General features: G+C 54.9%; 104 protein-coding genes and 1 riboswitch (1 of these 105 running past the window's edge). Of the genes, 46 read left to right on the top strand and 58 right to left on the bottom strand.

Annotated features, from left to right (window positions below):
• Positions 1–118: 118 nt before the first annotated feature.
• The gene (locus AUQ42_RS15435; RefSeq protein WP_068519996.1) at positions 119–859 is read right to left on the bottom strand and encodes a GntR family transcriptional regulator; all 741 of its coding nucleotides are present in this window, start codon (positions 857–859) and stop codon (positions 119–121) included.
• Positions 860–1,181: 322 nt separating this feature from the next.
• Between AUQ42_RS15435 and AUQ42_RS15430 the strand changes: the two genes are divergently transcribed.
• The 7 genes from AUQ42_RS15430 to AUQ42_RS15400 all read left to right on the top strand — a co-directional run bounded on the left by AUQ42_RS15430 (position 1,182) and on the right by AUQ42_RS15400 (position 7,982).
• The gene (locus AUQ42_RS15430; RefSeq protein ID WP_068519995.1) at positions 1,182–2,423 is read left to right on the top strand and encodes a branched-chain amino acid ABC transporter substrate-binding protein; all 1,242 of its coding nucleotides are present in this window, start codon (positions 1,182–1,184) and stop codon (positions 2,421–2,423) included.
• Positions 2,424–2,497: 74 nt separating this feature from the next.
• A complete protein-coding gene (locus tag AUQ42_RS15425) occupies positions 2,498–3,439 on the top strand; it encodes a branched-chain amino acid ABC transporter permease (protein ID WP_068519993.1) in 942 nt (313 codons plus the stop codon).
• A 2-nt stretch (positions 3,440–3,441) separates the two neighbouring features.
• Positions 3,442–4,722, top strand: coding sequence for a branched-chain amino acid ABC transporter permease (locus AUQ42_RS15420; protein WP_068519992.1), 1,281 nt, complete (start codon positions 3,442–3,444; stop codon positions 4,720–4,722).
• A complete protein-coding gene (locus tag AUQ42_RS15415) occupies positions 4,719–5,489 on the top strand; it encodes an ABC transporter ATP-binding protein (protein ID WP_068519991.1) in 771 nt (256 codons plus the stop codon). Before AUQ42_RS15420 ends, AUQ42_RS15415 begins: the two co-directional genes overlap by 4 nt.
• Positions 5,486–6,196, top strand: a complete 711-nt coding sequence (locus AUQ42_RS15410; RefSeq protein ID WP_068519990.1) for an ABC transporter ATP-binding protein — start codon at positions 5,486–5,488, stop codon at positions 6,194–6,196. Before AUQ42_RS15415 ends, AUQ42_RS15410 begins: the two co-directional genes overlap by 4 nt.
• 44 nt (positions 6,197–6,240) lie before the next feature.
• A complete protein-coding gene (locus AUQ42_RS15405; protein ID WP_197460868.1) occupies positions 6,241–7,023 on the top strand; it encodes an SDR family oxidoreductase in 783 nt (260 codons plus the stop codon).
• Between the two features lie 23 nt (positions 7,024–7,046).
• Positions 7,047–7,982, top strand: a complete 936-nt coding sequence (locus AUQ42_RS15400; protein ID WP_068519986.1) for a 3-keto-5-aminohexanoate cleavage protein — start codon at positions 7,047–7,049, stop codon at positions 7,980–7,982.
• Between the two features lie 108 nt (positions 7,983–8,090).
• Here AUQ42_RS15400 and AUQ42_RS15395 read toward each other — a convergent pair whose 3' ends face one another.
• Positions 8,091–9,029 carry a 3-hydroxyacyl-CoA dehydrogenase NAD-binding domain-containing protein gene (locus AUQ42_RS15395; protein WP_068519981.1) on the bottom strand — a complete coding sequence of 313 codons (939 nt, stop codon included), beginning with the start codon at positions 9,027–9,029 and terminating at the stop codon, positions 8,091–8,093.
• A 209-nt stretch (positions 9,030–9,238) separates the two neighbouring features.
• Here AUQ42_RS15395 and AUQ42_RS16065 point away from each other — a divergent pair, with 209 nt between their 5' ends.
• From AUQ42_RS16065 to AUQ42_RS15375, 5 genes are all read left to right on the top strand, one after another.
• Positions 9,239–9,373, top strand: coding sequence for a hypothetical protein (locus AUQ42_RS16065; RefSeq protein ID WP_255355948.1), 135 nt, complete (start codon positions 9,239–9,241; stop codon positions 9,371–9,373).
• A gap of 3 nt (positions 9,374–9,376) precedes the next feature.
• On the top strand, positions 9,377–10,309 hold the full coding sequence (locus tag AUQ42_RS15390; protein WP_068519980.1) for an L-lactate dehydrogenase: 933 nt from the start codon (positions 9,377–9,379) through the stop codon (positions 10,307–10,309).
• A 72-nt stretch (positions 10,310–10,381) separates the two neighbouring features.
• Positions 10,382–11,326, top strand: coding sequence for an alpha/beta hydrolase (locus AUQ42_RS15385; protein WP_114114109.1), 945 nt, complete (start codon positions 10,382–10,384; stop codon positions 11,324–11,326).
• A gap of 312 nt (positions 11,327–11,638) precedes the next feature.
• Positions 11,639–12,052: a universal stress protein gene (locus tag AUQ42_RS15380; RefSeq protein WP_068519978.1), complete on the top strand. Its 414-nt coding sequence runs from the start codon at positions 11,639–11,641 to the stop codon at positions 12,050–12,052.
• Positions 12,053–12,118: 66 nt separating this feature from the next.
• A complete protein-coding gene (locus AUQ42_RS15375; RefSeq protein WP_068519974.1) occupies positions 12,119–13,789 on the top strand; it encodes a BCCT family transporter in 1,671 nt (556 codons plus the stop codon).
• Between the two features lie 100 nt (positions 13,790–13,889).
• Here AUQ42_RS15375 and AUQ42_RS15370 read toward each other — a convergent pair whose 3' ends face one another.
• Positions 13,890–14,351 (bottom strand): META domain-containing protein, encoded by a 462-nt coding sequence (locus tag AUQ42_RS15370; protein WP_068519973.1) that lies wholly within the window; start codon positions 14,349–14,351, stop codon positions 13,890–13,892.
• A gap of 218 nt (positions 14,352–14,569) precedes the next feature.
• Between AUQ42_RS15370 and AUQ42_RS15365 the strand changes: the two genes are divergently transcribed.
• The 6 genes from AUQ42_RS15365 to AUQ42_RS15340 all read left to right on the top strand — a co-directional run bounded on the left by AUQ42_RS15365 (position 14,570) and on the right by AUQ42_RS15340 (position 20,161).
• Positions 14,570–15,565 (top strand): Ldh family oxidoreductase, encoded by a 996-nt coding sequence (locus AUQ42_RS15365; RefSeq protein WP_068519972.1) that lies wholly within the window; start codon positions 14,570–14,572, stop codon positions 15,563–15,565.
• 296 nt (positions 15,566–15,861) lie between these two features.
• On the top strand, positions 15,862–16,707 hold the full coding sequence (gene phnC / locus AUQ42_RS15360; protein WP_068519971.1) for a phosphonate ABC transporter ATP-binding protein: 846 nt from the start codon (positions 15,862–15,864) through the stop codon (positions 16,705–16,707).
• Positions 16,708–16,775: 68 nt separating this feature from the next.
• Positions 16,776–17,792, top strand: a complete 1,017-nt coding sequence (gene phnD, locus AUQ42_RS15355; RefSeq protein WP_068519969.1) for a phosphonate ABC transporter substrate-binding protein — start codon at positions 16,776–16,778, stop codon at positions 17,790–17,792.
• A gap of 69 nt (positions 17,793–17,861) precedes the next feature.
• Positions 17,862–18,674 carry a phosphonate ABC transporter, permease protein PhnE gene (gene phnE, locus AUQ42_RS15350; protein ID WP_068519968.1) on the top strand — a complete coding sequence of 271 codons (813 nt, stop codon included), beginning with the start codon at positions 17,862–17,864 and terminating at the stop codon, positions 18,672–18,674.
• 4 nt (positions 18,675–18,678) lie between these two features.
• Complete coding sequence (locus tag AUQ42_RS15345; RefSeq protein ID WP_068519967.1) at positions 18,679–19,326, top strand: chloramphenicol acetyltransferase; 648 nt, start codon at positions 18,679–18,681, stop codon at positions 19,324–19,326.
• Between the two features lie 136 nt (positions 19,327–19,462).
• Positions 19,463–20,161 carry a DUF1045 domain-containing protein gene (locus AUQ42_RS15340; RefSeq protein ID WP_068519966.1) on the top strand — a complete coding sequence of 233 codons (699 nt, stop codon included), beginning with the start codon at positions 19,463–19,465 and terminating at the stop codon, positions 20,159–20,161.
• A 62-nt stretch (positions 20,162–20,223) separates the two neighbouring features.
• On the opposite strand, the gene phnN is transcribed toward AUQ42_RS15340, so the two are convergent.
• The 8 genes from phnN to phnG are packed head-to-tail and all read right to left on the bottom strand — an operon-like array spanning position 20,224 to position 26,648.
• Positions 20,224–20,829, bottom strand: coding sequence for a phosphonate metabolism protein/1,5-bisphosphokinase (PRPP-forming) PhnN (gene phnN, locus AUQ42_RS15335; protein WP_068519964.1), 606 nt, complete (start codon positions 20,827–20,829; stop codon positions 20,224–20,226).
• Positions 20,826–21,968, bottom strand: coding sequence for an alpha-D-ribose 1-methylphosphonate 5-triphosphate diphosphatase (locus tag AUQ42_RS15330; RefSeq protein ID WP_068519963.1), 1,143 nt, complete (start codon positions 21,966–21,968; stop codon positions 20,826–20,828). The genes phnN and AUQ42_RS15330 overlap by 4 nt, the downstream gene beginning before the upstream one ends.
• Positions 21,961–22,665, bottom strand: coding sequence for a phosphonate C-P lyase system protein PhnL (phnL, locus tag AUQ42_RS15325; protein WP_068519961.1), 705 nt, complete (start codon positions 22,663–22,665; stop codon positions 21,961–21,963). The genes AUQ42_RS15330 and phnL overlap by 8 nt, the downstream gene beginning before the upstream one ends.
• 13 nt (positions 22,666–22,678) lie before the next feature.
• Positions 22,679–23,452: a phosphonate C-P lyase system protein PhnK gene (gene phnK, locus AUQ42_RS15320; protein ID WP_068520036.1), complete on the bottom strand. Its 774-nt coding sequence runs from the start codon at positions 23,450–23,452 to the stop codon at positions 22,679–22,681.
• 5 nt (positions 23,453–23,457) lie between these two features.
• Complete coding sequence (locus AUQ42_RS15315) at positions 23,458–24,387, bottom strand: alpha-D-ribose 1-methylphosphonate 5-phosphate C-P-lyase PhnJ (protein WP_068519959.1); 930 nt, start codon at positions 24,385–24,387, stop codon at positions 23,458–23,460.
• 4 nt (positions 24,388–24,391) lie between these two features.
• Positions 24,392–25,525 carry a carbon-phosphorus lyase complex subunit PhnI gene (locus AUQ42_RS15310; protein WP_068519958.1) on the bottom strand — a complete coding sequence of 378 codons (1,134 nt, stop codon included), beginning with the start codon at positions 25,523–25,525 and terminating at the stop codon, positions 24,392–24,394.
• Between the two features lie 2 nt (positions 25,526–25,527).
• Positions 25,528–26,136: a phosphonate C-P lyase system protein PhnH gene (phnH, locus tag AUQ42_RS15305; RefSeq protein WP_068519956.1), complete on the bottom strand. Its 609-nt coding sequence runs from the start codon at positions 26,134–26,136 to the stop codon at positions 25,528–25,530.
• A complete protein-coding gene (gene phnG / locus AUQ42_RS15300) occupies positions 26,133–26,648 on the bottom strand; it encodes a phosphonate C-P lyase system protein PhnG (protein ID WP_082817893.1) in 516 nt (171 codons plus the stop codon). Before phnG ends, phnH begins: the two co-directional genes overlap by 4 nt.
• 131 nt (positions 26,649–26,779) lie before the next feature.
• Between phnG and phnF the strand changes: the two genes are divergently transcribed.
• Positions 26,780–27,493: a phosphonate metabolism transcriptional regulator PhnF gene (phnF, locus tag AUQ42_RS15295; RefSeq protein ID WP_068519955.1), complete on the top strand. Its 714-nt coding sequence runs from the start codon at positions 26,780–26,782 to the stop codon at positions 27,491–27,493.
• 136 nt (positions 27,494–27,629) lie between these two features.
• On the opposite strand, the gene AUQ42_RS15290 is transcribed toward phnF, so the two are convergent.
• Entirely contained in the window at positions 27,630–28,265 is a 636-nt protein-coding gene (locus tag AUQ42_RS15290; protein ID WP_068519953.1) for a trimeric intracellular cation channel family protein, read from the bottom strand.
• A 10-nt stretch (positions 28,266–28,275) separates the two neighbouring features.
• Positions 28,276–29,229: a LysR family transcriptional regulator gene (locus AUQ42_RS15285; protein WP_068519952.1), complete on the bottom strand. Its 954-nt coding sequence runs from the start codon at positions 29,227–29,229 to the stop codon at positions 28,276–28,278.
• 101 nt (positions 29,230–29,330) lie between these two features.
• Here AUQ42_RS15285 and pcaH point away from each other — a divergent pair, with 101 nt between their 5' ends.
• The 4 genes from pcaH (at position 29,331) to map (ending at position 33,401) form a co-directional block, all read left to right on the top strand.
• Complete coding sequence (gene pcaH / locus AUQ42_RS15280; protein ID WP_068519950.1) at positions 29,331–30,044, top strand: protocatechuate 3,4-dioxygenase subunit beta; 714 nt, start codon at positions 29,331–29,333, stop codon at positions 30,042–30,044.
• 3 nt (positions 30,045–30,047) lie between these two features.
• Entirely contained in the window at positions 30,048–30,677 is a 630-nt protein-coding gene (pcaG, locus tag AUQ42_RS15275) for a protocatechuate 3,4-dioxygenase subunit alpha (protein ID WP_068519948.1), read from the top strand.
• Between the two features lie 203 nt (positions 30,678–30,880).
• The gene (locus tag AUQ42_RS15270) at positions 30,881–32,551 is read left to right on the top strand and encodes a GGDEF domain-containing protein (RefSeq protein ID WP_068519947.1); all 1,671 of its coding nucleotides are present in this window, start codon (positions 30,881–30,883) and stop codon (positions 32,549–32,551) included.
• A gap of 100 nt (positions 32,552–32,651) precedes the next feature.
• A complete protein-coding gene (map, locus tag AUQ42_RS15265; RefSeq protein ID WP_068520033.1) occupies positions 32,652–33,401 on the top strand; it encodes a type I methionyl aminopeptidase in 750 nt (249 codons plus the stop codon).
• A 98-nt stretch (positions 33,402–33,499) separates the two neighbouring features.
• On the opposite strand, the gene AUQ42_RS15260 is transcribed toward map, so the two are convergent.
• The 3 genes from AUQ42_RS15260 to AUQ42_RS15815 form a co-directional block, all read right to left on the bottom strand.
• Complete coding sequence (locus tag AUQ42_RS15260) at positions 33,500–35,692, bottom strand: malate synthase G (RefSeq protein ID WP_068519946.1); 2,193 nt, start codon at positions 35,690–35,692, stop codon at positions 33,500–33,502.
• 230 nt (positions 35,693–35,922) lie between these two features.
• Entirely contained in the window at positions 35,923–37,368 is a 1,446-nt protein-coding gene (locus AUQ42_RS15255; protein ID WP_082817892.1) for an MFS transporter, read from the bottom strand.
• Positions 37,369–37,428: 60 nt separating this feature from the next.
• Positions 37,429–37,728, bottom strand: coding sequence for a hypothetical protein (locus AUQ42_RS15815; RefSeq protein WP_156480894.1), 300 nt, complete (start codon positions 37,726–37,728; stop codon positions 37,429–37,431).
• Positions 37,729–37,806: 78 nt separating this feature from the next.
• Between AUQ42_RS15815 and AUQ42_RS15250 the strand changes: the two genes are divergently transcribed.
• Together AUQ42_RS15250 and AUQ42_RS15245 are read left to right on the top strand one after the other, a co-directional pair.
• Entirely contained in the window at positions 37,807–38,763 is a 957-nt protein-coding gene (locus AUQ42_RS15250; protein ID WP_068520032.1) for a TAXI family TRAP transporter solute-binding subunit, read from the top strand.
• Between the two features lie 73 nt (positions 38,764–38,836).
• Positions 38,837–40,603, top strand: coding sequence for a TRAP transporter fused permease subunit (locus AUQ42_RS15245; protein ID WP_068519945.1), 1,767 nt, complete (start codon positions 38,837–38,839; stop codon positions 40,601–40,603).
• 86 nt (positions 40,604–40,689) lie between these two features.
• On the opposite strand, the gene AUQ42_RS15240 is transcribed toward AUQ42_RS15245, so the two are convergent.
• The 3 genes from AUQ42_RS15240 to AUQ42_RS15230 form a co-directional block, all read right to left on the bottom strand.
• The gene (locus AUQ42_RS15240; RefSeq protein WP_068519944.1) at positions 40,690–40,881 is read right to left on the bottom strand and encodes a PLD nuclease N-terminal domain-containing protein; all 192 of its coding nucleotides are present in this window, start codon (positions 40,879–40,881) and stop codon (positions 40,690–40,692) included.
• Between the two features lie 120 nt (positions 40,882–41,001).
• Positions 41,002–42,186: an NAD(P)/FAD-dependent oxidoreductase gene (locus AUQ42_RS15235; protein ID WP_068519943.1), complete on the bottom strand. Its 1,185-nt coding sequence runs from the start codon at positions 42,184–42,186 to the stop codon at positions 41,002–41,004.
• A 72-nt stretch (positions 42,187–42,258) separates the two neighbouring features.
• Positions 42,259–43,383: a GGDEF domain-containing protein gene (locus tag AUQ42_RS15230; RefSeq protein WP_068519942.1), complete on the bottom strand. Its 1,125-nt coding sequence runs from the start codon at positions 43,381–43,383 to the stop codon at positions 42,259–42,261.
• Between the two features lie 183 nt (positions 43,384–43,566).
• Here AUQ42_RS15230 and AUQ42_RS15225 point away from each other — a divergent pair, with 183 nt between their 5' ends.
• Positions 43,567–44,517 carry a hypothetical protein gene (locus tag AUQ42_RS15225; RefSeq protein ID WP_068519941.1) on the top strand — a complete coding sequence of 317 codons (951 nt, stop codon included), beginning with the start codon at positions 43,567–43,569 and terminating at the stop codon, positions 44,515–44,517.
• 112 nt (positions 44,518–44,629) lie between these two features.
• Here AUQ42_RS15225 and AUQ42_RS15220 read toward each other — a convergent pair whose 3' ends face one another.
• Entirely contained in the window at positions 44,630–45,307 is a 678-nt protein-coding gene (locus AUQ42_RS15220) for a D-lyxose/D-mannose family sugar isomerase (RefSeq protein ID WP_068519939.1), read from the bottom strand.
• A 261-nt stretch (positions 45,308–45,568) separates the two neighbouring features.
• Here AUQ42_RS15220 and AUQ42_RS15215 point away from each other — a divergent pair, with 261 nt between their 5' ends.
• The 3 genes from AUQ42_RS15215 (at position 45,569) to AUQ42_RS15205 (ending at position 48,159) form a co-directional block, all read left to right on the top strand.
• Entirely contained in the window at positions 45,569–46,303 is a 735-nt protein-coding gene (locus AUQ42_RS15215; protein ID WP_068519937.1) for an SIMPL domain-containing protein, read from the top strand.
• 77 nt (positions 46,304–46,380) lie between these two features.
• Positions 46,381–47,265, top strand: a complete 885-nt coding sequence (locus AUQ42_RS16110; protein WP_082817899.1) for an rRNA large subunit pseudouridine synthase E — start codon at positions 46,381–46,383, stop codon at positions 47,263–47,265.
• A gap of 6 nt (positions 47,266–47,271) precedes the next feature.
• Positions 47,272–48,159 (top strand): 23S rRNA (adenine(2030)-N(6))-methyltransferase RlmJ, encoded by an 888-nt coding sequence (locus AUQ42_RS15205; protein ID WP_068519935.1) that lies wholly within the window; start codon positions 47,272–47,274, stop codon positions 48,157–48,159.
• A 72-nt stretch (positions 48,160–48,231) separates the two neighbouring features.
• Here AUQ42_RS15205 and AUQ42_RS15200 read toward each other — a convergent pair whose 3' ends face one another.
• Together AUQ42_RS15200 and AUQ42_RS15195 are read right to left on the bottom strand one after the other, a co-directional pair.
• The gene (locus tag AUQ42_RS15200) at positions 48,232–48,936 is read right to left on the bottom strand and encodes a ChrR family anti-sigma-E factor (RefSeq protein ID WP_068519934.1); all 705 of its coding nucleotides are present in this window, start codon (positions 48,934–48,936) and stop codon (positions 48,232–48,234) included.
• Positions 48,933–49,523, bottom strand: a complete 591-nt coding sequence (locus AUQ42_RS15195; RefSeq protein ID WP_068519933.1) for a sigma-70 family RNA polymerase sigma factor — start codon at positions 49,521–49,523, stop codon at positions 48,933–48,935. The genes AUQ42_RS15200 and AUQ42_RS15195 overlap by 4 nt, the downstream gene beginning before the upstream one ends.
• A 213-nt stretch (positions 49,524–49,736) precedes the next feature.
• Between AUQ42_RS15195 and AUQ42_RS15190 the strand changes: the two genes are divergently transcribed.
• The 5 genes from AUQ42_RS15190 to AUQ42_RS15170 are packed head-to-tail and all read left to right on the top strand — an operon-like array spanning position 49,737 to position 55,101.
• Positions 49,737–51,080, top strand: a complete 1,344-nt coding sequence (locus tag AUQ42_RS15190) for an NAD(P)/FAD-dependent oxidoreductase (RefSeq protein WP_068519932.1) — start codon at positions 49,737–49,739, stop codon at positions 51,078–51,080.
• Positions 51,077–51,913: a DUF1365 domain-containing protein gene (locus tag AUQ42_RS15185; protein WP_068519931.1), complete on the top strand. Its 837-nt coding sequence runs from the start codon at positions 51,077–51,079 to the stop codon at positions 51,911–51,913. The genes AUQ42_RS15190 and AUQ42_RS15185 overlap by 4 nt, the downstream gene beginning before the upstream one ends.
• 5 nt (positions 51,914–51,918) lie before the next feature.
• Complete coding sequence (locus tag AUQ42_RS15180) at positions 51,919–53,196, top strand: cyclopropane-fatty-acyl-phospholipid synthase family protein (protein WP_068519930.1); 1,278 nt, start codon at positions 51,919–51,921, stop codon at positions 53,194–53,196.
• Positions 53,183–54,529: an MFS transporter gene (locus AUQ42_RS15175; RefSeq protein ID WP_068519929.1), complete on the top strand. Its 1,347-nt coding sequence runs from the start codon at positions 53,183–53,185 to the stop codon at positions 54,527–54,529. Before AUQ42_RS15180 ends, AUQ42_RS15175 begins: the two co-directional genes overlap by 14 nt.
• Before the next feature lie 29 nt (positions 54,530–54,558).
• Complete coding sequence (locus AUQ42_RS15170; protein ID WP_082817891.1) at positions 54,559–55,101, top strand: DUF3833 domain-containing protein; 543 nt, start codon at positions 54,559–54,561, stop codon at positions 55,099–55,101.
• 33 nt (positions 55,102–55,134) lie between these two features.
• On the opposite strand, the gene AUQ42_RS15165 is transcribed toward AUQ42_RS15170, so the two are convergent.
• The 3 genes from AUQ42_RS15165 to AUQ42_RS15155 are packed head-to-tail and all read right to left on the bottom strand — an operon-like array spanning position 55,135 to position 57,154.
• Positions 55,135–55,578: a nuclear transport factor 2 family protein gene (locus tag AUQ42_RS15165; RefSeq protein ID WP_068519928.1), complete on the bottom strand. Its 444-nt coding sequence runs from the start codon at positions 55,576–55,578 to the stop codon at positions 55,135–55,137.
• Positions 55,575–56,342, bottom strand: a complete 768-nt coding sequence (locus AUQ42_RS15160; protein WP_068519927.1) for an SDR family oxidoreductase — start codon at positions 56,340–56,342, stop codon at positions 55,575–55,577. The genes AUQ42_RS15165 and AUQ42_RS15160 overlap by 4 nt, the downstream gene beginning before the upstream one ends.
• Positions 56,339–57,154: a DUF6134 family protein gene (locus tag AUQ42_RS15155; protein WP_068519926.1), complete on the bottom strand. Its 816-nt coding sequence runs from the start codon at positions 57,152–57,154 to the stop codon at positions 56,339–56,341. Before AUQ42_RS15155 ends, AUQ42_RS15160 begins: the two co-directional genes overlap by 4 nt.
• A gap of 151 nt (positions 57,155–57,305) precedes the next feature.
• Here AUQ42_RS15155 and AUQ42_RS15150 point away from each other — a divergent pair, with 151 nt between their 5' ends.
• Positions 57,306–58,094, top strand: a complete 789-nt coding sequence (locus AUQ42_RS15150) for an RluA family pseudouridine synthase (RefSeq protein ID WP_068519925.1) — start codon at positions 57,306–57,308, stop codon at positions 58,092–58,094.
• Here the strand turns inward: AUQ42_RS15150 and AUQ42_RS15145 are convergent.
• The 10 genes from AUQ42_RS15145 to AUQ42_RS15100 form a co-directional block, all read right to left on the bottom strand.
• Positions 58,041–58,967 (bottom strand): AEC family transporter, encoded by a 927-nt coding sequence (locus AUQ42_RS15145; RefSeq protein WP_068519924.1) that lies wholly within the window; start codon positions 58,965–58,967, stop codon positions 58,041–58,043. The two genes, AUQ42_RS15150 and AUQ42_RS15145, sit on opposite strands and share 54 nt — an antisense overlap.
• 56 nt (positions 58,968–59,023) lie before the next feature.
• Positions 59,024–59,470, bottom strand: a complete 447-nt coding sequence (locus AUQ42_RS15140; protein WP_068519923.1) for a methylglyoxal synthase — start codon at positions 59,468–59,470, stop codon at positions 59,024–59,026.
• 287 nt (positions 59,471–59,757) lie between these two features.
• On the bottom strand, positions 59,758–61,164 hold the full coding sequence (gene lpdA / locus AUQ42_RS15135) for a dihydrolipoyl dehydrogenase (RefSeq protein ID WP_068519922.1): 1,407 nt from the start codon (positions 61,162–61,164) through the stop codon (positions 59,758–59,760).
• 24 nt (positions 61,165–61,188) lie between these two features.
• On the bottom strand, positions 61,189–62,454 hold the full coding sequence (gene odhB / locus AUQ42_RS15130; RefSeq protein WP_068520028.1) for a 2-oxoglutarate dehydrogenase complex dihydrolipoyllysine-residue succinyltransferase: 1,266 nt from the start codon (positions 62,452–62,454) through the stop codon (positions 61,189–61,191).
• 105 nt (positions 62,455–62,559) lie between these two features.
• Positions 62,560–65,472, bottom strand: a complete 2,913-nt coding sequence (locus AUQ42_RS15125) for a 2-oxoglutarate dehydrogenase E1 component (RefSeq protein ID WP_068519921.1) — start codon at positions 65,470–65,472, stop codon at positions 62,560–62,562.
• Positions 65,473–65,541: 69 nt separating this feature from the next.
• Entirely contained in the window at positions 65,542–66,417 is an 876-nt protein-coding gene (gene sucD / locus AUQ42_RS15120; protein ID WP_068519920.1) for a succinate--CoA ligase subunit alpha, read from the bottom strand.
• A gap of 2 nt (positions 66,418–66,419) precedes the next feature.
• The gene (sucC, locus tag AUQ42_RS15115; protein WP_228196313.1) at positions 66,420–67,649 is read right to left on the bottom strand and encodes an ADP-forming succinate--CoA ligase subunit beta; all 1,230 of its coding nucleotides are present in this window, start codon (positions 67,647–67,649) and stop codon (positions 66,420–66,422) included.
• Between the two features lie 141 nt (positions 67,650–67,790).
• On the bottom strand, positions 67,791–68,741 hold the full coding sequence (gene mdh, locus AUQ42_RS15110; RefSeq protein ID WP_068519918.1) for a malate dehydrogenase: 951 nt from the start codon (positions 68,739–68,741) through the stop codon (positions 67,791–67,793).
• A 588-nt stretch (positions 68,742–69,329) separates the two neighbouring features.
• Complete coding sequence (gene zapE / locus AUQ42_RS15105) at positions 69,330–70,457, bottom strand: cell division protein ZapE (protein WP_068519917.1); 1,128 nt, start codon at positions 70,455–70,457, stop codon at positions 69,330–69,332.
• A gap of 138 nt (positions 70,458–70,595) precedes the next feature.
• The gene (locus AUQ42_RS15100) at positions 70,596–71,585 is read right to left on the bottom strand and encodes a CorA family divalent cation transporter (protein WP_068520026.1); all 990 of its coding nucleotides are present in this window, start codon (positions 71,583–71,585) and stop codon (positions 70,596–70,598) included.
• Positions 71,586–71,760: 175 nt separating this feature from the next.
• Here AUQ42_RS15100 and AUQ42_RS15095 point away from each other — a divergent pair, with 175 nt between their 5' ends.
• Entirely contained in the window at positions 71,761–74,364 is a 2,604-nt protein-coding gene (locus AUQ42_RS15095; RefSeq protein ID WP_068519916.1) for a mechanosensitive ion channel family protein, read from the top strand.
• A 29-nt stretch (positions 74,365–74,393) separates the two neighbouring features.
• Here AUQ42_RS15095 and AUQ42_RS15090 read toward each other — a convergent pair whose 3' ends face one another.
• From AUQ42_RS15090 to fsa, 10 genes are all read right to left on the bottom strand, one after another.
• Positions 74,394–74,810: an NUDIX domain-containing protein gene (locus AUQ42_RS15090; RefSeq protein ID WP_082817890.1), complete on the bottom strand. Its 417-nt coding sequence runs from the start codon at positions 74,808–74,810 to the stop codon at positions 74,394–74,396.
• A 7-nt stretch (positions 74,811–74,817) separates the two neighbouring features.
• Positions 74,818–75,657, bottom strand: coding sequence for a carboxylating nicotinate-nucleotide diphosphorylase (gene nadC / locus AUQ42_RS15085; RefSeq protein WP_068519915.1), 840 nt, complete (start codon positions 75,655–75,657; stop codon positions 74,818–74,820).
• A gap of 75 nt (positions 75,658–75,732) precedes the next feature.
• Positions 75,733–76,755, bottom strand: coding sequence for a quinolinate synthase NadA (gene nadA / locus AUQ42_RS15080; protein ID WP_068519914.1), 1,023 nt, complete (start codon positions 76,753–76,755; stop codon positions 75,733–75,735).
• Between the two features lie 224 nt (positions 76,756–76,979).
• Positions 76,980–78,368: a glutamine synthetase family protein gene (locus AUQ42_RS15075; protein WP_068519913.1), complete on the bottom strand. Its 1,389-nt coding sequence runs from the start codon at positions 78,366–78,368 to the stop codon at positions 76,980–76,982.
• A gap of 66 nt (positions 78,369–78,434) precedes the next feature.
• Positions 78,435–78,929, bottom strand: a complete 495-nt coding sequence (locus AUQ42_RS15070) for a class I SAM-dependent methyltransferase (RefSeq protein WP_068519912.1) — start codon at positions 78,927–78,929, stop codon at positions 78,435–78,437.
• A gap of 95 nt (positions 78,930–79,024) precedes the next feature.
• Complete coding sequence (locus AUQ42_RS15065; RefSeq protein ID WP_068519911.1) at positions 79,025–79,630, bottom strand: glutathione S-transferase family protein; 606 nt, start codon at positions 79,628–79,630, stop codon at positions 79,025–79,027.
• A 104-nt stretch (positions 79,631–79,734) separates the two neighbouring features.
• The gene (locus AUQ42_RS15060; protein ID WP_068519910.1) at positions 79,735–80,028 is read right to left on the bottom strand and encodes a YrhK family protein; all 294 of its coding nucleotides are present in this window, start codon (positions 80,026–80,028) and stop codon (positions 79,735–79,737) included.
• Positions 80,029–80,109: 81 nt separating this feature from the next.
• Complete coding sequence (locus tag AUQ42_RS15055) at positions 80,110–81,063, bottom strand: tyrosine recombinase XerC (protein WP_068519909.1); 954 nt, start codon at positions 81,061–81,063, stop codon at positions 80,110–80,112.
• The gene (locus AUQ42_RS15050) at positions 81,042–81,731 is read right to left on the bottom strand and encodes a DUF484 family protein (protein WP_068519908.1); all 690 of its coding nucleotides are present in this window, start codon (positions 81,729–81,731) and stop codon (positions 81,042–81,044) included. Before AUQ42_RS15050 ends, AUQ42_RS15055 begins: the two co-directional genes overlap by 22 nt.
• A gap of 125 nt (positions 81,732–81,856) precedes the next feature.
• The gene (fsa, locus tag AUQ42_RS15045; protein WP_068519907.1) at positions 81,857–82,513 is read right to left on the bottom strand and encodes a fructose-6-phosphate aldolase; all 657 of its coding nucleotides are present in this window, start codon (positions 82,511–82,513) and stop codon (positions 81,857–81,859) included.
• Between the two features lie 173 nt (positions 82,514–82,686).
• Between fsa and AUQ42_RS15040 the strand changes: the two genes are divergently transcribed.
• The gene (locus AUQ42_RS15040) at positions 82,687–84,918 is read left to right on the top strand and encodes a primosomal protein N' (protein ID WP_082817889.1); all 2,232 of its coding nucleotides are present in this window, start codon (positions 82,687–82,689) and stop codon (positions 84,916–84,918) included.
• 17 nt (positions 84,919–84,935) lie between these two features.
• Here the strand turns inward: AUQ42_RS15040 and AUQ42_RS15035 are convergent, their stop codons facing one another.
• A complete protein-coding gene (locus AUQ42_RS15035) occupies positions 84,936–85,769 on the bottom strand; it encodes an ABC transporter substrate-binding protein (protein ID WP_068519906.1) in 834 nt (277 codons plus the stop codon).
• Positions 85,770–85,829: 60 nt separating this feature from the next.
• On the opposite strand from AUQ42_RS15035, the gene AUQ42_RS15030 reads away from it, so the two are divergent.
• The 6 genes from AUQ42_RS15030 to atpC all read left to right on the top strand — a co-directional run bounded on the left by AUQ42_RS15030 (position 85,830) and on the right by atpC (position 91,627).
• Positions 85,830–86,153 carry a nucleotide pyrophosphohydrolase gene (locus tag AUQ42_RS15030; RefSeq protein WP_068519905.1) on the top strand — a complete coding sequence of 108 codons (324 nt, stop codon included), beginning with the start codon at positions 85,830–85,832 and terminating at the stop codon, positions 86,151–86,153.
• A 546-nt stretch (positions 86,154–86,699) separates the two neighbouring features.
• Entirely contained in the window at positions 86,700–87,257 is a 558-nt protein-coding gene (locus tag AUQ42_RS15025) for a F0F1 ATP synthase subunit delta (RefSeq protein ID WP_068519904.1), read from the top strand.
• Positions 87,257–88,789 (top strand): F0F1 ATP synthase subunit alpha, encoded by a 1,533-nt coding sequence (atpA, locus tag AUQ42_RS15020; RefSeq protein WP_068519903.1) that lies wholly within the window; start codon positions 87,257–87,259, stop codon positions 88,787–88,789. Before AUQ42_RS15025 ends, atpA begins: the two co-directional genes overlap by 1 nt.
• 30 nt (positions 88,790–88,819) lie before the next feature.
• A complete protein-coding gene (locus tag AUQ42_RS15015; protein WP_068519902.1) occupies positions 88,820–89,710 on the top strand; it encodes a F0F1 ATP synthase subunit gamma in 891 nt (296 codons plus the stop codon).
• A gap of 52 nt (positions 89,711–89,762) precedes the next feature.
• Complete coding sequence (gene atpD / locus AUQ42_RS15010; RefSeq protein ID WP_068519901.1) at positions 89,763–91,181, top strand: F0F1 ATP synthase subunit beta; 1,419 nt, start codon at positions 89,763–89,765, stop codon at positions 91,179–91,181.
• A gap of 41 nt (positions 91,182–91,222) precedes the next feature.
• Positions 91,223–91,627: an ATP synthase F1 subunit epsilon gene (gene atpC, locus AUQ42_RS15005; protein WP_068519900.1), complete on the top strand. Its 405-nt coding sequence runs from the start codon at positions 91,223–91,225 to the stop codon at positions 91,625–91,627.
• 345 nt (positions 91,628–91,972) lie between these two features.
• Here atpC and AUQ42_RS15000 read toward each other — a convergent pair whose 3' ends face one another.
• The 4 genes from AUQ42_RS15000 to AUQ42_RS14985 all read right to left on the bottom strand — a co-directional run bounded on the left by AUQ42_RS15000 (position 91,973) and on the right by AUQ42_RS14985 (position 98,773).
• Positions 91,973–94,597, bottom strand: coding sequence for an ABC transporter permease (locus AUQ42_RS15000; RefSeq protein ID WP_068519899.1), 2,625 nt, complete (start codon positions 94,595–94,597; stop codon positions 91,973–91,975).
• A gap of 22 nt (positions 94,598–94,619) precedes the next feature.
• Positions 94,620–95,066, bottom strand: coding sequence for a response regulator (locus tag AUQ42_RS14995; RefSeq protein ID WP_068520018.1), 447 nt, complete (start codon positions 95,064–95,066; stop codon positions 94,620–94,622).
• A 463-nt stretch (positions 95,067–95,529) separates the two neighbouring features.
• Positions 95,530–96,768: a c-type cytochrome biogenesis protein CcmI gene (gene ccmI, locus AUQ42_RS14990; RefSeq protein WP_068519898.1), complete on the bottom strand. Its 1,239-nt coding sequence runs from the start codon at positions 96,766–96,768 to the stop codon at positions 95,530–95,532.
• 22 nt (positions 96,769–96,790) lie between these two features.
• The gene (locus AUQ42_RS14985) at positions 96,791–98,773 is read right to left on the bottom strand and encodes a heme lyase CcmF/NrfE family subunit (protein ID WP_068519897.1); all 1,983 of its coding nucleotides are present in this window, start codon (positions 98,771–98,773) and stop codon (positions 96,791–96,793) included.
• Between the two features lie 235 nt (positions 98,774–99,008).
• On the opposite strand from AUQ42_RS14985, the gene AUQ42_RS14980 reads away from it, so the two are divergent.
• Positions 99,009–99,989: a cation diffusion facilitator family transporter gene (locus AUQ42_RS14980; RefSeq protein WP_228196060.1), complete on the top strand. Its 981-nt coding sequence runs from the start codon at positions 99,009–99,011 to the stop codon at positions 99,987–99,989.
• A gap of 82 nt (positions 99,990–100,071) precedes the next feature.
• Here the strand turns inward: AUQ42_RS14980 and AUQ42_RS14975 are convergent, their stop codons facing one another.
• The 8 genes from AUQ42_RS14975 to AUQ42_RS14940 form a co-directional block, all read right to left on the bottom strand.
• On the bottom strand, positions 100,072–101,214 hold the full coding sequence (locus AUQ42_RS14975) for a ribonucleotide-diphosphate reductase subunit beta (RefSeq protein WP_068519895.1): 1,143 nt from the start codon (positions 101,212–101,214) through the stop codon (positions 100,072–100,074).
• 21 nt (positions 101,215–101,235) lie between these two features.
• On the bottom strand, positions 101,236–104,190 hold the full coding sequence (locus tag AUQ42_RS14970; protein ID WP_068519894.1) for a ribonucleoside-diphosphate reductase subunit alpha: 2,955 nt from the start codon (positions 104,188–104,190) through the stop codon (positions 101,236–101,238).
• A gap of 107 nt (positions 104,191–104,297) precedes the next feature.
• A riboswitch (cobalamin riboswitch) is annotated at positions 104,298–104,523 on the bottom strand.
• A 180-nt stretch (positions 104,524–104,703) separates the two neighbouring features.
• Positions 104,704–105,465 (bottom strand): PhoH family protein, encoded by a 762-nt coding sequence (locus tag AUQ42_RS14965; RefSeq protein WP_068519893.1) that lies wholly within the window; start codon positions 105,463–105,465, stop codon positions 104,704–104,706.
• A 338-nt stretch (positions 105,466–105,803) separates the two neighbouring features.
• Complete coding sequence (gene arsJ / locus AUQ42_RS14960) at positions 105,804–107,030, bottom strand: organoarsenical effux MFS transporter ArsJ (RefSeq protein WP_068520017.1); 1,227 nt, start codon at positions 107,028–107,030, stop codon at positions 105,804–105,806.
• Between the two features lie 11 nt (positions 107,031–107,041).
• Positions 107,042–108,058 (bottom strand): ArsJ-associated glyceraldehyde-3-phosphate dehydrogenase, encoded by a 1,017-nt coding sequence (locus AUQ42_RS14955; protein ID WP_068519892.1) that lies wholly within the window; start codon positions 108,056–108,058, stop codon positions 107,042–107,044.
• Positions 108,059–108,080: 22 nt separating this feature from the next.
• Positions 108,081–109,118 carry an ACR3 family arsenite efflux transporter gene (gene arsB, locus AUQ42_RS14950; protein WP_068520014.1) on the bottom strand — a complete coding sequence of 346 codons (1,038 nt, stop codon included), beginning with the start codon at positions 109,116–109,118 and terminating at the stop codon, positions 108,081–108,083.
• Positions 109,119–109,141: 23 nt separating this feature from the next.
• Positions 109,142–109,654 carry an arsenate reductase ArsC gene (locus AUQ42_RS14945; protein ID WP_068519891.1) on the bottom strand — a complete coding sequence of 171 codons (513 nt, stop codon included), beginning with the start codon at positions 109,652–109,654 and terminating at the stop codon, positions 109,142–109,144.
• Between the two features lie 28 nt (positions 109,655–109,682).
• Positions 109,683–110,021: a helix-turn-helix transcriptional regulator gene (locus tag AUQ42_RS14940; protein ID WP_068519890.1), complete on the bottom strand. Its 339-nt coding sequence runs from the start codon at positions 110,019–110,021 to the stop codon at positions 109,683–109,685.
• Positions 110,022–110,180: 159 nt separating this feature from the next.
• Here AUQ42_RS14940 and AUQ42_RS14935 point away from each other — a divergent pair, with 159 nt between their 5' ends.
• Positions 110,181–110,546, top strand: a complete 366-nt coding sequence (locus AUQ42_RS14935; RefSeq protein ID WP_068519889.1) for a helix-turn-helix transcriptional regulator — start codon at positions 110,181–110,183, stop codon at positions 110,544–110,546.
• Between the two features lie 49 nt (positions 110,547–110,595).
• Positions 110,596–110,729, top strand: the 5' portion of a protein-coding gene (locus AUQ42_RS14930) for a permease (protein WP_068520012.1). It continues 904 nt past the right edge of the window; only the first 134 of its 1,038 coding nucleotides appear in the window; it begins with the start codon at positions 110,596–110,598; the stop codon falls past the right edge of the window.

Here is a 110,729-nt window from a genome sequence, read left to right as displayed (position 1 = left end):
TCGCGCGCGAGACTGCGCTCGTCGGGCATCAACACATCTATCCGATGCCTGTTTGCAGGTTCTTTGCAAAGGCCACGGGTCGGAGCTGAGCGAGCGCTAATCCTGCCCGACAATAAGATCAATCTGCCCCGGAGACATCAGCCGCATTGCCATCTGCAAGCTTGTAGAAACGCCGGATGGCCAGATGTGAGGAGCGGATATCAAGATTGACCGACCAGCGGGCCGCGGCACGGTCGCGTTGGGCGACGGCATCGATGACATTGCTGTGGATCTTGACGCCATGGGTGAACACGCGTTCGAACAGCGAGGTATCCTTGCGTGCGGAGGCGACAATAGGGCCGGTGCGCAGCCAGAGCGTGGAAATCAGGTCAAGAAGCTGGCTATAGCCGCTGGCGCGGTATAGTTCGAAATGGAAGGCCTGATTGCCGGTCAGGGCCGCGTCATAATCATCAACCTGCAATGCTTCTGTGATCTGGTCATTATGGCGACGCAGGGCGTCGACCAGTTTCGGGTTTTTGGGGCCACTGGCGGCGCGTTCGGCAGCGTAACCTTCGAGCTGCATGCGGATGCGGATATATGCTTCATGTTCGGAGGCATGATAGGTTGCAACGCGAAGCGTGCGCGGTCCGGACTGTTCGATGGCACGTTCGGCGATCAGGCGCGCGATCGCTTCCCGGACCGGCATGGCGCTGGTGCCCAGCATATTGGCCAGAGCGCGGATAGAAACCTGTTCACCAGGCAGGAACTCGCCCCGGAGCAGGCCGAGTCGCAGGCTTTGATAAACCCGTTCCTGAACGGTCGAGACATCAACCGGGGCCAGCATCGGTTTGGAATTCTTTGTCAGGTCGAAGGTATTCACGTACTCGGTGCCTCAAGAAGGTGAAGAAACGTTGGACCCGGCGGCAAAACATTTCACCAATGGTCACAAGTTACGCCAAATCAGGTGATTACAGCAGTACTGTCTATGGCATTCTACGTCCAGTGCGTTGGCCATGGCAATGTGCACCGGGTGAGAAAAGGTCATCGAAATTAAAGTGTGATCACATATCTAATATCTTTACTCAGTCAAATTCTTGTGTCTATACTGCCGTCAATGCCGAACCAAGACGTTGGAATAACTGACGCAGTGCGGCAGACCAAGTACACAAACAAGTGTTATCTGGGAGGAAAACTTGAATCGTATGACAAAATTTGCGTTCGGTGCCGCGATGGCGCTGGGCGCGGGTACCCTCGGTGCCGCCACGTCGCAGGCAGAACCCCTTAAAATCGGGATTATTGAAAGTCTTTCAGGGTCGCAAACCTCGACCGGGCGTCTTTATGCGCGCGCTGTAAAATACGGTGTTGATCGTATAAATGCAGCTGGCGGATTTAACGGCGAACCCGTTCAGGTGACGGAATATGACAATGCCGGCGGCGCGTCCGAAGCGGCGGACAAATTCCGTCAGGCTGTTGCGGACGGCGTAAATATTATCATTCAGGGTGCATCATCGGCGATTGCCGGCCAATTGACCGAAGATGTTCGCAAACACAATTTGCGCAATCCCGGCAAGGAAATGATCTTTATGAACCTTGGCGGTGAAGCCATGGAGCTTACCGGCGACAAGTGTCAGTTCTATCATTTCCGCTTTACCACGACCGCACCGATGCGCATTACCGCCCTGGTCAATGCCATGAAAAAGTCGGATGCACTCGGCAGCAAGGCCTATGCCATCAACCAGAACTATTCCTGGGGCAAGGATGTGCAGGCCGCTGTTGAGGCCGCCGCATCCGAGGGCGGATACGAGGTTGTTGGCGAAGTCTTGCATGATGTGAACAAGATCCAGGATTTTGCACCGTTCGTTGCACGCATCAAATCGGCCGAGCCGGACACCGTCTTTACCGGTAACTGGTCCAATGACCTGTTGTTGCTGATGAAGGCGACCGGTGATGCGGGTCTTGATGTGACCTTTGCGACAACCTTCCTTGATCAGCCGGGCAACATCGCCAATGCCGGTCAGACGGCACTGGGCCACTATATTGCCAACAACTATGACAATGCGGCGACCCCGACCAACGAATTCCCGGAAGCCTACAAGGCAGCCACGGGAGCCTATCCGATCTTTGTCGAAGGTCATTCGACCTTTGCCCTGGGCCAGCTTCAGGAAGCTTTGTCCACGCTTGATTTCAAGGGCGGCGACATCAATGTCACCGACATCGCGCTGGCACTGGAAAACAGTGTTTACCAGTCACCGCTTGGACCGATTTCGGTGCGCAAGGAAGATCACCAGACCATTCGTCCGGTGGTGGTTTCCAAAGTGGTCAAAGGCGCAAAATATCCGGCCGATGGCACGGATATGGGCTTTGAGACAGTCGAGGTAATACCCGGCGAAAAGGCGATCTATCCGGTGCAGGACAGCTGCCAGATGAAGCGCCCGAACGCGTAATCCCGACGCCTTCAGGACCCGGCCTTCGTCGTGTTGTGCCGGGTCTTTTCTGCCTCTTTTAGTCCGGAAGTCTCATGGAATTCGCGATTATCTCCACGTTGAACGGCGTGACCTATGGCTTGTTGCTGTTTATGGTCTCGGCCGGGTTGACGCTTATTTTCGGCATGATGGGTGTGTTGAACTTCGCCCATGCCTCGTTTTACATGCTCGGTGCCTATGTCGCCTATGCGGTGTCTTCGATCTTCGGTTTTTGGACCGGCATTCTGGTCGCACCGATTGTGGTCGGGCTTGTCGGCATGGCGGTCGAGCGGTTTTTACTGCCGCGGGTACATGCTCATGGTCATGCGCACGAGCTTTTGCTGACCTTTGGTCTGGCGCTGATTATTGAAGAGCTGATTAAGCTGTTTTTCGGCGATTTCCCGGTCAATTACCAGATGCCCGAAGCATTGCGGTTTTCCGCCTTTGAGATTTTCGGCACCGGATATCCTTTCTATCGCATGTTCATTGGTGCAGTTGCGGTCATCATGTTTACCGTTCTGTGGCTTCTGTTGACGCGGACACGTACCGGTATTGTCGTGCGCGCAGCTGAACGGTTGCCGCAAATGGCCGAGGCATTGGGCCATAACATTCCGATGGTGTTCATGTTCGTTTTCGGAACCGGGGCTGCCCTTGCCGGGCTGGCTGGTGCTGTTGCCGGTGCCTTTTATCCGACCAACCCGAATATGGGTATCGAACTTGGCGTTATTGTCTTTGTCGTTGTGGTTGTCGGTGGCCTTGGATCCCTTAAAGGGTCGCTGGTGGCGTCGCTTCTGATTGGCCTGTTTTCGTCTTTTGCTGTCGGTCTTGATTGGTCGATTGCCAGCATGTTTGACGTGGTCGGGCTTGGCGATTGGGCGCGATCGGTCGGCGGTCTTTTGACGCTTGAGCTGTCTTCGGTAAGCGCAACCATTCCCTTTGCACTGATGTTGATCGTCCTGCTGGTACGTCCGGCCGGCCTGATGGGTGAACGGAATTAAAGATGACATCCATTCAAAAAATTCTTCTGGCGCTGCTGCTGGTTCTGTTGATCGCGGTACCGCCATTTCTCGGGCTTGGTTGGCAGAACGCGCTGATCAATGTCCTGATTTCCAGTCTGTTTGCCCTTGCCTTCAATCTGTTGAATGGTCAGGCGGGACTTCTTTCCTTTGGTCATGCAGCCTATTTCGGGGTTGGTGCCTTTGCTGCGTTGCATCTGATGATCGCGGTAGAAGACGGTCTATTCTTTCCAACGCCGCTTTTGCCGCTGGCCGGGGGGCTGGCCGGGCTCGTGGTTGGGGTGGTCGCCGGGTATTTTTCGACCATGCGGTCGGGCGTGTATTTTGCGCTGGTGACCCTGGCAATTGCCGAACTGTTTCATTCGCTGGCCCCGCATCTCGAAGGGACGTTTGGCGGTGAAGCTGGCGTGTCGTCGATGCGGATGCCCTGGATGGGGTTCGGATTTGGCACGATTATCGAAGTTTATTATCTGACCCTTGGCTGGGTGGTGCTGTGCGGGTTGGCACTTTGGGCCTATACCAGAACGCCTTTCGGGCGTTTGACGCTTGCACTGCGTGACAATGAGCAGCGCGTCAAGTTTCTGGGCTATAACGCCCATTACGCCAAGGTGATCGTCTTTGCGGTGTCGGCCATGATGACCGGTGTTGCCGGTGCGCTTCTGGCGATTTCCAACGAGACAGCAAACTATTCGCTGTTTTCGGGATCGGTATCCGCACAGGTGGTCTTGCAGACCTTTGTCGGTGGATCGACCGTGTTCTTTGGTCCGGTGATTGGGGCAACGGTCTTTACCCTGTTTTCCTTCCTGATTTCGGATCTGACCCGGTCCTGGCTGTTTTACCAGGGACTGATTTTCGTTCTGGTGATGCTGTATGCACCAACAGGTATCGGCGGGGTAATTGATCACCATATCCGCAACCGTCGTCAGCTCGATCTGGCAAAGATTGGCGGTCCGTATCTTGTGGCCTTGGGCGGCGGCATTCTGATTGCGGCAGGGACTGTCTTTTTGACTGAAAGTGCCGAAGTTCTGTTCGGTCAGGACTATGCAATGGCCCGCGACGGGGCAGCGGGTGGTTTCCCGGCCTATGACCTGTTTGGCCTGTCCTGGAGCCCGCTTAACCCAGTGACGTGGCTTGTGCCGCTTGTGTTGCTGTGCGGGGGTGTCTTCATCCTGATCCGGGCCCGTCGCGTGATTGACCGGCTTTGGGCACGTAAGGATGAGGCGACGACTGCTGATATGACCGTCGGTGCAGGAGGCAAAGAATGAATGAGATAACGTCACAGACGCCTGCGTTGCAGCTTTCGGATGTCAGCAAGTCATTTGGGCCGATCGATGTTTTGCAGGGATTGAACCTTGATATTCGTCCGGGCGAACGACATGCAGTGATCGGACCCAACGGGGCGGGAAAGTCGACCTTGTTTAACCTGATTTCCGGGATGTTTGCGCCGTCATCGGGCGATATCCGGCTTGAAGGAAACAGCATTGGCGGTCTTTCACCGCATTTGATCAATCGCGCCGGATTGGCACGATCATTCCAGATCACCAACATTTTTCATCGCATGACCGTGTTTGAAAATCTGCGGATCGGCGTGATGGCCCGCCATCAGGTGCGCTATGGGCTGTTCCGGTCGGCAGCGGGGATGCGTCGGGTCAATGACGAAACTGCCGATGTTCTGAACCGGGTCGGGCTTGAAGCACGTGCGCAAAGCATGGCCGGGGATTTGACATATTCCGAGCAGCGCGCACTTGAAATCGGCATGACGCTTACGACCGGTGCCGACGTCATTTTGCTTGATGAACCGACTGCGGGCATGTCGCGCGAAGAAACGGCCAAGGCCGCAGAGCTGATCCGCAAGGTGACCGAAGGCAAGACGCTTTTGATGGTTGAACATGACATGAGCGTCGTCTTCAGCCTGTGTGACCGGGTTTCGGTGCTGGTATATGGCCGCATTCTTGCGACCGATACCCCCGAACGCATCAGTGGCAATCGTGAAGTCCAGGAAGCCTATCTTGGTCAGGAGGGGGCGAAATGAGCTTGCTCGAAGTCAAAGGGCTGCATGCCCACTATGGAAAAAGCCACATCCTGCACGGCATCGATATGGAAATCGGTGAATCCAGTATTGTCTCCTTGCTGGGACGCAACGGGTCGGGTCGATCAACCCTGTTAAAGGCAATGATGGGACTGGTGCCGCCGAGTGCGGGAACCGTGACCCTTGACGGGCAATCGATTGCGGGCAAGCGCCCTTATGACATTTGCCGAAAGGGGATCGGATATGTTCCCGAGGAACGGCTGGTTTTCCCCAATTTGACGGTTGAGGAAAACCTGATCATGGGCGGGCAAAAGGGTGCGCCCGGTGCGCATCAATGGACGATCGAGGAAATGTATGACTATTTCCCGCGTCTGCGCGAACGCCGGGGCATTCGGGCCGGATATTTATCCGGTGGCGAGCAGCAAATGCTGACCATTTGCCGGTCGTTACTGGGCAATCCGCGGCTTCTTTTGATTGATGAACCGACCGAGGGATTGGCGCCACGGATTGTCGATGTCGTGATGGAAGTGATCCTTGATATCGGGCGTCGCGGCGTTGCTGTGGTCCTGGTCGAGCAGAAACTGACCATCGCGTTGAAAGTTGCCCAGCAGGTCATGGTCATGGGCCATGGTGAACTGGTTTATCGCGGGACCCCCGAACAGCTTGAAGAAACACCCGAAGTGCGGCGCAACTGGCTTGAAGTTGCCTGATGGCCGGGCCGTGGGCGTAAATCATCAATAGGTCGAAAATGAATATGATTGAACGAACCCGACCGCGGTCGGGCCTTCGGGTTCTGGTGACAGCGGGGGCGTCAGGAATTGGCAAGGCCATTGCCTGTGCCTTTCGCGAAGCCGGTGCCAAGGTTCTGATTTGTGACATTGACGAAGATGCCCTTGGCAAATTTGCCAAAGATTTTCCCGATGTGCTGACACGTGTAACAGATGTTTCGGATGAAACACAGGTTGATCAGTTGCTCGCCATGGCATCCGAACAGCTCGGCGGGCTTGATGTTCTGGTTAATAATGCGGGCATTTCCGGCCCGACCGGTACCATTGACGAGCTTTCTGTCGAAGAGATCCGGCGCACCCTTGATATCGATCTGATGAGCCAGTTTTTGGTTCTGCGGCGGGCCTTGCCATTGCTGCGCGCCAATGAGGCCGGAACGATCATCAATATCTCCTCGGTTGCCGGGCGGCTTGGATATGCGCTTCGCACCCCCTATGCCGCAGCGAAATGGGGAATTGTCGGACTGACGCAAAGTCTGGCCAAGGAAGCCGGTCCCGATGGCATCAGCGTCAATGCCATATTGCCCGGTGTGGTTCGGGGCGCGCGCATTGAAAACGTGATCCGGTCGCGTGCTGAATCCCTTGGCATCAGTTACGAGGAAATGGAAGCGCAGTACCTGTCACAGGTTTCGTTGCGCCGCATGGTCGAACCGGAAGATGTCGCCGGTATGGCGCTGTTCCTGTCGTCCCCGGCGGGGGCAAATATCTCGGGGCAGGCCATCAGTGTCTGCGGCAATGTCGAAACCATCTGAGCGGATCAAAAAGGAAAAACAACATGGCTAAAACGTCACGCAAGGTTATCGTCACCTGTGCCATTACCGGTGGCATTCATACGCCCAGCATGTCTGCACATTTGCCTGTTACCCCGGACCAGATCGCCGAACAGGCCATCGAGGCTGCCGAAGCCGGGGCGGCGATCCTGCATCTTCATGCCCGTGATCCTGAAAACGGCCGTCCGACCCAGGACCCGGACATGTTTGCCCGTTTCCTGCCGCGGCTGAAACAATCCACAAATGCGGTCCTGAACCTGACAACCGGTGGTAGTCCTGCGATGCAGGTTCAGGAACGGTTGCAGCCTGCACTTAAATTCGCGCCGGAAGTTGCGTCCTTGAATATGGGGTCGATGAATTTCGGGTTGTTCCCGATGCTTGATCGGTTCCAGAAATTCGAACATGACTGGGAACCGGCATATCTTGAAAACTCCCGGGATATCGTGTTCCGCAACACCTTCAAGGATATTGAATATATTCTCGAAGCCTGTTCGGGGAATGGCACGCGGTTCGAATTTGAATGCTATGATACCAGCCACCTTTATAACCTTGCGCATTTCCGTGACCGCGGATTGGTCAAGGGGCCGCTATTTGTTCAGACAGTATTTGGCATTCTTGGCGGTATTGGCACACATCCTGAAGATGTTGCGCATATGAAGCGCACAGCAGATCGCCTGTTTGGTGACGATTATGTCTGGTCGGTGCTTGGCGCAGGACGCCATCAATTGCCGATCACGACAATGGCGGCTTCGATGGGGGGCAATGTTCGTGTCGGGCTTGAAGATTCCCTTTGGAATGGCCCGGGTCAGCTTGCAAAGTCCAACGCGTCACAGGTTCTGCGCATTCGTCAGGTTCTCGAAGGTCTTGGTCTTGAAATCGCAACCCCGGACGAAGCACGCGCCATGCTGTCGCTTAAAGGTGGTGATCAAGTCAATTTCTAGGATGGATGCCGCAGACATGGTTTGTCATTTCTGACCGGTTCCAAAGTAAAAACGGCACAGTGTCAAATACACTGTGCCGTTTTTTTGCGGGTGATTTCGATCCCGACATCAATCGGAAACGGGTGATTTTTTGACCGCCAGTATCTTGCGCAACCGGGCATCACGTTCCCGAATAACGGTGGAAATTGATTTGTCGGCATAGGAGTCCTCGACCGCGGCGGTTACCCGATCCTGTAGATCTTTTTGTGGTGTCGGATTGCCCAGGTCAGCCCAAAGTTTTTCCTGCATCGGGGCAAACATGTCCCAAAATCCCTGCATGCCCTTGTCTCCGCCGGCCAGCCGATAGGTCATAAACGGCCCCATCAATGCCCAACGCGGTCCGGGCCCTTCGGTCACGGCGCGGTCAATGTCTTCGGCCGATGCGATGCCATGATCAAGCATATGGATGGCTTCGCGGAAAATTGCGGCCTGCAACCGGTTGGCAATGTGGCCATATATTTCTTTTTCCAGCCGAACCGGCGTTTTCCCAAGACCAGTATAAAATGCTTCTGCCTGTTCCAGCGCCCGTTGACCCGTTTTTTCCCCGCCGGCCAGTTCGACCAGCGGTACAAGATGGGGCGGGTTGAACGGATGGCCAAGAACGACGCGTTCGGGATGCGCACAGGCCGACTGCATATCGGTCACCGAAATGGCCGATGAACTTGATGCGATGATGGCTTCTTTGGATGTCGCGGCATCGATGCGGCGCATCAATTCGATCTTTGCATCCAGTCGTTCAATCGCATTTTCCTGAATAAACCCGCTGCCTGCGCAAGCCTCATCAAGGTCGTTTGAAAAACGCAAATTGCCGCGCTGTTTTTTGGCCAGAACCGTATCGGGAAGTGTTGGCCAGAACCGGTCGATTGCGGTGTTCAAATCATGTTCTGCGCCGTCGCGAATGTCGGTTGCGACAACATCAAAACCATGTGCCAAAAAAAGACAGGTCCAGCTTGCGCCAATGATGCCTGTTCCGACAACAGTCACCTGGCGGATGTCCGAATTACCCAAAATTTCCTCCCGTTATTTGATGTGCCGATCATGACGGATTGGTCCGGTGTATATTGTTGTTTTTAATCACCTTTTGACGGTGATTTTTCCCCGGAAATCATGATGCGCGCATGCGGCTTTATATTGTTGAAATTCTACCGTAAACCGGGTGCGATTGGAATGGTTTAGTCCGGGCTAAGTGATTGAAATTTCGATTTAGAATTGCGTTCATGACGGCAATCGATCCTTTGGTTTTTTCATCTGAAGAATGGGGATGTTTTGTTGCGCAACATTTATCCTTTTTGACCGCTTCACCCGCTGGTGGCATCATTGATGTGAAGACGGGTTTTGATGCGGGAGATTGAGTGATGAAGGTCGGGATTGTCGGGGCCGGGATGGTTGGAAGTTCAGCGGGCTATGCGCTTGCGGTTATGGGACTTGCCAGTTCGGTTGTTCTGGTTGATCAGAACCATGATCTTGCCGTCGCCCAGGCAGAAGACATTGCCCATGCTGTTCCGTTCATGTCCTCAACAATTGTGGAGGCGGCCGACTATGGCGGGCTTGCCGGGGCGCGGGTCGTTATTCTTGCAGCCGGGGTCAGTCAGAAACCCGGTGAAACCAGACTTGCCTTGTTGGAGCGCAATGCCGCAGTTTTCAAGGATGTTGTGGGTAATGTCCTTGCCGTTGCGCCCGATGCGATCCTTCTGATTGCGTCCAATCCGGTTGATATCATGGCCCAGATCACGCAGCGTATTTCCGGGTTGCCGGCAAGTCGGGTTATTGGTTCCGGAACCATCCTTGATACGGCCCGGTTTAGAAGTCTGCTTGGCCGGCATCTGGGAATATCGCCACAATCGGTGCATGCCTATGTGCTTGGTGAACATGGTGATAGCGAAGTTTTGGCCTGGTCCAATGCCCGGGTGGGGTCTTTGTCCCTGACAGAAGTAGCCGCCCAGGTGGGATCGCCGATCACCCAGCATGTGCGTGCACGGATTGATGATGGTGTGCGCAATGCGGCCTATAAAATCATCAAGGGCAAGGGCGCAACCTATTACGGGATTGGTGCAGGACTGGCCCGGATTATCAAGGCCATTGCCCGTGATCAGCATGATGTCCTGACGGTTTCCTGTGTCATGGCCGAGATCGGGGATGTGCGCGATGTTGCGTTGTCGATTCCACGGGTGATCGGTGCGGACGGCGTATCGGAGGACCTGATGCCGGATCTCGCGGCTGAAGAACTCGAAGGTCTCGGCCGCAGTGCGCAGCTTTTGAAGGATTGTGTGGAAAGCATTTCACTCTGATACGACAGAACCCTTTTAAAGGTCGGAAAACCGCGCTAGTTTTGAGGGGTCCCAACACGCAAAGGTTTCCAAATGTCGGATTCCGGCCCGGTTTCATTCGATATCAGTTATGACCCGATGCCCGAAGAAGAGGGCATCCGTGCTTTCATTGCCAAATGCGACAGCCTTTATCCACCTGATGCGGTTGCCGCCGGGATCGAGCAACAGCGCGTCTGGTATGATGTGTTATGTTCGTATTTTGGGCGTGCGCGTCCGGATGGCATGCACATTCAGGACGATGTTATCGGAACGGTTCCGGTGCGCCATTACCGTCCGGAAACCCTTGGTACGCCGCACAGAATTCTTTACATGCATGGTGGCGGGTTCGTGGTTGGATCATGTGACAGCCATGATGCAATCTGTGCCGATATTGCAGAAAGTGCACAGGCAGAACTAACCGCAATCGATTACCGGTTGGCACCCGAATATATCTGGCCTGCACAGCATGAAGACTGTCACACCGTGATGCACAGTTTGCTGATGGCGGGGAAAAAGATCGTTCTGGTGGGTGACAGTGCGGGCGGCATGTTGGCGACCGGATTGGCATTACGTGCCAGGGATGATGGATTTGGGGATCGTATTCTTGGTCAGGTTCTTATTTATCCGGCACTTGGCGGGGATCTTAACTGGCCAAGTTACGGCCAAATGGCCAGCGCCCCGGGTTTAAGCACCGATGATGTCATTTATTACCGCGATGTTTTGAAAGCGCCGATGGATGATCCGGTGGCGCATGCCTTGTCCGTGGATGATCTTCGCGGGTTGCCGCCGACCTATATAACATCCGCCTATTTCGATCCGTTACGTGATGACGGACGTGAATATACCGCGCGCTTGGCGCGGGCAGGCATTTGGGTTCAATACCGGGAAGAACCACAAATGATCCATGGCTGGCTGCGTGCCAGATATATGAGCCCCGGGGCCAAGGACGGCTTTGCCCATGTGTGTCAGGCCATCACCCGTATGGTCAGTCAGGAATGACTGCGCGCTGTTATGCTCCGTGATCCGCGTAGCCCTGCACTCTGATATTTTCCGCCATTTCGATGATGTTATTGTCGGATCATAAATAATAAATCTTAACCGCTGTAAGCGGCGTAAATCACTTATGGTTATTGTAGTGTTGATGCAAAATCATTGTGTTCTTTTAATTCGTGATTTGAATATCAAATATCTTTGATTTTTTCCGGTTCTGCCCATTTTTGATTTGTATTCAATGACCTGTTATCATCTCTGAACTTTGATTTCGACCGAAGGGTTGGCACGTATATTTGCGTGCACACAACGGAGGAATGAATGTATCAGAAGATGCTTGTGCCGGTGGATCTGGCCCATATCGACAAAATGGAAAAGGCCATTCAAACGGCCATCGATTTGGCAACACATTACAAATCCGAACTTTGTTTCCTTGCGGTCGGGACAAATACCCCGTCTTCGGTGGCGCACAGCCCCAAAGAGTTCGAACAGAAGTTGTCGGATTTCGCACAGGAAGCAGCCGGTAAATCCGGGTTGAAAGTCTCTGCGGATGCGGAAATTGCCCATGATCTGGCAACAGATCTGAGCAAGATTTTGGTGCGCAAAGCCGATGAGCTTGGCACCGATGTGATCGTTATGGCGTCGCATATTCCGGGCATTGCCGACCATATTTTTTCATCTCATGGCGGATATGTTGCATCACACGCGGATCAATCCGTGTTCCTGGTGCGTTAAACAATCACGCCTTTGAGTAAAGACGGCTAGGGGTAGCTGTTTAATCACGAAGCTAGGGAGTTTGAAATGGGGTCAGAAGCTGATACGGGCATTGAAAGCCCGGATGGTGCAGCGAACCCGATCGAGACCGATTATGAAATCGGTCAGGACAATATCCAGACAGAGATCGGACCGTTTGGTCTTGATGTGCACAACCCGGTCTTCATGATTTCCGGGTTGTCGATTGTTGCATTTGTATTTTTGACACTGGCCTTTCAGGAAAGTGTCGGGCCGATGTTCAATGACCTGCGCGGCTGGTTGACGTCGACCTTCGACTGGTTCTTCCTGTCTGCGGCCAACATTTTTGTTATTTTGTGTCTGTTTCTGATTGTGTCACCGCTTGGACGGGTACGTCTTGGCGGCGCAGATGCGACACCCGATTATTCCTATTCGGGTTGGTTTGCGATGCTGTTTGCGGCCGGTATGGGCATCGGTTTGATGTTCTATGGCGTATCAGAGCCGATTTCGCATTTCTCGTCCTCGATCGGGGGCACTGCGTTCGGCGATGACGGCATGCGTACGGACTGGGCACCTTTGGGTGCGGCGGTCGGTGATGCCGATGCGGCGTTTGATCTTGGAATGGCGGCAACCATTTTCCACTGGGGACTTCATCCGTGGGCAATTTACGCAACGGTCGCGCTGGCCTTGGCGCTGTTTTCCTTTAACAAGGGCCTGCCTTTGACAATGCGTTCGGTGTTCTATCCGATCTTTGGCGAACGTGTGTGGGGTTGGACCGGTCATATTATTGATATTCTTGCAGTATTTGCCACCCTGTTCGGGCTTGCGACGTCCCTTGGTTTTGGCGCTGAACAGGCCAATGCCGGGCTTGATTTCCTGTTCGGGATTTCAGTGACCGACGGATCGAAGGTCTTTCTGATCATTGCCATTACCGGTGTTGCGCTGATTTCGGTTTTGGCCGGGCTTGATGCCGGAGTCAAACGTCTGTCGGAAATCAATATGGTACTGGCAGCCTTGCTGTTGCTGTTTGTGGTTCTGGTTGGTCCGACCATGGATATCATCAAGGGGTTCTTTACGTCTCTTGTTGCCTATGTCGAATATCTTCCGGCCCTGTCCAATCCGGTTGGTCGTGCTGATACCAACTTCAGCCAGGGATGGACGTCATTCTATTGGGCATGGTGGATTTCCTGGTCACCGTTTGTTGGCATGTTCATCGCGCGTGTTTCGCGCGGGCGTACAGTGCGTGAATTCATCACCTGTGTTCTGATCATTCCGTCGCTTGTATGTGTCTTCTGGATGACGGCGTTTGGCGGTACTGCCGTTCACATGGTCAGCGAAGGTGTAACTGCCATTGCCGAAGCAGGTCTTCCGATCAAGCTGTTTACAATGCTTGAACAATTGCCGATGCATGCGATCACGTCATTCTTGGGCATTATTCTGGTGATTGTTTTCTTTGTGACATCATCGGATTCAGGATCGCTTGTGATCGATACGATCACCGCTGGCGGCAAGGTTGATGCCCCGGTTCCCCAGCGTGTGTTCTGGTGCACTTTCGAAGGCCTGGTTGCGATCGCATTGCTGTTGGGTGGCGGGCTTGGTTCGTTGCAGGCGATGGCCGTATCAACCGGCTTCCCGTTTGCGATTGTGCTGTTATTGGCCTGCTTCTCGATCATTCAGGGGCTGCGTACCGAACCGGCAGCAGTAGGCCCGAAATCCGAAGCAACCAAAACCGACGACTGATTGATTTCCGGTTTGAAAGCGATCGAAAACATCGCCGGAAACAACAAAAGGGCGCCAAACGGCGCCCTTTTTATTTGCGTTCATCAAGCCGTTTATTGGCTTACGGGGCTTTGGTCGTAAACGTCATGACGGGTTTGCCATCCCGGTCAATCAGAACCAGTTGGTCATTGCCAAGTTTCCAGTGTGTGACCTGAGTTGTCGCATTGTTAAAAGCTGCCTCGATCGCCATCGCGCCATTAAGGCACATCTTGCGGGTCGCGCCGAGTGGCGAAAATGTCAGTTGATTGCCATCCTGATCATAGGTGCCAAAATAACTGTTGCAGCCCGAAGACCCGTTAACCTTTCCATCCTCTGAAAAGACAGCACTGGGTTGCATTGGCGATGTCGGTGTAAATGTAAATGTCTGTCCGCCATTGGACAGCATGGTTAGGTGCCAGTCCTTGCCCGTGACATTTTTCCAGGCACCCCCGGTATTCATCTGTCCGGTCGTATTGCATGCAGACAAAATCAGCGCGCCTGTCATCGCGACGGCGGAAAACATGATCGGTTTTGTGGTGCGCATGTCACTATCCCTGTGTTGGCTGTGGCTGATGAAGATGAAACGTATCGAAAGTTTAAGGCAGGATTTTAGCACAACTTCAGATGTTTGCGCCGACAGGTCATATGATGTGCAGTGCAAGAAAACGGTAAAACACCTTTGCCTGTTGACCGGGCATCGGCTTATTGTAACAGCAATCCCGCCCATGGCGTTTTCCGCTGTTACCCAAGGTCATATCCATCATGAAAATTTCCCTGTCAGATGCTCATACGCTTGTTTGCGATACTTTGATGCGCTGCAATGTCAGCCGGAACAATGCAGCATCCGTTGCGACCGCGCTGGTTGCCGCAGAAGCATCCGGACAGGGTGGTCACGGTTTCCGGCGCGTTCCGGCCTATTCCGCACAGGCCCGCGCAGGAAAAGTCGATGGCAATGCTACGCCGCAAATGGAAAAGTCGGCACCAGGTGTTTTGCGGATTGATGCGCAATACGGGTTTGCTTATCCGGCGCTGGATTTGATGATGGATCATTTGCCTGACATGGTCCGCCAGCAGGGGATTGCTGTTGCATCAATTTTTAAATCCCATCATGCCGGTGTTATGGGACTGACGGTCGAACGCCTTGCAGAGCAGGGTTTGGCGGCGATGATGTTCGCCAATGCCCCGGCGGCAATGGCGGCGTGGGGCGGTCGGCGCCCGATGTTCGGGACCAACCCGATTGCTTTTGGGGTGCCGGTCGGAAGTGCAGGCGATCCTGTGATCATTGACCTTGCTCTGTCGAAGGTCGCACGCGGAAAAATCATGGCGGCAAAGCAAAAGGGTGTCGAAATTCCCGATGACTGGGCATTTGACACGGACGGGAACCCGACAACCGATCCCGTCAAGGCACTGGATGGAACCATGGTCCCTGCTGGCGGCGTCAAGGGTGCAGCATTGGCAATGATGGTCGAACTTCTCGCAGCCGGTCTCACCGGGGCACAATTCGGTCATCAGTCATCATCCCTGTTTGATGACAAGGGCAAGCCGCCTGCTTTGGGCCAAATGATCATTGCAATTGATCCGGCTTCGACGGGCGGGGCCGGTGTCATGGATCATCTTGCTGCGATTGCTAATGAAATTGCCGCCGAAGACGGTGTGCGTCTTCCGGGACGGCGCGGTAAATCAGCGCGCGCTATTGCCGAAGTGGACGGCCTTGAAATAGAAGATGATGTGATGTCCGCAATCGAAGCAATCACGTAAAATAAATAACGATATATTTTGAATGAAAATCTGCACATGTCATGGCACATATGTAAATTTTTGTTTTGAGATATGCCGATTTATTTTCCTGTTTTTAGATTATCATTTTAAATATGATTTATTGCATCGATGTATTTTTAAAATTACTGAAAATACATTTGATGTATAGACAAGTTTGATTGTTGTTGGCGTAAGCAGAGCACCGTAATCATCGAACTGTAACATCAGTGTCACCGTAGAGTCGCCATTCATGCGTAGCTTCGTCATCCAGCGAAACACATGCAGGCGATTTCTTGATGCTGGTTGTAGATATTTCTGGGCTGAACAAAAGCTTTACCCGTGACAAACGCGCACTGAAAAATGTGAAGTTACAGGTGCGGGAAGGCGAAATGGTTGCGCTTATCGGCGCTTCCGGTTCGGGAAAATCAACATTGATCCGCCATGTTGCCGGATTGCTGCGCGGTGATCGCGACGGCGGCAAGATCGTCGTGTTTGGCGAAACAATTCAGGAAAATGGCAAGATTTCGCGCGGCGCCCGCAAAGTGCGCGCAGAAATCGGTGTGGTTTTCCAGCAATTCAATCTGGTCAGCCGCCTGTCGGTTTTGACCAATGTGCTGATGGGGCTTTTGGGGCGCGTCCCGGCCTGGCGCGGATCACTTGGCCTGTTTACCAAATCCGAAAAAATGCGTGCCATGGCCGCATTGCATCGTGTCGGTATTGATGCGCATGCGACTAAAAAGGCCCGCAATCTTTCCGGCGGGCAGCAACAGCGCGCAGCAATTGCGCGGACCATCACCCAGGGTGCGCGTCTTATTCTTGCCGATGAGCCGATCGCGTCGCTTGATCCGGCATCCTCGCGCAAGGTGATGAATACCCTTGATCGTGTGAACCGTGAAGACAACGTGACCGTGATCGTGTCCCTTCATCAGGTTGACTACGCAAAAGACTACTGCAAACGCACCATCGCCATGCGCGATGGTGCTGTCGTATTTGACGGGCCCTCCACCCAGTTGACGCCGGAATTCTTGCGCGAATTGTACGGCGAATATTCTTCCGAGCTTTTTGCAGATGGTTCCGGGGATGAAACACGTCCCGCGATTGAGCCGGTTGCGAAAAAGGATCTGGCCATCGCGACAAGCTAGCCGGGTCACGTTTTGACTGCCTTACCTCATCGACACACGTCCAATTCATATTTGACAGGGGACTTCTTATGATCGCCAAGACAATTGCATCTGCAGCATTGGCTGCAACCTTGCTGGCATCGGGCATTGCTGCTGCTGATGTTGAGTACAAGCCGCTCGAACAGGATCCGGAAAAGCTGGTTTTCGGCTTCATCTCGACTGAGTCGAGCTCGAACCTCAAAGCCCAGTGGCAGCCGATGATCGACGACATGGAAAAAGCGCTCGGCAAAGAGATCGAGGCATTCTTTGCTCCGGACTATGCCGGCATCATCGAAGGCATGCGTTTTGGCAAGGTTCATGTTGGCTGGTTCGGCAACAAGTCGGCGATGGAAGCCGTTGACCGTGCTGGTGGTGAAGTTTTCGTTCAGACCTCCAAATCCGATGGTTCGAACGGATATTATTCCCACATCATCACCCAGGCTGATAACGACAAGCTCAATACCCTTGCCGACATGCTGAAATGTGATGGCTCGCTCAATTTCGGTATCGGTGATCCGAACTCGACCTCGGGCTTCCTGGTTCCGACCTATTACGTTTTTGCGCAGAACGGTGTTGATCCGAAGGATTGCTTCAAGACCGTCCGTAATGCGAACCACGAAACCAACCTGATGGCGACCGCCAACAAGCAGGTTGATGTTGCTGCCAACAATTCCGAGCAGCTCGCACGTACCGAAATGAACAAGCCGGAAATCACCGAAAAGGTCAAAGTGATCTGGACCTCGCCGCTGATCCCGTCTGACCCGATGGTTTACCGCAAGGATCTGTCGCGCGAACTGAAATCCGAAATCAAGGCCTTCTTCCTTGGATATGGTCGTATGGGCGACGTTGAAGGTGCCAACAAGGTTCTGGCAGGTATCCAGGACGGTATGGGCAAATTCATGGAAAGCTCGAACGCGCAGCTTTACCCGATCCGTCAGCTTGAACTTTATAAGAACAAGCTGAAAATCCAGAACACCGAAGAACTGTCAGCAGACGAAAAGGCAGCACGCGTTGCTGAAATCGACAAGAAGCTGGCTGAACTCGAAATCCTCGTTTCCTACGAGTAATCGATCTTCCGACAGGGAGCGCACGGACCGTGTGCTCCCTGTTTGCATTTACCATCCGGGATTAACACGATGAATAGCAGCATTTCTTCCGCGTCATCTGTCGCAACGGAGCTTCCGCCAAGGGACCTGAAACGCTCGGCATCAAGCTTTTTGCTTTGGGCGGTCATTCTTGGTCTTCTGGCCATGTCGTGGGAAGGTGCGGATATGCGCCCGATGGCCCTGTTTGAAAACAGCGGCAATATGGTCGATTTCGCAGAAGGCTTTTTTCCGCCGGACTTCCTGATGTGGAAGACCTATGTCGAAGAAATGTGGATCACCATCCAGATCGCGATCTGGGGAACGGCGCTTTCAATCGTGTGTTCGATCCCGTTTGGCATTCTATCCTCTGAAAATATCGTGCCGGTCTGGGTTTATCAGCCGGTTCGCCGTTTGATGGATTCCTTCCGCGCCATTAACGAAATGGTCTTTGCCATGCTGTTCGTTGTGGCGGTGGGCCTTGGTCCGTTTGCCGGTGTTCTTGCACTTTGGATCCACACCACAGGTGTTCTTGCCAAACTGTTTTCTGAGGCGGTCGAGGCAATTGATCCCGAACCGGTCGAAGGCATTCGCGCAACCGGGGCCAATGCACTTCAGGAAGTTATTTTTGGCGTAATCCCGCAAGTCCTGCCGCTTTGGATTTCCTATTCGCTTTACCGGTTCGAGTCCAACGTACGGTCGGCTACGGTCCTTGGTATCGTCGGTGCGGGCGGGATTGGCATGGTGCTTTGGGAATATATTCGCGGGTTCTATTACGCCGAAACCGCGGCTGTCATGATCATTATCATCATTTCGGTCAGCCTGCTTGATATGGTTTCCCAGCGTCTGCGCAAGTTGGTGACGTGATCAGATGACTTTTCAAATCACGCAAGTCAAACCGGCCATGAAGGCGCTTTCGGAATATCCGACCATTGATGCCACTGCGACGGTTGTTGATTGCGAAATGGGTGTCTGGACCGAGGTCGGCCCACGGACATCGATGCGCGAAACGAAAATGGGTGATTATTCCTATGTCGTGAATGACAGCGAAATCATCTATTCCGACATCGGAAAATTCGTGAATATCGCGGCCCATACTCGCATCAATCCCGGACAACATCCGATGGACCGGGCATCCATGCATCACTTCCAGTATCGATCAAGCGCCTATGAGCTTGGCGACGATGATCCGGCCTTCTTTGACTGGCGTCGGGAAAAACGCGTGACACTTCATCATGACGTCTGGATCGGTCATGGTGCGATTGTGCAGGGCGGGGTGACCATCGGTATTGGATCAGTTGTCGGTTCCGGTGCCGTGGTGACCAAGGATGTGCCGCCATACACCATTGTGACCGGCATTCCGGCAAGTCCCCTTCGTCCCCGGTTTGAAGCCGATATCATCGATGCCCTGTTGCGCATCCAATGGTGGGACTGGTCCCATGATATGTTGCGCGAACGGCTGGTTGATTTCCGAAGCCTTCCGGTACGTGATTTCTGCCTGAAATACGATACGGTCTGATCCGGTATTGATGTTTGATTTTGCGATGCGCCGAAGATGAAATTCTTCGGCGTTTTTCATCAAACGGGTGTTGCGCGTTGGCGCGACAATTCCCAAGATGGGGCTCGGTCCCATGGCATTCCGTCAAAGAGAAATCATGTCAGAATATCAACGCTATGCCCTTTATTATGCCCCGGCACCGCAAAGCGGCCTTGGGGCTTTTGGCAATGCCTGGCTGGGGCGCGATGCCGCAACCGGAAAGGATGTTGCGCGACCGGTTGTCGACGGACTTGGTGATGATGAAATCGTTGCGGCCATAACATCACCCGCCCGTTATGGTTTTCATGGGACTTTAAAGCCGCCCTTCACTCTGAATGACGGGCAAAGCAGAACCGACCTTGAAACAGCGATCAAAGATGTTGCTACACAAATCAAACCGGTCACCTGCGGGCCCCTTAAGTTAAAGGCAATCGGTCGCTTTCTGGCGCTTGTGCCGACCGAACCGTTGGGCGACCTTGGCGCGCTTGCAGCATTGCTGGTGCGTGATCTTGATGATTTTCGCAAACCCGAAGGCGAAGCGGCAATGAACAAGCGCCGCGCGGTGGGGCTTTCCGATCGCCAGGAAGCCAATTTGGTCAAATGGGGATATCCCTATGTGATGGAAGAATTCCGGTTCCATCTGACCCTGACCAACAAGCTTGAAACCGGTCAGGTTGCGCGCTTTGAAAAGGCATTGGCACCCGTTGTTGCGCCGCTTTGTGCAGAACCGTTTGAAGTTACCGATATCTGCCTGTTCGGGGATCCGGGTGACGGCAAGCCATTCTGGTTTTTGCAAAGATTTGCTCTTAAGGGCTAAACAAAAATGCTGCAGCAAAAACTGCAGCATTTTTTGTAATGTTTCGTTGGAAGGGACTGGGTTCAGGCCCGATTGGCGATCGCGTGATCAATCTCGATGGCGGCGATGAAACGTGCGATACCGGTTTCAAGATCGGCATCATTATCGACATGAACGATATTGTCGCCATCGATCTGATAGGCGGACGCACGTGCAAGACGTCGTTCGATATCAAGAATATCCTCACGCCCGCGGGCTTCCAGACGTTTGCGCAAAACATCCCTGCTGGCCTGAATGTTCAGAACCCGGACCTGACCATGACCGATCAGGGATCGGGCATCATCGATCACACTGCGTGATACATTGACGATGACGGTTTTGCCATTTGCCACATCATCCTGCACATGGCGTGGAATGCCATAGCAAAGATCATGCGCCTTCCAGCTCAGCAGAAAGGCACCCTGGCGGGCCATCTGAGCGAAATCCTCCGGTCGGACCGGAATGTGGATTTCCCCAACCGACCCGGCCGGGCGGGTGATGCAGCGCCGCGGAAAGCAGATATGCGCTGCATCTTTCAGCCGTTCCCGTGCCGCATCCAGAAGGGTGTCCTTGCCAACGCCACTTGGGCCGACGACAAGGACCAGAAGTCCCGGTTTTATCGCGCCATCATGGGTATGGCGTTCGGTCATGACACCCGAACACCTTCACGCCAGACCCCACGCACAATCGGATGATGCGGGGAATGATGCACCCGGATCAGATCGCCGCGCTTGCCTGTGGTAATTTCACCGCGGTCCGTCAGGCCCACTTGCGTTGCCGGATTAAGCGTTACGGTGCGAATGGCGCGCGGCAAATCATAGCCGTCAAAATCATCAAACAGTTTCATCGCCCCGTGCAGCAGGCTGTGCGGCACATAATCACTTGAAATGATATCAAGATAGCCATTCCTGGCCAGATCGCCTGCCGCGACATTACCGCTATGGGATCCGCCGCGTACAAGGTTCGGTCCCCCCATCATCACGCCAAGTCCGCCTTCATGCGATGCCTTGGCTGCTTCAAGGGTGGTCGGGAATTCGGCCACGGTCATCTTGTCCTGCACGGCCTCGGCAACATGTTCGGCAGTTGCGTCATCATGACTGGCAAGGGCAAGGTTCTTCGCATGTGCCAGATCCACCACATGACGGCGATGTTTGACGGAATAAAGTTCGGAATCGCGTTTGCGCGATGCGATGAATTTCCGCATTTCTTCGTCGCTCATGCCGTATTTGCCCTGATAGTAGGTGTAATAGGCATCAAGACTGACGAACTGGCGCTGACCGGGTGTGTGATCCATTACCGAAAGCATCTTGACCAAAGGCAGATCAACAAGGTTATCAAGTGCCTCGATCAGCCCGCCATAAGACGTTTCGCACCGCAGATGCAGTTTGTGATCTGCGCGCAGCAGCTTGTTTTCAATTGCATGTTCAAGGGCGGTAACCGATTCAATCAGGCGTTCGATGCGTTCCGACCCATCTGTCACATCGCCAACTGAAATGGCATCAAACACCGTGGTGATCCCCGCACTCGCCACCTGGTTGTCATGGGCGACAACGGCCGCCGTGGCGGGCCAGCGGGTTTTGGGGCGCGGGGTCAGGTGCTTTTCAAGGTTGTCGGTATGAAGTTCCACCAGCCCGGGCATCAGGTAATCGCCACCCATATCCTCGGCACCGGCAATGTTGGATGGCCGGTCGGAAACATCAGCAATCAGTCCGTCTTTGATCTGGACGGCACCGTCAATGACTTCATTGGCCAGGACGAGTTTGGCATTGGTAAGAATCTGTTCAGTCATTGGCCCCAACTTTAAACGAAGTCACATCAAACGACCCGGTGCACACCGCATCACGGGTTTCATGGTCATGGAAAATACCGGCGATCGCCGCCCCACGTCCCTTGGCTTCTTCAATCAATGCCAAAACAGTGGCACGATTTTGGGCGTCAAGCGATGCGGTCGGTTCATCAAGCAGCATGATCGGGTAATCGGCAATAAAACCACGGGCGATATTCACGCGTTGCTGTTCACCGCCCGAAAATGTCAGTGGCGAAAGTTGCCACAAACGTTCCGGAATGCGAAGCCGGGCCAAAAGATCGCGTGCCTTATCTGTCGCAACATCGCGCGCAGTGCCCAGAGCAACAAGGGGCTCGGCCACGATTTCAAGGGTCGGCACACGCGGGATCACGCGCAGGAACTGGCTGACATAGCCCATGGTGCGCTTGCGCACCTCAAGGATCGAATGCGGGCTGGCGGTGGTGATATCAAGCCAGTCACCATCATGGAACACCTTGATGGATCCGTCAGAACACGTGTAATTGGCATAAAGCATCCGCATAAAGGTACTTTTCCCCGAACCCGACTCACCGGTCAGCGCGATGCATTCCCCACCCGAAAGGGTGAAATCAACACCTTCAAAAACCGGAATGGTTACGCTGCCCTGGGTATGGAGCGTAAAGCTTTTGGCGACGTTTTGAGCATGAAGCATTTCAGACATTTTCCCGCCCCGGTCAGTTCTGAAGAATGGAAGAAACAAGCAGCTGCGTATAGGGATGCTGCGGGTCATCAAGCACCTGATCGGTCAGGCCATGTTCAATCACCTTGCCCTGTTGCATCACCATCAGCCGGTGCGAAAGAAGCCGGGCAACCGCCAGATCGTGGGTGACAATAATCACCGCAAGATTAAGGTCGTGAACCAGCCCGCGCAGCAGATCGAGCAATCTGGCCTGAACAGAAACATCAAGGCCACCCGTAGGTTCGTCCATAAAAACGAGGCGCGGGCTGGTTACGAGGTTACGGGCAATCTGCAAACGTTGCTGCATACCACCCGAAAAGGTCGATGGCAGATCATCAAGGCGTTCGGACGCAATTTCGACCTTGCCAAGCCAGGCGTCCGCATTGCTGCGGATATTGCCATAATGACGATCCCCGATCGCCATCAGGCGTTCGCCAATATTGGCCCCGGCGCTGACATTCATGCGCAGGCCATCACGGGGGTTTTGATGCACAAACGCCCAGTCGGTGCGCATCAACAGCCTGCGCTGGGCTTCGGACATCTGATAGACATCGCACACACCGTCAATGCGGGTATTGTATTTGACCGTCCCTTTGGTCGGTTCCTGCTGGGCGGAAATGCTGCGCAGCAAAGTGGATTTGCCCGAGCCGGATTCCCCAACAATGCCAAGAACTTCACCCGGGCGAAGTTCAAAACTGACATCGTTGCAACCAACCCGGTCGCCATACATCATGGTCAGGTTGTCCACACGCAAAAGCGGATTGATCATCTGGGTCATTGTTCTGCTGCCTTTTCGCGTGCTGCCTTGTCAAGTGGCTGGTCATGATGTTGCGGGCCGCGATGGCCGGCTTCCTGTCGTTCGGAACAGTAATCCGTGTCCGAGCAAACAAACATCCGGTTGCCCTGATCATCGAGAATGACCTCATCAAGGTAACTGTCGCGGGCACCGCACATGCCGCATTCATCTTTCCAGGTCTGGACTTCGAACGGATGATCTTCGAAATCGAGGCTTTTGACCTTGGTGTAGGGCGGCAGGGCATAGATGCGTTTTTCACGTCCCGCCCCAAACAGCTGAAGGGCCGCCATATCGTTCATTTTCGGATTGTCGAATTTGGGTGTCGGTGACGGATCCATCACATAGCGATCATCCACCATCACCGGATAGGCATAAGTGGTGGCGATGTGGCCGTGACGCGCAATGTCTTCATACAGCTTCACATGCATCAAGCCATATTCTTCAAGTGCATGCATCTTGCGGGTTTCAGTTTCACGCGGTTCAAGGAAACGAAGCGGTTCGGGGATCGGCACCTGATAGACAAGAACCTGATCTTCGCGCAGTTCCTTTTCCGGGATGCGGTGGCGGGTCTGAATGATCGATGCCTCGGCGGTTTTTTCCGTGGTGGCGACATTTGCCGTCTTGGCAAAAAACTGACGGATGGAAACCGCGTTGGTGGTGTCATCAGCCCCTTGGTCGATGACCTTAAGGGTATCATTCGGACCAATAACGGCGGCGGTTACCTGCACGCCACCCGTACCCCAACCATAAGGCATCGGCATTTCACGACCCGCAAACGGGACCTGATATCCCGGAATTGCAACGGCCTTAAGCAACGCACGCCGGATCATGCGTTTAGTTTGTTCATCGAGATAGGCGAAATTATAGGCCGTTGCCCCATCCGCCGAATAATTGACAGTCTGTTCCATGGAATTACTCCGCGGCTTCGGGTTGGGATCGGGCGGTTTCAGTATCAAGCTTGGCCAGTCGTTCTTCGACTTCGGCCCGCATGCGGCGAACAAGTTCAAGCTCGCCCTGGAAATCGACATAGTGCGGAAGCTTGATATGTTCGACAAAACCGGTGGACTGGACGTTATCGCTATGTTCCATCACGAATTCGCTGTCCTGTGCCGGGCCCATGATCTGTTCGCCCATTTCATCGGCACGCATGGCGCGATCCACCAGCGCCATCGAAATTGCCTTGCGCTCGTTCTGACCGAACACAAGGCCATAGCCGCGGGTAAATTGCGGCAGTTTGGTCTTCGATCCCTTGAATTTGTTGACCGTTTCGCACTCGGTCAGTTCGATATCGCCAATATCAATGGCAAAGCCGAGTTCTTCGGGTTCGATTTCAACCGATACGGTGCCATAGCGGATTTCACCAACAAAGGCGTGGCTGTTGGCGTAACCGCGCTGGGTCGAATATCCAAGCGCAAGGACAAACCCCTCGTCCCCGCGGCTAAGATTCTGTAATCGAAGGTCACGACCGGCCGGGAACTTGACCGGTTCGCGGGTCAAATCGGCAACCGGTGCAGTGTCATCAACCGGGACCGGTTCGTCCTGAATAAGGCCCTCGTCATTCAGGATATCGTCCAGAACGCGGGGCATAAGGTCATCCACCGGATGTTCGCCACATGGCGCATCAAGCGGTTCTTCGCCATTGGCCATTAAGGTGAAATCCAGCAGACGATGGGTATAGTCAAAGGTCGGGCCCAAAATCTGCCCGCCGGGCAAGTCCTTGAAGGTTGCCGAAATGCGGCGTGATATATCCATGTCCGCAGTTTTGATCGGCTTGGAAAAGGCAAAACGCGGCAATGTCGTGCGATAGGCGCGCATCAGGAAAATCGCCTCGATCAAATCACCGCGGGCCTGTTTGATGGCAAGGGCGGCCAGATCGCGGTCATAAAGTGATCCTTCGGCCATGACGCGGGTTACGGACAGCGACAATTGCTGTTCGATCTGATCGGTTTGGATTTCGGCAACCTTTTTGTCACCACGGCGCTGTTCGGCAAGCAGCCGGTGGGCATTGTTGATGGCGCGTTCGCCACCTTTAACGGCAACATACATGGTTAAATGACCTCAATCCGGGTGGTGCGCGAAAGGGCGGAAATCTGGGTCGGGCTTGCGAAAATCACATCAACCCCGCACGGGAACATGTGATGGTTTTCCGTGCGCCAGGCATGGAAGCTTGCTGGCAGGTTTTTGATCGCAAGGTCATGGCTGTCCTTGATCCCCGGTCCGGTCAGTTTCATTGCCGGGGCATCGGTGATGTCGTCGACCATCAGGATCAGGGTTGCCGATTGATCAGGATATTCGGCATTGCCCATCGAAAGACGGGTGATGAAGGAAAGGTCATCGTCGATCCGGGCAACTGCAAAGTCGGCCTGCGCAACATCATCACTGATCGGGCAGCCGCAATGGAATTTCAGATGATCATTTGTGGCTTTTGTTGCACTCGATGGCGACAGCCAGATGGAGGTGTCCATATCTGCCATGGCAAGGAGTGTCGCGGTGGCAGATGCATTCAGGCCATCAGGTGTGGCAATCGAAACCGGCAGGTCGTAAATGCGCCCGGGCCGCGACATGGCATCAAGCAAAACCCGGAAAACGGCATTCGAATCAAAGGCGGCATGGTCAAAGCCCGGCAGCAAGTCACTTGTCTGGGATTGCAGGGTCATTCGTCTTCTCCGCGGACAAGCGTAAAGAAATCAACTTTGGTTGCGGCGACCTTGCGGGCATGGTCGCGTTTGGCATCGGCCTGTGCATTGGCAAGGTCATCAATGAAATCCCCGGCCGATCCATCGCGCAACATGACGGCATCAAACAGCGCGGCATATTGCGCCTGCATCCGGTCGCGACCCTTGACATAAGCATGGCCAACGGTGCCGTCCGAAAGGGTCACAGCACAGCGCGTTACGGTCATTTCACCAAGATTGAAACGCTGCCCCGCACCACCTGCACGTCCACGCACCATCACCATGCCGATCTGCGGTTCGCGCAACAGGGACCAATTCTGATCGCCATAACGGGTGGTCCATTCGCGTTCCAGTGTCGCACGTGGTGTGCGTGCAAGAACCGACATCCAGCGTTGCCGCGCCGCGGTCGCCTGATCAACAGGCTCTGTCTGGTTCTGATGAAGGGGATTGTGATCCTGGGCGGGCCCGTCTGTCCGGGCGGTATGCGCCGTCATCTGTCTGATCCTTTTCCAGCAAGTCGACAAATTCAAAATTTGTCTAGACGTCTATACATATTCACGTTATAAGACGATTTATCGAGCTTGGCAAAGGTCTTGCGGTGAAAGTTTTATGAACGGGGAAAGTGATGGATTGGGAGCCGGGACTATCTATCTGGAAACAAATTGAAAAACAGCTTCTGGCTGATATTGCCGAAGGTGTGTTTTCACCCGGTGATAAAATGCCGACGGAGATGGAGCTGGTGCGCCGGTTTGGCGTGAACAGGCATACCGTGCGCCGAGCAATGGCGGCACTTGTCGATAGTCATGTGGTGCGTGTCGAACAGGGACGCGGTGCCTTTGTCCAGGAGCAGATCCTGGATTATCCGCTGGGATCCAAAACCCGATTTTCCCAGATCGTATCGGGGCGCCACCGTCTTCCCGATAAACGGCTGATCTCGTCAGAGGTGCTGAAGGCAAATGTAACGGTCGCCAATTGTCTTGATGTCAAACCCGGTACCCGCGTGATTGAACTGTTTTCCGTTTCCGAGGCCGATGGCATTCCATTGGCTGTGGCGACCAGCTACATGCCGGCAGCCCGTTTTGACGGCATCGTTGACATCTTTACGCAAACCAAATCCCTGACTGAGGCCTTCAAACGATTTGGCATTGATGATTACAGCCGCAAAACAACGCGAATTTCGGCTGCCTTACCGTCATCACGTGTGGCAAGCCTGTTGAAACAGGCCAAAAACCGCCCGGTTATTTCAACGGAAAGCATCGATGTCGATTCTGCCGGGGTGCCGATCGAATATGGCATTACGGCCTTTTCAAGTGACCGGGTGCAGCTGATTGTCGAATGACAAGGCTTACCGAGCATTTGTCAAAAATTACACTGGGTTATAAGCCAAAAATCAGCCTTGTTGCACGTTTAAGTCAGTTAACTCACTATGGGCGCGGTTAGGCCAAAGGTGTCGGCTGAAAGTACCTGCATTTGGCTTAATATTCGCGGCCGGGACGCGCTTTATAAACCGGGAAGCTCAGCTTGAATTTGATCGCACAGGCGCGCAGCAAAAACGCACAGAAAAACGCAATGATTGCCACCGGTCCACGCGGCAATTCCAGAACGGCCGTGCCAAGGACATAGATGCTCGCCCCCAGAAGTGCGCAGCTGATATAGATTTCCGGGCGCAGGATCAGCGGGATTTCGTTACACACAACGTCGCGGACCATGCCGCCAAATGTTGCGGAAATCATTCCCAGAATGATCGCGACCAGTGGCGCAACACCAAGATTAAGACCAATCGCAGCGCCGGTTACACCAAATAACGCTAGGCCAAGCGCATCAAGCCAGATCAGTGCCACATAGCGTCGTTCCACAAGATGAGCCGTGAAATAGGTAAAGATCGCAGCCCCGATACACGTCACCACCCAGGCCGGGTCCCGGATCCAGAAAACCGGCGTCGCTCCGGTGATCACGTCACGAACGGTGCCACCACCAATACCGGTAAAGGTCGCAATCAGAACAAAGCCGACCACATCCATCTGGCGTCGCGATGCTTCAAGCGCGCCGGTTATTGCAAAAACGGCGACGCCCGCCAATTCAAGCCAATAGATGATCTGGGTAATGGTCATGACGTGCTGTCTAGCCTGTTTGTTGCGAAAGCGGGCGGTTCGATGGGGTACGCAGTTTGGCAGCCACCACATCTTCAAGCTGGGAACGAAGCCACCTGTGTGATGGATCGTGCTGATATCGTTGGTGCCAACACATATAGATCGGAAGATCGATGGTGCCGGCGGCAAGTGTATCGAGTGGCATAGGCACACGTGCAAAATCACGCAGGGCATGCTGCTGCAAAAGGCTTGGCAAAGTTGCGATCATCTGGCTGCCCCGCAGAAATTCGGCAATGGCGGTAAAGTTCGGTACCCGCAAAACGATGTTACGATCAATCCCCTGATTTTCAAGCATATCATCGAATTCTAGGGTGCGGTTGTTGCCGTAACGAACCGTGATATGACGGGCTGACATATAGTCATCTGCATTTGCCGGGGCTGCGCGCATTTCGGGATCGAAAAACACCATGTAATGATCGGTCAAAAGGCGTTTCTGGACGATATCGACACCTTCGGGCGGGCGCGGCGAAATCAGAAGGTCACAGCGATTTTCGCGCAACAAGGCCGGACCGGGCAAAAGGGATGGCACAACCGTCATCCGGATATCGGCAAGTTGCCTTTCAAGGCTTTCAAACAGGCTGGGCAACAACAGATCGCGTTGAAGGTCGTTTGCGGCAATGGTCAGCGACAGGCGGGCATCGGCGGGATTGAAATCTGCTCCACTGGCAAAGGCCTGCATCTGATCAAGAAGAAACCGGGCCTGTTCGGCCAGGCTTTGGGCATGGGCGGTGGCAACAATGCCGCGCCCGGATTTGGTGAAAAGCGGGTCGCGCATGATCCGGCGCAGCTTGGTCAGATTGTGACTGACCGCTGATTGCGTCACGCCAAGCCGTTCGGCGGCTGCGGTTACCGATCCTTCTTCAAGGACGGCTAGAAACAACCGCAACGCATGCCCGTCCAGTTCCAAATGATCGAAATTGCTCATGAATTAAATGATAAATCATGCATTTATTTTATGCAATCGACTGTGCAGGATGTTCGCAACGCCGGCACAAACCGGAACAAACATTTTGCGGAGGAAGATCAGTGGAATTCTATCAGCGTGACCGAACGCTTCAGCCCGCGGGTTATACGCCGATTTATAAAACATCAGTCGCGCGTTCCCCGCGTCAGGCGATGTTGTCGCTTCAGGGATCATTATCCGAAACAACCGGGCCGGTATTTGGCCAGCACGAACTTGGTCCGCTCGATAACGATCTGATCCGAAATTATGCCAAGGATGGCGATCCGATTGGTGAACGCATCATCGTGCATGGTCGGGTTCTTGATGAAAACAATCGCCCGGTTCCCCATACACTGGTTGAATTCTGGCAGGCCAATGCCGGTGGGCGCTATCGCCATAAAAAGGATACCTATCTTGCCCCGATTGATCCGAACTTTGGCGGGTGCGGGCGCGCGCTGACGGATGAAAACGGCTATTACTTTTTCCGCACGATCAAGCCGGGGCCCTATCCGTGGCGCAACTATGTCAATAGCTGGCGTCCGGCCCACATCCATTTTTCGGTCTTTGGATCGGGCTTTGCCCAGCGTCTGATCACCCAGATGTATTTCGAAGGCGATCCGCTGATCAAGGAATGCCCGATTGTCCATGTCATTCCCGATGAAGATGCGATCAACCGCCTGATTGCGCCGATTGATCTCAATGGCTCAATCCCGCTTGATACCATTGCCTACAAGTTTGACATCGTTTTGCGCGGTCGTCGTTCGACCTTGTTTGAAAACCGTCTGGAAGGGAACTGATCCATGGTGCAGTCACTTGAATATCTCAAAGAAACCGCATCTCAGACGGCGGGCCCCTATGTCCATATCGGCCTGATCCCTAAACAGGCGGGCTTTGATATTTTTGAAAACAATTTCACCAATATCATGGCCGATGAAAATACCCGTGGCGAACGGATCATCATCGAAGGCCGGGTGATTGACGGGACGGGTACGCCACTTCGCGATGCGTTGCTTGAAATCTGGCAGGCCAATGCAGATGGGCGCTACAATCATGAACTTGACCGCCAGAACAGGGGCGAGATTGATGCAAACTTCCGTGGTTGGGGGCGCACCGGTACTGATTTTGAGACCGCGGTGTACCGGTTTGAAACCATCAAGCCCGGTGTGGTGACAGGCCGAAATGGTCGGGATATGGCGCCGCATGTCAATTTCTGGATTGTCGCACGTGGCATCAATATCGGCCTGAATACGCGGATGTATTTTGCCGACGAACAAAACGCCAATGAAGTCGACCCGATCCTGAACCTGATTGAGCAAACCGAACGCCGTAAAACCCTGATCGCAACGCGTGATGACAGCGGCGCTGTGCCGGTCTATCGCTTTGACATTGTTCTGCAGGGTGAAAACGAAACGGTGTTCTTTGATATTTGATCGGCGCGTTTGACGCTGATCGACGTGCATTCGAATATGACAGCCATATAAGATGGCTGTCATATTTTGTTTGGGTCCTTCTTCAAAACCGCTTGTCTGATCCTTATATCACCGTCATTAAATGCGGTATGGCAAACCAGCCGCACCGAGGGCAAACACGCAAAAACAATATGCCCCGGTCCCGGAGAGTGAGAGGGTCAGCCTTGAACAAGCTGTTTCAAGTCGGAATCCGTGTGCAAGTCGCCCTGGCAACTGCGCTTATGGTTGTCGGGTTGGCGGCATTGATGAGCTTTGTGGTCGGCAAACGGTCCGGTGCAGATTTACAAACGCAGATCGGCCTTGGCGTGTCTGATATCGCACTTCAGATGGCCGATGAACTTGACCGCACGATGTGGACACATCGCGGCGAAGTTTCAGTTCTGAGCACATTGGGTGCCCTGCGCAATTTCGAAGATGTGCGCGAAATCAGTTCGATCATCAATCGGCTGCGCCGGGAAATTCCGATTTTCACCTGGATCGGTGTACTTGATCACGAAGGAACGGTGGTTGCCGCGACCGGTGACATGCTTGTCGGGATGAATATCGCCCAGCGGCCCGTATTCCAGTACGGCAAGAACGGCCAGTTCATCGGTGATGTGCATGATGCCAAACTGCTTGCCGAAAAATTCCCGCTTTATAATGGTGAACCCATCCAGTTCGTCGATATTGCTGTGCCATTGGTCAATGACAGCGATGAATTCACCGGTGTCCTGGCAACGCATCTAAGCTGGGAATGGGCTGATACGGTCCGCAAGTCGCTTTTTGGTGGTCAGGGTATCCATCAGAATGTCGATATCTTTGTTATTTCGCAGGAAGGCACGGTGTTGCTGGGACCCGATCAGGAACTGGTGGGGACCAGCCTGCGTCTTGATGCCCTGACCGAGGCAAAGCGCAATCATGTCGGCTGGAAAATAAGCACCTGGCCTGATGGCCGGGAATATCTGACCGGATATGCGCCTGCGGACGGGCATCTTGATTATGATGGTTTGAACTGGTCGATCCTCGTGCGTCAGCATGTCGATGATGCCCTTGCACCGGTATTTGAATTGCGCCGTGATATTTTGATCTGGGGAACGGTTCTTGCGGTCGTGTTCAGTATCATCGCTTGGTGGGCGGCCGGTTTTCTGGTCGGGCCGATCGGTCATATGGCCAACGCGATCGAAGCAATGAAGCGCGGCGAAATCAGCCAGCTCCCGGATGTGCGCGGCGCTCGCGAAATCAATATCCTCTCCAAAAACCTCCAGTCCCTGTTGGCCAAGCTGACGGAAAAAGATGCGGCATTGGGGGCGATGAAACATATCGCCCACCATGACAAGCTGACCGGGCTTGGCAACCGTTTGGCGATGGATGCCTATTTTGAACATGCCATTGCGCGCGCAGATCGCAAAAAAGGTGAACTGGCGATCCTGATGCTTGATCTGGATGATTTCAAGCCGATCAATGATCGGTTTGGCCATGCGGCGGGTGATGACGTTCTGCGCGAAGTGGCAAAGCGGTTGCGGCGATGCGTGCGGGGTGGTGATCTTGTCGCGCGTCTTGGTGGTGACGAGATGGTCATTGTCTGTCATGTCGACAAAAACGGTGCCACCGAGGCAACCATGCTTGCCGAACGTATTCTGCACGAAATCCTGATGCCCTTCATCACGGGCGGGAACCGGGTCTCGATCAATATGAGCATCGGGATATCGGTCTATCCGGAACATGGCCATGACCCGGAAAAGCTTCTGGAACGTGCCGATATTGCGCTTTATACCGCCAAGGCGCGGGGCAAGAACGGGTATGTCCTGTTTTCGGATGTCGAAAAATCGTCCGACAGTTCAACTTCGCGGGCCTGATGCTCCGGTTGGGCCGCATCACGACAATTTCATCAATGATAAAACCCTGTCAGGCGCGGGTTTTCTTGACTTTGCAACGCGCCATCGCAATAAGCATTTCATGACAGTTTCATCCCAAAAAGACCTTGACCATTTGCGCCGGATTGGCCGGATTTGCGCGCGTGCCCGCGATACGATGGGGGCGGCTGCGGTTCCCGGGATCACCACGGCCGAGCTTGATCATATCGGACGCAAAATCCTTGAAGATGCCGGGGCGGTTTCCGCACCCGAAAGCGAATACAAATTTCCCGGTGCGACCTGTATCAGTGTCAATGAAGCGGTGGCACACGGTATTCCCGGCGATCAGGTTCTGGCCGACGGCGATCTGGTGAATATCGATGTTTCCGCGTCTCTGGACGGGTATTTTTCCGACACCGGCGCCAGCTTCATTTGCGGCACGGCAAAGCCGGAAATTGCCAAGCTGTGCGAAGATGGCAAAAAGGCGATGTGGGCCGGGATCAAGGTGGTGCGCGACAAGGCCCCGATCCGTGAAATCGGTCTCAAGATTGAAAATTTTGCCCGCAAGGGCGGCTATACGCTGATCCGCAATCTGGCCAGTCACGGGATTGGCAAGTCATTGCACGAACATCCGCACACCATCCCGACCTGGGACGATCCCAAAGAACGCCGTTCCCTGAAAAAGGGACAGGTCATCACCATTGAGCCATTCCTGTCCTATGGCGCGAAATGGGCGCTTGATGGTGAAGATGGCTGGACACTGTTTGCCGATACCGGTGATGCCACCGTGCAGTATGAGCACACCCTTGTTGTCACCGACAAGGGCTACGAGATTATGACGCTTGGCGAATAAACAGATTTTATGCTGCACTTGATGGTGCAGCATTTTTTGCAGCAAAAAAGCCGCCCGAATGATCCGGGCGGCTTTTGTTTTGATGCTTCTGGCGGGGTTTATGCGCCGTATTTTGCCTTGGCTTCGCGGCGGCGGGCATGAAGGACCGGCTCGGTATAGCCGTTCGGCTGCTCGCGGCCCTTGAAGACCAGATCACAGGCCGCAGCAAAGGCGACGCTGTCATCAAAGTTCGGTGCCATATTGCGATAGGTCGGATCACCGGCATTCTGCTTGTCAACGACAGCTGCCATGCGCTTCATGGTTTCCATAACCTGTTCTTCGGTGCAAAGACCATGATGCAGCCAGTTTGCAATATGCTGGCTTGAAATACGAAGCGTCGCACGGTCTTCCATCAGGCCGACATCATTGATGTCAGGCACCTTGGAACAACCCACACCACTATCGATCCAGCGGACAACATATCCAAGGATCCCCTGGGCGTTGTTATCAAGCTCTTCCTGGATTTCGCTTGGCATCGGTTTGATGTCGCCAAGACGCGGAATGGCCAGAATGTCATCAAGGCTTGCGCGTTCGCGCTTGCCGATTTCGTCCTGAACGGCACGAACATCGACCTGATGATAATGCATGACATGCAGGGTCGCAGCCGTCGGGGACGGAACCCAGGCACAGTTTGCACCGGCTTTCGGATGGCCGATTTTGGCAACCATCATTTCGGCCATACGATCAGGTTTCGCCCACATGCCCTTGCCGATCTGCGCAATGCCCTTCATGCCGCATTCAAGACCGACATCGACGTTCCAGTTTTCATAGGCTGCGATCCAGTACTGGTCTTTCATCGCTTCCTTGCGGACAACCGGGCCTGCTTCCATGCTGGTATGGATTTCATCACCGGTCCGGTCAAGGAAGCCGGTATTGATGAATACAACGCGGTCTTTGGCAGCACGGATGCATTCCTTAAGGTTCACCGTCGTGCGGCGTTCCTCGTCCATGATGCCAACCTTAAGGGTGTTTTCCGGAACACCGATCGCGTTTTCAACAAATGCAAATAGATCGTTGGTCAGTGCGACTTCTTCGGGGCCGTGCATTTTCGGCTTTACGATATACACGCTGCCATGGCGGGAGTTCGAAAGCTCGTTCTTGCCTTCGACATCATGCTTGGAAATCAGGCCGGTGATCATGGCATCCATGAACCCTTCGGGCACTTCATTGCCATTGGCATCAAGAACCGCATCGGACGTCATCAAATGGCCAACGTTACGCACCAGCATCAGGCTGCGCCCCGGAAGGACAACCTCGTTGCCGTCAAAGCCCTGATAGGTCCGATCCGCATTCAGGCGACGGGTAACTGTTTTGCCGCCTTTTTCGAATTTTTCCTCAAGCGTGCCTTTCATCAGGCCAAGCCAGTTGCGATAGACAAGGGTCTTGTCTTCGGCATCAACAGCAGCGACCGAATCTTCGCAATCCTGAATGGTGGTCAGGGCCGATTCCAGAATGACGTCACAAACGCCTGCGGCATGTTCCTTGCCGATCGGGTGGCTCGGATCGATCCGGATTTCGACATGAAGACCATGGTTGCGCAGAAGGATTTCCGAAAGCGCATCGTTCTTTTCATTGTAACCAATGAACTGTGACGGCTGTGCAAGGGCACTTTCGCTGCCATCGGAAAGCGTGACAACAAGCGTCCACCAGCCCGAACCATCTTCACGGACTTCATATTTGGCCGCATCGGCATGTTTGCCGCTGGCAAGCGGAACCGCCTGATCAAGGAAATCCGCAGCATAGGCAACAACCGCTGCACCACGTTTCGGGTTAAAGCCCTTGGTTTTTTCCTTGCCATCGGCTTCATCAATGACGTCGGTGCCATAAAGCGCGTCATAAAGGCTGCCCCAGCGTGCATTGGCAGCATTGAGCGCGTAACGCGCATTCATGACCGGCACAACAAGCTGCGGGCCGGCAACACGGGCAATTTCCGGATCAACATTGGTCGTGCCGATATAGAAATCGTCCCCTTCGGGCAGCAGATACCCGATTTCGGTCAGGAATTCCTTATAGGCGGCCGGGTCGCGTGCTTGATCCTGGCGCGAAAGGTGCCATTCGTCGATCTTTGCCTGAAGCTCGTCACGCTTTGCCAGAAGCTCCTTGTTTCGCGGGCCAAGTTCGGTGACCAGCTTTTCAAATGACGCCCAGAACTGATCAGAACTGATTCCCGTGCCGGGAATGATTTCGTTGGCAACCAGATCATGCAAAACCGTTGCGATCTGAAGTCCGCCTTTTTGAATACGTTGGGTCATGTGTTTCTCTCACCAGACTTGGAACCGCCGTGGGGGCCGGGAAATCGTCCGATTGTCGAACGTCGTCCTCTTTGCGTTCCCACGCTTTCATTTGCCACAACATATGGGTTGGAACCCGTGCTGGTCCACAGCCGGTTTTACTATTTCGGGATGTTTTCCGTATTATGGAAATAGACCGGCCACAGTGATACCGCCGGTATCGCCATCTGATCCCGGCGGGGGCCTTTAAGCTATCGCGATGTTGAACCGGATGCGCGGCCCGATTCCGATCCTGATCCCGATTGCCGTTCGGTGTCGTCATCGGGCTGGGGGTCGTCGACTGTGACCTGACCGAAATCATCGGGATGCGCGGTGCCATCCGGGGTCATCATTTCCGCGATTTCATCAGGATCAAGGGGGCTGCTGCCCGCGGTTTGGCCATCTTCCTGATCCTGGCCGGGGTCATCGGTGATCGGGGACAGTTCAAATGCCATTGGCGTTGTGCGCGGCACGGCAACAAACTGACCCTGTTCCTCGATGCTGATACGACGACCGAAACCGGCGCGATAGATCGCAAAACTTGCGACACAGATGCCGATAATCGCAAAGCAGACCGGAAGCGCCCATGGGCCCATATGGCCAATGGCACTGGCACCCAGAAGCGGCCCTGTCGCGGCGGATGCACCGTAAATGATCAACAGGCCACCAGATGCAGGAACAATGTCTTCGGGTTCGAGATAGTCATTCACATAGGCCACAGCCAATCCATAGATCGGCATGATGAACACACCCGTGATGCCCCCCCAAAGCGTCAAATTGCTGCGGATCAGTTCGGGTGCCGCAAGCGGCAACAATCCGCAAATCGCGAGCCCGAACAACACAACAATCATCACATATTGGCGCGGCACCATATCGGACAGTTTGCCGATCGGAAACTGCATGATCATGCCGCCCAGAATGACAAAGAACATGAAATAGGCGACATCATGGGTCGGCAAACCAAGGTCGGCGGCAAAAACCGGACCAACCCCGTAAATTGCCCCGGACAATACACCGGCACCCGATGCGGCAACAAAGCCGAGCGGCGAGATATTATAAAGGCGGCGGAACGTCATGCGTTCGCCGCTGACTGCCGTGGGAGGCGGCTGGCGCGTCAATGCGAGCGGCACCAGAGACAGCGACAGCAGAACCGAGGCCACCGTAAACAGCTCGAAACTGCTGATCGGTGATACATTCAAAAGCAGCTGACCAATTGCCAGGCCACCAAGCGACACCGTCATATAGATGGCAATTGTACCGCCACGCGACGTGTTGTCGGCCTGCGCGTTCAACCAGCTTTCAATCACAAGATAAAGCCCCGACACACAAAGCCCGGTCAGCGCACGAAACAGCGACCAGGTGATCGGATCGACAAAAACGGCATGTAGCAACGTGATCGCGGATCCGGTCGATGCCAGGGCGGCAAAGGTTCGAATATGCCCGACCCGGTTAACCAGACTTGCGCCCCAGACAATCCCGGCAACGAACCCGATATAATAGGACGCCATAATGATACCGGTGAAGATCGGCGCGAATCCTTCTGCCGATGCACGCAGTGCCAAAAGCGATGATTGCAGCGAAGCGCCACTGTTTAGCGCGAATGCGGCAAACAAAGTGGCTGACAGTGCAATAATCAGTGCGACCGGCGAGCGCGGCATGGCTTCCTCGTCTGAGTTCGTGTGGGGCAGGGACACCCTGCGGCAAGGATACGAAACATGTCAATCCAAACAAGCCATTGAAGCAAAAGGATTGTCATGCATTTTGGGGCTAACGCCAGTCTGCACAAGAAGTTCCCGTGCAATTTCATCGCCTCCTTTAAGGGCGAAGCCCTGCCGCGAATAGTGCCGGTTTTGCGCAACTGGCATGTGAAATCCGGACTGCTTGAATTCGATTGACAGCCAATCAATGCCACAAGCTGCTTGACCTTGGCGCCACAGATGCTTTCTATGACCGGGAATTTGGTTCTTTTTGCCAAAAACCATCCTGAAAGCGGGCTGGATTTTGCGCGTTTTCGCCACCAGCTAAACGGTTCGTCTTCAAGTTCGGCAACCAAAGCCGACCGGCGGGCCACCATACAAGGGGAGGAAACCTTGAAAATGAAACGTACTCTTGGCGCCATTGCCGCCGGTGTCATGGCCCTGTCGATGGCGACTGCCGCACAGGCCGAAACCCGTGTCACCCTGAAATCGGCAAAAGCCGCATCGTCCTATTACCAGATGGCGGCCCAATTCGCCGAAGCCATGAAAACCGGTACCAACGGTGATGTGATCGTCACGGTCGAAGAAAGCCAGGGTTCGGTTCAGAACGTCATGGAAGCCATGGTACGTCCGGGCAACTATGTCTTCACGTCGCCGCCCGGTCTGGTCAGCCTTGCCCAGGCTGCCAAAGGCCCGTTCAAGGACCGCCCGGCTGAAAAATTTGCAGGCGTCCGTGCCCTGTTTCCGATCCCGTCCCTGACCATGCATTTCGTCATGCGCGCTGATTCCGGCGCGACCGATTTTGCCGGTCTCGAAGGCAAAACCATTTTGCTGGGCAAGGGCTCCTTCGGGGCCAAGGAAGGCGAAAAGTACCTTGGTCTGTTCGGTCTTGATGGCAAGGTCAATCTTGCGGATGCCGAACTTTCCAACGCGGTTGCCGCCCTTAAAAACGGTCAGATTGACGGCTTTGTCACTGCCGGTTCCTGGCCTGCGCCCAACGTGATCGAAGCGGCTGCGGGTACGGATGTGAATGTTCTGTCGCTGTCTGACGAACAGCTTGCTCTGACCAAACGTGACAAGACGGTTATCCCGGCTGGCACCTATAACGGTCAGGACAAGGACATCACCACGGCATCGCTGTCTGTTGTCGCCTTTGCGACCACCCAGATGGATGATGATACGGCTTATCAGCTGACCAAGACCTTCTGGGAACAGAAAGCCAAAATGGGTGAAAGCTCGTCCTGGTGGAACGGTGTTGCGCCGGAAATGCTGGGCAACATCACCGGTAAAATCCATGCTGGCGCGCTGCGCTACTACGCCGAGGCAGGTTTCCCGGTTCGTGATGATCAGCGTTAAGTTCTGATCTTTTCTTGCATCACAGGCCCGGCAGTCTTGCCGGGCCGTTCTTTATCAAATGTACTGATCTGACATGTCGGCCATTTCTCGTCCCTTCTGGATTATCCTTGGTGCAGTTTCGATTGCATTTCACCTGTGGCTGATTTTTTCCGGCCTTGTTCCCAACCTTGTCAGCCGCCCGATCCACATGGCGCTTGCCTTGCCATGGGCGTTGATTTTTGTTGCGAAAACACCGGCACAAAAAATTTCCGGCATCGCTTTGACCATTGTTGGTTTGTTCGGATGTGGCTGGATTGTTGCCAATCATTCGGCACTTGGTGATCAGTACGGATTTTTGATGGGCAACGGGCAGATCGCGATTGCGACCGCGCTTTTGCTGATTGTTCTGGAAATGGCGCGTCGCGCCATTGGCTGGCCACTGCCTCTGGTGGCGTCGATTGCACTGCTTTATGCGCTGTGGGGGGAATATATTCCCGGTGAATTCGGGCATGCGGGGCTTCCGGTCGAAAGCATGCTGGGCACCCTGACCATTGCCGAAGGCGGCCTTTGGGGCAGTCTGACCGGGGTGTCGGTCAGTATCGTTGCGATCTTTGTGATATTTGGCGCCGTTCTGAATGCGGGCGAAGCCGGACAGGGCTTCATGAATGTTGCCGGTGCGGCTGCTGGCCGTCTTAAGGGCGGGGCTGCAAAGGTATCTGTCGTTTCATCTGCACTGTTTGGTTCGATATCGGGATCGGCATCGGCCAATGTGGCATCGACCGGTGCGATTACATTGCCGGCAATGACCCGGCTTGGCTATCCCAAACGGCTGGCGGCTGCGGTCGAAGCGGTGGCCTCATCAGGTGGTCAGATCATGCCGCCTTTGATGGGGGCGGGTGCGTTTGTGATGGTGGAACTGACCGGGCGTCCCTATGTCGAAATCATGGTTGCGGCGATCTTGCCGGCCATTCTTTATTTCCTTGCTGTCTGGGTGGGCATCAACGCCTTTGCCCAGCGGTTCGATCTTCCCGGTGTGCCGGAAAAAGATCGCCCGACAATGCGGGCTGTGATTATCACATCATGCTTTTTCCTGGTGCCCTTTACCATATTGCTGTGGGGAATGTTCGGGGGTGGCTACACGCCGCAATATGCCGCATGCCTTGCCCTGCTTGCCGGGGCGGCCTTGCTGTTTTTTGACGGCACACTGACCTTTGATCTGGTTCGGGCCAAGGATCGCTTTACCGACGTTTGTCTGAATGCCGGGCGTCAGGTGGCAATGATCGGGTCGATCATTCTTTGTGCCTCGATTGTGATCGGGGTTCTCGGGCTGACCGGGCTTGGGGTGAAAATTACGTCGCTTCTGCTGTCCGGGTCGGGCGGGATGTTATGGCCTGCCTTGTTGCTGACGGCACTGGCCTGTCTGATCCTTGGCATGGAAGTCCCGACCACGGCGGCTTATGTCATCTGCGTATCTGTGGCGGGCCCGGCTTTGATCGAACTTGGTCTTGATCCGTTGCAGGCACATCTGTTCGTGTTCTGGTTTGCCTTGCTGTCGACAATCACACCCCCGGTCTGCGGGGCAGTGTTTATTGCGGCGGGTATGGTCGAAGAAAACTGGCTCAAGGTTGCCGGAACAGCGATGGCGCTTGGTGTCGGGCTGTATATCGTGCCGCTTGCCATGATCGCCAATGCATCGCTGATTGATCTTGGCAATGATCCGGTCTGGGCGATTGCCGCGGGGCTTAAGGTTGCGGTTGGCCTGACGGCAATTTCGTTCGGTCTGATATCGCCGCGCGCTGTTGTGACGCGGGTGGCGCTGGCTTGTGCCGGGGCCGTCGCGATTTTTGCTGCGGGCATCTGACACCACATCTGACATGACAAAAGGCCGACAGATATCTGTCGGCCTTTTGTGTTTTGATCTGCGAACCGCGAAGGTGCGATCTGATGTTATGCTGAGACGCGGCCGCTACGCGGACCGGCAAACAGCCAGATAATCAGTCCCAGTACCGGCAGAACCAGAATAAGAACCGTCCAGATAACTTTCGAGCCGGTGCTTGCACCGCTGCCCATAACGTTGATGATGGCCCACACGTCGGCAATCAGGACCAACAGGCCAATAATTCCACCATACTCAAGCATGTTCCAACCTCGTGTTTATTGCTTCGGCGATTTTTGCCGCGCTTGTCTGATAAACGGTTGAAATGCGGTGTTGTTCCCGACAGGGGAAAGTTGTTTGCAAATTACGCGTTAAAATAAGGGTCAGACGACCTGTCCGGCGGACCAGCCTGATGACCAGGCCCACTGGAAATTAAAGCCGCCAAGATGCCCGGTGACATCGACGACCTCGCCGATGAAATAAAGTCCGGGCACGTCACGGGCTTCCATGGTTTTTGATGATAAGGCGTTGGTGTCCACCCCGCCGATCGTGACTTCGGCTGTGCGGTATCCTTCGGTGCCGCTTGGCATCACCGACCATTGATTGACATCCATTGCCAGTTTGCGAAGCGCCTTGTCCCCGGTTTCCCCGATGGGGCGTTCAAGACCGTGATTGGCCGTAATCATTTGCGCCAGCCGGTTTGGCAGGATGCGCGACAGAACGTTATGCACTGCCTGTTTCGGGTTTTCGGCCTTGGCGGCTTTCAGAATCTCAAACGCATCTTCTTCGGGGTTGAGGTTCACCGTGATGCTGTCGCCTTCATGCCAATAAGACGAAATCTGCAAAATTGATGGTCCGGAAAGACCGCGATGGGTAAACAGCAAACCTTCGCGGAACTGCTTTTTGTTGCAGCCGACAACGGCATCAACCGAAATGCCCGAAAGTTCGCCGGTTTTTGTCCGCAGTTCCGGATCGAATACAAAGGGCACAAGGGCCGCACGGGTCGGAATGACATTGATGCCAAACTGACGGGCGATCTGATATCCGAACCCGGTGGCGCCGATTTTCGGGATCGACAATCCGCCACAGGCCACGACAAGCGATTGACAGGTCCATTGCGCACCGGTGCGCGTCGTCACATCAAATCCGCCATCCTCCCGGCGGATGATGTTTGAAATTTCGGTGTTCAGGCGAATTTCGACATTTGCCGCATCACATTCGTCCAGAAGCATATCAATGATCTGGAACGATGATTCATCGCAGAATAATTGTCCCAGCGTCTTCTCGTGCCAGGCGATGTTGTAGCTGTTCACGAGATCAAGGAAGTCGTGCTGCGTATAGCGTTTCAGGGCCGACACGCAGAAACGCTTGTTTTCGGAGATAAAATTCTCCGGGCTGGTATGGATATTGGTGAAATTGCATCGACCGCCGCCGGAAATGCGGATCTTTTCGGCGGGCTTTGCCGAATGATCGGCAACCACCACGGATCGACCGCGCTTGCCGGCTTCAATTGCACACATCAGGCCGGCTGCACCGGCACCAATGATCAGAACATCGATTTTTTTCACGTAAATCAGACCAGTTTATTTTCGATAAGTTGGCCTGCCTTATACGTGGAAATCGGCCGGTTGTCAGCGCTATCAGGCGCAACGCTGCTTTGCGGGCTTGCCGTCGGCTGATTTGGCCCCCTTTGCCGGGGATGTGATCTGGTCTTTGCGATGTTGTGCGTCGCGTTCGACATCGCGTTCGCTTGCCACCTGATTGCGGCCCCGCGATTTCGCAAGATAAAGTGCATCATCTGCACGTTCGATCAACCGTGCCAACGGCTCCCCGAACCGGAATGTTGCGACGCCGATCGACACCGTGATGCGCCCGACCTTTTTCTGGTTTGATTTGCTGACGATATTGTGGGTTTCCACATTGTGGCGCAGCATGTTGGCGGCTTGTTTGGCGCAGCCCAGTGTTGTTTGCGGCAAAATGATCGCAAATTCTTCACCGCCATATCGTGCGGCGAAATCCTGTCCTTTGACATTTCGCTCCAATGCTTCTGCCATCAGACGCAGAACCTGATCGCCAACCTGATGGCCGTGATTGTCATTGAAGCTTTTGAAATGATCGATATCCAGGATCAGCAAACTGACCGGTTTGCCACTTTCCATTGCGGTCATGGCTTCTTCGCGAAGCTTCTCGTCAAATGCCTTGCGGTTGGCAATGCCTGTGAGCCCGTCTGTCATGGCTTCGTGGCGCATCTTGGCCAGATCCTGACGCAGGCGCGAAATCTCGGTCGAACTGCTATCAAGGCTTTGGCCAAAGACATGGCTGACATCTTCCATCTGCCGAGTTGCGCCAACAAGCGTGTGCAGGGATTGTTCAAGATTGCTGAAATCCTTGCTGGAAATATAGTCGCAGAAATGGTCAAGCGCCTCAGCGTATTTGGTGGTATCGACCCCGATCTTTTTGACGTTGTTAAGCGCATTGTTAAGCTGTCGGCGCAGCTCGGTCGTGATCTGTTCGGTGATCTTGCGTTCGCGTTCGGTACTGAAAAAACGGTCATGAATTGCCTTGCACTGCAATTCGTCAAATGCACGGTGGTTGCTGCGCAGGATATCAATCGTCTGGTTCATGTCCGGGTTGGTTCCGGCCAGATAGGAATAGAAAATCAGAAAATTGTCAGGATGGGGAATCACACCAAGCTGCGCCATCAAATCCAGAGCAAGCTTGGAATGTTCTTCGGCATGTTCGTGACGTAGACCGTAAGTATGCATGGCCAACCTGGGGGATAATCCTGAACTGTTTCCTAACCGGCAGGTTAAGCTGTTTTTGGATCTGCTGTGTTGATGTGGATCAGTGATTTCTTATGGATGGATGCTTGCCGGTTTTAGTGTTTGTTCATTCCTGATACCTATGGTCTCATCACCAAACGGGCAGGAAAACAGGACGCAGGATCAATGACAAAAAAATGTGCTTTCTTCATTCTGGCTTTGATGCTGGGTTTTCTTTCTGTTGGCGCGATATCCCAACCGCTCCATGCCCAGACCGATGACACAAAAAGCACGGCTTCTTCCGAAAGTCCCCTTCCTGCCGATGGCATCGATTTCCGCGCACTTGATCCGGCCGAACGATCAAACATGCCGCCCCTGATGGAACGTTATGTTCTTGATGAATTGAAAAACCTTAGGACCGAAATGCAGGGCATGCGCGCCGAACTGCTGCGCGAAGTGGTCAACCGTCAGCTCGAAGCCATCGACAAGGCCATTTCCTATTCGTCCAATACGGTTACGTATTTCTTCTATTTCGTGGCTGCGGTGGGTGCGCTTTTGACCATGCTGGGCTGGCAGTCTTTGCGTGAACTGAAATCCAGTGTCCGCAATCTGGCGGATACGGAACTGCGCCGCCTTTCCGAAGAATTCGAAGCCCGCTTGTCCTCGCTTGAGGATGAGCTGCGCCTGAAATCCAAGCTGATTAACGAACATCAGCACGAAATCGAACGTACACAGACCATCCATGCCCTGTGGTTGCAGGCCAATCAGCTGTCAAATCCGCGTTCGAAAATCGAAACCTATGACAAGATTCTTGAACTTGCCCCGGGTGATCCGGAAGTTATGGCCTATAAGGCGGATGCGGCCTTGCAACTTGGTGATCGTGACTGGGCACTAAGCCTGTGCAACCGGTTGCTGGCCGAGGAACCCGAAAGTGCCAATGGCTATTACCAGCGTGCCTGCGCCAATGCCGGGCTTGGCTTCCGCGAAGCCGCCCTTGCTGATTTGCAGCGCGCGGTCGAACTTTCCGAATCAATGCGTCAGCCCGCGTGGACCGAAGAAGAATTTGAACCGCTGCGTGATCTGCCGGAATTTGCAGATATTCTTGGTGATCCCAACGAACACAAGCCGGCGGAATGATCTAACCCATCTCTGCCGACCGGGACCAACCGATACGCGCCGATACGCAAATGAAAAGCCCCGCACGGATTACTGGCGGGGCTTTTCTGTATTCAGAACATTTGGCGTTTGATCACGTATTTGGCAATTCATTCCACAGCGGATGAATGGGCGCGACGTCTTCCTCGATTTCGGTAAAGCGTGCATCGCAATCAAAGAAATAGTTGTCAGTCAGGTCGTCATTGACCTGGGATACTTCGCCAACAATCACCGGGCCCTTGCCCTCTTCGCCATAGAAACGATGCACAAGCGTTCTTGGCAGGGTGACACTTTGACCCGGTTCAAGCACAACCTTGCCGCCTGCTGGCAGGATATTGAGCTTGCCATCCGTGCGCACGCGAACGTCATTGACCTTATCCATCTGCCCGTCTTCGGTCAGATTGCAAAGTTCGATCACAAGATTGCCGCCACCCCGCACAATGATGTCTTCCATTTTGACCTTGTGGTAGTGCCACGGGCATTCCTGATTTTCACCGACGATCATGATCTTTTCGGCATAGGGAACTTCGCCCGGCTGGCGCAAGATGCCATTGCGCAGGCAAAACAGAATCAGGCCGCGCTTGTCGAAATTGCCTTCGCCATAATCGGTCACATCCCAGCCCATCTGATGGTCACGGCACCATTTCGCAAGATCGGGTTCGGCGTCCCACTGGGACGGGCTGTAATGGGCCCATTCCGGCAATTTGAATGCGATGGATGCGTACAGCTCTTTGGCGTGCTCAATGCAGGCATTGATTTCAGAACGCAGCATGGATGACCTCTTGTGACGTGTGAATGGCGTGGGCCGGTTTTGCCGACCCTGAATGTGTTGGCGCGCTTTTAACATGATGTCGGCCAGAAAGCGACCAGTTTTGAATGCATTCAAAATCCTGTTTGCACAATTTCGCGTGCACTTTGATTTTGCGAAACGGTGCCTCGTAATTGCCGCTTTCAACGGCGATATCATGATATAAAGAATAGGCTATCCGATGGTGAATTTCACGTATGGCGTGCAAGGGAAAAGGACGGGCACATGACGCAATCTTCAGGCTTTGCAAAAGTTTTCGCGGCAATTGTGGTCGCGGGCGGAATCGCGGCATCCGGATGGATGGTCGGCCAAGGGATCGAAAACATGCGATCGCTGGATCGTTTTGTAACGGTCAAAGGGCTGGCAGAACGTGATGTCAAGGCGGACAAGGCCGTCTGGCCAATGACCTATGTCGCAACCGATGATGTGCTGCAAAATGCCCAGGCCAAAATTGATGCCGATACCAAAACCCTTCTGGATTTTCTGGCCAGCCACGGCATCACGCGCGATCAGACAGAACTGCAAAACCTTCAAGTAACCGATCAACTGGCGCAGGCATACCGGTCCGGGCCGGTTGAAAGCCGGTTCATTGTCAATCAGACCATTCAGGTACGCACAGATGATGTTGATGCGGTGGTGGCCGCATCACAGGATATCGGAAAGTTGCTTCAGGGCGGCATTGTTCTGGGCGGGCAGGGCTATAATCCCGGGCCGAGCTATCTGTTCACCGGTCTGAATGCCATCAAGCCCGACATGATCGCCGCGGCAACGGCGAATGCGCGTGAAGCTGCCATGCAATTTGCCACGGATTCCGGTGGGCAGCTTGGTGGTATTCGCCGTGCAACCCAGGGCCTGTTTCAGATATTGGCCGGTGATGGTGCCCCCAATATGAACGAAGCCAGCCAGATCAACAAAACCGTGCGCGTTGTCACCACCATGGAATATCTGATCGAGGATTAAGTACGTTCATTGCCGTTATGCGATGATCATCACCGGGACATATTGACAGACCCGACAAAGCTGGTTTTATGCGCGCCATGGCGCAATTGATCCTGTTTAACAAGCCGTATGGTGTTTTGACCCAGTTTACCGACCGTGAAAATGGCCGGGCGACGCTTGCTGACTATATCGATCTGCCGGGGGTCTATGCCGCCGGTCGCCTTGATCGCGATAGCGAAGGTTTGCTGTTGCTGACCGATCATGGGCCGCTAAATGCCCAGATTGCCCATCCGAAATACAAAAAAACCAAAACATATCTGGTGCAGGTCGATGGCGAACCAACCGATCAGGCGCTTGACGATTTGCGCAATGGGGTTGAGCTTAAAGACGGCATGACCCTGCCTGCCAAGGTTCGCCGTATTGATGAACCCGCCAATCTGTGGGAACGCGATCCCCCGGTGCGTTATCGCAAGGAAATCCCGACCAGTTGGATCGAACTGACCATCACCGAAGGCCGCAATCGGCAGGTTCGCCGCATGACGGCCGCAGTCGGCTTTCCGACATTGCGCCTGATCCGTCACGCGATCGGTGACTGGACGCTGGACGGTCTTGCCCCGGGCGAATGGAAAATCATTGATGTTGATGCCCCACCGGCAACCCATCGCCGTTTGTCGCCCGGATCGGCAAAGCCGCCAAAGCGGACCGAGCTTGACGCCGCATCAGATGCCGACGCGCGCACAGATCGCCCGGCCCGTCCATCGCGTCGCAAGGGTGGCTATAAATCCGCCCGCCAGCGCCATCAGGCATCGCATAGCGCATCGCATAGTGACGAAAACGGGACGTCAAACCAGTCAGGGTCCGGCCGCCATAAAGGATCACGCAAAGACAACGCCAAATCCGGCAACCGCGCATCTGCACGGGGCGGGGCAAAATCACGTCCGGGCGGCGGTGGGCGCGGCAATACGCGCCCCGGAAAAGGATAAAGGGACATGCTGAGTTATCTGCACGGATTTCATGCCGGGAATTTTGCCGACATGCACAAACATGCGGCCTTGTGGCTTGTCCTGTGTCATTTGCGCAAAAAGAAAAAACCGTTCTGCGTGATCGATACCCATGCCGGATCGGGTTGGTATGATCTTGGCAGTGTTCAGGCGGCCAAGACCGGTGAATGGAAAGACGGTTATGCGCGTGCAAAGGCCGGATCAAATCCGCCGGAAATGCTGGCAGCGTTCCTTGATCATGTGGCGCGTTTTGATCCGGTGGCAAAAGGCCGCGATTATGGTGTGCGCGAAGAAGATGCCTATCGCGGGCCGTTTTATCCGGGATCGCCATTCATTGTGCGCGAAATGCTGCGCGAAGAAGATGAACTGGTTCTGATGGAACTTCATCCGCGCGAACATGAAAGTCTGCATCATCGTGTCAAACGCGATGGCCGCATCCATCTGCATAAACGTGACGGGTATGAAGGCCTTGTTGCCATGATGCCGCCGGCGATCCGTCGCGGACTGGTCCTGATGGATCCGAGCTATGATGTGAAACAGGATTATCAAAAGGCCGCAAACGCCGTGCAGCATGCATGGGAAAAATGGCCAAATGGCACCTTCATGCTGTGGTATCCGATCCTTGAGGACGGATTTGACGGCGATTTGCGCACATCATTTGGCACGATCAAGGCATCGGGCGGGGTACTTTGCGCCGAACTGGCCACTGATCAGGGCGGGGCAAAGGGACGGATGCGCGGCACCGGCTTGCTTGTCATCAATCCGCCCTGGCAATTTGATCAGCAGCTTGCCGACATCGGCGACTGGCTTGCCAAAACCTGCAAATTCCCCGGACCGGCACAGCACAGCATCAACTGGCTGGTTGCTGCGCAATAATCCGCATCACACGAAAAAAAAAGCCCCGCAGTTTCATCCTGCGGGGCTTGGCGCGTTGGGACGCATCGGAAATCAGATACCGAAAAATGGCTGCAACAATTTCGGTAAAAGGCGGTTGAACTTCATCGGGGCATCGGTTGCGATCAGGCAGATGCATTCTTCTGCAGTATCGGCAATCGGCTGATGATCGACATCATCATCCAGATCGGCAACATCGCCGGCCCGGAACCGGCCGATTTCATCGATATAGGATCCCTTGATCAACAAGGTCATTTCATGACCATGATGTCCGTGATCCGGGATCGAAATACCCGGCGCGATTTTAAGCAAACGGACCGTACCCTTGCTTTCGATCGATTTAAGCTGGAACTGTTTCACACCCGGCGCCAGCGACTTCCACGGGATGTCATCAAGGGATGTAACATCCTCGGGCAGAAGTTCCGCCAACGGACGCGGAAGCGACGCCATGGTGCTGCCGGTAATGCTTTCACCAACCGCAATCCGGCGCATGATGGGCAACTTTTCGGTCACAATATTTTCGTTGGTTGCTTCGCGCTCAAGCATGGCCATCACGTGATCAAGTGAATGATCACTCATTGACATGCTGTCGGTGTTTTCAAGCACGGCACCGCCCATGGTTTCGAACCCGCTTACCTTGTTGCGGCAATGCGGACACAGGGTCATGTGGGTTGCCACCAGCAGTTCCATCGCCTGTGACAGCGACCCGCTGGCATAATCCATCAATGTCTGGTCAGTTGGATGATGCTTGATATTCATGCGACACCTTCCAGTCCGCCGCGCAGCTTGCCCAGGGCAAGGCGCAACCGGGACTTAACCGTCCCGAGCGGGATATTCAGACGCTCGGCGATTTCGCTGTGTGAGCAATCTTCAAAAAACGACAATTCGACAACTACCTTCTGATCGGCGGGCAATTCTTCCATCGCAGCTTTGACAAGAACCGCTTCCTGATCGCGCCCGACCACTTCATCGGCCAGCGGGTCCTCGTCAACAATAAGCGTCGGGTCGGAATCATCCACCTCGATATGTTTGCGCTGGCGGAACCGGTCAATGCGCAGGTTCCTGGCCACGGTAAAGATCCATGTACTGGCCGCGGCCTTGGACGGATCAAACAGATGCGCCTTGCGCCACACCTGCATCATCGCCTCTTGGGCCAGTTCCTCGGCGGTTTCGGCATTTCCGCCAAACCGGAACATATAGGCCTTAACGCGCGGGGCAAAATGCGCGAACAGTTGCGCAAACGCTTCCCGGTCGCGGGTTGTCGCGACGGAAACGATCCAATCGGCACATTTTTTCGCCTCAACCGGGTCTGCCGGGCCGGGGCGTTTGGACTTGGTGCCGGTCATTGTGGTTTCAGGTCCCCTTTGGGGCCGCGCCAAGATCATGTTCATCATGACTTTAATACGGCGGCCGTGTTCTTTTGGATCAGATGAAATTGTACGTTTTCTGACAGGTACTTACAATGACATCACATATAAGGTGCTAAGTGATCCGCATGTTATTGCCATGCGTATTAATATGTAGTTTTGAAAACATAACTGCAAGCAGGCCGGTTCGATATGAACGTTGTCACTTCGGGAAAACTCAATATTGCGGTTGTCGGTTCGGGCATTTCCGGCCTGTCGGCAGCCTGGTTGCTCAGCCAATCCCATAACGTGACCCTGTATGAAAAGGATGACCGGCCCGGTGGTCATTCCAACACGGTGGATGCGGACAGCACCCCGGTCGATACGGGCTTTATCGTTTATAATACGCGCTGTTATCCAAATCTCTGTGCGCTGTTTGATCATCTTGGTGTTGAGACTGCGCCTACCGACATGTCCTTTGCCGCATCGATGGATCGGGGCGGGCTGGAATATGGTGGTGGCGACCTTGGGGCACTGTTTGCGCAAAAACGCAATCTGCTTCGTCCGCGGTTCTGGAAGATGGTGCGCGATATATTGCGCTTCTACCGCGAAGCACCCGGTGCTCTTGAAGATGGCAGTGCTGAAAAAATCAGTCTTGGCGATTATCTTCGCGAAAACCGGTATTCATCGGCATTCATCAATGATCACTTATTGCCGATGGGGGCTGCGATCTGGTCGACACCGGTCGATACCATGATGGCATATCCCTTGGCGGCTTTCGTGCGGTTCTGTCAGAACCATGGATTGCTTCAGCTGAAAGACCGGCCGCAATGGCGGACGGTGCTTGGCGGATCGCGCCAGTATGTGAAACGCATGACCCAAGGCATTTCGGGCGGTGTGGTTCTGGATCGTGCAATTGCAAAGGTCGGTCGAAACCCGGCCGGTGGTGCGTTTGTCGAAGACCGTTATGGCAACCGGGAAATCTATGATCACGTGGTTCTGGCCTGTCATGGTGATCAGGCATTGGCACTTCAGGATGATCCGGCTCCCAAGGTCAAAACGCTTCTCTCGGCGTTCAAATACGAACGCAATCTTGCGATCCTGCATAGTGACCCGGCCCTGATGCCCAGAAACCAAAAGGTCTGGTCAAGCTGGAACTATCTGGCCGAAGAACAGGACGGCGAGAAAAAGGTCTGTGTCACGTACTGGATGAACCGGTTGCAGCATCTCGATCCTGCCAAGCCGCTATTTGTGACCCTTAATCCGCCCCGTCATCCCGCATCGGGCAGTGTGATCCGTTCATTCCTGTATGATCATCCGCTGTTTGATGCCGGCGCAATGGCGGCGCAAAAAGACCTTTGGTCGATTCAGGGTGTCGATAATCTTTGGTATTGCGGAAGCTATTTCGGTTACGGTTTCCATGAGGACGGATTGCAGTCCGGCCTTGCGGTGGCAGAAGCCCTTGGCAATGTGCGCCGTCCCTGGATCGTTGACGATGAAAATGGCCGCATCCACGTGACCGGAACCATCGTCCCGCAATCAAGCGAGGTGTCATGACCTCAACATCGAAGCCAGCCCGTTGGGCATCCGCCCTGTATGAAGGTGTCGTCACCCATAACCGGTTGCGGCCGAAACGGCACAAGCTGCGCTATTCGGTGTTTTCGTTCCTGCTCGACCTTGACGAGATCGATGATCTTGCCGCCAGATTGCGTTTGTTCAGTCGCAACCGTTTCAATCTGTTTTCCTTCCATGACCGTGATCACGCAGACGGGGCGGGGCAGAATTTACGCACCCGTCTAGAAGCCATTCTGGCAGAACACGATTTGGCTGATTGCGCGTCACGGATTGAACTTCTGTGCTATCCGCGGCTGCTGGGTTTTGTTTTCAATCCGCTATCGGTTTATTTTTGTTATCGGGCGGATGGCGGGCTTGGTGCGGTGCTGTACGAAGTTTCCAACACCTTTGGTGATCGCCACAGCTATCTGATCCCGGTCGGACCAGACGCGATGGATGACAAGGGTGTCTTGCGCCAATCCTGTGCCAAGGGTTTCTATGTTTCACCCTTTATCGATATGGTGGCCGATTACCATTTCCGTATTCGCATTCCGGGTGAAAATGTTGCGGTAGCGATCCGCGAAACCGATGCCCGCGGGGCGTTTCTGAATGCGGCTTTTGTTGGTGATCGAAATGCCCTGTCTGACCGTAAACTGTTCGGAGCGTTCATTCGCTATCCTTTGATGACGCTCAAGGTCGTGGCGGGCATTCACTGGGAAGCGCTTCATCTTTGGCGCAAGGGGATGACATTCCATAAACGACCGGCACCACCACAAAGACCGGTGACCTATGTTCTGGCAACCGGGACCGCAGCGACCCAAGCAGGAAAGAGATAAGAACAATGCCTGACCGTAATCCGACGGCTTCTGAATTGTCTGTTCCATTGCGTGATCGTCTTGTGCCCTTGTTGGGCAGCATGACCGGAAATCGCAGCCTGCTTAAGGTGATGTTGCGACGGGTATTGTCGCATTTGCAGTTCGGGCGACTGACCATCGTTCTGCCCGACAATGACCATCTGCATTTTACCGGTGATCAGGAAACGGATCTTCAGGCTGCCATTCACATCCATGACTGGCAGGCAATCCGCAAACTGGCCACGGGCGGCGATGTCGCCTTTGCCGAGGCCTATATGGATGGCAGTTGGAGCAGCCCGGACATAACCCGTCTGATGCGCGTTGCAATGCTTAATGAAAACATCGTGCGTGCCCGTCTGGCGGGTGGCTTCCTGTCACGGATGGTGGCGCGTCTTGGGCATTTGCGCAACGCCAACACCCTGGAAGGATCCAGACGCAACATTGCCTATCACTACGACCTTGGAAACGAATTCTATTCTGCGTGGCTTGATCCGGGGATGACATATTCTTCGGGCTATTACAGCAGCCCGGATATGTCACTTGATGGGGCGCAAACCGCAAAATATCAGCGCATCTGCGATCTCGCAGAATTGCAGCCGGGTGAAACGGTGCTCGAAGTCGGATGCGGCTGGGGCGGGTTTGCCGAACTGGCAGCAGGCAAATATCGATGTAACGTAACCGGTCTGACCTTGTCGGCCGAACAGCACGCCTATGCACGTCGCAGGCTTCTGACACAGGGGCTGAATGACCGTACAGACATAGCACTGCGCGATTACCGCCATCAGGACGGAAAGTTCGACAAGATCGTCTCAATCGAAATGTTCGAAGCCGTCGGCGAAGAACATTGGCCAACCTATTTCGAAATGATCCGGAAATGTCTTCGTCCCGGCGGGCGTGCGGTTTTGCAGATCATCACCATTGATGACGCGCGATTTGAAACCTATCGCAAGGGTGCCGACTTTATTCAGCGTTATATCTTCCCCGGTGGAATGCTGCCGTCATCAACCGCGCTTTCGGCAGCTGTCAATCAGGCCGGCCTGACCGTTGCCCATAGCGAGTTTTTTGGCAAATCATATGCCCGCACGCTGGCCGAATGGCAGCGCCGTTTTCAGCATCGCTGGGATGACATCGCCAAACAGGGCTTTGATCAGCGGTTCAAGCGCATGTGGGAATATTATCTGGCCTATTGCGAAACCGGGTTTGATTGCGGCTCGATCGATGTTGGATTGTTCGTGATCGAACATCCCGGCAATGCCCGCGTCTGATATTTCCCGGAATACAGCGCTTCTTTATGCGCTTCCTGCGATGGCGGCAGCCGTGCCAACCATCCCGGCCTATGTCCTGTTGCCAAGTTATTATGGTGATGACCTTGGGGTGGGGCTTGCGGCCACCGGGGCCATATTGCTGTTGGTGCGCGTGATTGATATGGCAACCGATCCGTTGATCGGGTGGTTGTCTGACCGGTCCGGGTCACGCAAAATCTGGGTGGCGATCGGTGCGGTGATTGCCGGTATCGGTTTGTGGAATCTTTTTACCCCGCCTGACAATCCCGATGTGGCCTACCTTTTCTGGTGGGCGACGATACTCTTTCTGGGTTGGACCCTGTTTCAGGTTCCCTATCTTGCATGGGGGGCTGATCTGTCGGGGGATTACAAAACCCGGACCTCCTTGACGGCCTGTCGTGAAGGGGCCGGCTTGATCGGTATTGTGCTGGCCGGTGGGCTTCCCGTGCTGCTGGATGCTGCCGACCGGTCTGATGAAATCAGGATGCTTGCCCTGACGACCCTTGTTCTGGGGGCTGTTTTCGTTGTGCTTCTGATCTGGCGTGTACCCGATCCTGTTGCGCACCAAACTGTTGCAACATCACCCTTGGTCCCGACGGGTAATCTGTCGTTCGCGACAACTTTGCGGCTGGGACTTCGTAGTTTGTCAGGCAACCGTCTGTTTGTGCGACTGCTTGCTGCATGGATGATCAACGGTCTGGCGGCGGGCCTGCCTGCTGTGTGTTTTCCGCTGTTTGTGCGGTATTTTTTGCAGCTCGATCGTGATGCTGAAAATATCCTGATCCTGTCCTATTTTCTGGCGGCAATCATTGCCATTCCGCTTTGGGTCGGTTTGTCGGCACGGTTTGGCAAACATCGCATCTGGTGTATGGCGATGATCATGGCGATTGCGGCCTTTGCCTTTGTGCCGTTTCTGGGATCTGGGGATTTTGTCGGCTTTGGCGTGATTTGTCTTGTGACCGGGGCGGCATTGGGGGCCGATCTGGCATTGCCGCCGGCGATACAGGCCGATGTCGATGACTGGGACCGTTACCGGTTCGGCGCCAGACGGACGGCCCTTTTATTTGCCCTTTGGAACATGACCAACAAACTTGCCATGGCATTGGCGGCCGGCATTGCGCTTCCGGTGCTGGGGGCTTTTGGCCTGACCGACGGGGACGGGCAAAAAAGCGGTGCCTTGCTCGTCCTGGTTCTGATCTATGCGGTGTTTCCCGTCGTATTGAAAGCAGGAGCAATCGGGATGATGTGGCGCTTTCCACTGGGAAGTCGGCATCAGGTTGCCATTCGTCGGCGCCTTCTTCGCCGCAGAGTTTGATCTTGGGGTCAGGAATCAGGAGCAAGCCTATGCTGCGTAAAATGATTGCGCTGAGCTTTTTATTGGTACTAACCGGATGTGGGTCGATGAAACCGCAGGATTTTGCGCAAAAGGAACCCGTCTTCGATGTCTTTGACTATTTCGAAGGCAACAGCCGGGCATGGGGAATATTCGAAGACCGGTTTGGGACTTTGCGTCGTCAATTTACCGTCGATATCACCGGCACGGTCAAGGACGGCACCCTGACACTGGAAGAAGATTTTCTGTATGACGATGGTGAAACCGATCGTCGTGTCTGGGTGATCACAAAGACCGGCGACCATACCTATGAAGGACGGGCTGACGACATTATCGGCACCGCGATCGGAAGCCAGTATGGCAATGCGCTGAACTGGTCTTATGACATGGATCTCAAGGTCGGTGACGGTGCCTGGCGCGTCAGCTTCAATGACTGGATGTTCCTGCAACCCGACGGGGTGTTGGTCAATCGCGCCCGGGTCCGGAAATGGGGCTTTGAAATTGGCGAGGTGACCCTGTTTTTCAACAGAAACAGCAGTCTTGCCGCGAACTAGCGCTTGGTTGGGGTGTGGGTTCGCAACCGGGCATCAGCCTGCGACACGACGCGCAAGACGCTTGATGATCCAGCCAAGGATCGGCAATTTGCCATAGAAATGCTGACCGGAATCCCAGTAATCAACATGGGATGCCAAAAGGCTGCCATCCTGATTGAATGTCAATTCGGTCATGCCGCAAAATTCCCAATGCCCGATCACCGGAATTTTTGCCGAGAACTGCCAGCGCAAGAACCCGATATCACCATCAAGGGCCTCGTGGGTGACAACAAAATTGGGGTTCTCGGTATCGGTGAATGTTTTGCCAAGATAGGCACAAACATCATCCGGCCCCTTGCGGGTGGTAAAGGGATCAGAAAACGTAAAATCGTCTGTGACCATCCCGGAAAGCTCGTTGACCGTTTCCGGGGACAGGTTTTCGAAATAGGCGCCATAAGCAGCAATAAGATGGCGTTTTCTGTTTTCAGTCTCGTTCATGCCTTCACCAGTTTGCGCATCAGTTTGAAGAACAGCCCATAGGGCAAAATACGCGTCAGTTTCAGTTGCCGGACAAAGGGTGGCGGAAACGCGATTTCAAAATCATCCTTGCCGCACAAGTCTTTATACATGAAGTCTGCCGCCTGATCAGGTGACAGCAAATAGGGCATTTCGAAATCGTTCTTGTCGGTCAGACGCGTTTTGACAAAACCCGGATTGATCACCCGCAACAGAACGCCACTACCCGACAATTCGGTGTGCAATGTCTCGCACAAATTGATCAGTGCGGCCTTGGTCGGGCCATAGGCCGCCGCATTGGGCAATCCGCGATATCCCGCAACCGAGGCCACCACGGCAATTTCCCCGGACCGACGCGCGCGCATGCGCGTCAAAAGCGGTTCCAGACAATTGACCACGCCCATGTAATTGGTGTCGATATGGCTTCGAACCGTATCTGCCGAAAAATTCGCGACTTTCATTGGCGAATAGATACCGGCTGCCAGCACGGCCAGATCAGGCAGACCGAATTCCTCCTCGACCCGGGCCAATGCGGATTTGACCGCATTCGGATCGGTAATATCGACGGCAACGGGAATGACCCCGGGCAAGGCATCGGCCAGTTCGCGCAATTTGTCGCCATTGCGGGCTGAAATGATGATGTTCTGCTGCTCGGATGTCGGGTTGTTTGCGAATTTGGCGGCCAATGCGGCACCAATCCCGGCTGACGCACCAACAATCCAGATGGTTTGAAAGTGCTTTTTCATCCCTGTTCCTTTGCGGCATTGCGGGTTTGGCAATTCATGCAGCGATAGGTGATGGTCGATCCGTCACGCGCACGAAACTGCAACCCGACCCAACGCCCAAGATTGTCGTACCAGGCATCGGTCTTGAGTTCGCCATTATAACGAAAACCGGTGGCGCGGATTGATCCGTCCATTGTGCGCAGCATTTCGCTTTGACCGGCAGTGATGGTGACGTCATTCGGTTTGCCGGTAATCGTGTTCAGAACCGATTTCCGGGCCAGAACACCGCAATGCCAGTGATCTGTCGGAAAGATGTCTGTCGGGATGACCTGGCGACCACCGGGGCCGTTCACCACCAGATGATTGGACTCACGGGTGGCCGTGACATCCGTTCTTTCTCCGTCATCATCAACATTTACCGACAGTCGCATCAACCGGTTACCTTGCCATATGCTTTCGGATCGATATGCAAACCGATAGGCATTAAAGCCCAGGATGCTGATATCGATGTTGCTTTGGGCTACGACCTGAAGCCCGTCGCGGCCGCGATTGAAGGTCACACTATGAACCCCGACCGGGGCATCATTGCGGCGGATTTGAAATTTAAGTTCCGGACCGTATCGTTTGATCGGATCAAAACCCTTGCATGTGTCAGGCCGGTCAAAGGCGGTTGATAAAGCCGTATCGGTGGCAAGCCCGTTTGATGGCACCGGGCTGTCATCGGATTTGATCGGGCTGCCGTGGGTCATTTTCGGGATGGCCCCAATGCCGATTGCGGCCAATATCGCCACAGCACAAAGAACAGGTCTGACATGTTTTGAAACGTCAATCATGATCAAGAGTTCCGGGTTGCACGCATACAGGTTGAATGACCGGTTGTCTGATCTTGTTACGCTGTCACGGGATCGCTAGATCAAATGTCATCATCATTGCCCGGCACCGCCTGATGGGGTAAAGCAGGGGCTTGTATGAAAGGCCGTATCAATGACCCATCCGATTGCCGAAGATCTTATTGCGCATGTATTGCACCGTGACTCAAATGTCATCGTGCTGAACAAGCCACCGGGACTGGCATCGCATGGCGGGCCGAAAACCTATTTCCATGTTGATGCCTATTTGCCGGATCTGAAATTCGGTATTCAGCCGGAACCGACCCTGGCGCATCGTCTTGATCGCGATACGGCCGGGTGTCTGTTGCTGTGCCGTCATCCGAAATCGTCCAAGAAAATCACCCGCCTGTTTACCGAAAAGAAAATCGGCAAGACCTATTGGGCGGTGGTGCGTGGTGCGATGGCAGATGACCATGGCTTCATTGATGCCCCGATTGGCAAGATCAATGATGAAAGCGGCTGGCAGATGGTCGTTCATGACGATGGCCAACCGTCAAAGACCGAATACAAGGTCCTTGGTCGTGGCAAGGATGCTGACGGTCACGATATCACCTGGCTTGAACTGGTGCCCCATACCGGGCGTACCCATCAGTTGCGTGTGCATCTTGACCATATCGGCCATCCGGTGGTTGGTGATCCGTTTTACGGGCGCGGGGACGAACCGCCGATCTTTGGCGCGCCGCCGACGCTGATGCTGCTATCACGTCAGATCATTGTGCCGTTTCATGCTGATCGTGATCCGGTCGTGGTCGACGCACCGCCGCCCGAACTGATGCGTCCGGGGCTTTCTGCCTGTGGTTATGACGGGGATTATGCCGCCCATGCCAGCTCAATTGATGCTCAATATACCGGCGATGACAGCGACGCTGAAGGCGGAGAGTAATGTCTCAAGCGTGATGATCGATGCCATGGCATCGGGATCACCGTTGAGCTGACGCGCCAGGATATAGGCATTCCCGGCGCACGGCATTCCGGCATAGAACACGCCCATCGCCAAAACCATGCCATCGACCCCCGCCAGATGCAGGCAGATGCCCGTGATCAGCGGCAGAATGGCAAGTTTGATGGTGGTCGCCAGTGTGATGGCCCAGATCGCCTTTTTGTTCAGAATAAATTTAAGGCCCGCCCCAACCGAAAGCAGGCTAAGCGGCAAGGCCGCCGTCTTGAAAAGGGCGGCGGTATTTTCGATGGGCAGCGGAACGTGAATATTACTCACATTCAGGATGGCGCCCGCGCCAGCCGCGATAATGATCGGGTTTTTGACAATCCCGTTGATGATGCGCGTAAGGCTGCTTTTACCGCCGCTAAACGCACTTAACACCACCACACCCAGCATGTTGGTGGCAATCACCATGACCGCGACAAAGACAATGGCAAGTGCCAGGCCCTCTGCCCCATAAAGCGCGTCGGCAACCGCCAGCAGCACATAGCTGTTATATCGAACCGACCCCTGAAAGATTGATGTAAATAGCGGCGTATCGCGCGTGATCAGGGGCCGCAGGATCAGCAAGGCGGCCGACAGGCCAAGGGTTGCTGCAAGGGTAACACCGACTGCTGTGCCTGCATTACCGCTTGAAAAGTCCGCCCGGTAAATCTCGACAATCAGAAGGGACGGCAACAACAGGTAATAGGTCAGCCGATCAATCCCGGCCCAGATGTCCGATCCGGTGATCAGATAGCGCTTCAGCGCAGCCCCAACCAGAATGGCGGCAAAAATCGGAAAGATCGCAGCAATCAGTTCATAGGCAAGTGACATGGCGGACGGGGCGCTCCGGGACGGGTGGTGTATATCGGGCAGGGGCGATTAATTCATCAGACTTTTCGATTGCTGTAATCGGCAAACACCTGTTCCGGGGAATGATCGCGATATTGTTCGCAGATTTCCTCGAACCGGGGATTGCTGATCAGAAGGTCGGCCGTGCTTTGGTTGCACGCAATCGGCACTTCATAAAGGTTCGCCAACCGGATCAATGCGCGCACATCGACATCGTGGGGATGGGGGGTCATCGGGTCGGTGAAAAAGAACATGGCCTGCAATTGCCCATGGGCGATCATGGACCCCAATTGCTGATCACCGCCAAACGGGCCGCTTTTTAACGGATGAATATCAAATGCCGGAAACCGTTCCTTCAATACACGCCCGGTGGTGCCGGTGGCAAAGATGCGGGTATTGGCAAAACTCGCCTGATGCTTGGCCAGCCAGTCGGCCATTTCACGTTTGCGACGGTCATGGGCAACAACGCCGATGGATAGGGTCATGGTGGTCTCCCGGCCTTTGATATTGATTTATCATACTAATCCCCAATACCGCATTGCGTCACGCGCCAATCATCGGACAAAAGCGCAAAGCTGCCCTGTCGCAATGTCGATCTTGGGCATCTGACCGGAATTCCGGTCCCGTTCCGGATTCCGGCCCCGATCCCAGCCCCAGCCCCAGCCCCAGCCCCGGACGTGGTCCCGAACTCAGACCCGGGCACGGCCAAAACAAAACGGCCGCCCCGAATGAACGGGACGGCCGTTTGTCAGTCAGACGAATGTCTGATCAATTACATGTGGATTGCGCGTTTGTCCGCGTCCAGTGCGGCTTCCTTGACGACTTCGCCAAGGGCCGGGTGGGCGTGGCAGGTGCGTGCGATGTCTTCGGCAGATGCGCCATATTCCATCGCCAGAACGACTTCGGCAATCAGATCGCCAGCAGCCGGGCCGACAATATGCGCGCCGACGACACGGTGCGTTTTCTTGTCTTCAAGCAGCTTGACGAAACCATCGGTGCTTTCCATGGCCTTCGCACGGCCATTGGCGGTGAAGGGGAATTTACCGACAGAATACTCGGCACCTTCTTCCTTAAGCTGTTCTTCGGTTTTGCCAACAGAAGCAACTTCCGGCCAGGTGTAAACAACACCCGGGACCTTGCCGTAATCGACATGGCCTTCTTCACCGGCAATCATTTCTGCAAGGGCAACGCCGTCTTCTTCCGCCTTGTGGGCAAGCATCGGACCGGCAATGGTGTCGCCAATCGCAAAGATGCCGCCAACATTGGTCTGGAAGTATTCGTCGGTTTTGACACGACCGCGTTCGTCGAGTTCAACACCAACTTTATCCAGGCCAAGGCCGGTGGTGTAAGGACGGCGACCGATGGCAACCAGCACCACGTCAGCTTTGAGTTCCTCTGCATCGCCGCCTTTGGACGGTTCAACAGTCAGGGTCACGCCGGACTTGGTGGTTTTTGCTGCGGTTACCTTGTGGCCGAGTTTGAATTCAAGACCCTGCTTGGCAAAGATGCGCTGGGTCTGTTTGACCAGCTCGCCATCCATGCCCGGCAGAATGCGGTCCAGGAATTCAACAACGGTGACTTCGGCACCCAGACGACGCCAGACGGAACCAAGTTCCAGACCGATGACGCCAGCACCAATGACAACCATCTTCTTCGGCACTTTCGGAAGAGTCAGCGCACCGGTCGAAGAGACGATTTTTTCTTCGTCAATTTCAACACCCGGCAGCGGGGTGACTTCCGAACCCGTCGCGATGACGATGTTCTTGGCATTCAGGGTTTCTTCGCCACCATCAAGAAGGGCAACCTTGACCGAGGTCGGCGAGGTGATCTCGCCGGCACCTTTGACATAGGTAACCTTGTTCTTCTTGAACAGGAACTCGATGCCTTTGACGTTGCTGTCAACGACCTTGTCCTTGCGGGCCATCATCTTTTCAAGATTGACCTTCGGCTTGGAAACTTCGATGCCGTGGGTATCGAAATGTTCCGAAGCTTCTTCGAACAGGTGGGACGAATGCAGCAGTGCCTTGGACGGAATGCAACCGACATTCAGGCAGGTACCGCCAAGTGCACCGCGTTTTTCAACGCAGGCAACCTTAAGGCCGAGCTGTGCGGCGCGGATGGCGCAAACATAACCGCCAGGACCGCCACCGATCACGACAATGTCGTAGTTCTCACTCATGAGTTCTTTGATCCTTTTGTCTGATCAGATGTCGAGCAGAATGCGTTCCGGGTTCTCGATGCATTCCTTGACGCGTACCAGGAACGAAACCGCTTCGCGGCCGTCAATGATACGGTGGTCATAGGACAGTGCCAGATACATCATCGGACGAATTTCGACTTTGCCGTCGATTGCGACCGGGCGCATCTGGGTTTTGTGCATGCCGAGGATACCGGACTGCGGTGCGTTCAGGATCGGCGAGGACAGAAGCGATCCGAAGACACCACCGTTGGAGATGGTGAAGGAACCGCCGGTCATTTCATCCATGCCAAGCTTGCCGTCACGGGCACGTTTGCCGAAATCGACAATGGTGCTTTCGAGTTCGGCAAAGGTTTTTTCTTCGGCCGAACGGATAACCGGAACAACAAGACCCTGCGGGGTACCAACGGCAACGCCGATATCGCAGTAGTTTTTGTAGATGAAGCTGTTACCGTCGATTTCGGCGTTAACGGCCGGCCATTCTTTCAGGGCCGTGGTGCAGGCCTTGATGAAGAAGGACATGAAGCCAAGCTTCACACCGTGCTTCTTCTCGAAGCCGTCTTTGTACTGGTTACGGCAAGCCAGAAGGTTGGTCATGTCCACTTCGTTGTAAGTGGTCAGCATGGCCGCGGTGTTCTGGGCTTCTTTCAGGCGGCGCGCGATGGTCTGGCGCAGCTTGGACATTTTGACGCGCTCTTCACCGTCACGCAGTTCACGTTCCGGCTTCGGCGCTGCCGGGGCCGCAGCAACCGGTGCAGCCGCACGCGGTGCCGGTGCGCCACCAGCAAGATAGTTCATGACGTCGCCTTTGGTCAGACGGCCATCTTTGCCGGTTGCCGGGATGGCGGCCGGGTCAAGATTGTTGTCTTCGACCAGTTTGCGAACTGCCGGGGGCAGCGGATGGTCGGTATTGGCTGCGGTGGCAGCGGCCGGCGCAGCAGCAGGAGCCGGTTTGGCTTCTTCTTTCTTGGCCGGAGCTTCTTCTGCCTTGGCTTCTGCTTTTTCTTCTGCTGGAGCAGCAGCAGCGCCTTCGGCACCTTCGTTGATCATGGCGATCAGGGCGCCAACTTCGACTTCGTCGCCTTCACCAACAACCAGTTCAGCAATCGCGCCGGCAACCGGCGCGTTGACTTCAACGGTCACTTTGTCGGTTTCAAGTTCGACAATCGGTTCATCGGCAGCAACAGCTTCACCGACTTTTTTGTACCATTTTGCCACCGTGGCTTCAGATACAGACTCGCCCAGCGCGGGAACTTTAACTTCAGTCGCCATTTTTTCCTCGACCGTTTTTTCAATCAGGCAGTGTGGGTCTGCCATGATGCGAATGAATTCTAAATGAACGTATTGAACGGGCGATTGCTCGCCCGTTCGGTAAAGTTATTTTACGCTTAGTGCCGCATCGACAAGTTCGGCCTGTTCACGCAGGTGGGCCTTCAGAAGACCCGTTGCCGGCGAAGCCGAAGCTGCGCGACCAACGTAAACCGGACGACCCGCCTTGTGCGAAATGCTCGACAGGGTGGCTTCGATACGACGATCGACGAAGAACCAGGAGCCCATGTTCTCGGATTCTTCCTGACACCATACGACATCAGCATTCGGGTATTTCGCAAGTTCCGTTGCCAGTTCTTTTTCCGGCCACGGATAAAGCTGTTCGACACGAACCAGGGCAACATCTTCGATGCCGCGGTTTTCGCGCTCGGCGAGAAGATCGTAATAGACCTTGCCCGACGACAGAACGACGCGTTTGACCTTTTTGGCATCTACCAGCTTGCCGGTTTCCTCGATCACAGGCTTGAATGTAGTTCCCGGACCGAATTCGGACAGGTTCGACACGCACTGCTTGTGACGCAGAAGCGACTTCGGTGTCATCAGGATCAGCGGCTTACGGAACGAGCGACGGATCTGACGGCGCAGGATGTGGTAATAGTTTGCCGGTGTCGTACAGTTCGCCACCTGCATGTTGTTTTCACCACAAAGCTGCAGGTAACGTTCCAGACGGGCCGAACTATGTTCCGGACCCTGGCCTTCGTAACCGTGCGGCAGAAGCATCACCAGACCCGACATACGCAGCCATTTGGCTTCGCCCGAGCTGATAAACTGGTCAATGATGACCTGTGCACCGTTGGCAAAATCACCGAACTGGGCTTCCCAAAGAACCAGCGAGTGCGGCTCGGCAAGGGAAATACCATATTCAAAGCCCAGAACACCGGCTTCGGACAGCGGCGAGTTGAGAACCTCAAGCTCGGCCTGACCAGTACGGATGTTGTTGAGCGGGGTGTATTTGGCCTCGGTGGTCTGGTCGACCAGTTTGGCATGACGCTGCGAGAAGGTGCCGCGCTGGCAATCCTGACCCGAAAGACGGACCGGGGTGCCTTCGCACATCAGCGTACCGAACGCCAGTGCTTCGGCGGTTGCCCAGTCAATACCTTCGCCGGTTTCGAACATCTTCGCCTTGGCCTTCAACTGACGAAGGATTTTGCGGTTGATGTCGAAATCTTCCGGTGCGGTCGAAAGCGCACGGCCAACTTCCTGAAGAAGATCTTCGTCGACGCCGGTCTTGCCGATCCAGTCGGCATCTTCGCCGTGCGAGGATGCAAGCCCGGACCATTTGCCTTCAAGCCAGTCAGCCTTGTTCGGACGGTATGCTTCGGACGCCTTGAACTCTTCATCAAGATAATCCTGGAACGACTTGTCCAGTTCCTTGACGCGTTCTTCGGTCAGAAGACCTTCCTTGATCAGCTGCTGTGCATAGATGTCCTTGGTGGTCGGGTGTTTGCCGATCACGTCATACATCTTTGGCTGGGTGAAGGCCGGCTCGTCGCTTTCATTGTGGCCAAAGCGGCGATAGCAGAACATGTCGATAACGACGTCCTGTTTGAATTCCTGACGGAATTCGGTCGCGATGCGGGCCGCATGAACCACTGCTTCAGGATCGTCACCATTGACGTGCAGGATCGGTGCCTGAACGACTTTGGCAATGTCCGAGCAATAGGGCGAAGAACGGGAATCGGTCGGCTTGGTCGTGAAACCGATCTGGTTGTTCACAACAAAGTGGATGGTACCACCGGTACGATACCCTTTGAGGTGCGACAGATCGAACGTTTCCGCAACAAGACCCTGACCGGCAAAGGCCGCATCACCATGCAGGAGGATACCCATAACCTGCTCGCGATTGGTGTCTTTGCGCTGGGACTGTTTTGCACGGACCTTACCAAGGACAACAGTGTTCACCGCTTCAAGGTGCGACGGGTTTGCCGTCAGCGAAAGGTGAACAACATTGCCATCAAATTCACGGTCGGCGGACGTACCAAGGTGATATTTAACGTCACCCGAGCCCATCACGTCGTCCGGCTTGGACGGGTTGCCCATGAATTCCGAGAAGATCGCGCGGAACGGCTTGGCCATGACATTGGCAAGAACGTTCAGACGACCACGGTGCGGCATACCGAACACGACCTCGCGGATGCCAAGCTGGCTGCCACGTTTAAGGATCTGTTCAAGTGCCGGGATCAGGGCTTCGCCACCGTCAACGCCGAAACGCTTGGTGCCGACATACTTGGTATGCAGATAATTTTCAAAGCCTTCGGCTTCTACCAGGCGCTCAAGGATGGCTTCCTTGCCGCGTGCAGTAAACTGCGTCTGGTTGCCGATGCTTTCGATCCGCTGCTGAATCCATGACTTCTGTTCAGGTTCCTGAATGTGCATGAATTCGATACCGATCGACCCGCAATAGGTTTTGCGCGCCAGGGAAACGATCTGGCGAATGGTCGCGGTTTCAAGACCCAGAACGTTCGCGATGAAAATCGGACGGTCCATGTCGGCTTCGGTGAAGCCATAGGTCTTGGGATCAAGTTCCGGGTGCGGTTCACGCGGGGCAAGGCCCAGCGGATCCAGATTTGCTTCCAGATGGCCGCGCACACGGAAGGATCGGATCAGCATCAGTGCGCGAATGGAATCATTGGCCGCAGCGCGGATGGCATCAGAATTGACCTGTGCTGCTCCCGGTGCTGCGAGGGCTGCCGGTGCATAGGCCACCTGGGCCTGACGTTCGGCATGTCCCTGTGAGACGTCGTATCCCTCCATGCCGCCAACAACCTTGGTTTCCCGCGGCTGCCAGCTCGGCCCACGCATTTCTGCGAGGAGTTCGGAGGCGTCGTCCTGCAACCCGTCAAAAAACTCAGCCCAGCTCTGGTCAACCGCAGACGGGTTCTCCAGATACCGGGCATAGATTTGAGCGATGTAGGTTGCGTTCGACTCGTTAAGAATCGTGTCGAGATCTTGAGGTTTCATTTGTGGTCGGAAGGCATGGTCCCCAAGACAGGACCACGCCCCCCCTTGCCTTTCCTCTGACTACCCAGATTAGCCCTTCAAAGCCTTCAGCATGGTCGAGCCGAGGCTTGCCGGGGAATCGGCAACAAGAACGCCAGCGCTGCGCATGGCTTCCATTTTCGCGTCGGCAGTACCCTTGCCACCCGAGATGATCGCACCGGCATGGCCCATGCGTTTACCCGGAGGTGCGGTAACACCGGCGATGAAGCCAGCAACCGGTTTCTTGACTTTGGAAGCCTGCAGGAATTCACATGCTTCTTCTTCAGCCGAACCACCGATTTCACCGATCATGATGATGCCTTCGGTTTCCGGATCCTTCAGGAACAGGTCGAGGCAGTCGATGAAGTTGGTGCCGTTGACCGGGTCACCACCGATACCGATACAGGTCGACTGACCCAGGCCAGCGGCCGTGGTCTGTGCAACTGCTTCGTAGGTGAGCGTACCGGAACGCGAAACGATACCGATTTTGCCGCGGCGGTGAATGTGACCCGGCATGATGCCGATTTTGCATTCGTCCGGGGTAATGATACCCGGGCAGTTCGGGCCGATCAGGCGGGTCGAAGAACCTTCGAGCGCGCGCTTGACGCGAACCATGTCCGCAACCGGAATACCTTCGGTGATGCAGACAGCCAGTTCGATTTTTGCATCGATGGCTTCAAGAATTGCATCTGCTGCGAAGGGCGGCGGAACATAGATTACAGAAGCATTTGCTTCGGTAACGTGTTTCGCTTCGGCAACGGTGTTGAAGACCGGCAGGTCAAGGTGCTTGGTGCCGCCTTTACCCGGGGTAACACCACCAACCATTTTGGTGCCATATGCAAGAGCCTGCTCGCTGTGGAAAGTACCTTGCGAACCAGTGAAACCCTGGCAGATAACTTTGGTGTTTTTATCGACGAGAACAGCCATAGTTACGCGGCCTCCTTCACAGCTTTGACCACCTTCTCGGCGGCATCGGCAAGGTTGTCAGCCGAAACAATCGGCAGACCCGATTCTTCGAGGATCTTCTTGCCAAGTTCGACATTCGTACCTTCAAGGCGAACAACCAGCGGAACGTTCAGGCTGACTTCGCGGGCAGCTGCCACAACGCCGTCTGCAATCACGTCACAACGCATGATGCCACCAAAGATGTTGACCAGGATGCCTTCGACATTCGGGTCAGACAGGATCAGTTTGAAGGCCGTGGTAACGCGTTCTTTGGTCGCGCCGCCACCAACGTCAAGGAAGTTTGCCGGTGCGCCACCATAAAGCTTGATGATGTCCATGGTTGCCATGGCCAGGCCTGCGCCGTTAACCATGCAGCCGATGGTGCCATCAAGCTTGATGTAGTTGAGGCTGTGTTTGGCAGCTTCAAGTTCAGCCGGGTTTTCTTCGTCTTCGTCGCGCAGGTTTTCGATGTCCGGATGACGGAACAGCGCGTTGTCGTCGAAGTTCATTTTGCAATCGAGCGCGATGATGTCGCCTTCGCCGGTCACGACCAGCGGGTTGATTTCAACCATGGCTGCATCGGTGTCGAGGAAGCACTGGTACATTGCCGACATGAATTTGACAGCTTTGGAAACCTGCTTGCCTTCGAGGCCAAGTGCGAATGCCAGTTTACGGCCATGGAAGCCCGAGAAGCCGGCAGCCGGATCGATGTCAACGGTGACGATCTTTTCCGGGGTTGCTTCGGCAACTTCTTCGATGTCCATGCCGCCTTCGGTCGAAGCCATGAAGATCACGCGCGAGCAAGCGCGGTCGACGAGAACCGAAAGATACAGTTCGCGTGCGATATCGCAGCCTTCTTCGATGTAAACGCGTTTGACTTCTTTGCCTTCCGGACCGGTCTGGTGGGTCACCAGGGTCGAACCGAGCATCTGTTCGGCGTTTGCGCCAACTTCTTCGACGCTTTTGACAACGCGAACGCCGCCTTTATCGCCTGCTTTGGCTTCCTTGAAGGTGCCTTTACCGCGGCCACCTGCATGGATCTGGGATTTCACCACGTAAACCGGACCAGCCTGGGACTGGGCAGCTTCGATGGCTTCCTGAGCGGTATATGCAACTTTGCCATTCGGCACGGTCACACCGTATTTGCGAAGAATTTCTTTCGCCTGGTACTCATGAATATTCATGTTCGGTCGCTTTCTTGCCTTCCGTACGATTTCCTGTGGGTCAGAAATCGGGATTTCAATGTCCCCGTATATGCGGGAGGGACTTTGTTTGCGAGGCCCGCGATCATTGAAGTTTTAAAAACACCAATGATTGAAAAACGGGCCGGTCAACGACCAGCCCGCTTCGCGTTCTTAGAGCATGCCCTTGGCAGCATCGACGAGGCCGCGAACTGCGTTCACGGAATTGTCGAAGTTTGCTTTTTCGGACTCGTCAAGATTGATCTCGACGATGCGCTCAACACCGCCAGCACCCAGAACAACCGGGACGCCGACGTAAATACCATCAACGCCGTATTCGCCGCTCAGATAAGCAGCAACCGGCATGACGCGTTTCTGGTCTTTCAGGTAGCTTTCTGCCATCGCAACTGCCGAAGCAGCCGGGGCATAGAAAGCAGAACCGGTTTTGAGCAGGGCAACGATCTCCGCACCGCCATCACGGGTGCGCTGTACGATCTCGTCGATTTTCTCCTGCGTGGTCCAACCCATTTTGATCAGGTCGGGAACCGGGATACCGGCAACGGTCGAATAACGGATGGACGGGACCATGGTGTCGCCGTGGCCGCCAAGAACGAATGCGGTAACGTCTTTGACCGATACGTTGAATTCTTCTGCGAGGAAGTAACGGAAACGTGCCGAATCCAGAACGCCTGCCATGCCGACAACTTTCTTCGGATCGAAGCCGGTTGCCTGCTGCATCACCCAGACCATCGCATCAAGCGGGTTGGTGATGACGATGACGAATGCATTCGGAGCATGTTCTTTGATGCCCTGACCGACCTGGGTCATGACTTTGGTGTTGATGCCGATGAGATCATCACGGCTCATGCCCGGTTTGCGAGCTACACCTGCGGTGACGATAACAACATCAGCGCCTGCGATGTCTTTATAGTCACTGGTACCCTTGAGGTCGGCATCAAACATGTCGACGGGGGAGGATTCAGCAATGTCAAGCGACTTGCCCTGTGGCATTCCATCAACGATGTCGAAAAGGACGACGTCGCCAAGCTCTTTCAGGCCGACGAGGTGAGCAAGCGTGCCACCAATATTGCCAGCACCGACGAGCGCGATCTTGTTGCGGGCCATTCCGTTACCTTCTTCCCTATTACGCTTCCTGGGGGTCGAAACTCAACTTGGGAGCGCGATTGAAAATTTAAACCTGCGAACGCGAAATAATCGTTCGTAAACATCGAGTGTCGTAAACTGAATCGTCTCGATTTACAAGGGGAAACCCCGCTGTTTTTACGAGGAAAACCGCCGGTTCGGGGTTTGTTGCAACTATGGTCTAAACGCTTAAAAACCGTTCATGTTGCGGTTGCGAAGGGGCATGAATGCGCAGCAAAACCAAAGCCTGTTTACGATTGCGGGCTGCTTAAAGGAAAGGCAGTCTGCGCGTTTGCTGCCTATTCGGGCGTGCGATCCCGATTGCACCGCCCCAGCATTGCACGAAACGGCCATCAGCCATGCGACGGGCACGTACACGAAAAAACGCTAATACGATGAAATTTGCGCGATTGTGCGTTTGTGACATGCCTCACGCAAGAATCACCCGGCGATACGCGCCCATATGGCGAATTATTGCAACCGTTTTAAACTCTGATGGGTGGAGTCGTTTTTGGGCCCATCCCGGCGGCGCGATCCGTGATCATTTGCGCGGTCGCCGTAGGGCAGAAATCAGGTCAAATGCGCCATGTCGAGATATTCCTGGCTGCGCATTTCGGTCATGCGCGACACGGTGCGCTGGAACTCGAACGAATAATCGCCGTCGGTATAAATCTCGGTCGGGTCGCATTCGATTGCGCAGATCAGTTTGGTTTTGTGTTCATACATTGCATCGATCAGTGTCCCGAACCGTTTGGCCCAGTCCCGGCGGGAATCCGGCAGTTTGGGAATGAAATCAATGACGATGGTATGAAAATGCGTGGCAAGGGCGATGTAATCCCCCGGGCCAAGCGGACGTGTGCACAGCTCGTCAAAGCTGAATTTGGCAACACCGGCCCCCGCGGCCGAGATTTCAATCTTGCGGCCCTTGATGGTCAAACTGTCGGGGACAACGCGTGCCCCCTGTGTCAGGGTTTCAAAGATTTCATCAATCTTGCCAACGGCTTCTTCACGCTGGCACGGATACAGAAATACGTCTGCGGCGGTCAGATTGCGCATCCGGTAATCGGTGGGGCTGGCCAGTTCAAGCACATCAAGCTTCTGCTTGATCATATCGATGAAAGGCAGAAAGTTCTGACGTTGCAGGCCGTCCTTGTAAAGGTCATCCGGGACGCGGTTCGAGGTGGTCACAATCACCACCCCATGGTCAAACAACTGTTCGAACAGCCGACCAAGGATCATCGCATCGGTGATATCGGTGACCTGCATTTCATCAAAACACAGCAACCAGGCCCCATCGGCCAGGTCCTTGGCGATGGGCGGGATCGGGTCGGCGTCATCTTTTTTCTTGGTCTTGCGGAACCGGTGCATGCGTTCATGCACGTCCTGCATGAAGTCGTGGAAATGCACGCGGCGCTTTTTTTCAATGTCGATGGTTTCATAGAACAGGTCCATCAACATGGATTTGCCACGCCCGACCTCGCCATAGATATAAAGCCCGGATGGCGGGGTGGGTTCTTCGCGGCGCCGGGTCAATCCAAACCGTTCACGCCAGCCGCCCGACCCGGTTGAGGGTTCGTAATGGGCCAGCGCATTTTTCAGGCTTTGGAGTTTTTCCGCGCACAGCTCCTGCATCGGATCGTGGGACAGCTCGCCAGATGTGATTTTCGCGCGATAACGGGAAAGCGGGCCGTCGGTCATCAACAAGTCTCGGATGCAGTGAAAGAAATCAGCTCAATGTGCAATGTCATAGCGCCAAGATGCATTGCAATGCAACAAGGCGCTTGATGCGATTGCGCATTCTGTCCTTTGGGTAGCATCGCCAGTGATGCCCGCCCGTCAGATCAGACGCATTTTTTTGAAAAGCCAGATTTCAAAGGCGGTAATGGCCGTCAAAATCACCGCAACCGTGACAAAGCCGTACGGGTTGTCCGCCGCCGGAATGCCCCCGACATTGATGCCAAGAAGCCCGGTGACAAAACTGATCGGCAGAAACAGACCGGCAATTACGGTCAGCCAGTACATGGTGCGGTTCATCTGTTCGGTTTCGATCGCCATCAGGTTCTCGTTCACGATCTGGATGCGTTCACGAAGCGAATCAAATTCTTCGATCAGGCGGATCGTCTTGTCGGTCAGGGCCCGCCCGCGCCGCTTGAAACGCTTGTCCGACCAAGCCGGTTTCTGTTCGACATAATTTGAAAGCGCGTCGCGCTGCGGGGCCAGATGGCGGCGCAGTCGCGAGACGGAATTGCGGATATCCGACCCGCGCCGACGCAGGGCAAGGGTCTTGCCCTCGGCAACGGTTTCCTGGTCTTCCTCGATGGTTTCGACATCTGCCTCGATGCCGCGCACGACATTTTCAAGCCGATGGATCAGCCTTTCAGCCACCGTCAGAACGAAATCATCGATGCTGCGCGGTGCGCTGTTTTGCGCAATTGCCGAACGGATATCGTCAAATGCCTTAAGCGACTGATTGCGAAGGGTGATGACCATGTTTGAGGTGACCCAGAAACGCACCGAAATCATATCGGCCGGGTCATTTTCAGCATTCAGGTTGACCCCGCGCAGGTTCAGTGAATAACCCGGATCATAAAAGAACACCCCAGGACGGGTGCCGCGTGTTGCAAGGGTATCGGCAATCGTCGGGTCAATACCGGCAATGTTGATCAGCCAGTTGCGCACCCCTTCGCCCATCCAGTCAAGATGAACCCAGACATAGGATGTCTCGCTTGGTGCTGGCAGCCCGTCTTGCAGGGTGCTCCATTCGATCGGTTTTGCCGACCCGTCCTGGTTGATCTGAAAGGCGTTGATCAGGGCCGATTTGTGCATTGGGGGCTCCTTGGCTGTTTTGCCGAAAATCATGCGGGCAATCAGCAGATGGCGATTTCATCAATCATGGGAACGAAACGTTTGATGATTCGTTACATTCTTCAGTGTAACTTGTTTGCAAATCGGGCAAAACGGTCAAATACCGGTCTTTGGGCATCAATATGGATCATCAGGCATGACTTCTCTTCGTCACGTATTCGCAGGTCTTGCAATCTGTTTGTTGGCGATGACAGCGACGCCCCCTGTGGCGGCGCAAGGCGACGACAAGGCTCAGGAAGCCGTTCAGAAAATCGAACTCGAAAACGCCCAGAACCGGATTTCCGAATGGGATGATGCGCTTGGCGATCTGGAAAAGACGATCGCCCGTGACGAAGTCACCAACCGGTTTATTTCCGATGGCCGTGACAAGATCGAAACCATCCAGCTTGGTGTGAATACCCTTCATGATCGGGCAGATGAGCGACTGAAACGCTTTAAAGCCGCCCTTGGCAAGCTTGGCGAACCCCCGGCAGAAGGCCAGGAAGAAGTCCCCGCTGTCGCGCGAGAACGTGAACGCATTGGCCAGGATATCGCGCGCGTTACCGGGGTAATCAAGCAGCTTGAACTTGTTGATTTCCGCGCAACCGAACTTTCCGATCAGCTTGCCGCGCTGGCCCGCGAACGCTTCACGCGCCGCATTCTGGGGCGGGTTGATGTGCCGCTTGATCCCGGTGTCTGGCTGACCGCGTGGGGTGAAATTGTGCGTCTGCCCAGCATGGTGCAGGCACGCTATGCCAATCTGGAACTCGAAGGTCAGGCGGCCGACGAGCTTGCCGAAATTGCGCCTGGACTTGTTCTGTTATCCTTTATCGTGATTGCGGCCCTGATTGGCGGGGAAGTCCTTGTTCTGCGCTATATGCCGGCGCGCTGGAAAGCGGTGCCGTCCGAAGACCGGGTTGCCCTGATATCGGGGACACGGTTCCTGTTTACCGCAATGGTGCCCGGGATCGCGTTGCTGGTGGCATATGGCATTCTTGATTCCCGCGAGGACCTTTTGAACGGGGCGATGGGCGATTTCATCCATCAATGCTTTGCCGCAGCCCTGTTTCTGCTTTTTGTCGGCGCGGCCATTCGCAGCGTTCATTCCCCATTTTCACCGACCCTGCGCCGGGCCGGAACGACGCCGCGCGGTGCCCGGATTGTCGGGGTTTCGTCGCTGGTGGTGGCATTGATCTTTGCCTGGGACATGGTGCTGTTGCAAGGCGCGACAACCCTTGGTACGTCGCTTGATATTGCGCTTGTCCAAAGCATTTCCAATGTTCTGATCATTTCGGTCCTGCTGTTTGTGTCGTCGCTTGGCGTCTTCTGGGGGCATGACGAAAAGGACCGGCATGAATTCTGGCCCAAACTTGAACGGCGCAGTCGCCGTGGTCTGAAGGCCGTCGCCATTCTGATGCCGGTTCTGATGGCGCTAGGCTATGTGGCGCTGGCGCGTTTCATTCTGGAAAATCTGATGATGGGTCTGGCATTCCTGACCTGTTACTGGTTGCTGCGCGGCTATAGCCGGGCATTGATGCACACCTATCTGGTGCGGCCCGAACCGGCCGAAGACAGCAAAACCACCGATGCGGTGCATGGCACCCTGTATTTCTGGCTGCGTGTTCTGATCGATGTGGTGATGGTGACGATTGCTGTCCCGGTCGCGGTGATGATCTTTACCGATATTGCCTGGGTTGACCTGATCCTTGCAGTCCAGCAGGCCTTTGTCGGCATCCAGGTCGGGGGAATTCATTTCTCCCTGAAGTCGATCCTGCTTGCGGCCCTGATGTTTGTGATTGTTCTGGGCGCGATGCGGTTCTTCCAGCGGATGCTCAGCACGCGGGTTCTGCCCAACACCAAGCTCGATCAGGGGCTGCAACATTCTGTTTCGGCGATCTTCGGTTATGCGGGGATCTGTCTTGCGGTGCTGCTGGCAATTTCGGCGGCGGGCATGGATCTTTCGAACCTTGCGATCATTGCCGGTGCGATTTCGGTCGGTATCGGTTTTGGTATGCAAAGTATCGTCAACAACTTCGTATCGGGTCTGATCCTTCTGGTCGAACGACCGATCAAGGTCGGGGACTGGATCGTGGTTGGTGCCGATCAGGGCTTTGTCAAAGACATCCGGGTACGCGCCACCGAAATCGAAACCTTTGACCGGTCATCGGTTGTCATTCCGAACTCCGAACTGATTTCCAACCGGGTCCTGAACTGGACGCTTAAGGAACGGTCGGGCCGTGGCATTATCAAGATCGGCGTTTCATACGGGGCCAATGTCGACAAGGTGCGTGAAATCCTGCTTGAGATGGCCGATAAACGTCGCGAAATCCTGAGCTATCCGGCACCGCAGGTCGTGTTCATGGATTTCGGTGCCAGCTCGCTTGATTTTGAGCTGCGCTATTTCCTGCGCGATATCGGCGATGTCATGGCGGTTGCAAGTTCGATCCGGTTTGAACTTGTGCAGCGGTTCCGTGACGAAGGCATCGAAATTCCGTTCCCGCAGCGTGACCTTAATCTGCGTGATATCGACAAGCTGACCGAGGCAATCCGCGATGCCGGCCGGGGCCAGACCCGACCGCGCCCCGAAACCCCGCAGGTCGAGGACAAGCAGGCCCCGCAATCGGATGATGTTGACGAACACGGTGCCGACCAGCAGGCAACACCGCCATCGGCCGCCAAGGATATTTCACGCGATCAGGACGCGTCGAGCCGCGGTATCCCGGATGCCGGTGGCGATCCGGATGCAGATGCCCCGCGCTAGGAACTGCCCGGACCGGAAGTACAAACCTGTCAGATGTCAAAAAGTGCTGCCGTGATCTTTTGGCCCATCGGGGCCATCAGGTCGCGGTCGCGTTGGGTCAGCCAGCGCAGCTCGGCGATCTCGCGGGCCGGGGCAAGCATGCCGCGATAGTCGGCCGTAAAACAGGTCATGCGCACAATCGCCCCGTCGGGCTGATTGTGGCCATGCCCGGCAAAGGTGCCGATTTCCCGTATGCTGTCATCAATCAGGGTGACGCCAAGTTCCTCGGTGACTTCGCGAATGATGGCATCGCGGGCGGTTTCGCCCGGATCGATTTTCCCGCCTGGAAGATAAAAACGGTCGCGGCCATGACTGCGCACCGAAAGTACTTTTTCCCCTTCTCGCAAAATCCAGTTTGCGGTCCGGATAATCCTTTGCGGTGATTTTTGTGTGTCCGGATGGGGCATGGTGCGATTACAGGATGGCGACATCCAGCCCGATATCAACCGCTGGGGCCGACTGTGTAATGCGTCCGACCGATACGTAATCAACACCGGTGGCGGCAATCGCCCCGATGGTTTTAAGGTTTACGCCACCCGATGCTTCGGTCTTGCAGCGGCCACCAACAATCGCGACGGCTTCGCGCAGCATATCAGGTCCCATATTATCAAGCAGGATGATATCGGCACCGGCATTGGCGGCCTCGGCCACCTGATCAAGGGTATCGCATTCAACCTCGATCTTGGGCAGGTTGGCCGCACGGGCGGCTTCGACGCATTTGGTGATCGATCCGACAACACCGATATGGTTGTCCTTGATCATCACCCCGTCATAAAGACCCATACGGTGGTTCTGGGCACCCCCCATGCGGGTGGCATATTTTTCCAGCTTGCGCCAACCGGGCAATGTTTTGCGGGTATCTAAAAGCTTCGCCGTTGTTTCGCCCATGGCAGCCACATAGGTGCGCGTGGTGGTGGCGATGCCCGAAAGATGCTGAAGCGTATTCAGGGCAGTACGTTCCGCGGTCAGAATACCGCGCGCATTGCCCTCAACCACGGCCAGAACGTCCTTTGCCTTGATCGCATCGCCATCTTCGCAATGCTTTTCGATTTTTGCATCGGGGACCAGTTTGCGGAAACAGTCCAGCGCGATATCAAGCCCGGCAACCACGATATCCTCGCGGGTTTCAAGGGCAACACGCAGGCGCGCATCAGCGGGCACAACGTTGTCAGATGTGATGTCGCCGGTTCCGATGTCTTCGGCAAAGGCGCGGTCGATGAATTCCGAAATTTCAGCCTGGGTCAGGACGGTCATGGTGGGTGCCGTATTAAATGCGATGGGAAAGGCAAACAGCCCCGCAAGATTTGCGGGGCTGTAAGGTGATCTGGCTTAGGCCGCGTCGTCTTTTTTGACCGGAATGTGCTTTGACATTTCAAGCATGCGTTCAAGCGGTTTGACCGCTGCTATACGCAGGTCTTCGGGCATGACGATCTGCGGGCCGTTATTGACAAGACACAGATAAAGCTTTTCGAGCGTATTGAGCTCCATGAACGGGCAATTGTTGCACGCACATGATCCGTCGGCACCCGGTACAGGAATGAATTCCTTGTGCGGGGCGGCCTTTTCCATCTGGTGGATGATGTGGGGCTCGGTCGCGATCAGATATTTCTGGTCCGGACCGTTGATCACATATTCCAGAATGGCCCGGGTCGACCCGATGTGATCGGCATGTTTGAGAATACCGTCATGGCATTCCGGGTGGGCAGCGATCTTGGCATCCGGGTTCTGGGTCTTAAGGCGGATCAGTTCGCGTTCGGAAAACTGTTCATGCACGATGCACGACCCGTTCCAAAGCGTCATGTCACGACCGGTTTTCTTGGCAAGGTAAGAACCAAGATGGCGGTCAGGTGCCCACAGGATCGGTTTATCAAGCGGGATCTGATCAATGATCTCGGCCGCATTGGACGAGGTCACGATAATATCGGACGCGGCCTTCACCTCTGCGGAGCAGTTGATATAGGTGATGGATACGTGATCAGGATGTTGTTCGCGGAATTTGCGGAACGGTTCGGGCTGACACGAATCTTCGAGCGAGCAACCCGCTTTCGAATCCGGCAACAGAACGGTTTTGTTCGGGCTGAGGATTTTGGCAACCTCGGCCATGAAACGCACACCGCAGAAAACGATAACATCGGCATCGGTTTCGGCAGCCTTGCGCGACAGGTCCAGACTATCGCCGACAAAGTCGGCAAGGTCCTGAATTTCCCCATCCTGATAGTAATGGGCCAGAATGATCGCGTTCTTTTCCTTTTTCAGGCGCTGAATCTCAGCTTCCAGATCAAGGGTCGGATCAATCTGCATTTCCGACATTGCGTCAGCAGATGCTTCGGCAATGGTGATCATTTCATTCATGGCGTTGTCTCATCTCGCCTGTTTGCAAGCCGGAGATAAGTCGCGGGGGCCGGCATTGCAAGTTAATGACAGTTTGAGAACTGAATATCGCCATTAAGCAAGGATGGCAAGGAAATGGGGCAGTTATTCACCCGGTCATGCATCAGACGCAGGACATAAAATTCCACCCGCCACCTTGATGGCGGGCTGGTTTGGTGCGCAATCGGGTCAATCACCGATCTTCCTTAAACGGAAAACCCGTAATATTCCCACTCTGCCGCTGAAACCTTCAGCGCCATCTGTTCGTACTCGGCCTGTTTGATTTTGGTAAAGGCAGTGTGGAAGCGTTCGCCAAGCGTGCGTTTGTTGAACTCGGATGCCCCAAACTGGTCAATCGCATCAAGCCAGTGACGCGGCAGGTCGTTGGGTGCTTTGGCCTGACCGATTTCGTCTTCGCATGGTTTTCCCGGATCAATCTTGTTTTCGATCCCGTCAAGGGCGGCACCAAGGGTAACGGCCGCCACCAGATACGGGTTGGCGTCCACACCGGCAATGCGGTGTTCGAAATGGCGCGTTTTGCCCGGTGTACCCGGTACGCGGAGCGCCACCGTGCGGTTTTCAACGCCCCAGTCATCGGATGCCGGCGAATACATGGCAGAGGCAAATCGACGCCATGAATTCATGAACGGGGCGAGGAGCAGCATGGTTTCGCCGATCGTTCCGCGAATGCCACCAATGGCATTGAGCATCAGCGGGCTGAGCGATCCGTCTGCCTGATCGGCAAACAGGTTGTTGCCGTCCGGATCGGCCAGCGACAGGTGCAAATGCATGCCTGACCCGGCTTCGTTGCCAAACGGTTTTGGCATGAATACCGCCTCCATGCCGAAACGCCGCGCACAGGTGCGGATAAGGCGTTTGGCAATGATGACGTCATCGGCTGCACGCATCAGATCGCGATAGCGGATGGTCATTTCATATTGCCCCGGACCATATTCGGAAATCAGGGTTTCCAGGGTAAGGTCAAGATGCTTTGCGCCTTCATAGACCGCATCAAACAGCGGTGACATTTCGTCAATCTCGTCAACCGACATTGTATTGCGAAGCGACGATCCGCGTTTGGTCATGGCATAGGATGCCGGGTGATAAAGGCCCGATGCATCGGGCGTGCGATCCACCAGATAAAATTCAAGTTCGAATGCCCCCATCGGGCGAAAGCCGAGTTTCCCGGCCCGTTTGACCTGTGCGGCAAACACATTGCGAGGGTCAACATCATGGGGTGTTCCATCTTCTTCATACATGGCAATCAACAGCTGCCCGCGACCGGTATGGGGCAGATAGCCAAGCGTGCCCGGCACCGGCCAGCACCGGCAATCGCCGCCGCCCCCGGTCTGGACCAGACCGCAATCATCAACATCCTCGCCCGTGACGTCCTGCCCGAAAAGGGAACTGGGCAAGCCACGCCCGGACTTATAAATGCCTTCCAGCTCGTGCCGACGGATCATCTTGCCGCGCCCGATGCCGTGGAAATCGGTCAGGATAATGTCGATGGCTTCGACATCGGGATATTTGGCCAGGAAATCCTGTGCTTCGGAAAGCTGCGATCCGCTGGGGGAGGAGGCATTACTGGTGGTCACGGTCTGGCATCCTGATGGTGGATTACGGGCGGTGGCCGATTATGGCCAGGTTGTCGGGCGGGCGGATTATTGCCCTTTGAAACGCCGGAAGAAATAACGGTCCTGCGGCACACCTTCAGGCAGGGGTTCGGCAATCGTGCCGGGTACGTCGATCTTCTGATCGGAGGCGACAATCGCCCCGATCATCAAGGCCGGTGGCAGGGTCTGGCCGATAAAGGCCGCAATCTTGGCATTAAGGGCCTCGTCCCCGGTGCCGACATCGGAATGGACAAGGGCCACCTTGCCTTTGAACTGTTCGACTGCCTTGGGCAGGGTTTCGAAAATATCGCCAAGGAACAGATGATCGTCATCGGGGATGCATTTCGGATGGGCGGCGATCTGACGATCAAATACAAAGATTTCCCGATCCGGCATGATTTCGCGCAAATGGTCGAATGTCCGGCCATTGCCCAGACCGACTTCCAGTACGATGCCGTCCTGATCCTTGATCATTTCTGCGGCGGCATTCAGGCAGTCGCGTTGGGCTTGCAGGCGGCGGATAACGCTGTTCAGACGGGACATAACGGGTGAGGCTCCGGGTTTTGGGAAATCGGGTCGTTATTGTTTGGGCATTTGCGACCCCGCCCATCATGCCATGGGCGGGATCGATAAAAAGATCAACCTTCGAACTTGGTCGCGTCAAAGGCCGGGACACGCGCCCGGAAGGCATCAAGCCAGGCCACAAGCGCAGGATAGCTCGCGCGCCATTTGCCCTCAAAGCGCAAATCAAGATAACCGAGTGCACAGGCAATCGCGACATGCCCGATCGTAAGATCGCCTTCAAGCGATGGCGGGGTCTGGGAAAGTTGATCAAGCGATCGTTTGACCTTGTCTGCCTGATAGGACAGCCAGTCATCATGGCGCTTGTCTTCGGGGCGCATGCGGTTTTCATAAACCTGAAGGATCGAGGCATCGACAATGCCATCGCCAAGCGCCTGAAGCGTTAATGCTTCCCACCGGGCGTCGCTTTCGGTCGGATGCAGGGTGATGCCATCGACCTGCGCATCAAGATATTCGCAAATCACGCGGCTATCAAAAATCTTGCGGCCATCCTCAAGGATCAGGATCGGGATTTTGCCCAGCGGGTTTTGCTGGCGCAATGTGTCTTGCGGATCATTGGTGTTGGACATCTCGACGGTCAAACGGTCATAGATGCCAAGAATCTTGGCAACCATTTTGACTTTCCGGCCAAACGGCGATGGGCCACTGGAGCGCAGAATCATGATTTTCCTCCGGTCGAATCAATTGTTTGCGGGCAGTGTAAGGGGGAACTGCAAGCCGGTGGAAACGAAATTTTGCAAAATGCGCGCTAAGGCCAAAGCAGAGCTCAGCTTTGTGCGGACTGATCGGCATGCTGATGGTCGGTCTTGCCATCGCCAAGTCCCGAAAGATGCAGTTCGCGCGCCAGCCTTACAGCCGGGCGTGCCGCGAAAAGGACCGAGCCGATGATAAACAGCCACGTCCCGACATGGACCGTGGCCTTATCAAGAAACAGCACACTGCCGATGATGAACAACACCGCAGCAAGCAGATCGACTGTCGAATAGGCAATCTCATAGGCGCTATAGACCTGGCGGTGTTTCGGGCTGGCGTCAAAACGGCGTGAGCGAAACAGTTTCATGGCGGTCTCCCGTTGGGTGAATGATACAGTGCCAACGCATGGAAACCCGGATCGTTTCCGCCAAATTTCCGGAATGATGGTTTATCGTCGTCGCGCCCGGGGATGGGTGCCGTTATAGACCGCCATCAACTGTTCGGTATCGACCGCGGTATAGCGCTGGGTGGTCGAAAGCGACGCATGGCCGAGCAAATCCTGAATGGTGCGCAAATCCCCGCCGCCGGCCAAAAGATGGGTGGCAAAGGAATGACGCAACGCATGCGGGGTCGCCGTATCGGGCAGGTTCAAAAGTTCGCGGACCTTGCGCATTTCACGTTGGGCGACCTGTGCGACCAGCCGTTTGCCGCGCGCGCCGACAAAAAGCGGCTCATCACCGTCCGGGGCAAACGGGCAGGCGCGGATATAATCATCGATGGCATCACGCACAATCTGCAAGACCGGGACAAGGCGCTGTTTGTTGCCTTTGCCGGTGATCACCATCGAATCCCCGGTCGGGCGTTGATTGGCATTCAGGTCCAGTGCTTCGGAAATACGTAACCCGCAGCCATAAAGCAGGGTGAATAATGCCAGATTGCGTTTGCCAAGCCATGGCTCATCCTGCCAGGCATCGGCATTTTCAAGCAGTGCCATCGCATCATCAGGCGTCAGCGGTTTGGGTGTGGATTGCGGAAGGCGCGGGTTGCGGATCGACTGCACGGCGGCATTTTGCCCGCGCCCTGACCGTTCCAGGAAACGGTAAAAATTGCGCAGCGATGACAGCGCACGCGCCGTTGATGTTTTGGCCATGCCATCCATGCTGCGCCGGGCCAGCCAGCTTCGAAAATCGCGCGGGTTCAGACGCAGCAAATCTTTCAGATCAGGGACCGCACCAAGATGGTCGGTGACAAACCCCAAAAAGGCATAAAGATCGGCCTGATAGTTTTCCGTGGTGTGATCGGATGCGCGTTTTTCATCGCAAAGCCACCCCCGCCAGTCGGCAATGGCTTCGCGCAGGTCGTCGGGCAGTTTAAGGGCGATCAGACCGTTTGGGTCAGCCATCTGCGTACCCCGAATTCGATCACGGATGCCAGGAACATGATCAGATCATTGGCCTGGGCCGGGCTGAAATATCCCGGTTCCTTGACGCCAAAGGCAACGATACCGACCGGATCGCCATAAAACGGCGCAAGGCGGACGATTGCTGCTGACCGGATTTCCTCGGCCCGCGGACCAAAGATCGCCTCATCCCCGGCATCATCCGGCAACAGCCAGACATCCTGTTCTTCGCCCAGAACCTGATCCACCGCACCAACAACGAGGCGCCGGACACGACCGCCACAGCTTGGCACCGGGGCCTCGTCGCATTCTTCAAAGCACAGCGCAATCGCATCAAGATCAAGCAGTTCGGGCACAAGGTCCTGAAGGGCTTCGACAAAGGTTTCAAAACCGCGCGCATTCAGCAATGCCAGAACTGCCCGGTGAATGCGGCTTTGGGTTTCAAGATTGGATTTGGAAATATTGATCAGTTCGCTGGTCGCACCGCGCAGCTTTTCGCGTTCATCGCGCAGGCGCGCCACGACATATTGCTGCATGTCGGCAACGCCATTGCCCAGCTCGCGCACCGGCAATTCAAGACTTTCAAGCAAGTCCGGACGCGTCGTAAAGAAATCTGGATTCTCGGCAAGGTAGTTGACGACATCGTCGGCGCGCAAAGCTGTCTTTTCCATCGGTTCCGGCTTGAAAAATTAGAAATAAAAAACCCGGCTGCCACAATGCGGGCAGCCGGGTTAAATGCATGTTAAAAACCGGCAGACCGCGCGGTTTTTATCTGTCGTGCCGGATACGGGACGACTTAAAGGATCGACTGGCCGGTTTTTTCCCAATCTGCCAGGAAGGTCTCAAGCCCCTTGTCGGTCAGCGGGTGTTTGGTCAGCTGGCCAAGAACCTGCGGCGGGATGGTGACAACATCCGCACCAAGGCGTGCCGAGTCGACAACGTGCTGCGGGCCACGGGCCGAAGCAACCAGAACCTCGGTCGTCCAGTTCGGGTAGTTGTTGTAAACTTCACAGATGTCAGCAATCAGCTGCATGCCATCAGACGAAATGTCATCAAGACGGCCAACGAACGGCGACACATAGGTCGCGCCAGCTTTGGCAGCCAGGATCGCCTGACCAACCGAGAAGCAAAGGGTAACGTTGGTCTGGATGCCTTCGTCGGTGAAGGTACGGCAAGCTTTGAGGCCATCAGCCGTCAGCGGCAGTTTGACGACAACATTGTCGGCAATTTTCGCCAGTTTGCGGCCTTCGGCAACCATGGTGTCGTAGTCGGTCGCTGCAACTTCTGCGCTGACCGGGCCGTCGACAACGTCACAAATTTCCTTGATCAGTTCGAGAAACGGTCGGCCTGTTTTTGCTACCAGCGACGGGTTGGTGGTGACACCGTCCACGAGGCCGGACATGGCGAGTTCGCGGATTGCGTCGATGTCAGCGGTATCGATGAAAAACTTCATTGGATTTCCTGTTTAGGACCTGTTGTTCAATGATGCGGTTAGCTGCTAGGGTCAGAGCCATCTGATGACGGGACCAAACCCATGGCTGTGGGACCGTTTACGTCTTTGCCTGACGGCCCGGAACCCGCAAATCAGGTTCGGCGCTACAGGCAATCTCACGGGGTTTATAATATATGAGTGCCGCAAAGGCCACATCTGGAAATCTGTTTGCTGATGATCCGGCCTTTCAGGTAACCGCACAGACAATTTCTGTGTTGCCGCCGCTGCCTTTGGCAGGGCCGTATGATTATCTGGTGCCGGAAGGCATTTCTGTGGCACCCGGCGACTTTGTCGAAATTCCGCTGGGGCGCCAAACCCAGCGTGGTGTTGTCTGGGGACCGGCCAAGGGCGATGTCGAGTCGTCCAAACTGCGCGAAATTTACGGGGTTCTCCCGACCGAACCGATGGCCGATGTAACGCGCCGGTTCGTTGACTGGGTGTCGGCCTATACCATGGCCCCGCAAGGTGCCGTTTTGCGCATGGCAATGAGTGTGCCCGATGCCCTCGAAGCTCCCAAACCGATTTTCAGATTCACGCTCAATGCGGATTTTGATGCGGCGTCGCTGCGTATGACACCGCCGCGCAAACGCGTTCTGGCGTTTCTTGCCGATCATCCCCCCATGGAGCAGGGCGATATCCTGCGCGAAACCGGGGCCGGGGCCAGTGTGGTCAAGGGGTTGGTCGAAGCAGGTGCCGTGCAACGCTTGATGGTGACCCCGCCATCGCCGTTTGATCTGCCGGATCTTGAAATCCCGCGGCCCGATCTTTCGGATGAACAGACAGCGGCGGCAGATGCCCTGTGCGCACAGGTCGAACGTGGCGGGTTTTCCTGTACCCTTCTTGATGGCATCACCGGATCAGGCAAGACCGAGGTCTATTTTGAACCGATCCGTGCCGCCCTTGCCGAGGGCAAGCAGGTGGTCGTCCTGTTGCCCGAAATCGCCCTTTCGGCTCAGTGGTTGCAACGTTTTCGCGACCGGTTCGGTGTGAACCCGGCCCTTTGGCATTCGGAAGTCGGGCAGGCGCGGCGTCGCGATACCTGGCGGGCGGTGGCAGACGGATCGGCAAAACTGGTGGTCGGGGCCAGGTCGGCCTTGTTCCTTCCCTATCACGATCTTGGTCTGATTGTGGTTGATGAGGAACATGAACATGCCTTCAAACAGGAAGACGGCGTGATTTATCACGCGCGCGACATGGCTGTGGCGCGGGCCCATCTTGGCAATATTCCGGTGGTGCTGGCATCGGCGACGCCGTCGCTTGAAACATTGGCCAATGTCGAAGCCGGCCGCTATCAGCGCGTCGAGCTTGGCAGCCGTCACGGGGCGGCGGTTTTGCCCAGTGTCGAAATCATCGATATCCGTTCGGACAAACCCGAACGCAATCGCTGGATCACGCCGACCCTGAAAAAGCGGCTGGTCGAAACCTTTGCCAGCGGGGAACAGGCGATGCTGTTCCTGAACCGGCGCGGTTATGCGCCGCTGACGCTGTGCCGGGCCTGCGGGCATCGGTTCCAGTGCCCGAACTGTACGGCATGGCTGGTTGAACACCGTGCCTGGGGAAAACTGCAATGCCATCATTGCGGCTATCAGGCCAAGGCCCCTGATACCTGTCCGGAATGCGGGGCCGAGGGCAAATTGGCACCGTGCGGTCCGGGGGTGGAACGCCTGTTTGAAGAAGCGGTCGAAACCTTTCCCGATATCCGGGTCGAGGTCGCGACATCCGATAATATCATGGGGCCAAAGGCCGCCGCCGAACTGGTCAAGCGGGTCCATAATCATGAAGTCGATCTTTTGATCGGGACCCAGATCCTTGCCAAAGGGTATCACTTTCCGATGCTGACCCTGGTCGGGGTTGTCGATGCCGATCTTGGTCTGGCGGGCGGGGATTTGCGCGCGGCTGAGCGCAGTTATCAATTGCTGACCCAGGTTGCCGGGCGTGCCGGGCGTGGCGATCGACCGGGCACGGTCATTTTGCAAACAGCCGATCCGGCCAACCGGGTGATCAAGGCGATTGCTGCTGGTGATCGCGATGCCTTTAACGAGGTCGAGCTGTCCCAGCGCATGACCCATGGTATGCCCCCGCATGGGCGACTTGCCGCCCTTATCATCAGCGGCAAAAAGGAAAACGAAGTCGACGAAGCCGCCTGGCGGATCGGCCGGGCAGCGCCGCGTGGGGATGGCCTGATGATTTTGGGGCCGGCACCAGCACCGCTATCGCTGTTGCGCGGGCGCTATCGCCGTCGTTTCCTGATCCGTGCGGATAAAGGGGTGAAGATGCAGGCGCTTATTCATGACTGGCTATCAAAGGTCAAAACACCGGGCAGTGTCCGCGTGCAGGTCGATATTGACCCGTATAGCTTCATGTAAAAATGATTGGATGCGTCTTATTGGGAATATTGTGACTGCCACCAGTCCAGCCCGTCCGGGCCAAGGTAGCGTTCAAAAATTGCCAGAAGCCGCCCGTCATCGCGCATTTCACGGATGATTTCGTCATAGCGGGCCAGGAAAACCTGTTTGTCAGGGTAATCCGATGCCTTGGAAAACGGATTGTAATAGGCCGCCCGGCGCAGCGGTGGATACAAAAAGGCAATCTTGCTGCGTTCACCGCTTTGGATGGTTTCAAAAACAGTGCTCAGATAATTGACCGGTACGGCGTCAAACCGTTCCTGCAACAGCATCGGAATCAAAAGATCGTTGCGGGCAACCGTTTCGATATCCAGTCCGGATTCCCAGAATGCCTGTGTATAGGAATAGCCGGCAGCAGCCCCGATCCGGACATTGGACAGATCGGAAAAATCGGAAAACCGGATATGGTTGCTGTCTTCCTTGCGAATGGCAAAACGCCAGTCAAGCAGCAGGTGGGCTTCTTCCGGATAGGTCAGAAAGCGTTCGCGTTCATCATTCAGCGACAGGGTCAGCACAATATCGGATTGCCCCTGTTCGGCATTATGAAGCAACCGTCGACCGGTATCGACAAAGCGGAATGTGTAATCCGTGATCCCCATTTCGCGCAGAACTTCGGTCATGATATCGACATCGATGCCAAGCGCCTTGTCGTTGGACCACCATTTAAGGGGCGGTTCGCTCAGACATTCGATAATCAGTGTCCGTGCCTGGGCTGTGCTGTATGAAAACACCAAGACACACAGGGTCAGGCAAACAGCTGCCATCCGGAAGATGGCATTTGTTTCATGGCGTGTGTCGATCGGTTTTCTCATTTCTGTCGTCCGTTGTGGGCGGCGGGAACCGGTGCAACTTGATATAGACAGAGATTTAAAGTGAAAAAGCATTGCGAAAACAATAATGCACGGACCGAAAGCCAACAATCAATCTGTGCATGGGCGGAAGAAACCTTTGGTCCGGTGACCGATCCGAAAGCACTTTGGGATCGCGCCATGCTCGAAATGCATGAACTTGGTGATGCCATTGATCAGCGTGATCTGTCCGAAATCGGCAAAGAGGCCGCCGACGTGATGATATTGCTATATCGGCTGATGGATCAGTTCGGTCTGGAGCTCGGCGCGCAATGCGACGCCAAGATGACCATCAACCGGTCGCGGAACTGGCAGTCAAAAGGCGACGGTACCGGTTCTCATATCTGATGCCGGACATTCCGGTGCCCTGACATGATGTCCCGGGCGCGCCTGTCTTTATATAAGTGCGGGATGCCCGGGCTTAATGTCCGCACCTGATGCCCACACCTAATGTCCACACCCAATTTAAGTACAGGATATCGGGGCGAAGTTTATCGGTTCGTGGCCGTGCACCGGGTATATCAGGTGTGAACTCGGTTACACTTTTGCCGGGCTTTGATCTGTTTTGAGCAGGTCGGCCAAAAAGAATGTTCGTCCAAATCGGGGGATTCGTCGCGAAAATAGCGTGATCGAATACCCAAAGTGCCGTTCGGTTGATAAGGGCGCGTTATAAAATAGTCGTACATCCCCCGCAAAAACGGGTGTTTTCGCGGTGTTTCGGGCCTTCTTTGCCAAAGAATGAAAAAGAGCGTCCAAATGCGCTTGCGCGGGGGTTGCCCACGCCATGGACATGTGATACCAAACGCTCGCTTCCCGGAAGGAGACCCTTTCGGGAGACCATTTTTTTATACGTATCCGAGTCGTTCTCATAACCAGAATTGAGGGCTTTCACCGGTGTCCCAAAATACTGCCGCGACCGGGCTCCAAGGGCGCTATGCCACTGCACTTTTTGACTTGGCCAATTCGGCCAAGCAGCTTGATGTTGTGAAAGGCGATCTTGAATTGCTCGACCAGGCCATCGCAAACAGCGATGACCTCCGGAATGTACTCCGCAGTCCCGTGATTTCCCGGGACGTGCAGGCCAAGGCGATGGCGGCTCTTCTGGACAAGCTTGGCGTTTCCGAGTTGACCAAGAAGACCGTAGGACTTCTGTCTCAGAAGCGTCGTCTGTTTGCCCTGCCGGGTGTTATCGATTCCTACCTTTCCATGCTCTCAGCTCACAATGGCGAAGTAACCGCACAGGTCACCTCGGCATCCGAGTTGAAAAAAGAGCAAATCGAAGCCGTTACCGGCGCTCTCAAAGAAGTTGTCGGCGCCACTGTCAAAGTGGACCTTAAAGTTGATCCGGCGGTTCTTGGCGGTCTTGTCGTCAAGGTCGGTTCCCGGGTTTTTGATGCCTCGCTTCGTACCAAACTGCAGAAGCTCGAGCTCGCTATGAAAGGGGTTGCGTGATGGAAATCCGCGCCGCGGAAATCTCCGCTATTCTCAAGGATCAGATTGCCAATTTTGGCGCTGAAGCCGAAGTTGCCGAAGTCGGTCAGGTTCTGTCCGTCGGTGATGGTATTGCCCGTGTTTACGGTCTGGACAATGTTCAGGCTGGTGAACTCGTTGACTTCCCGGGTGGCATTAAGGGCATGGCCCTTAACCTCGAAGAAGACAACGTTGGTGTCGTGATCTTCGGTTCTGACCGTTCGATCAAGGAAGGTGACCAGGTTAAACGTACTGGCGCCATCGTTGACGTTCCGGTTGGTAAAGAACTTCTCGGCCGCGTCGTTGACGCGCTGGGTAACCCGATCGACGGTAAAGGCGATCTGGGAACCAAAGAACGTCGCCTTGCCGACGTCAAAGCACCGGGCATCATCCCGCGTAAATCGGTTCACGAGCCGGTACAGACCGGTATCAAGTCGATTGACTCCCTGATCCCGATCGGCCGTGGCCAGCGTGAGTTGATCATTGGTGACCGTCAGACCGGTAAAACCGCCATCATCGTTGACACCATTCTGAACCAGAAGCCGGTGAACGATGCAGCGAAATCCGACAGCGACAAGATGTTCTCCATCTATGTTGCAGTTGGTCAGAAACGTTCGACCGTTGCACAGGTTGTCAAGGTCCTCGAAGAGCGCGGCGCAATGGAAAACACCATTGTCGTTGCAGCTACCGCGTCCGACCCGGCGCCGATGCAGTTCCTGGCACCGTTCGTTGCTTGTGCAATGGGCGAGTACTTCCGTGACAACGGCATGCACGCAACCATCTTCTATGATGATCTGTCCAAGCAGGCAGTTGCATATCGTCAGATGTCCCTTCTGCTTCGCCGTCCGCCGGGACGTGAAGCATTCCCGGGTGACGTCTTCTATCTGCACTCCCGTCTGCTGGAACGTGCTGCGAAGATGAATGACGAAAACGGCGCTGGCTCGCTGACCGCACTTCCGGTCATTGAAACCCAGGGTAACGACGTCTCGGCGTTTATTCCGACCAACGTGATCTCGATCACCGACGGTCAGATCTTCCTTGAAACCGACCTGTTCTACAAAGGCGTACGCCCGGCTGTGAACGTTGGTCTGTCGGTTTCGCGTGTTGGTTCGTCTGCACAGATCAAAGCGATGAAGCAGGTTGCCGGCTCGATCAAGCTGGAACTCGCTCAGTATCGTGAGATGGAAGCATTCGCACAGTTCGCATCGGATCTTGATCCGGCAACCCAGAAACTTCTGGCCCGTGGCGCACGTCTGACCGAGCTGCTCAAGCAGCCGCAGTACTCGCCGCTCAAGGTCGAAGAGCAGGTCGTCGTGATCTATGCTGGTGTTAAAGGTTATCTCGACGGTATCGCAGTGAACAAAGTTCGCGCTTTCGAAGACCAGTTCCTGTCGGAAATTCGTTCCGCTGGTGCTGATATCCTCGATGCGATCCGCACCGAGAAGGTTCTGTCGGAAGACAGCGAAACCAAGCTTAAAGCGTTCCTCGACAAGTTCGCGAAAACCTTCGCGTAAGACTGAAACTTAGGCGAAGGAGGAAACGCAATGGCTAGTTTGAAGGATCTGCGCTCGCGCATTGCCAGCGTCAAATCGACGAGGAAGATTACCTCGGCGATGAAGATGGTGGCAGCCTCCAAGCTCCGTCGTGCACAGGATGCAGCCGAAGCAGCCCGTCCCTATGCTGAACGCATGGGGACGATGCTGGGTCGTCTTGCAGCCGCCGTCGGTAGCAATGAAGGCGCTCCGAAGCTTCTGGCCGGTTCGGGTAAAGACAATGTGCATCTGCTCGTTGTCTTCACCGCAGACCGTGGCCTTTGCGGTGGTTTCAACGCATCGATCGTCAAAGCTGCCCGTTTGAAAGCCAAGGCCCTGCAGGCCGAAGGCAAAACGGTCAAGCTGATCTGTGTTGGCCGCAAAGGCGCAGATGCGCTCAAGCGTGAATTTGGTGACAGTATTGTCGCCCGGTATACCGGCATCGAAGGCAAGAAGGGCATTGATTTCTCTTCTGCTTCCGAAGTTGGCGATAAAGTTCTGGCGCTGTATGACGAAGGCGAATTCGACGTCTGCACGATCTTCTACAACAAGTTCGTGTCCGCGATTTCGCAGGTGGCAACAGCACAGCAGCTCATCCCGTTTGTCGGTGAAGAAGCTGCTGAGCAGGAAGAAGCTACTGGTTCTTCTGCGGTTTATGATTACGAACCGTCCGAAGAAGCCATTCTGGCTGATTTGCTGCCGCGTAACGTTGGCGTCCAGATTTTCGGTGCAATGCTTGAAAGCAGCGCATCCGAGCACGGCGCGCGTATGTCCGCGATGGATAACGCAACCCGCAATGCCGGCGACATGATCGACCGACTGAGCATCCAGTACAACCGCTCACGTCAGGCTCAGATCACCAATGAACTGATTGAAATCATTTCCGGCGCCGAGGCTTTGTAAGCGGGTCGCAGGAAGTTAACGGATAGCTTTGTCCGAGCAGGAGACAATACCTATGGCGAACAAGAAGGCGGGGAAAATTTCCCAGGTAATGGGCGCCGTCGTCGACGTTAAATTCGACGGCGAACTGCCTCCCATTCTGAACGCGCTGCATGTTGACAACAACGGTCAGCGTCTGGTTCTCGAAGTTGCACAGCACCTTGGTGAAAATGCGGTTCGTACGATCGCAATGGACACCACCGAAGGTCTGAAGCGCGGTCAGGAAGTCATCGACACCGGTGACGCGATCTCGGTTCCGGTTGGTCCGGAAACCCTTGGTCGTATTCTGAACGTGATCGGCGAGCCGGTTGACGAACGTGGTCCGGTTACCGCGACCAAAACCGCACCGATCCACCGTGAAGCACCTGACTTCATCGATCAGGCAACCGACACCGAAATTCTGGTTACCGGCATTAAGGTCATCGACCTTATCGCACCGTACACCAAAGGTGGTAAAATCGGTCTGTTCGGTGGTGCAGGCGTTGGTAAAACCGTTCTGATCATGGAACTGATCAACAACGTTGCCAAAGGCCACGGCGGTTACTCTGTTTTCGCTGGTGTTGGTGAACGTACCCGTGAAGGTAACGACCTCTATCACGAGATGATGGAATCGGGCGTTATCAATCCGGAAGGCGAATCCAAAGCCGCACTGGTTTATGGCCAGATGAACGAACCCCCGGGAGCACGTGCACGTGTTGCTCTGACCGGTCTGACCCTTGCGGAATACTTCCGTGACGAAGAAGGCCAGGACGTTCTGTTCTTCGTTGATAACATCTTCCGCTTCACCCAGGCTGGTTCGGAAGTGTCGGCACTTCTCGGTCGTATCCCGTCTGCTGTGGGTTATCAGCCGACGCTGGCAACCGACATGGGTGCGCTGCAGGAACGTATTACCTCGACCAAAAAAGGTTCCATTACCTCGGTTCAGGCAATTTACGTCCCGGCCGATGACTTGACTGACCCGGCACCGGCAACCTCGTTTGCTCACCTTGATGCAACCACCACGCTGAACCGTCAGATTGCCGAGCTTGGCATCTATCCGGCAGTTGACCCGCTCGACTCCACCTCGCGTGCACTCGATCCGGGCGTGATTGGCAAGGAACACTACGAGACTGCTCGTGAAGTTCAGCGTGTTCTTCAGACCTACAAAGGTCTTCAGGACATCATCGCCATCCTCGGCATGGACGAGCTTTCGGAAGAAGACAAGCTGATCGTGGCACGTGCCCGTAAGATCCAGCGTTTCCTTTCGCAGCCGTTCCACGTTGCAGAAGTCTTTACCGGTACTCCGGGCGTATTCGTTCAGCTCGAAGACACCATCAAGGCTTTCAAAGCGATCTGCGCTGGTGAATATGACCACATGCCGGAACAGGCATTCTACATGGTCGGCACCATCGAAGAAGCCATCGAAAAAGCCAAGAAGATGGCCGAAGCTGCCTAAGGCAGTTTCGGTCCCCCTCCGGCTAAGGAGCGAGGATTGTCATGACTGATACGACTGTACTGGAACTTGTTTCACCGTCTGCCCTGCTCAAATCGGAGCCGGTCGAGATGGTCGTTGTTCCGGGCACGGACGGGAATTTTGGTGTGCTGCCGAAGCATTCGCCGATGATCTCGACCATTCGTCCGGGTGTCATCGACATCTATGCAGGTGGTAAGGTTTCCGAACGTATCTTCGTCGCCGGTGGTGTCGCAGAGGTTAATCCCGAGCGTTGCACCATTCTGGCAGAAGAAGCGGTTCCGGTTGCCGATCTGAAAGCTGACGAAGCACAGGCACGTCTTGAGCAGGCAACTGCCGACCTCAAGGCAGCCAGCACTGCCCACGACAAGGCAAATGCCGAGCGCGCGCTCGAAATTGCCCGTGCACAGATTGCTGCCCTGACCAACTGATCGTCAGTTGAAATATTCCTGAAAAAGGCCGCCCTTGTGGGCGGCCTTTTTTGTTGTGGTGTCTCGTTCTGATAGATGTCCATCATATGATGGTGACACCATAATTCAGGATGCACTGCGCATGGCTTTTGGATGGCTTCGCAGCGTTCCTAAGCCGTTTACATCCCGAATTTCGCTACCTTGGTGTGTGCATTCGTGATGCAGTCATGCGTGGCATGGACGGGCCTCGCTATCTGCTTTGGTGTGGGGCAGGTGTGGCCCGGTCTGGCTCGGTCCAAACTAGCCCAGCCCAGCCCAGCTCAGGTCAGCATGGGCAGAGAGCCCTGTCTGGTGTGGTCTCTGGTCCTATCCGCGACGCCAGCCCGACTGAGCCCGAAGGGATGCCTGTTGCAAAATCCATCCGCCACCAAACCCGATAATCCCGATCAGTGCCACGGCCCCTGCTGCAAGGGGTGCCATCATTACCGCGGTCTCTGCGACATCGAATGATCCGATGCGCGATGCTGCCAGCACCGCGACACTTGTCCCGGCCACGGTGCCCAGAACCCCGGTTGCCGCAACCACAATGCCGGTTTCAAGTGCGCCTGTCCGAATGATTTGCCCTGGTCGAATACCAAGGGCACGCAGCATTGCAAGATTGGCCGCGCCATCCTGGCGCAGGGCAATCAACCCGGTCACAATCACCAGCAAGGCCCCGACGGTTGCCAATACCGTCAACAGCAACAGAACGCCGTGCACCCGCTCAAACAGGGTGCCAAGGCGATCCATGACATCCGATACCCGGATCACCGGAACGGCGGGAAACTGATCGCCAAGGCGGCGGATCGCGGCGGCGGTATTTCGGTATGCGGATGACGGGACGAGGTCAATTGTCGTGATCACGCCATGGGCAAATGGCGGCTGCATCGGAGACAATACCATCGGAAAATCAAGGCCAAGGCGCGACCAGTCGATTTTGCGCAGATTGGCGATCTTTACGTCATGTCGCTGACCCAGAATATTGACCGAAATGCTGTCACCGAGCCCAAGACCAAGTGCGTGGGCAATATCGGCATCAAGCGACACAAGGTTTGCATTGATGCTATCGTCCGGCCACCAATCACCAGCCACAAGTTCGGCCTTTTGCAATGTTGCGTTTGGGTGACGCGCCCAGGACAGACCCCGGTCACCACGGATAAACCAGTGAAAGCGTCGCGGCACCTGATCAAGGATTACCGGCTTGCCGTTAAGATGGGTTACCCGACCATGCACGAATGGCATTTGTTCGATCGCTTCCACCGACGGCACGGCAAGGGCGGCAGTTCGGAAAGTGGCCTGCTGATCGGGGGGCAGGTCAAAAAACACCAGATCGGGTGTTTCGGTTGGCAAGACGGATCTAAGGTGATGTCCCGCCAGTGCCCCGAACACAATGACCGCAAACAGGCATGTCACTGCCAGACCAAATGACGCGGCAACAGTAACTGTCGGGCTGGTCGGGCGGGCAATATTGCGCAGGGCGAGTTTCAAGGATGGCGATCCCGCGCATCGATTTGCGGCCAGTGCCGAAACCTTGCGCACCAAAAATCCGACGCCGATAAATCCCGACAGACACAGTACAAGCACCGCGATCAAAATACCGGACAACCACCCAGGCCCGATCAGGCGCATTGCAAACCAGATAACGGCGATGGCCGATGTCAGGATTGCTGCGCGCAATAGCCACGCCCCGGAATGTTGCGTGCCTGACCCATGCGGCGTTTTGTCGGTCTGATGGCGAAACAACAGGGCCGGCTTGACCGCACATGCCGCGTGTATCGGTCCGATTGACAGCAAAGCCACAAAACACGCAACAAAGCCCGTAATATCAGTCCATTGATGGACTGACGGGCTAAGCGTAATGCCAAGGTTGCTTGCAAATATCGGGGCGATCATACCGGCCAAAAGTTGGGTGATAAATGCCGATACAATCAATGCCACAACCGAAATTCCCCCGACCAACCCGGCGATGGTGATGCCAAGTTGGCCCGGTCTGACCCCGACAGCGCGCATCAGGGCAAACTGGTCCTGCCGCCCGTTCAAATCGGTTCGAATGGCGTTGGCAATCGCGCTCATTGAAATGGCAAAGATCGCAATGCCGATCAAACTGACAAAGGCTGTGGCGAACTCGCCAATCCGCTCGATACCCGGGATGCCATCAGCAGCATTCACAATGCGCCAGCCACTTTCGGGAAAACGGGCTTCGATATCGGCGATCACATGACTGTTGGGGCGGGGATCAGCTTGGCTGCGTTTCAGTCGGCTATACCAGTAAACCTGTTTGTCTGAAGATAGCAGGGCGTTCTTTCGATAGTCATCAAGCGATACGATAATGCGCGGTCCCAGTGAAAACAGCCTGAACTGTCGTTCCGGTTCGGCCAGCAACCCTGCGCGAATACGGTATTGCTGATCGCCGAGATGAATGACATCGCCGATCGAAAGTCCGCTTTGATCAAGAAAATCCTGATCAACGATTGCTCCGGGCAGGTTTTTGTTGCCACCGGCATGATCATCATCATCGTTTGCCAGAATGGCGCTGACCGGGCCGGGCCGCGAAAGCTTCACATCCCCGAACAGCGGATATGTCCGGTCAACGGCCTTGAGTTCCGATAAAATTCCGGGTTGATCGGGTTCGGGGTGGATCATGACGCGTTGTTCGGCACTCACCCCCACAATGCCGAAAGTTTCAAGGAACCCCAACTCCGCATCTGTTGGCGGTCGGTGAAACAGCCGCAACGAGATATCGCCACCTATCGTTTGTTCGGCCGACTGGCGCAGAGCATCGCGTACTGAATGGGTCACGCTGACCGTCAGTGACAGGGTGGTGATTGCAAACACCAGGGTCGCAAACAGCGCCCATATGCCCGCAGTCGGTCTGCGAAGCTGACAATGGACAAAGCGACCGATGGCTTCGCATGCGGCGAAACGCGAAGAAGATGATGGCAGGCGGGACATGTGCGTCTCGCTGGCAGGTGGGTTACGGCGTCGGGGTTAAAGCCAGCCCCAGCCAGAAGGATTCGATCATTTTCATCAGATCGATGAATTCTGTCACATCGACCGGTTTGCGCAAATAACAGTTTGCCCCGGCAGCATAACAAAGATCAACATCGTGGTCCGCCCCCGACGTGGTCAGGACAATGACGGGGATTGATGCCGAATTGGGATCATTGCGGATATCGCGCAGCATTTCGCGACCATCCTTGCGCGGCATATTGAGATCAAGAAGAATCAGGCGCGGGCGCGGCGCATTCCGATAGGGGCCGTCCTGCTGCAGGAACTGCAACGCTGTCGTGGCATCCTTGACGTGATGCAGCTCCACCGGGCGTTTGAATTCCCGAAGAGCTTCGCGCACAAGACGTGCGTCACCCGGATTATCTTCAATCAGCAACAGATTGTTCGTTATGCCATTTGCGTGAGCCGACATTGCACCCATTATCCAATCGGGTGGGTAGTTATCCTATACCCCGTCCCTGTTTCCCGCTCTGCGAATCTCTTGAATTATAAAAAGAAAAGAGAACGATGGTTCCCCAACCATCGACCGCACCCCATATCCTAGAATAGCAATTTGCTAAATTAGCTACCCTTAAGACTGGTTCTCATACTTTGACACGAAAATCAAATCAATAAGGCCTTGTTAAAGTAGAAATCATTATTCTTACGTATGAAATATAATATCTCATAAGTGGTGGTGGAAGGGGAGAAGGGATATTTTTATCACCGCCGTATCCGCCGGATTTCCGGGCGGATCATGATGGGTGAAAACGGGTGGTATCGCCCGGCTGGCAACGTGTCGGGGAATGGTTGCCAGGTTCATCAACTGCAAACAGTTTTACAGCGCCATTCCGCGAATTGCCAGCCCCGATCATCGGGAGCGGCTTGGTCGGGATCTAGTTTGCTGTGATCCCGATCTCTTTTGCCAATGCATCAAACCGGGTGACCAGATCGGGCTGATCGGCAAACACATCCGATGCCTTCTGATAGGCGGCCTGTGCCTTGTCCTGTTTCCCCAGCACCATATAGGCCTGCATCAGCCGTGCCCAGCCATCCGGATCGTCCGGATTGCCGTCAAGACGGTCAGCCAATCCATCGACCATCGAATTGATCATGTCCTGACGTTCTTCGGGTGTCATTTGCTGGGCGGCGGCGACATCGTCCTGGCTTGGACCATTGGATGGCGCGGCCTTTGCGACATCGAGTCTCCCTTCGATATCAATTCCCTGGGCAAGGGCGGCATCCTTGATCCGGGCAACCACCATCGGTAACCAGGCCGCATCAGCCGGGGCACTGTTGGCAAGCGCGATCCAGCGATCAACGGCCGCGGCAATATTGCCATCCTGTGCATCGGCAAGGCCCAGATAATACTGGATGCGCGGGTCGCCGCTTTGGGTTGTCGCGGCTTCTTTAAGGACACCGCGTGCGGTTGCATTGATCTGGCCATTGTCGCCCCGGATCAGGCTTTCGGCATACATGGCAAGATAATCGCCATCGCGATCAGACAGTTTGACGGCCTCAAGAAACGCAGTCTGTGCCTCGACCGGGCGGCCAAGCGCCATCAGGCTGGCGCCAAGAAGTTCCCACCCTTTAAGGTTTTCCGGATCGGCAATCAGCTTTTGCGAAAGATCACTGACCGCGCGGTTGAGTGCGGCAAGCCGGTCGCTATTGATCGATTCTGCCTGTTGGATGGCATTGATTTCATCAGCCCGGCTGGCAATCGGGCGGTCGGGCATATCGGGGCTGCCAAGATCAAGATAAAGCCCGAACCCGCCAATCAGAAACAGCACAATCGCAAGGGCGGAATATATCCGAAGTGACGGCTTGCCGATGCCGAATGTCGCACCACTTTCCCGGGCCTTGATGCGCTGATCCGCATTCAGGATACGGCGTTGTACTTCGATACGTGCCGCATTGGCCTGTTCGGTACTCAGGACGCCGCGTTCGATATCGCGCTCGATCTCGGCCAGTTGGTCGCGATAAACCGCAAGATCATGGTTCAGTTCGTTATTGCTGTTTTGATCGTCGTCATCAGACGCCGCATCGGCACCCGTTTCACGCTGACGCAGGACCGGCCAAAGGACAAAGCCCGCAACAAGAAGCGTAATGGCGGCAAGAACAATCCAGATGGTCATGAAGGTTTCCTAGCCCTGACGCTTATTCTGCGGGAACGGCTTTGGCCGCTGCCTTGTGGGAACGGGTCGGTGCGCCAATCCGGTAACGTCTGTCCGAAAGCGACATCAGCCCGCCAAACACCATGATCAGGCCGCCGGCCCACATCCACGGGATCATCGGTTTGACATAGAACCGCGTGATCCACTTGCCGCTTTCATCCTGATCGCCGATCACGGCATAGATATCGCCGGTAAAGCTTGATTGAATCCCGGCCTCGGTGGTGGGCATGCCTTCGACCGTATAGACACGTTTTTCCGGCGTCAGAATGACCGTGCGTTCACCCGGTGTGGCAATGGTGATGGTTGCTTCACGGGCGACAAAGTTCGGCCCCTGATATTCCCGGATCGCGCTAAGCGTAAAGGTATGATCCGCAATATGCGCACTTTCCCCGACCGCAAGCGACTGCACGGCTTCTTCGGTCCAGGCTTGTGATCCGGTAATCCCGGCAACCACGATTGCCACCCCGGCATGGGCCAGCATGGTGCCATGGGCCGAACGCGGAAGGTTCTTCATCCGGCGCAGACTGGTGGCGAACGGTTCGCGCAAAAGCTTGATCCGCCCGGCCCATTCAAGGATCGACCCGACAAACAGCCAGGTCGCCAGTCCAAGCCCGAACAGGGCAAAGGCCGGCCCGCCGGCAAGCCACAAGGTGACCAGAACGACCACAACCGTTGCCGCCAGCGCGATCTTGAGTTTGTTGAACACGCCCAAAAGGTCGGCACGTTTCCACGGCATCAGCGGGCCCAGTGCCATGGCAATGATGACCGGGGTCATGATCGGCACAAAGGTCGCGTTGAAGAACGGCGCACCTACCGAAATCTTTTCCCCGGTCACGGTTTCAAGCAACAGCGGATAAAGCGTGCCCAGCAACACCATGGCCGCCGCAATCGAAAGCAGCACATTGTTAAACACAAGTGCGCCTTCGCGCGAAATCGGCTGGAACAGTCCGCCACCCCGAAGGTTGGGCGCACGCCATGCATAAAGGCCAAGCGACCCGCCAACCGTAATAAACAGCAAGAACAGAATAAATACGCCGCGCGTCGGATCGGTGGCAAAGGCATGAACCGATGTCAGCGCCCCGGAACGCACCAGAAACGTCCCAAGCAACGAGAACGAAAAGGCCAGGATCGCCAAAAAGATGGTCCAGCTTTTCAGCGCATCACGCTTTTCAACCACAATCGCCGAATGCAACAGCGCCGTACCGGCAAGCCAGGGCATGAAGGATGCGTTTTCCACCGGATCCCAGAACCACCAGCCGCCCCAGCCAAGCTCGTAATAGGCCCACCAGGAACCAAGCCCGATACCGGCGGTCAGAAACACCCATGCCGCCAGCGTCCATGGGCGGACCCAGCGCGCCCATGCCGGATCAACCCGTCCTTCAATCAGGGCGGCGACTGCAAAGGCAAAGGCAACGGAAAACCCGACATAGCCCAGATACAGGAAGGGCGGATGGATGGCGATGCCCGGATCTTGCAGCAACGGGTTCATGCCCTCACCGTCAAGCGGCGGATTGATCACGCGCTCAAACGGGTTTGAGGTCAGAACGATAAACAGAATAAAGCCAACACCAATCAGCCCCATCACGCCCAGCACGCGGGCCAGAAGCGTTGGCGGAAGATTGCGCCCGAACGCGGCAACCGCACCACCAAACAGGGTCAGGATCATCACCCAAAGCAGCATCGATCCTTCGTGATTCGCCCACACACCGGTGATCTTGTAGATCATCGGTTTGGAGGTATGGCTGTTTGACAGAACATTGAGAACTGAGAAATCAGACGCCACATATGCATAGGTCAGCGCCAGAAAACTGGCGGCGACCAGTGCAAAACAGGTAATCGCCAGTCGCGGCGCCACCATCAAAAGAACCGGGTCTCTGCGCGATGCGGCCAAAAACGGCAAGGTCGACTGGGCGAGTGCCACAACAAGTGACAATATCAGTGCGTAATGTCCGATCTCTACAATCATTAGGTTCTCTCTTGTGCGCCCGATTGCGAGATATAATCCCTTAAAACAGGCTTGGAAACCTTGCGGAATATCAAATATGCGCTATTTGCTGCACAACGCTGGGCGAAAATATGGCAATAGTCATTACATATTATGCTCAAACAGGCTATAAAACCGCTGTCAGGTGGCAGATTGGGCGGCCAGAGGTCAACAACGTATGAGTCAATGTCCCGTCATTGACATAGCGCAGAAAGAAATGTGGGCACGTCGTGCAACGACGGCCTCCATTGTCATTGCTGCGACCCTGATCATCATCAAGGCGGTTGGCTGGTTCCTGACGGACTCGGTTAGTCTGCTGTCCTCCATGATTGATAGTATGCTTGATGTCGGCACGTCTGTGATCAACTTCATGGCGGTCCGTTCGGCATGGCGCCCGGCCGATCATGATCACCGTTTCGGCCATGGCAAGGCAGAACCCCTTGCCGGGCTGTTTCAGTCGGCCTTCATGATCGGGGCGGCTGTTCTGGTCCTGGCCGAGGCCGCATCAAGGCTCAATGAACCCAAACAGATTTCCTTTGCCTATGAAGGCATCTGGATCATGGCAGTGTCACTTGTCATGACAGTTGGTCTGGTACTGTTGCAGCGCAAGGCGGTGCGAATGTCGGGCTCGGTGGCGGTTGATGCCGATTCCATGCATTACAGCAGCGACATTCTGGCCAATCTTGCCGTGATCATTGCCCTGTTTGCCGGGGTATCCGGATTTGCCTGGGCCGATCCGGCAATCGGCGCACTGGTGGCAAGCTTCCTGCTGTTTTCCGCGATCAAGGTCGGACGCAATTCGGTCAAGGTCCTGATGGATGCGGAACTGCCCGATTCCGACAGCCAGCGCATTATTGAACTGACCATGAAAAACGCATCGGTGATCGGCATTCACCGCCTGCGCACACGGTCATCGGGCGTGCATCGCTTTGCCGAGATCGAACTGATCATGGATGGCGGGATGTTGATGCGCGAAGCCCACACCATCTGCCATCAGGTAATGGACAGCATCCGTTCCGAATATCCCGATCTTGATATCACCATCCATCCCGAACCGCCCGAAGACATCCATCTCGATGAATATAGCGGCTATACCGAAGACCCGGAATTCTGGCACACCGGTCGCGCCAAACGCGCCGGCCAACACGACATCCCGGTGTCCAACGCCGGAAGCGAAGTCGCCGCGATGGGGCGTTAACTGCCGAAAGACTAGGCTTGAATGAAAACGGCTGGAAACATGTTCCCAGCCGTTTTGTTTATGATGATGTTGGGTGTGGCTATCAGTCCCAGCTAAGCGCGCCGCCGTTCTGATATTCGATCACCCGGGTTTCAAAGAAGTTCTTTTCCTTTTTCAGATCCATGGCTTCTGACATCCAGGGGAATGGGTTCTCGACCTCGTTAAACACCGGGGCAAGGCCAAGCTGACCACAACGGCGGTTGGCGATGAAATGCATATATTGCTCACAGAGCTCGGCATTCAAGCCAAGGAAGCCATTGGGCATGGTGTCGCGTCCATAGGCCGCTTCAAGTTCGGCAGCGTCACGCAACATCGCACGAATTTCTTCCTGAAATTCCGCTGTCCAAAGATGCGGGTTTTCAGCCTTGATCTGGTTGATAACATCAATCCCGAAATTGAGATGGATGCTCTCGTCACGCAGGATATACTGATATTGCTCGGCAATACCGACCATCTTGTTGCGCCGGCCAAGTGACAGGATTTGCGCAAATCCGGTGTAAAACCACATGCCTTCAAACACGACATAGAAAGCCACAAGATCGCGCAGGAAATCCTGATCGCGTTCGGGCGTACCGGTTGCGAAGTTCGGATCATCAAGATGCTTGGTATAATGAAGCGCCCATGCCGCCTTGTCGGTAATTGACGGCACTTCGCGATACATGTTGAAAAGCTCGCCCTCGTCCAGACCCAGGCTTTCGACGATATACTGGAAGGTGTGGGTATGAACCGCTTCCTCGAAGGCCTGACGTAAAAGATACTGGCGGCATTCCGGGTTGGTCAGGTGGCGATAAATTGCCAGAACGATGTTGTTGGCAACAAGGCTTTCGGATGCGGCAAAGAAACCCAGATTACGTTTAAGCATCCGGCGTTCGTCTTCCGTCAGGCCATCGCGCGATTTCCATAATGCAATGTCGGCCTGCATGGAAACTTCGGTCGGCATCCAGTGATTGTTGCAACCCGCAAGGTACTTGTCCCAGGCCCAGCCGTATTTAAGCGGCAGAAGCTGGTTCACATCGGCACGCGAATTGATCATCGCCTTGTCACTGACCGTGACACGACCGCCGGAACGGTCAATCTCGCCAAGGCCGGTGGCATCATTTGTGCCATCACCGGTATCGGGCGAAACCGGGGCGTCGGGTGTGTGGTTGGACGCGATCGGGGCGTCGTTTTCAATCCAGTCAAGCATGGTTCTTCTTCCGGTTTCTGGTTACTGGCAGGCTTCGCAATCAGGGTCGTCAAGGGAACAGGCCTTGCCCCAGACGTCCCCGCCGGTAATCGCATCGGATGCGGCGCCCGCATCAATGACGGCGGATGGACTATTGCTGACTGCGGGCGCTGGTGCAGGTGCAGTGACAGGCGAAGGCGATGGGACAGGGCTTGCGGCTTGCGGGGCATTCACCACCGCATTCAGGCGACCATCGGTGCCCTTAAGTGTCGATTTCTCGACATGGGTTGCGGCACTTGATCGCAGGTAATAGGTGGTTTTAAGTCCGCGCAACCACGCCAGACGATAAAGATCATCAAGCTTTTTGCCAGACGGATTGGCGATATAAAGGTTCAGAGACTGCGCCTGATCAAGCCACTTCTGACGACGTGATGCCGCCTCGATCAACCAGGATGAATCAAGTTCAAACGCGGTGGCATAAAGCGCCTTGAGGTCATCGGGAATGCGGTCAATCTGGCCGATGCTGCCATCATAATATTTCAGGTCGGATATCATCACCTCATCCCAAAGACCGCGTTCTTTCAGATCACGGACAAGGGCAGCATTGACCACAGTGAAATCGCCAGACATGTTCGATTTCACAAACAGGTTGCGATAGGCGGGCTCAATTGACTGGCTGACGCCGCAGATATTGGAAATCGTTGCCGTCGGGGGGATTGCCATCGTGTTGGAATTACGCATGCCGGTGGTTTTGACCCGTTCGCGCAACCCATCCCAGTCCAGACGCTGGCTGCGGTCGACATCAAATTCGGCACGAACCTTGGCAAGCAGTTCAAGCGAGTCAATCGGAAGGATGCCCTTCGACCACAGTGATCCGTCGAAACTCTCATAGCGACCACGCTCGACCGCCAAATCAACCGATGCCGAAATGGCGTGGAAGGAAATGGCTTCCATGCTTTCATCGGCAAATGCGACGGCCTCTGACGAGGCATAGGCGATTTTCAGTTTCTGCAACGCATCCTGAAAACCCATCAATCCAAGACCAACCGGACGATGGCGCAGGTTGGAATAGCGTGCCTCCGGAATGGTATAGAAATTGATATCAATGACGTTATCCAGCATCCGCATTGCGGTTTTGACCGTTTGTGCCAGCTTGTCGTGATCAAGGCCGTCTTCGGTGACATGGGCCAGAAGGTTGATCGAACCAAGGTTACAAACCGCGACCTCGTCTGCCGATGTATTGAGTGTAATTTCCGTGCACAGGTTTGATGAATGCACCACGCCACGATGTTGTTGCGGGGACCGGATATTGCACGGGTCCTTGAAGGTGATCCATGGATGACCGGTTTCAAACAGCATGGTCAACATGCGCCGCCAAAGATCCACCGCGCGCACGTTTTTGAAATTCGTGATTTGGCCGCTATTGGCCTTGGCTTCATATGCCTCATACGCGGTCTTGAATTTCGCACCATAAAGATCATGCAAGTCCGGCGTGTCATCGGGCGAAAACAGGGTCCATGGCGCATCTGCCATCACCCGTTCCATGAACAGGTCCGGCACCCAGTTGGCCGTGTTCATATCATGCGTCCTGCGGCGGTCATCGCCCGTGTTCTTGCGCAGATCAAGGAACTCTTCGATATCGATGTGCCATGTTTCGAGATAGGCACAAACAGCCCCCTTGCGCTTGCCACCCTGATTAACCGCAATGGCGGTGTCATTGGCGACTTTCAGAAACGGAACCACGCCCTGGCTTTGACCATTGGTGCCCTTGATATGCGCGCCAAGACCACGCACTGGGGTCCAGTCATTGCCAAGACCGCCGGAATATTTCGCCAAAAGCGCGTTGTCCTTGACCGATTTGAAAATGCCATCAAGGTCATCGGGCACGGTGGTCAGGAAGCAGGATGACAATTGCGGGCGGCATGTCCCGGCATTGAACAGGGTCGGGGTCGATGCCATGAAGACAAAGGTGGAAAGCTGATCATAAAATTCGATTGCCTTGGCTTCGCGGTCGATCTCACGGATGGCAAGACCCATGGCAACCCGCATGAAAAAGGCCTGTGGCAGTTCAAACCGCGACCCTTTGACATGCAGGAAGTAACGGTCATAAAGCGTCTGAAGTCCCAGATACTGGAAGTTCAGATCGCGTTCCGGCTTGATTGCCGCCGCGATTTTTTTCAGGTCAAACTTTGACAATTCCGGATCAATCAGACCGGACTTGATGCCTGCCTTGATCGCGGCGGGGAAATAGGTCGCGTATCGTGCGCCCATCTCGGCCTGGGTGGCTTGTTCGGGCTGGTCGAAGACAAAGCTCAGGGCTTCTGTCCGAAGCTTGTCAAGTAACAGGCGTGCGCTGACAAAGGCGTAATTCGGTTCGCGCTCTACCAGTGTTCGGGCTGCCATGATCGGGGCAAGTGCCAATTCCCCGGTGGTGACACCGTCATAAAGGTTCTTTCTGGTTTCTTCCATGATCGGTGCTGTGCTGACGCCATCAAGGTCGCCACAGGCCTCGGCAATCACGGTCGCCAACCGGTCAATATCAAGCAACCTTTTGCTGCCGTCGGGCAGGGTGACATGAAGATCGGGCTGCCCGGCCCTTTTGCCTTTCTTGCGTGCATCAAGCTTGGCGCGTTCGCGCGCACGGTCTTCACGATACAGGACATAGGCGCGCGCAACCTTGTGATGTTCGCTGCGCATCAGGGCCAGCTCGACCTGATCCTGTATATCTTCGATCTGAAGGGTATGGCCCGGCGCGGCCCGCTTTAACAAGGTCGTGGTAACCTGATCGGCCAATCCATCGACAATGTCATGTACCCGATGTGATCCCGACGCGGTTTCGCCCTCGGCGGCAAGAAATGCCTTGGTCAGGGCTGTTTTGATTTTGGTTGCATCAAAGGCCGTGACCGATCCGTTGCGACGGATCACCTGATAGATGGTGTGTGAATTTGATGAAGGATCGGAAACGGCAGGCCGTTCCAACTCGACTGTTTCTGACATTGTAAGCCCCAATCATATGGGGGCAAAGGCCAAACGGAGGTATGCAGGGATGATTGGCGGTCTGCCAGTCAGATCACAAGCACTCCACCGGGACACCCCGCCCGTGAATGTTTACGTTCGCTCACGGCAGGTCTCCTGGCTTGCGGATCGATGCTTCATCCGGCCTTCCCGAAATGCCAAGCATTTCAGTGACCATGGTTGGATTAAAGCTAGCCGCTTACAGTTGCGGGGGCAGCTTCGGCATTGTCGTGCATATGCAAAACGCACCGAATTCCCTCTTAGCCTTCAAACCGATATGGTTCGGTAAGAAGGACCGTGATGCCTATATATTGGGTTCGGATTGAAAATTTCGTCAATATATATGTTTTCTTGACAGGTTTTACCGATCTCGGTGATCGGGCGCGAAGCCAAGAATTATCAGTCTATATAAGCAGACCCAAAAAGTGACGGGCCCTTTTGGGGCCCGTCCTTTTTTCTTCTTTGGTTTGCTGTGTCGGAACTTGATGACCGAAATCAGAGAACCGTAAGCATGCTTGCAACCAACGGATGGCGGACAATGTCCTTGTCGCGCAGCTGGACACAGGCGACATCTTCGACATTTTCAAGTCGTTCGGACATTTCCGAAAGACCCGACATTTCCGGCAGAAGGTCGGTCTGATCCGGGTCGCCGGTCAGGATCATGGTGGAATTCCAGCCCAGACGCGTCACCAGCATTTTAAGCTGCCCGTATGTGCAGTTCTGGGCTTCGTCGATGACGACGAAGGCATTGTTCAGGGTACGGCCACGCATATAGCCGATCGGGGCAATCTCAATCGTGCCGTCCGAAAGGTATGTGCGCAGGCGCTTGGTGCCAAGGCGATCATTAAGCGCGTCATAAAGCGGGCGAAGATAAGGTGCCATCTTGGCTTCGACATCGCCGGGCAGGAAGCCGATATTTTCGCCGGCTTCAACAGCCGGGCGGGCCAGAACGATACGACCGATATCACCCTTATCCAGGGCTTCGACCGCCTTGGAAACCGCGATATAGGTTTTACCGGTGCCTGCCGGGCCAAGGGCAAGGACCAGGTTGAAGGCATCAATGGCCTCCATCAATGCGGCCTGGTTTTCACTTTTCGGGCGGATGTTGCGGCGGTAGCTTTGATCGCGTTGTCCTTTCTGTTCTGCGGCTTCCCCCTGAAGCGGGTGCCAGTCAGCGTTCTTTTCATCAAACAGTTCATGGACATTGTTGTCGGACTGTTGCGGACGGTTACGACGGCGTGCTGCGCGCTTACCCATGACGATCACCTCATCAAATGTGCCAAAAAAGCAAAACGCGCCATTCCGTCATGGAAAGGCGCGCATTCAATTTTCATCTTGCGATGGAAGTGGCGGTAGGAGTTTCCGCCGGTCACAACATGTTGCATGTGCGATCCGGGGGGCGAAAATTCTCGTTGTAAGACGCTTTTTCGCGGCACTCGGGAACCCCTCCTGCGGTCCAGTGATTGACCGTTGATTGGAATCGTACCCCTATATGCAGTGTCTTGTCACGGTTTTTTGCACGATGAAATTTTCGTGAATCCGGATTGTGAGTCTTTTCAGTCATTTATCCCGCATCTGCGAAAGAACTTTTTTGTTCAACTCTGCGGTGTGACGGCGCTTCTTGCCGGAAGGGCGGCACTGATGATCCAGCTGATGGTCAAAAACGCAATCGACGTCACAAGACATCCGACCAGCCCGCCATAGGAATAGGCAACGCCCGACAGAATGGTCCCGCAAAGCCGCCCGATGGCATTGGACATGTAATAAAACCCGACATTCATCGCGACCTTGTCGCCATCGGCATAGGCAAGGATCAAATAGGAATGCAGTGACGAGTTCACGGCAAAGACAATGCCGAACACCAAAAGCCCGCCCAGAACTGCAAGTTGCGGCGCAATCCCCTGTGTGACGGCTGCGGCAATGGCAGTGGTCACCGCGATCAGGGCTGCGATCCAGAACCGGGCGGTGCGGCCATCGGGTTCGTGTGATCCGGCGCGCAGCATTTTGGGGGCGAAGGCCTGAATGAAGCCGTATCCAATCACCCAAAGCGCCATATAGGTGCCGACCTCGATATGGTTCCAGCCCAGTTCGGCTGCCAAAAACACCGGCAGGCCGACCACAAACCAGATATCACGCGACCCGAACAGGAAAAGCCGGGCCGCCGACAGGACGTTGATCTTGCGGTCACGCGAAAACACGTCACGGAATTTGGGTTTGATCTTTTCAGATGGTCCGGACATCGCATTGCCCAGTGACAGTGCAACCGCGATCAGCGTGATGGCAAGACCGACCGCCATGGCAAGCAACGCCCCGGAAAATCCAAGCCAGGACAAAAGCGCACCGCCCATGAAAAAGCCGACCCCTTTAAGGGCGTTTTTCGATCCGGTCAAAAGGGCAACCCATTTGAAAAGCGCGCCCCCGGCATCGGCAGGCACCAGAACCTTGATTGCCGATTTGCTCGACATCTTGGTCAGATCCTTTGCCACACCCGATGCGGCCTGAAGTCCCATGACATAGATAACCGAAATGGCCGGTGCCCAATCGGTCTGTGTTTGCGAAAGGGCGGCAAGCGATGCGATCTGAAGGATCAATCCGCTATAAAGGGTAAAGCGCAGCCCGCGTGTTTGTGCCAGCCATCCGCCAACCAGATTGGTTACAATCCCCGCCACTTCATAAAGGATGAACAGAAGGGCAATTTCAAATGCCGAATAGCCAAGGGCATGGAAATGCAACAGCACCAGCATCCGCAACGCCCCGTCAGTCAGGGTGAAGCCCCAATAGGCCCCGGTCACAAGTGCATAATTGCGAATGGCAGATGACATGATCGGCATTCCTAAAGCGATTGCGCGACTTTGGCAGCCAGATCCGCCATACGACAGACATAGCCCCATTCATTGTCATACCAGGCCAGTATTTTGACCTGTCGCTTGTCGATCACCATGGTCGATCCGGCATCAATGATCGAAGACCGGCTGTCATTAAGGTAATCAACACTGACCAGCGGGCGGTCTTCATAGCCCAGAATACCGGCAAGATAGGTTTCCGATGCCTCGCGCATCAGGCGATTGACCGTTTCAACATCGGTATCGCGCGCCACTTCAAACACGCAATCGGTCAGCGATGCGTTCAGAAGCGGCACACGCACGGCAATCCCGTTCAATTTGCCCGCCAATTCCGGATAAATCATCGTGATCGCGGTGGCGGACCCCGTGCTGGTCGGGATCAATGATTGCAGGCACGACCGCGCCCGGCGCAGGTCATTATGCGGAAGATCGACAATCGTCTGGGTGTTGGTGACATCATGGATGGTGGTGATCGAACCATGCTTAATGCCAAGTTGTTCATGCATGACCTTGACCACCGGGGCCAGACAATTGGTGGTGCAGCTTGCTGCGGTCAAAAGATGATGTGTCGCCGGATCGTAAAGGTCATCATTGACCCCATAGACGATATTAAGCGCACCTTCCTTGACCGGGGCGGCGACGATGACCTTTTTCACACCCTGATCAAAATAGGGCTGAAGCGTTTCGGGGGTTTTGAATTTGCCGGTGCATTCCAGAACGATGTCGCACCCCATGCCGGTCCAGTCGGTGTCGGCCGGTGTGGCGTTTTCGGAAAACGAAATCTTGTGGGTCTGATCAATCACCACCTGGTCATTGATGCAATCAACCCGGTTGGACCAGCGGCCATGAACCGAATCAAATTCCAGAAGATGGGCCGCGGTTTTGGCCCCGCCCCGGATTTCATTGATATGAACAAATTCAAGGTTCGGGTGGCCCCAGCCCGCCCGTAAAACCAGCCGCCCCATGCGGCCGAAACCGTTGATGCCGATGCGTATTTTCTTGCTCATCTCGATTACCTGAATGCGTGGATTACTTGTTTTGCGGGGCGGTGTCTGATGCGAACCAGCCACGTGACCGGTTGGCAATGGCAACCAGCGATAACATCACTGGCACTTCGACCAGAACGCCGACCACGGTCGCCAATGCCGCCCCCGATGAAAAGCCGAACAGACCAATGGCGGTGGCGACCGCCAGTTCAAAGAAGTTTGATGCACCGATCATCGCCGACGGGGCGGCAATCCTGTGCTCCACCCCCAGAAACTTGTTGGCGACATAGGCGATGGCAGCAATGAAATAGGTCTGCAAAATGATCGGCACGGCCAGAAGCGCGATGATGATCGGTTGGGCAATGATCTGTTGCCCCTGAAAGGCAAACAGCAAGACCAGAGTGCTAAGTAGTGCGATCATCGAAACCGGTTTGAGCCGGGCATCAAATGCATTGAAATGATCCATGCCGCCCTTCATTACCCGGTTTCGGATCACCTGACCGGCAATCACCGGAATGACGATAAAGGCGACGACCGAAATGGTCAGGGTTTCCCACGGAATGGTAATCGCCGAAATACCAAGCAACAGCGCAACAATCGGGGCAAAGGCGAAAATCATGATGGTGTCGTTAAGGGCCACCTGCGTCAGGGTGAAATTGGCATCCCCCTTGGTCAGGTGCGACCAGACAAACACCATCGCCGTGCATGGTGCCGCCCCCAAAAGGATCAGGCCCGCGATATAGCTTTCAATCTGGGCCTCGGGCAAAAGCGGGCGAAACAGAAACCCGATAAACAGCCAGCCAAGGGCCGCCATGGTAAACGGTTTGATCAGCCAGTTCACGCCAAGCGTCACGCCAATGCCGCGCCATTGCCGACCGACTTCGTGCAGGGCGCCAAAATCGACCTTCATCAGCATCGGCACGATCATCAACCAGATCAGAACCGTCACCGGCAAATTGATCTCATAGGCCGTCAGATTGCCGATCACCTGAAACAGGGCCGGAAACAGTTCGCCAAGCACAATGCCGGTCACGATGCTGACCGCGACCCAGACCGTAAGGTAGCGTTCAAACAATCCCATGGCGGCGGTGTCCTTTTCCTGTGTCATGCATCCTCGCGATCTGAAATATGGCCGATCCTGTCGATTTCCTTTTGCAGCGACAGGCGATCAAGTGACGCAAAAGGCAGGCTTGTGAAAATCGAAATCCGGTTGCGCAACATCCGATAGGTATCGGCAAAGGCCAGCCGTTTTTCGGCGTCGCTGCCGGTAACCGCGGCCGGGTCGGGTACACCCCAATGGGCGGTCATCGGGGATCCGGGAAAGATCGGGCAATCTTCATTGGCGGTGGCGTCGCAAACGGTGAAAACGAAATCAAACCTGATTTCGTCCTGCTCGGAATAGACTTCCATCCCCTTTGAGGAAAAGCTGCTGATATCGTGCCCAAGGCTGGTCAGAAGCTCCTGCGCATAGGGGTGAATTTCGCCTCGTGGAAAGGACCCGGCGCTAAAGCCAAAGAAATGATCGTGACCTTCCTTTTTCAGGATGGCTTCGGCCAGGATACTGCGCGCCGAATTGGCCCGGCACAGGAAAAGCACGTTATAGGTTCCACCAGACATGTGTTTGTCCCCTGAAAGGCAGATTGAATTAACAGCATTCTGTCTTTGGTGCCGTTACCGGTGCCAGCCCGCAAAGTTCCGGGCGCCCTTGACAGCAATCATCGGTCAGAAATCCCAGCAACGCCCGCATGGCGGCGGGCACAATGCGATAAATCATGGATCGGCCATCACGCGTGGCGGTGATCAGTCCCGCATTGCTCAATGTTGCCAGATGCGATGACATTGTGTTGTGCGGGATGCCGATCTGGCGTGCCAGTTCCCCTGCGGCCATGCCGGTTTCCCCGGTCGCAGCCAGCAAGCGAAAAGCAGCCAGTCTGTGTTCCTGTGCCAATGCGGCCAGGGCGGTAATTGCGTTGTTTGTGTCCATATGTCTGGAATTATCGACATATTGATCAATTGGCAAGTGACAATTGCGTGTCACGATGCTGTTTCAGGCCAAAAATCGAGTTTTATGATTTGGTATCAATACCTTATTCGCAGCGCAAAAATATGTTTAAATAACTAGAAATATAGTTATGATTGCGACATGAAAGAAAAAGACATCGCACCTGCCTTTGCGGCACTGGGTCATGAAGCCCGATTGAAAATCTATCGCCAACTGGTCAAGGCCGGACGCGATGGGCTGAATATCGGTGATATTGGCCGGTTGCTTGGATTGCCGGCATCGACCCTGGCGCATCATCTTGGCACGCTGGTTCAGGCCGGTCTTGTCACCCAGGAAAAGCAGGGCCGTGAAACCCGCAACCGGGCGGATTTTGATGTGATGCAAAATATCGTCGGCTTCATTGCCGATGAATGTTGCAGCGGTGTTGATCTTTCACCCCTGTCATCAGGCGGTTCCACAACCGAAACCGATGCCACAAGCAACAAGGATTCCAAGGCCCTTGCATAAGCGGGTCTTTTGTTTGGGATAATATAACTAATTTTCTAGGGATATGGATATGACTGCCCTGACATTGCAACTCCGCCGTCTCGGCGTTTCAGCCCGTCATTTTGACCGCGTTCTGCTGGCGGGATTGGCGATTTTGCTGGCGGTCTATCTGTTCGATCCTGCGCAACTGGTGCCAAGCATTGA

The sequence above is a fragment of the Thalassospira sp. MCCC 1A02491 genome, from assembly GCF_001613785.1.
Classification (GTDB): Bacteria; Pseudomonadota; Alphaproteobacteria; order Rhodospirillales; family Thalassospiraceae; genus Thalassospira; species Thalassospira povalilytica.
The sequence above is the reverse complement of the archived record's forward strand: the minus strand, read 5'-3'. Positions and strand labels throughout refer to the sequence as shown.

Bases quoted from the DNA above. Each gene is read 5' to 3' on its own strand.
- AUQ42_RS15215 (WP_068519937.1), top strand. From the start codon at position 45,569: ATGACGCAATCTTCAGGCTTTGCAAAAGTTTTCGCGGCAATTGTGGTC.
- AUQ42_RS15225 (WP_068519941.1), top strand. From the start codon at position 43,567: ATGACAAAAAAATGTGCTTTCTTCATTCTGGCTTTGATGCTGGGTTTT.
- mdh (WP_068519918.1), bottom strand. From the start codon at position 68,741: ATGGCCCGCAACAAGATCGCGCTCGTCGGTGCTGGCAATATTGGTGGC.
- AUQ42_RS15125 (WP_068519921.1), bottom strand. From the start codon at position 65,472: ATGAAACCTCAAGATCTCGACACGATTCTTAACGAGTCGAACGCAACC.
- AUQ42_RS15430 (WP_068519995.1), top strand. From the start codon at position 1,182: ATGACAAAATTTGCGTTCGGTGCCGCGATGGCGCTGGGCGCGGGTACC.
- phnH (WP_068519956.1), bottom strand. From the start codon at position 26,136: ATGACCCTGCAATCCCAGACAAGTGACTTGCTGCCGGGCTTTGACCAT.
- AUQ42_RS15100 (WP_068520026.1), bottom strand. From the start codon at position 71,585: ATGCACAAATCGGCCCTGATCAACGCCTTTCAGATCAACCAGGACGGG.
- AUQ42_RS15165 (WP_068519928.1), bottom strand. From the start codon at position 55,578: ATGAACGAGACTGAAAACAGAAAACGCCATCTTATTGCTGCTTATGGC.
- AUQ42_RS15140 (WP_068519923.1), bottom strand. From the start codon at position 59,470: ATGACCCTATCCATCGGCGTTGTTGCCCATGACCGTCGCAAACGTGAA.
- arsB (WP_068520014.1), bottom strand. From the start codon at position 109,118: ATGGGATTGTTTGAACGCTACCTTACGGTCTGGGTCGCGGTCAGCATC.
- AUQ42_RS14985 (WP_068519897.1), bottom strand. From the start codon at position 98,773: ATGATTGTAGAGATCGGACATTACGCACTGATATTGTCACTTGTTGTG.
- phnK (WP_068520036.1), bottom strand. From the start codon at position 23,452: ATGATCAATCCGCTTTTGCGTGTGGACAACCTGACCATGATGTATGGC.
- arsJ (WP_068520017.1), bottom strand. From the start codon at position 107,030: ATGTCATCTGCCATTCGCAATTATGCACTTGTGACCGGGGCCTATTGG.
- AUQ42_RS15255 (WP_082817892.1), bottom strand. From the start codon at position 37,368: ATGCCGCGCTCGCCGGTCGCACTGATTATTGCACTGTCAGCCACTTTG.
- AUQ42_RS14970 (WP_068519894.1), bottom strand. From the start codon at position 104,190: ATGTCAGAAACAGTCGAGTTGGAACGGCCTGCCGTTTCCGATCCTTCA.
- AUQ42_RS15250 (WP_068520032.1), top strand. From the start codon at position 37,807: ATGAAACGTACTCTTGGCGCCATTGCCGCCGGTGTCATGGCCCTGTCG.
- AUQ42_RS15230 (WP_068519942.1), bottom strand. From the start codon at position 43,383: ATGCATACTTACGGTCTACGTCACGAACATGCCGAAGAACATTCCAAG.
- AUQ42_RS15315 (WP_068519959.1), bottom strand. From the start codon at position 24,387: ATGGAACAGACTGTCAATTATTCGGCGGATGGGGCAACGGCCTATAAT.
- AUQ42_RS15340 (WP_068519966.1), top strand. From the start codon at position 19,463: ATGTCAGAATATCAACGCTATGCCCTTTATTATGCCCCGGCACCGCAA.
- AUQ42_RS15365 (WP_068519972.1), top strand. From the start codon at position 14,570: ATGAAAATTTCCCTGTCAGATGCTCATACGCTTGTTTGCGATACTTTG.
- AUQ42_RS15170 (WP_082817891.1), top strand. From the start codon at position 54,559: ATGCTGCGTAAAATGATTGCGCTGAGCTTTTTATTGGTACTAACCGGA.
- AUQ42_RS15095 (WP_068519916.1), top strand. From the start codon at position 71,761: ATGACTTCTCTTCGTCACGTATTCGCAGGTCTTGCAATCTGTTTGTTG.
- sucD (WP_068519920.1), bottom strand. From the start codon at position 66,417: ATGGCTGTTCTCGTCGATAAAAACACCAAAGTTATCTGCCAGGGTTTC.
- AUQ42_RS15245 (WP_068519945.1), top strand. From the start codon at position 38,837: ATGTCGGCCATTTCTCGTCCCTTCTGGATTATCCTTGGTGCAGTTTCG.
- AUQ42_RS15200 (WP_068519934.1), bottom strand. From the start codon at position 48,936: ATGAATATCAAGCATCATCCAACTGACCAGACATTGATGGATTATGCC.
- AUQ42_RS15375 (WP_068519974.1), top strand. From the start codon at position 12,119: ATGGGGTCAGAAGCTGATACGGGCATTGAAAGCCCGGATGGTGCAGCG.
- atpD (WP_068519901.1), top strand. From the start codon at position 89,763: ATGGCGAACAAGAAGGCGGGGAAAATTTCCCAGGTAATGGGCGCCGTC.
- AUQ42_RS15260 (WP_068519946.1), bottom strand. From the start codon at position 35,692: ATGACCCAACGTATTCAAAAAGGCGGACTTCAGATCGCAACGGTTTTG.
- AUQ42_RS15310 (WP_068519958.1), bottom strand. From the start codon at position 25,525: ATGTATGTTGCCGTTAAAGGTGGCGAACGCGCCATCAACAATGCCCAC.
- AUQ42_RS15015 (WP_068519902.1), top strand. From the start codon at position 88,820: ATGGCTAGTTTGAAGGATCTGCGCTCGCGCATTGCCAGCGTCAAATCG.
- phnF (WP_068519955.1), top strand. From the start codon at position 26,780: ATGGATTGGGAGCCGGGACTATCTATCTGGAAACAAATTGAAAAACAG.
- AUQ42_RS14940 (WP_068519890.1), bottom strand. From the start codon at position 110,021: ATGGACACAAACAACGCAATTACCGCCCTGGCCGCATTGGCACAGGAA.
- AUQ42_RS15345 (WP_068519967.1), top strand. From the start codon at position 18,679: ATGACTTTTCAAATCACGCAAGTCAAACCGGCCATGAAGGCGCTTTCG.
- AUQ42_RS15155 (WP_068519926.1), bottom strand. From the start codon at position 57,154: ATGATTGACGTTTCAAAACATGTCAGACCTGTTCTTTGTGCTGTGGCG.
- fsa (WP_068519907.1), bottom strand. From the start codon at position 82,513: ATGAAGTTTTTCATCGATACCGCTGACATCGACGCAATCCGCGAACTC.
- AUQ42_RS15380 (WP_068519978.1), top strand. From the start codon at position 11,639: ATGTATCAGAAGATGCTTGTGCCGGTGGATCTGGCCCATATCGACAAA.
- AUQ42_RS15420 (WP_068519992.1), top strand. From the start codon at position 3,442: ATGACATCCATTCAAAAAATTCTTCTGGCGCTGCTGCTGGTTCTGTTG.
- AUQ42_RS15035 (WP_068519906.1), bottom strand. From the start codon at position 85,769: ATGAGAAAACCGATCGACACACGCCATGAAACAAATGCCATCTTCCGG.
- AUQ42_RS14955 (WP_068519892.1), bottom strand. From the start codon at position 108,058: ATGAGCAAGAAAATACGCATCGGCATCAACGGTTTCGGCCGCATGGGG.
- AUQ42_RS15415 (WP_068519991.1), top strand. From the start codon at position 4,719: ATGAATGAGATAACGTCACAGACGCCTGCGTTGCAGCTTTCGGATGTC.
- AUQ42_RS15425 (WP_068519993.1), top strand. From the start codon at position 2,498: ATGGAATTCGCGATTATCTCCACGTTGAACGGCGTGACCTATGGCTTG.
- AUQ42_RS15205 (WP_068519935.1), top strand. From the start codon at position 47,272: ATGCTGAGTTATCTGCACGGATTTCATGCCGGGAATTTTGCCGACATG.
- phnG (WP_082817893.1), bottom strand. From the start codon at position 26,648: ATGACGGCGCATACCGCCCGGACAGACGGGCCCGCCCAGGATCACAAT.
- AUQ42_RS15220 (WP_068519939.1), bottom strand. From the start codon at position 45,307: ATGCTGCGTTCTGAAATCAATGCCTGCATTGAGCACGCCAAAGAGCTG.
- AUQ42_RS15285 (WP_068519952.1), bottom strand. From the start codon at position 29,229: ATGAGCAATTTCGATCATTTGGAACTGGACGGGCATGCGTTGCGGTTG.
- zapE (WP_068519917.1), bottom strand. From the start codon at position 70,457: ATGACCGACGGCCCGCTTTCCCGTTATCGCGCGAAAATCACATCTGGC.
- AUQ42_RS15145 (WP_068519924.1), bottom strand. From the start codon at position 58,967: ATGTCACTTGCCTATGAACTGATTGCTGCGATCTTTCCGATTTTTGCC.
- phnE (WP_068519968.1), top strand. From the start codon at position 17,862: ATGAATAGCAGCATTTCTTCCGCGTCATCTGTCGCAACGGAGCTTCCG.
- AUQ42_RS14995 (WP_068520018.1), bottom strand. From the start codon at position 95,066: ATGTCGGCTCACGCAAATGGCATAACGAACAATCTGTTGCTGATTGAA.
- AUQ42_RS15000 (WP_068519899.1), bottom strand. From the start codon at position 94,597: ATGTCCCGCCTGCCATCATCTTCTTCGCGTTTCGCCGCATGCGAAGCC.
- AUQ42_RS14980 (WP_228196060.1), top strand. From the start codon at position 99,009: ATGTGGGCACGTCGTGCAACGACGGCCTCCATTGTCATTGCTGCGACC.
- atpA (WP_068519903.1), top strand. From the start codon at position 87,257: ATGGAAATCCGCGCCGCGGAAATCTCCGCTATTCTCAAGGATCAGATT.
- nadC (WP_068519915.1), bottom strand. From the start codon at position 75,657: ATGACCGTCCTGACCCAGGCTGAAATTTCGGAATTCATCGACCGCGCC.
- phnN (WP_068519964.1), bottom strand. From the start codon at position 20,829: ATGACCGAACGCCATACCCATGATGGCGCGATAAAACCGGGACTTCTG.
- map (WP_068520033.1), top strand. From the start codon at position 32,652: ATGACAGTTTCATCCCAAAAAGACCTTGACCATTTGCGCCGGATTGGC.
- AUQ42_RS15160 (WP_068519927.1), bottom strand. From the start codon at position 56,342: ATGAAAAAGCACTTTCAAACCATCTGGATTGTTGGTGCGTCAGCCGGG.
- AUQ42_RS15090 (WP_082817890.1), bottom strand. From the start codon at position 74,810: ATGCCCCATCCGGACACACAAAAATCACCGCAAAGGATTATCCGGACC.
- AUQ42_RS15330 (WP_068519963.1), bottom strand. From the start codon at position 21,968: ATGACTGAACAGATTCTTACCAATGCCAAACTCGTCCTGGCCAATGAA.
- AUQ42_RS15400 (WP_068519986.1), top strand. From the start codon at position 7,047: ATGGCTAAAACGTCACGCAAGGTTATCGTCACCTGTGCCATTACCGGT.
- AUQ42_RS15050 (WP_068519908.1), bottom strand. From the start codon at position 81,731: ATGGAAAAGACAGCTTTGCGCGCCGACGATGTCGTCAACTACCTTGCC.
- ccmI (WP_068519898.1), bottom strand. From the start codon at position 96,768: ATGACCATCTGGATTGTTCTTGCCGCCATTACGCTTCTTGTTGCGGGC.
- AUQ42_RS15070 (WP_068519912.1), bottom strand. From the start codon at position 78,929: ATGTCCCGTCTGAACAGCGTTATCCGCCGCCTGCAAGCCCAACGCGAC.
- AUQ42_RS15175 (WP_068519929.1), top strand. From the start codon at position 53,183: ATGCCCGCGTCTGATATTTCCCGGAATACAGCGCTTCTTTATGCGCTT.
- AUQ42_RS15240 (WP_068519944.1), bottom strand. From the start codon at position 40,881: ATGCTTGAGTATGGTGGAATTATTGGCCTGTTGGTCCTGATTGCCGAC.
- AUQ42_RS15290 (WP_068519953.1), bottom strand. From the start codon at position 28,265: ATGACCATTACCCAGATCATCTATTGGCTTGAATTGGCGGGCGTCGCC.
- AUQ42_RS15185 (WP_068519931.1), top strand. From the start codon at position 51,077: ATGACCTCAACATCGAAGCCAGCCCGTTGGGCATCCGCCCTGTATGAA.
- AUQ42_RS15060 (WP_068519910.1), bottom strand. From the start codon at position 80,028: ATGAAACTGTTTCGCTCACGCCGTTTTGACGCCAGCCCGAAACACCGC.
- AUQ42_RS15410 (WP_068519990.1), top strand. From the start codon at position 5,486: ATGAGCTTGCTCGAAGTCAAAGGGCTGCATGCCCACTATGGAAAAAGC.
- AUQ42_RS15385 (WP_114114109.1), top strand. From the start codon at position 10,382: ATGTCGGATTCCGGCCCGGTTTCATTCGATATCAGTTATGACCCGATG.
- AUQ42_RS15370 (WP_068519973.1), bottom strand. From the start codon at position 14,351: ATGCGCACCACAAAACCGATCATGTTTTCCGCCGTCGCGATGACAGGC.
- AUQ42_RS14945 (WP_068519891.1), bottom strand. From the start codon at position 109,654: ATGTCTGGTGGAACCTATAACGTGCTTTTCCTGTGCCGGGCCAATTCG.
- AUQ42_RS14935 (WP_068519889.1), top strand. From the start codon at position 110,181: ATGAAAGAAAAAGACATCGCACCTGCCTTTGCGGCACTGGGTCATGAA.
- AUQ42_RS15150 (WP_068519925.1), top strand. From the start codon at position 57,306: ATGACCCATCCGATTGCCGAAGATCTTATTGCGCATGTATTGCACCGT.
- AUQ42_RS15190 (WP_068519932.1), top strand. From the start codon at position 49,737: ATGAACGTTGTCACTTCGGGAAAACTCAATATTGCGGTTGTCGGTTCG.
- odhB (WP_068520028.1), bottom strand. From the start codon at position 62,454: ATGGCGACTGAAGTTAAAGTTCCCGCGCTGGGCGAGTCTGTATCTGAA.
- phnD (WP_068519969.1), top strand. From the start codon at position 16,776: ATGATCGCCAAGACAATTGCATCTGCAGCATTGGCTGCAACCTTGCTG.
- phnL (WP_068519961.1), bottom strand. From the start codon at position 22,665: ATGTCTGAAATGCTTCATGCTCAAAACGTCGCCAAAAGCTTTACGCTC.
- pcaG (WP_068519948.1), top strand. From the start codon at position 30,048: ATGGTGCAGTCACTTGAATATCTCAAAGAAACCGCATCTCAGACGGCG.
- AUQ42_RS15195 (WP_068519933.1), bottom strand. From the start codon at position 49,523: ATGACCGGCACCAAGTCCAAACGCCCCGGCCCGGCAGACCCGGTTGAG.
- AUQ42_RS15055 (WP_068519909.1), bottom strand. From the start codon at position 81,063: ATGGCTGACCCAAACGGTCTGATCGCCCTTAAACTGCCCGACGACCTG.
- AUQ42_RS15390 (WP_068519980.1), top strand. From the start codon at position 9,377: ATGAAGGTCGGGATTGTCGGGGCCGGGATGGTTGGAAGTTCAGCGGGC.
- AUQ42_RS15405 (WP_197460868.1), top strand. From the start codon at position 6,241: ATGATTGAACGAACCCGACCGCGGTCGGGCCTTCGGGTTCTGGTGACA.
- AUQ42_RS15040 (WP_082817889.1), top strand. From the start codon at position 82,687: ATGAGTGCCGCAAAGGCCACATCTGGAAATCTGTTTGCTGATGATCCG.
- AUQ42_RS14975 (WP_068519895.1), bottom strand. From the start codon at position 101,214: ATGCTTGACTGGATTGAAAACGACGCCCCGATCGCGTCCAACCACACA.
- lpdA (WP_068519922.1), bottom strand. From the start codon at position 61,164: ATGAGTGAGAACTACGACATTGTCGTGATCGGTGGCGGTCCTGGCGGT.
- AUQ42_RS16110 (WP_082817899.1), top strand. From the start codon at position 46,381: ATGGCGCAATTGATCCTGTTTAACAAGCCGTATGGTGTTTTGACCCAG.
- AUQ42_RS14965 (WP_068519893.1), bottom strand. From the start codon at position 105,465: ATGGGTAAGCGCGCAGCACGCCGTCGTAACCGTCCGCAACAGTCCGAC.
- AUQ42_RS16065 (WP_255355948.1), top strand. From the start codon at position 9,239: ATGACGGCAATCGATCCTTTGGTTTTTTCATCTGAAGAATGGGGATGT.
- phnC (WP_068519971.1), top strand. From the start codon at position 15,862: ATGCTGGTTGTAGATATTTCTGGGCTGAACAAAAGCTTTACCCGTGAC.
- AUQ42_RS15180 (WP_068519930.1), top strand. From the start codon at position 51,919: ATGCCTGACCGTAATCCGACGGCTTCTGAATTGTCTGTTCCATTGCGT.
- atpC (WP_068519900.1), top strand. From the start codon at position 91,223: ATGACTGATACGACTGTACTGGAACTTGTTTCACCGTCTGCCCTGCTC.
- AUQ42_RS15065 (WP_068519911.1), bottom strand. From the start codon at position 79,630: ATGATTCTGCGCTCCAGTGGCCCATCGCCGTTTGGCCGGAAAGTCAAA.
- nadA (WP_068519914.1), bottom strand. From the start codon at position 76,755: ATGAATGAAATGATCACCATTGCCGAAGCATCTGCTGACGCAATGTCG.